The 112,764-nt window shown below is 64.7% G+C and carries 109 protein-coding genes and 1 tRNA gene (1 of these 110 only partly in view); 46 read left to right on the top strand and 64 right to left on the bottom strand.

What is annotated here, in order from left to right; all coding sequences use genetic code 11:
* A protein-coding gene (locus ACN0X7_RS11825) for a (2Fe-2S)-binding protein (protein WP_417517438.1) crosses the window boundary here: on the bottom strand, positions 1-203 show its beginning. Its footprint begins 247 nt before the window's first position; the window shows 203 of its 450 coding nt (coding positions 1-203); the start codon lies at positions 201-203; its stop codon lies beyond the left edge, outside the window.
* 54 nt (positions 204-257) lie between these two features.
* Positions 258-920, bottom strand: coding sequence for a TetR/AcrR family transcriptional regulator (locus ACN0X7_RS11820; protein ID WP_417517436.1), 663 nt, complete (start codon positions 918-920; stop codon positions 258-260).
* Between the two features lie 122 nt (positions 921-1,042).
* Here ACN0X7_RS11820 and ACN0X7_RS11815 point away from each other — a divergent pair, with 122 nt between their 5' ends.
* The 3 genes from ACN0X7_RS11815 to ACN0X7_RS11805 are packed head-to-tail and all read left to right on the top strand — an operon-like array spanning position 1,043 to position 3,954.
* Complete coding sequence (locus ACN0X7_RS11815) at positions 1,043-2,047, top strand: DMT family transporter (RefSeq protein WP_417517434.1); 1,005 nt, start codon at positions 1,043-1,045, stop codon at positions 2,045-2,047.
* A 34-nt stretch (positions 2,048-2,081) separates the two neighbouring features.
* Complete coding sequence (locus tag ACN0X7_RS11810; RefSeq protein ID WP_417517432.1) at positions 2,082-2,369, top strand: hypothetical protein; 288 nt, start codon at positions 2,082-2,084, stop codon at positions 2,367-2,369.
* Between the two features lie 37 nt (positions 2,370-2,406).
* A complete protein-coding gene (locus tag ACN0X7_RS11805; RefSeq protein WP_417517674.1) occupies positions 2,407-3,954 on the top strand; it encodes an acyl-CoA carboxylase subunit beta in 1,548 nt (515 codons plus the stop codon).
* On the opposite strand, the gene ACN0X7_RS11800 is transcribed toward ACN0X7_RS11805, so the two are convergent.
* A complete protein-coding gene (locus tag ACN0X7_RS11800; protein WP_417517430.1) occupies positions 3,922-4,836 on the bottom strand; it encodes a DMT family transporter in 915 nt (304 codons plus the stop codon). The two genes, ACN0X7_RS11805 and ACN0X7_RS11800, sit on opposite strands and share 33 nt — an antisense overlap.
* A gap of 232 nt (positions 4,837-5,068) precedes the next feature.
* Here ACN0X7_RS11800 and ACN0X7_RS11795 point away from each other — a divergent pair, with 232 nt between their 5' ends.
* The 4 genes from ACN0X7_RS11795 (at position 5,069) to ACN0X7_RS11780 (ending at position 9,297) form a co-directional block, all read left to right on the top strand.
* Entirely contained in the window at positions 5,069-6,094 is a 1,026-nt protein-coding gene (locus ACN0X7_RS11795; RefSeq protein ID WP_417517428.1) for a TIGR03617 family F420-dependent LLM class oxidoreductase, read from the top strand.
* A 60-nt stretch (positions 6,095-6,154) separates the two neighbouring features.
* On the top strand, positions 6,155-7,108 hold the full coding sequence (locus ACN0X7_RS11790) for a DMT family transporter (protein ID WP_417517426.1): 954 nt from the start codon (positions 6,155-6,157) through the stop codon (positions 7,106-7,108).
* Positions 7,109-7,203: 95 nt separating this feature from the next.
* The gene (locus ACN0X7_RS11785; RefSeq protein ID WP_417517424.1) at positions 7,204-8,001 is read left to right on the top strand and encodes an enoyl-CoA hydratase/isomerase family protein; all 798 of its coding nucleotides are present in this window, start codon (positions 7,204-7,206) and stop codon (positions 7,999-8,001) included.
* A 111-nt stretch (positions 8,002-8,112) separates the two neighbouring features.
* A complete protein-coding gene (locus ACN0X7_RS11780) occupies positions 8,113-9,297 on the top strand; it encodes an acetyl-CoA C-acyltransferase (RefSeq protein ID WP_417517422.1) in 1,185 nt (394 codons plus the stop codon).
* 410 nt (positions 9,298-9,707) lie between these two features.
* Here the strand turns inward: ACN0X7_RS11780 and ACN0X7_RS11775 are convergent, their stop codons facing one another.
* The 4 genes from ACN0X7_RS11775 to ACN0X7_RS11760 are packed head-to-tail and all read right to left on the bottom strand — an operon-like array spanning position 9,708 to position 13,230.
* Positions 9,708-10,874: an adenylate/guanylate cyclase domain-containing protein gene (locus ACN0X7_RS11775; RefSeq protein ID WP_417517420.1), complete on the bottom strand. Its 1,167-nt coding sequence runs from the start codon at positions 10,872-10,874 to the stop codon at positions 9,708-9,710.
* A 3-nt stretch (positions 10,875-10,877) separates the two neighbouring features.
* Positions 10,878-11,297, bottom strand: coding sequence for a secondary thiamine-phosphate synthase enzyme YjbQ (locus ACN0X7_RS11770; protein ID WP_417517418.1), 420 nt, complete (start codon positions 11,295-11,297; stop codon positions 10,878-10,880).
* On the bottom strand, positions 11,294-12,988 hold the full coding sequence (locus ACN0X7_RS11765) for an extracellular solute-binding protein (protein ID WP_417517416.1): 1,695 nt from the start codon (positions 12,986-12,988) through the stop codon (positions 11,294-11,296). The genes ACN0X7_RS11770 and ACN0X7_RS11765 overlap by 4 nt, the downstream gene beginning before the upstream one ends.
* Before the next feature lie 53 nt (positions 12,989-13,041).
* Complete coding sequence (locus ACN0X7_RS11760; protein ID WP_417517414.1) at positions 13,042-13,230, bottom strand: hypothetical protein; 189 nt, start codon at positions 13,228-13,230, stop codon at positions 13,042-13,044.
* Between the two features lie 154 nt (positions 13,231-13,384).
* On the opposite strand from ACN0X7_RS11760, the gene ACN0X7_RS11755 reads away from it, so the two are divergent.
* Together ACN0X7_RS11755 and ACN0X7_RS11750 are read left to right on the top strand one after the other, a co-directional pair.
* Positions 13,385-13,795 carry a PaaI family thioesterase gene (locus ACN0X7_RS11755; RefSeq protein ID WP_417517412.1) on the top strand — a complete coding sequence of 137 codons (411 nt, stop codon included), beginning with the start codon at positions 13,385-13,387 and terminating at the stop codon, positions 13,793-13,795.
* 69 nt (positions 13,796-13,864) lie between these two features.
* Entirely contained in the window at positions 13,865-14,854 is a 990-nt protein-coding gene (locus tag ACN0X7_RS11750; RefSeq protein WP_417517410.1) for a hypothetical protein, read from the top strand.
* 15 nt (positions 14,855-14,869) lie between these two features.
* Here ACN0X7_RS11750 and ACN0X7_RS11745 read toward each other — a convergent pair whose 3' ends face one another.
* The 5 genes from ACN0X7_RS11745 to ACN0X7_RS11725 form a co-directional block, all read right to left on the bottom strand.
* Complete coding sequence (locus ACN0X7_RS11745; protein ID WP_417517408.1) at positions 14,870-16,186, bottom strand: 3-hydroxyacyl-CoA dehydrogenase family protein; 1,317 nt, start codon at positions 16,184-16,186, stop codon at positions 14,870-14,872.
* A 10-nt stretch (positions 16,187-16,196) separates the two neighbouring features.
* Positions 16,197-16,448, bottom strand: a complete 252-nt coding sequence (locus ACN0X7_RS11740; protein WP_417517406.1) for a DUF2312 domain-containing protein — start codon at positions 16,446-16,448, stop codon at positions 16,197-16,199.
* 90 nt (positions 16,449-16,538) lie between these two features.
* Positions 16,539-17,363 carry a CmcJ/NvfI family oxidoreductase gene (locus tag ACN0X7_RS11735; RefSeq protein ID WP_417517404.1) on the bottom strand — a complete coding sequence of 275 codons (825 nt, stop codon included), beginning with the start codon at positions 17,361-17,363 and terminating at the stop codon, positions 16,539-16,541.
* Between the two features lie 57 nt (positions 17,364-17,420).
* Positions 17,421-18,923 (bottom strand): S1C family serine protease, encoded by a 1,503-nt coding sequence (locus ACN0X7_RS11730; protein ID WP_417517402.1) that lies wholly within the window; start codon positions 18,921-18,923, stop codon positions 17,421-17,423.
* A 179-nt stretch (positions 18,924-19,102) separates the two neighbouring features.
* On the bottom strand, positions 19,103-20,581 hold the full coding sequence (locus ACN0X7_RS11725; RefSeq protein WP_417517400.1) for a sigma-54-dependent transcriptional regulator: 1,479 nt from the start codon (positions 20,579-20,581) through the stop codon (positions 19,103-19,105).
* 188 nt (positions 20,582-20,769) lie between these two features.
* Between ACN0X7_RS11725 and ACN0X7_RS11720 the strand changes: the two genes are divergently transcribed.
* Genes ACN0X7_RS11720 through ACN0X7_RS11695 form a run of 6 tightly spaced genes read left to right on the top strand, consistent with a single transcriptional unit; the run spans position 20,770 to position 25,792 of the window.
* Complete coding sequence (locus ACN0X7_RS11720) at positions 20,770-21,750, top strand: NAD-dependent epimerase/dehydratase family protein (RefSeq protein WP_417517398.1); 981 nt, start codon at positions 20,770-20,772, stop codon at positions 21,748-21,750.
* Positions 21,743-22,228, top strand: a complete 486-nt coding sequence (locus tag ACN0X7_RS11715) for a PaaI family thioesterase (RefSeq protein WP_417517396.1) — start codon at positions 21,743-21,745, stop codon at positions 22,226-22,228. The genes ACN0X7_RS11720 and ACN0X7_RS11715 overlap by 8 nt, the downstream gene beginning before the upstream one ends.
* Positions 22,225-22,668, top strand: a complete 444-nt coding sequence (locus ACN0X7_RS11710; RefSeq protein ID WP_417517394.1) for a PaaI family thioesterase — start codon at positions 22,225-22,227, stop codon at positions 22,666-22,668. Before ACN0X7_RS11715 ends, ACN0X7_RS11710 begins: the two co-directional genes overlap by 4 nt.
* Positions 22,669-22,713: 45 nt before the next feature.
* On the top strand, positions 22,714-23,193 hold the full coding sequence (locus ACN0X7_RS11705) for a PaaI family thioesterase (RefSeq protein WP_417517392.1): 480 nt from the start codon (positions 22,714-22,716) through the stop codon (positions 23,191-23,193).
* 10 nt (positions 23,194-23,203) lie between these two features.
* Positions 23,204-24,973 carry a M3 family oligoendopeptidase gene (locus tag ACN0X7_RS11700; RefSeq protein ID WP_417517390.1) on the top strand — a complete coding sequence of 590 codons (1,770 nt, stop codon included), beginning with the start codon at positions 23,204-23,206 and terminating at the stop codon, positions 24,971-24,973.
* Between the two features lie 24 nt (positions 24,974-24,997).
* Positions 24,998-25,792, top strand: a complete 795-nt coding sequence (locus ACN0X7_RS11695; protein WP_417517388.1) for an enoyl-CoA hydratase-related protein — start codon at positions 24,998-25,000, stop codon at positions 25,790-25,792.
* 91 nt (positions 25,793-25,883) lie between these two features.
* Here ACN0X7_RS11695 and ACN0X7_RS11690 read toward each other — a convergent pair whose 3' ends face one another.
* From ACN0X7_RS11690 to ACN0X7_RS11680, 3 genes are all read right to left on the bottom strand, one after another.
* Entirely contained in the window at positions 25,884-26,984 is a 1,101-nt protein-coding gene (locus ACN0X7_RS11690) for an acyl-CoA dehydrogenase family protein (protein WP_417517386.1), read from the bottom strand.
* Between the two features lie 4 nt (positions 26,985-26,988).
* A complete protein-coding gene (locus ACN0X7_RS11685; RefSeq protein ID WP_417517384.1) occupies positions 26,989-28,179 on the bottom strand; it encodes an acyl-CoA dehydrogenase family protein in 1,191 nt (396 codons plus the stop codon).
* A gap of 132 nt (positions 28,180-28,311) precedes the next feature.
* Positions 28,312-29,079, bottom strand: a complete 768-nt coding sequence (locus ACN0X7_RS11680; protein WP_417517382.1) for a crotonase/enoyl-CoA hydratase family protein — start codon at positions 29,077-29,079, stop codon at positions 28,312-28,314.
* Between the two features lie 145 nt (positions 29,080-29,224).
* Here ACN0X7_RS11680 and ACN0X7_RS11675 point away from each other — a divergent pair, with 145 nt between their 5' ends.
* From ACN0X7_RS11675 to ACN0X7_RS11650, 6 genes are all read left to right on the top strand, one after another.
* Positions 29,225-30,376, top strand: coding sequence for a nitronate monooxygenase (locus ACN0X7_RS11675; RefSeq protein ID WP_417517380.1), 1,152 nt, complete (start codon positions 29,225-29,227; stop codon positions 30,374-30,376).
* Between the two features lie 202 nt (positions 30,377-30,578).
* The gene (locus ACN0X7_RS11670) at positions 30,579-32,216 is read left to right on the top strand and encodes an acyl-CoA synthetase (RefSeq protein WP_417517378.1); all 1,638 of its coding nucleotides are present in this window, start codon (positions 30,579-30,581) and stop codon (positions 32,214-32,216) included.
* Positions 32,217-32,396: 180 nt separating this feature from the next.
* On the top strand, positions 32,397-33,926 hold the full coding sequence (locus ACN0X7_RS11665; RefSeq protein ID WP_417517376.1) for an acetyl-CoA acetyltransferase: 1,530 nt from the start codon (positions 32,397-32,399) through the stop codon (positions 33,924-33,926).
* Positions 33,927-33,950: 24 nt separating this feature from the next.
* Positions 33,951-34,562 carry a glutathione S-transferase family protein gene (locus tag ACN0X7_RS11660; RefSeq protein WP_417517374.1) on the top strand — a complete coding sequence of 204 codons (612 nt, stop codon included), beginning with the start codon at positions 33,951-33,953 and terminating at the stop codon, positions 34,560-34,562.
* 183 nt (positions 34,563-34,745) lie between these two features.
* The gene (locus ACN0X7_RS11655; protein ID WP_417517372.1) at positions 34,746-35,750 is read left to right on the top strand and encodes a TIGR03617 family F420-dependent LLM class oxidoreductase; all 1,005 of its coding nucleotides are present in this window, start codon (positions 34,746-34,748) and stop codon (positions 35,748-35,750) included.
* Between the two features lie 20 nt (positions 35,751-35,770).
* Complete coding sequence (locus tag ACN0X7_RS11650) at positions 35,771-36,862, top strand: mandelate racemase/muconate lactonizing enzyme family protein (protein ID WP_417517370.1); 1,092 nt, start codon at positions 35,771-35,773, stop codon at positions 36,860-36,862.
* A 15-nt stretch (positions 36,863-36,877) separates the two neighbouring features.
* Here the strand turns inward: ACN0X7_RS11650 and ACN0X7_RS11645 are convergent, their stop codons facing one another.
* Positions 36,878-37,834, bottom strand: coding sequence for an MBL fold metallo-hydrolase (locus tag ACN0X7_RS11645; protein ID WP_417517368.1), 957 nt, complete (start codon positions 37,832-37,834; stop codon positions 36,878-36,880).
* A gap of 89 nt (positions 37,835-37,923) precedes the next feature.
* On the opposite strand from ACN0X7_RS11645, the gene paaX reads away from it, so the two are divergent.
* From paaX to ACN0X7_RS11630, 3 genes are read left to right on the top strand one after another with little or no spacing between them, the layout of a single operon-like run.
* Positions 37,924-38,832: a phenylacetic acid degradation operon negative regulatory protein PaaX gene (paaX, locus tag ACN0X7_RS11640; RefSeq protein WP_417517366.1), complete on the top strand. Its 909-nt coding sequence runs from the start codon at positions 37,924-37,926 to the stop codon at positions 38,830-38,832.
* 42 nt (positions 38,833-38,874) lie between these two features.
* Positions 38,875-40,176, top strand: a complete 1,302-nt coding sequence (locus ACN0X7_RS11635) for an FAD-dependent oxidoreductase (RefSeq protein ID WP_417517364.1) — start codon at positions 38,875-38,877, stop codon at positions 40,174-40,176.
* Between the two features lie 3 nt (positions 40,177-40,179).
* Positions 40,180-40,995 (top strand): phosphodiesterase, encoded by an 816-nt coding sequence (locus tag ACN0X7_RS11630; protein ID WP_417517362.1) that lies wholly within the window; start codon positions 40,180-40,182, stop codon positions 40,993-40,995.
* Positions 40,996-41,152: 157 nt separating this feature from the next.
* Here the strand turns inward: ACN0X7_RS11630 and ACN0X7_RS11625 are convergent, their stop codons facing one another.
* Positions 41,153-41,338 (bottom strand): hypothetical protein, encoded by a 186-nt coding sequence (locus ACN0X7_RS11625; RefSeq protein ID WP_417517360.1) that lies wholly within the window; start codon positions 41,336-41,338, stop codon positions 41,153-41,155.
* Between the two features lie 205 nt (positions 41,339-41,543).
* Here ACN0X7_RS11625 and ACN0X7_RS11620 point away from each other — a divergent pair, with 205 nt between their 5' ends.
* Both ACN0X7_RS11620 and ACN0X7_RS11615 read left to right on the top strand, forming a co-directional pair.
* On the top strand, positions 41,544-41,738 hold the full coding sequence (locus tag ACN0X7_RS11620) for a hypothetical protein (protein WP_417517358.1): 195 nt from the start codon (positions 41,544-41,546) through the stop codon (positions 41,736-41,738).
* 8 nt (positions 41,739-41,746) lie between these two features.
* Positions 41,747-42,481 (top strand): capsid assembly protein, encoded by a 735-nt coding sequence (locus ACN0X7_RS11615; RefSeq protein ID WP_417517356.1) that lies wholly within the window; start codon positions 41,747-41,749, stop codon positions 42,479-42,481.
* 4 nt (positions 42,482-42,485) lie between these two features.
* On the opposite strand, the gene ACN0X7_RS11610 is transcribed toward ACN0X7_RS11615, so the two are convergent.
* On the bottom strand, positions 42,486-42,839 hold the full coding sequence (locus ACN0X7_RS11610) for a Spx/MgsR family RNA polymerase-binding regulatory protein (protein WP_417517354.1): 354 nt from the start codon (positions 42,837-42,839) through the stop codon (positions 42,486-42,488).
* A 205-nt stretch (positions 42,840-43,044) separates the two neighbouring features.
* Here ACN0X7_RS11610 and ACN0X7_RS11605 point away from each other — a divergent pair, with 205 nt between their 5' ends.
* Positions 43,045-44,178, top strand: coding sequence for an aromatic ring-hydroxylating oxygenase subunit alpha (locus ACN0X7_RS11605; RefSeq protein ID WP_417517352.1), 1,134 nt, complete (start codon positions 43,045-43,047; stop codon positions 44,176-44,178).
* Between the two features lie 18 nt (positions 44,179-44,196).
* Here ACN0X7_RS11605 and ACN0X7_RS11600 read toward each other — a convergent pair whose 3' ends face one another.
* Complete coding sequence (locus tag ACN0X7_RS11600; RefSeq protein WP_417517350.1) at positions 44,197-44,685, bottom strand: L-2-amino-thiazoline-4-carboxylic acid hydrolase; 489 nt, start codon at positions 44,683-44,685, stop codon at positions 44,197-44,199.
* 343 nt (positions 44,686-45,028) lie between these two features.
* Between ACN0X7_RS11600 and ACN0X7_RS11595 the strand changes: the two genes are divergently transcribed.
* A complete protein-coding gene (locus tag ACN0X7_RS11595; protein WP_417517348.1) occupies positions 45,029-46,492 on the top strand; it encodes a hypothetical protein in 1,464 nt (487 codons plus the stop codon).
* Positions 46,493-46,636: 144 nt separating this feature from the next.
* Here ACN0X7_RS11595 and ACN0X7_RS11590 read toward each other — a convergent pair whose 3' ends face one another.
* The 4 genes from ACN0X7_RS11590 to ACN0X7_RS11575 all read right to left on the bottom strand — a co-directional run bounded on the left by ACN0X7_RS11590 (position 46,637) and on the right by ACN0X7_RS11575 (position 52,577).
* A complete protein-coding gene (locus ACN0X7_RS11590) occupies positions 46,637-48,442 on the bottom strand; it encodes an acyl-CoA dehydrogenase C-terminal domain-containing protein (RefSeq protein WP_417517346.1) in 1,806 nt (601 codons plus the stop codon).
* A gap of 181 nt (positions 48,443-48,623) precedes the next feature.
* Positions 48,624-50,960, bottom strand: a complete 2,337-nt coding sequence (locus ACN0X7_RS11585) for a 3-hydroxyacyl-CoA dehydrogenase NAD-binding domain-containing protein (RefSeq protein ID WP_417517344.1) — start codon at positions 50,958-50,960, stop codon at positions 48,624-48,626.
* Between the two features lie 2 nt (positions 50,961-50,962).
* Positions 50,963-52,099: a thiolase family protein gene (locus ACN0X7_RS11580; RefSeq protein WP_417517342.1), complete on the bottom strand. Its 1,137-nt coding sequence runs from the start codon at positions 52,097-52,099 to the stop codon at positions 50,963-50,965.
* An 85-nt stretch (positions 52,100-52,184) separates the two neighbouring features.
* Positions 52,185-52,577 (bottom strand): MerR family transcriptional regulator, encoded by a 393-nt coding sequence (locus tag ACN0X7_RS11575; RefSeq protein ID WP_417517340.1) that lies wholly within the window; start codon positions 52,575-52,577, stop codon positions 52,185-52,187.
* Positions 52,578-52,698: 121 nt separating this feature from the next.
* Between ACN0X7_RS11575 and ACN0X7_RS11570 the strand changes: the two genes are divergently transcribed.
* Positions 52,699-53,061, top strand: a complete 363-nt coding sequence (locus ACN0X7_RS11570) for an Mpo1-like protein (protein WP_417517338.1) — start codon at positions 52,699-52,701, stop codon at positions 53,059-53,061.
* A gap of 95 nt (positions 53,062-53,156) precedes the next feature.
* Here the strand turns inward: ACN0X7_RS11570 and ACN0X7_RS11565 are convergent, their stop codons facing one another.
* Positions 53,157-53,984, bottom strand: a complete 828-nt coding sequence (locus tag ACN0X7_RS11565) for a uracil-DNA glycosylase (RefSeq protein ID WP_417517336.1) — start codon at positions 53,982-53,984, stop codon at positions 53,157-53,159.
* A 122-nt stretch (positions 53,985-54,106) separates the two neighbouring features.
* Between ACN0X7_RS11565 and ACN0X7_RS11560 the strand changes: the two genes are divergently transcribed.
* From ACN0X7_RS11560 to ACN0X7_RS11550, 3 genes are all read left to right on the top strand, one after another.
* Positions 54,107-55,768 (top strand): electron transfer flavoprotein-ubiquinone oxidoreductase, encoded by a 1,662-nt coding sequence (locus ACN0X7_RS11560; protein WP_417517334.1) that lies wholly within the window; start codon positions 54,107-54,109, stop codon positions 55,766-55,768.
* Between the two features lie 67 nt (positions 55,769-55,835).
* Complete coding sequence (locus tag ACN0X7_RS11555) at positions 55,836-56,798, top strand: endonuclease/exonuclease/phosphatase family protein (protein WP_417517332.1); 963 nt, start codon at positions 55,836-55,838, stop codon at positions 56,796-56,798.
* 87 nt (positions 56,799-56,885) lie between these two features.
* Positions 56,886-57,887, top strand: a complete 1,002-nt coding sequence (locus ACN0X7_RS11550; protein WP_417517330.1) for an endonuclease/exonuclease/phosphatase family protein — start codon at positions 56,886-56,888, stop codon at positions 57,885-57,887.
* 76 nt (positions 57,888-57,963) lie between these two features.
* Here ACN0X7_RS11550 and ACN0X7_RS11545 read toward each other — a convergent pair whose 3' ends face one another.
* Positions 57,964-59,583 (bottom strand): BCCT family transporter, encoded by a 1,620-nt coding sequence (locus ACN0X7_RS11545; protein ID WP_417517327.1) that lies wholly within the window; start codon positions 59,581-59,583, stop codon positions 57,964-57,966.
* A gap of 177 nt (positions 59,584-59,760) precedes the next feature.
* Entirely contained in the window at positions 59,761-60,915 is a 1,155-nt protein-coding gene (gene argE / locus ACN0X7_RS11540) for an acetylornithine deacetylase (RefSeq protein WP_417517325.1), read from the bottom strand.
* 146 nt (positions 60,916-61,061) lie between these two features.
* Here argE and ACN0X7_RS11535 point away from each other — a divergent pair, with 146 nt between their 5' ends.
* Both ACN0X7_RS11535 and ACN0X7_RS11530 read left to right on the top strand, forming a co-directional pair.
* Positions 61,062-62,405 (top strand): efflux RND transporter periplasmic adaptor subunit, encoded by a 1,344-nt coding sequence (locus ACN0X7_RS11535; RefSeq protein WP_417517323.1) that lies wholly within the window; start codon positions 61,062-61,064, stop codon positions 62,403-62,405.
* Complete coding sequence (locus ACN0X7_RS11530; protein WP_417517321.1) at positions 62,402-65,575, top strand: efflux RND transporter permease subunit; 3,174 nt, start codon at positions 62,402-62,404, stop codon at positions 65,573-65,575. The genes ACN0X7_RS11535 and ACN0X7_RS11530 overlap by 4 nt, the downstream gene beginning before the upstream one ends.
* On the opposite strand, the gene choV is transcribed toward ACN0X7_RS11530, so the two are convergent.
* The 3 genes from choV to ACN0X7_RS11515 form a co-directional block, all read right to left on the bottom strand.
* Entirely contained in the window at positions 65,572-66,747 is a 1,176-nt protein-coding gene (choV, locus tag ACN0X7_RS11525) for a choline ABC transporter ATP-binding protein (RefSeq protein ID WP_417517319.1), read from the bottom strand. The genes ACN0X7_RS11530 and choV overlap by 4 nt on opposite strands.
* Positions 66,744-67,589, bottom strand: a complete 846-nt coding sequence (gene choW, locus ACN0X7_RS11520) for a choline ABC transporter permease subunit (protein ID WP_417517317.1) — start codon at positions 67,587-67,589, stop codon at positions 66,744-66,746. Before choW ends, choV begins: the two co-directional genes overlap by 4 nt.
* A 116-nt stretch (positions 67,590-67,705) precedes the next feature.
* Positions 67,706-68,662 (bottom strand): choline ABC transporter substrate-binding protein, encoded by a 957-nt coding sequence (locus ACN0X7_RS11515; RefSeq protein WP_417517315.1) that lies wholly within the window; start codon positions 68,660-68,662, stop codon positions 67,706-67,708.
* A 111-nt stretch (positions 68,663-68,773) separates the two neighbouring features.
* On the opposite strand from ACN0X7_RS11515, the gene mnmA reads away from it, so the two are divergent.
* Entirely contained in the window at positions 68,774-69,913 is a 1,140-nt protein-coding gene (gene mnmA / locus ACN0X7_RS11510) for a tRNA 2-thiouridine(34) synthase MnmA (RefSeq protein WP_417517313.1), read from the top strand.
* Between the two features lie 34 nt (positions 69,914-69,947).
* On the opposite strand, the gene ACN0X7_RS11505 is transcribed toward mnmA, so the two are convergent.
* The 4 genes from ACN0X7_RS11505 to ACN0X7_RS11490 form a co-directional block, all read right to left on the bottom strand.
* Positions 69,948-71,558, bottom strand: a complete 1,611-nt coding sequence (locus ACN0X7_RS11505; protein ID WP_417517311.1) for a phosphoenolpyruvate carboxykinase — start codon at positions 71,556-71,558, stop codon at positions 69,948-69,950.
* 310 nt (positions 71,559-71,868) lie between these two features.
* Complete coding sequence (locus ACN0X7_RS11500; RefSeq protein WP_417517309.1) at positions 71,869-72,300, bottom strand: ester cyclase; 432 nt, start codon at positions 72,298-72,300, stop codon at positions 71,869-71,871.
* A gap of 6 nt (positions 72,301-72,306) precedes the next feature.
* On the bottom strand, positions 72,307-73,035 hold the full coding sequence (locus ACN0X7_RS11495; protein ID WP_417517307.1) for a HugZ family protein: 729 nt from the start codon (positions 73,033-73,035) through the stop codon (positions 72,307-72,309).
* Positions 73,032-74,075: a MaoC family dehydratase gene (locus ACN0X7_RS11490; protein ID WP_417517305.1), complete on the bottom strand. Its 1,044-nt coding sequence runs from the start codon at positions 74,073-74,075 to the stop codon at positions 73,032-73,034. The genes ACN0X7_RS11495 and ACN0X7_RS11490 overlap by 4 nt, the downstream gene beginning before the upstream one ends.
* Before the next feature lie 200 nt (positions 74,076-74,275).
* Between ACN0X7_RS11490 and ACN0X7_RS11485 the strand changes: the two genes are divergently transcribed.
* The gene (locus ACN0X7_RS11485; RefSeq protein ID WP_417517303.1) at positions 74,276-75,001 is read left to right on the top strand and encodes a hypothetical protein; all 726 of its coding nucleotides are present in this window, start codon (positions 74,276-74,278) and stop codon (positions 74,999-75,001) included.
* Positions 75,002-75,160: 159 nt separating this feature from the next.
* On the opposite strand, the gene ACN0X7_RS11480 is transcribed toward ACN0X7_RS11485, so the two are convergent.
* The 17 genes from ACN0X7_RS11480 to argS form a co-directional block, all read right to left on the bottom strand.
* The gene (locus tag ACN0X7_RS11480) at positions 75,161-75,547 is read right to left on the bottom strand and encodes a nuclear transport factor 2 family protein (RefSeq protein WP_417517301.1); all 387 of its coding nucleotides are present in this window, start codon (positions 75,545-75,547) and stop codon (positions 75,161-75,163) included.
* Positions 75,544-76,938: a mechanosensitive ion channel family protein gene (locus ACN0X7_RS11475; protein WP_417517299.1), complete on the bottom strand. Its 1,395-nt coding sequence runs from the start codon at positions 76,936-76,938 to the stop codon at positions 75,544-75,546. Before ACN0X7_RS11475 ends, ACN0X7_RS11480 begins: the two co-directional genes overlap by 4 nt.
* A 41-nt stretch (positions 76,939-76,979) precedes the next feature.
* Positions 76,980-77,351 (bottom strand): VOC family protein, encoded by a 372-nt coding sequence (locus tag ACN0X7_RS11470; RefSeq protein ID WP_417517297.1) that lies wholly within the window; start codon positions 77,349-77,351, stop codon positions 76,980-76,982.
* 52 nt (positions 77,352-77,403) lie between these two features.
* On the bottom strand, positions 77,404-79,092 hold the full coding sequence (locus ACN0X7_RS11465) for an N-acyl-D-amino-acid deacylase family protein (protein ID WP_417517295.1): 1,689 nt from the start codon (positions 79,090-79,092) through the stop codon (positions 77,404-77,406).
* Between the two features lie 66 nt (positions 79,093-79,158).
* A complete protein-coding gene (locus ACN0X7_RS11460; protein ID WP_417517293.1) occupies positions 79,159-80,115 on the bottom strand; it encodes a peptidoglycan DD-metalloendopeptidase family protein in 957 nt (318 codons plus the stop codon).
* A gap of 55 nt (positions 80,116-80,170) precedes the next feature.
* Positions 80,171-80,818 carry a protein-L-isoaspartate(D-aspartate) O-methyltransferase gene (locus tag ACN0X7_RS11455; protein ID WP_417517291.1) on the bottom strand — a complete coding sequence of 216 codons (648 nt, stop codon included), beginning with the start codon at positions 80,816-80,818 and terminating at the stop codon, positions 80,171-80,173.
* 9 nt (positions 80,819-80,827) lie between these two features.
* A complete protein-coding gene (gene surE, locus ACN0X7_RS11450) occupies positions 80,828-81,583 on the bottom strand; it encodes a 5'/3'-nucleotidase SurE (protein ID WP_417517289.1) in 756 nt (251 codons plus the stop codon).
* A 22-nt stretch (positions 81,584-81,605) separates the two neighbouring features.
* Positions 81,606-82,886 (bottom strand): serine--tRNA ligase, encoded by a 1,281-nt coding sequence (serS, locus tag ACN0X7_RS11445; protein ID WP_417517287.1) that lies wholly within the window; start codon positions 82,884-82,886, stop codon positions 81,606-81,608.
* A 69-nt stretch (positions 82,887-82,955) separates the two neighbouring features.
* On the bottom strand, positions 82,956-83,777 hold the full coding sequence (gene tatC, locus ACN0X7_RS11440) for a twin-arginine translocase subunit TatC (protein WP_417517285.1): 822 nt from the start codon (positions 83,775-83,777) through the stop codon (positions 82,956-82,958).
* The gene (gene tatB, locus ACN0X7_RS11435) at positions 83,774-84,229 is read right to left on the bottom strand and encodes a Sec-independent protein translocase protein TatB (protein ID WP_417517283.1); all 456 of its coding nucleotides are present in this window, start codon (positions 84,227-84,229) and stop codon (positions 83,774-83,776) included. Before tatB ends, tatC begins: the two co-directional genes overlap by 4 nt.
* Before the next feature lie 51 nt (positions 84,230-84,280).
* The gene (locus ACN0X7_RS11430; RefSeq protein WP_417517281.1) at positions 84,281-84,499 is read right to left on the bottom strand and encodes a twin-arginine translocase TatA/TatE family subunit; all 219 of its coding nucleotides are present in this window, start codon (positions 84,497-84,499) and stop codon (positions 84,281-84,283) included.
* 87 nt (positions 84,500-84,586) lie between these two features.
* Positions 84,587-85,609, bottom strand: a complete 1,023-nt coding sequence (locus ACN0X7_RS11425) for an ABC transporter ATP-binding protein (protein ID WP_417517279.1) — start codon at positions 85,607-85,609, stop codon at positions 84,587-84,589.
* A gap of 85 nt (positions 85,610-85,694) precedes the next feature.
* Positions 85,695-86,273: an SMC-Scp complex subunit ScpB gene (gene scpB, locus ACN0X7_RS11420; RefSeq protein WP_417517277.1), complete on the bottom strand. Its 579-nt coding sequence runs from the start codon at positions 86,271-86,273 to the stop codon at positions 85,695-85,697.
* On the bottom strand, positions 86,270-87,067 hold the full coding sequence (locus tag ACN0X7_RS11415; RefSeq protein WP_417517275.1) for a segregation and condensation protein A: 798 nt from the start codon (positions 87,065-87,067) through the stop codon (positions 86,270-86,272). The genes scpB and ACN0X7_RS11415 overlap by 4 nt, the downstream gene beginning before the upstream one ends.
* A gap of 18 nt (positions 87,068-87,085) precedes the next feature.
* Entirely contained in the window at positions 87,086-88,090 is a 1,005-nt protein-coding gene (nagZ, locus tag ACN0X7_RS11410) for a beta-N-acetylhexosaminidase (RefSeq protein ID WP_417517273.1), read from the bottom strand.
* A gap of 19 nt (positions 88,091-88,109) precedes the next feature.
* A complete protein-coding gene (locus ACN0X7_RS11405) occupies positions 88,110-88,901 on the bottom strand; it encodes an SPOR domain-containing protein (RefSeq protein ID WP_417517271.1) in 792 nt (263 codons plus the stop codon).
* The gene (gene argS, locus ACN0X7_RS11400) at positions 88,901-90,646 is read right to left on the bottom strand and encodes an arginine--tRNA ligase (RefSeq protein ID WP_417517269.1); all 1,746 of its coding nucleotides are present in this window, start codon (positions 90,644-90,646) and stop codon (positions 88,901-88,903) included. The genes ACN0X7_RS11405 and argS overlap by 1 nt, the downstream gene beginning before the upstream one ends.
* 149 nt (positions 90,647-90,795) lie before the next feature.
* Here argS and erpA point away from each other — a divergent pair, with 149 nt between their 5' ends.
* The 6 genes from erpA to ACN0X7_RS11370 all read left to right on the top strand — a co-directional run bounded on the left by erpA (position 90,796) and on the right by ACN0X7_RS11370 (position 95,740).
* Positions 90,796-91,149: an iron-sulfur cluster insertion protein ErpA gene (gene erpA / locus ACN0X7_RS11395; protein WP_417517267.1), complete on the top strand. Its 354-nt coding sequence runs from the start codon at positions 90,796-90,798 to the stop codon at positions 91,147-91,149.
* A 4-nt stretch (positions 91,150-91,153) separates the two neighbouring features.
* Positions 91,154-91,603, top strand: coding sequence for a TerB family tellurite resistance protein (locus tag ACN0X7_RS11390; protein ID WP_417517265.1), 450 nt, complete (start codon positions 91,154-91,156; stop codon positions 91,601-91,603).
* Positions 91,604-91,657: 54 nt separating this feature from the next.
* A complete protein-coding gene (fdxA, locus tag ACN0X7_RS11385) occupies positions 91,658-91,996 on the top strand; it encodes a ferredoxin FdxA (RefSeq protein WP_417517263.1) in 339 nt (112 codons plus the stop codon).
* A gap of 406 nt (positions 91,997-92,402) precedes the next feature.
* Positions 92,403-92,930 carry a CarD family transcriptional regulator gene (locus ACN0X7_RS11380; RefSeq protein ID WP_417517261.1) on the top strand — a complete coding sequence of 176 codons (528 nt, stop codon included), beginning with the start codon at positions 92,403-92,405 and terminating at the stop codon, positions 92,928-92,930.
* Positions 92,931-93,099: 169 nt separating this feature from the next.
* On the top strand, positions 93,100-94,350 hold the full coding sequence (locus tag ACN0X7_RS11375; RefSeq protein WP_417517259.1) for an LLM class flavin-dependent oxidoreductase: 1,251 nt from the start codon (positions 93,100-93,102) through the stop codon (positions 94,348-94,350).
* 229 nt (positions 94,351-94,579) lie between these two features.
* Positions 94,580-95,740: a benzoate/H(+) symporter BenE family transporter gene (locus ACN0X7_RS11370; RefSeq protein WP_417517257.1), complete on the top strand. Its 1,161-nt coding sequence runs from the start codon at positions 94,580-94,582 to the stop codon at positions 95,738-95,740.
* 3 nt (positions 95,741-95,743) lie between these two features.
* On the opposite strand, the gene ACN0X7_RS11365 is transcribed toward ACN0X7_RS11370, so the two are convergent.
* A complete protein-coding gene (locus tag ACN0X7_RS11365; protein WP_417517255.1) occupies positions 95,744-98,599 on the bottom strand; it encodes a calcium-binding protein in 2,856 nt (951 codons plus the stop codon).
* Positions 98,600-98,808: 209 nt separating this feature from the next.
* Between ACN0X7_RS11365 and ACN0X7_RS11360 the strand changes: the two genes are divergently transcribed.
* Positions 98,809-99,264: a VOC family protein gene (locus ACN0X7_RS11360; RefSeq protein WP_417517253.1), complete on the top strand. Its 456-nt coding sequence runs from the start codon at positions 98,809-98,811 to the stop codon at positions 99,262-99,264.
* 18 nt (positions 99,265-99,282) lie between these two features.
* On the opposite strand, the gene ACN0X7_RS11355 is transcribed toward ACN0X7_RS11360, so the two are convergent.
* From ACN0X7_RS11355 to ACN0X7_RS11325, 7 genes are all read right to left on the bottom strand, one after another.
* Positions 99,283-100,893 (bottom strand): AMP-binding protein, encoded by a 1,611-nt coding sequence (locus ACN0X7_RS11355; RefSeq protein WP_417517251.1) that lies wholly within the window; start codon positions 100,891-100,893, stop codon positions 99,283-99,285.
* 56 nt (positions 100,894-100,949) lie between these two features.
* Complete coding sequence (locus ACN0X7_RS11350; RefSeq protein ID WP_417517249.1) at positions 100,950-101,168, bottom strand: hypothetical protein; 219 nt, start codon at positions 101,166-101,168, stop codon at positions 100,950-100,952.
* A 202-nt stretch (positions 101,169-101,370) separates the two neighbouring features.
* Positions 101,371-102,168 carry a glutathione S-transferase family protein gene (locus tag ACN0X7_RS11345; RefSeq protein ID WP_417517247.1) on the bottom strand — a complete coding sequence of 266 codons (798 nt, stop codon included), beginning with the start codon at positions 102,166-102,168 and terminating at the stop codon, positions 101,371-101,373.
* Positions 102,169-102,541: 373 nt separating this feature from the next.
* Positions 102,542-102,632, bottom strand: a tRNA-Ser gene (locus ACN0X7_RS11340).
* A 64-nt stretch (positions 102,633-102,696) separates the two neighbouring features.
* Positions 102,697-103,329 carry a TPM domain-containing protein gene (locus ACN0X7_RS11335; protein ID WP_417517245.1) on the bottom strand — a complete coding sequence of 211 codons (633 nt, stop codon included), beginning with the start codon at positions 103,327-103,329 and terminating at the stop codon, positions 102,697-102,699.
* A complete protein-coding gene (locus ACN0X7_RS11330; protein WP_417517243.1) occupies positions 103,330-104,055 on the bottom strand; it encodes a TPM domain-containing protein in 726 nt (241 codons plus the stop codon).
* Positions 104,055-104,690: a LemA family protein gene (locus tag ACN0X7_RS11325; RefSeq protein ID WP_417517241.1), complete on the bottom strand. Its 636-nt coding sequence runs from the start codon at positions 104,688-104,690 to the stop codon at positions 104,055-104,057. Before ACN0X7_RS11325 ends, ACN0X7_RS11330 begins: the two co-directional genes overlap by 1 nt.
* 205 nt (positions 104,691-104,895) lie before the next feature.
* On the opposite strand from ACN0X7_RS11325, the gene ACN0X7_RS11320 reads away from it, so the two are divergent.
* On the top strand, positions 104,896-105,204 hold the full coding sequence (locus tag ACN0X7_RS11320) for a hypothetical protein (RefSeq protein WP_417517239.1): 309 nt from the start codon (positions 104,896-104,898) through the stop codon (positions 105,202-105,204).
* On the opposite strand, the gene ACN0X7_RS11315 is transcribed toward ACN0X7_RS11320, so the two are convergent.
* The 5 genes from ACN0X7_RS11315 to ACN0X7_RS11295 form a co-directional block, all read right to left on the bottom strand.
* Positions 105,205-105,801, bottom strand: a complete 597-nt coding sequence (locus ACN0X7_RS11315; protein WP_417517237.1) for a hypothetical protein — start codon at positions 105,799-105,801, stop codon at positions 105,205-105,207.
* Positions 105,802-106,677, bottom strand: coding sequence for an Hsp33 family molecular chaperone HslO (locus tag ACN0X7_RS11310; RefSeq protein WP_417517235.1), 876 nt, complete (start codon positions 106,675-106,677; stop codon positions 105,802-105,804).
* Complete coding sequence (argF, locus tag ACN0X7_RS11305) at positions 106,653-107,588, bottom strand: ornithine carbamoyltransferase (protein WP_417517233.1); 936 nt, start codon at positions 107,586-107,588, stop codon at positions 106,653-106,655. The genes ACN0X7_RS11310 and argF overlap by 25 nt, the downstream gene beginning before the upstream one ends.
* Positions 107,585-108,772: an aspartate aminotransferase family protein gene (locus ACN0X7_RS11300; protein ID WP_417517231.1), complete on the bottom strand. Its 1,188-nt coding sequence runs from the start codon at positions 108,770-108,772 to the stop codon at positions 107,585-107,587. The genes argF and ACN0X7_RS11300 overlap by 4 nt, the downstream gene beginning before the upstream one ends.
* A 140-nt stretch (positions 108,773-108,912) precedes the next feature.
* Positions 108,913-109,704, bottom strand: coding sequence for an ABC transporter permease (locus ACN0X7_RS11295; protein WP_417517229.1), 792 nt, complete (start codon positions 109,702-109,704; stop codon positions 108,913-108,915).
* Positions 109,705-109,865: 161 nt separating this feature from the next.
* Between ACN0X7_RS11295 and ACN0X7_RS11290 the strand changes: the two genes are divergently transcribed.
* Positions 109,866-110,156 carry a putative quinol monooxygenase gene (locus tag ACN0X7_RS11290; RefSeq protein WP_417517227.1) on the top strand — a complete coding sequence of 97 codons (291 nt, stop codon included), beginning with the start codon at positions 109,866-109,868 and terminating at the stop codon, positions 110,154-110,156.
* Positions 110,156-110,962: a phytanoyl-CoA dioxygenase family protein gene (locus tag ACN0X7_RS11285; protein ID WP_417517225.1), complete on the top strand. Its 807-nt coding sequence runs from the start codon at positions 110,156-110,158 to the stop codon at positions 110,960-110,962. Before ACN0X7_RS11290 ends, ACN0X7_RS11285 begins: the two co-directional genes overlap by 1 nt.
* Before the next feature lie 16 nt (positions 110,963-110,978).
* Here the strand turns inward: ACN0X7_RS11285 and gabD are convergent, their stop codons facing one another.
* Positions 110,979-112,469: an NADP-dependent succinate-semialdehyde dehydrogenase gene (gene gabD / locus ACN0X7_RS11280; protein WP_417517223.1), complete on the bottom strand. Its 1,491-nt coding sequence runs from the start codon at positions 112,467-112,469 to the stop codon at positions 110,979-110,981.
* Positions 112,470-112,764: the final 295 nt, after the last annotated feature.

Genomic DNA, 112,764 nt, shown 5'->3' with positions numbered 1-112,764 from the left:
GATCCCTCGACGGCTTCCACCGGCAGCACACAGGTGCGGGTTGCGACGCCATCGAGATGCACCGTGCAGGCACCGCACGCCGCCACGCCGCAGCCGAACTTGGTGCCGGTCAGGCCGATCGTGTCACGCAGCACCCACAAGAGTGGCGTGTCGCCCTCGACATCGACCGATACGGCTTTTCCGTTCAGTGTGAACTGCACCATGGCATGCTCCCGGGATACAGATATGTTGCAGGGATCAATATAACTGACCCTTGGTCAGTTATCAAGCGCGGCCCGCAGAAGCGCGGTCAATCCCGAGCGTACCGAAGGGGCGAAATCGGGTTTGAATTTCTGAAACACGGGGCGGGAGACAACGGCGCGTGCCGCCCTGGGCGGATCGGCCAGTTGCCACAGGCCGATGATCAGCGCGTAGGTCTGAAGCAGCAGGGTCGGACCCTCGCCCGGCTTCAGTCCCGGGAACCGCGCCTCGACCAGCGCACCCAGTTCGGACAGGCCGCCGGACGTCGCCTGCTTGAACGCGACGACGGCGGCTTCCGGCACCTGTCGTTCCAGCGTGCCGTGGCACTGCGCCGCCAGCCGGAGCATCACGGTCCGGTCGCCCAGATCCCTCGTCATCCAGTCCGCGATCACAGCGGCGTCGAGCGGACCGTCGCCCAGATTGGCGGCAATGGTCGCGATCCAGTCTTCCAGCTCCTGTGTCAGCAGGGCCAGAAACATCTCTTCCTTGGCGCCGAAATAGAGGTAGACGGTGCCTTTCGCCAGACCGGCCCGTTTGGCGACCTGATCGACCGAAGGCACTTCGCCGCCCGATTCGGCAAACAGATCCCGTGCCGCCATCAGGATGGCCTGACGCCGGGCGGCTTTCTCCTGATCGCCGCGGGCGCGTTTGGGTCTGGGTGTGGGTGCTGTGTCCGGCATGGGTGACCCAAAGTCAGCAAACCCGCGTGGCCTGTCAAGCGGCCTTCGTCATGCCGCAGGGCGCATGAGGTGCTGCGTTCAGTGCAATGGCGCTTTAACTCTTTGTGGCCTACCGTCGGAGCATGGCAGGTCACGATCACCCCAAACCGGTCCCGCATCTGGAGGCGGAAGAGGCCGCAATTGCCGATGAACGGCGTCGGCGCGGCGTCATGGTCGGCATGGGCTATCTGGTGCTGTCGGGCCTGATCTTCGCCACCTTCACGGCCATCATCCGCTCCCTCTCCAGTGACCTGCACCCGGCGGAAACGGCCTTCATCCGCTATCTTTTCGGCTTTCTGCTGGTGCTGCCGCTGTTCATGGGGCGGCGTCGTGACGAACTGAAGACCAAGCGCCCCGTGCTGCACATCAGCCGGGGACTGATCCACGGTTGCGGCGTCCTGCTGTGGTTCTACGCCATCTCGAAGATCCAGCTTGCCGAGGTCACCGCACTGGCCTTCACCTCGCCGGTCTGGGCGACCATCGGGGCCTTTCTGGTGCTGCGTGAGCAGATTCATTTCCGCCGCATCGTCGCGGTGTTTCTCGGGCTGCTGGGCGCGATGATCGTGCTGTTCAATCTGCCGACCTCGTTCGAGGAACTGTCGCAGAACTTCAGCGCGCTGGGCCTGGGCCAGGTGGCCATTCTGGTCTCCGCGCCCCTGTTCGCCTGTTCGAAGATCATGACCAAGCGCCTGACCGAGACCGAGAACACGACCGCCATCGTGGCCTGGCTTTCGCTGACCGTGACGTTCGCGCTGGCGGTGCCGGCGATGCTGGTCTGGCGCTGGCCGACCATGGAGGAATGGTTCTGGCTGGCGATCGTCGCGGGACTGGCGACCACCGCACACATCTGCATGACCCGCGCCTGGCGGGCCGCCGATATCTCGGTGACCCAGCCCGCTGAGTTCCTGCAGCTTGTCTGGGCCTCGCTGATCGGCATCTACATGTTCGGCGAGACGCCGACCATCGGCATCTGGATCGGCGGCGCGGTGATCGTCGGCTCGGCCACCTACATCGCCCACCGGGAAGCGGCCACCCGGCGGCAGGGCCGCGCGCGTGCGGCAGTTGCGACGGGGGCAAACACCGCTTAAACAGTTTGCAGCATTATGTTTTCAGGAGCAGATCATGGCCGAGCAGAACCAGCTTTTCGTCGACGGCGTTTTCAATGTTGCCATTCAGGACGGTGCGGTGCGTGTGGATTTCTTCCAGCATTCACCGACCCAGCGGGACAATGAGGGCAAGCCGGCACGGCAGTTCGCACACCGGCTGGTGATGAGCCCGCAGGGGTTTCTGCAGACCTATTCGGCGATGGACCAGCTGGTGAAACAGCTGGAGGAGCGCGGCCTGGTGCAGCGCAAGGACGGACAGGCCAGCACCAGCGCCGACGTGCTGCCGGATACGGACGGCAAGTAGCGGACACCCGGCCAACGGCAGGGGAGGGCTGTTGACCATGAAGGACCTGATCGACGATCTGAAGGCGCGCCGGGCCGCGCTGCAGGATCATGGCGGGGCGGCACGCGTGGCCCGCCAGCGCGAGGCGGGCAAGAACACGGCCCGCGAACGGGTCGATATGCTGTTCGACAGCGGTACTTTCGAGGAAATCGGCGGTCTGGCCGATCACGCCCACACACAGGTCACCCCAGTCAAGAACAAGCACACGCCCGCTGACGGCGTGATCGCGGGCTTCGGCATGATCGACGGGCGGCCAGCCGGGGTCGTTGCCGAGGACTTCACCGTCATGGGCGGTTCGCTCGGCCTGATCAATTTCGAGAAGAAGTGCCGGATGATGGAACTGGCCGCGCGGGATCGCGTGCCGGTGGTCTGGCTGTTCGACGGCGCGGGTGCGCGCACCGACGAATATATCGGTCAGGGCCTGGCCCCGATGCACCATTTCATGCTGCAGGCGAAGCTGTCCGGCCAGTCGCCGCAGATCTGCGCCGTGCTGGGGCCGAGCGCCGGGGATTCGTCGCTGCTGGCCGCGATGATGGAGTTCATCGTCATGGTGCGCGGCACGTCCATGCTGGCGGCAGGCGGTCCGCCGCTGGTCGCGTCCGGGACCGGCGAGACCGTCGACAAGGAAGAACTGGGCGGGGCGGATCTGCACTGTGCGGTGTCCGGTGTCGGCGACAATGCGGTCGACAGCGAACAGGAAGCCATCGACGCCCTGAAAGCCTGGCTGTCCTACCTGCCGACGAACGCCTGGACGTACCCGCCTTCGATTCCGGCGACCGATGATCCGGACCGTGGCGATGAGGCCTTGCTGGATATCATCCCGGAGAACCGCCGCCGTCCCTACGACATGAAGAAGGTCATCGCCTCGGTGGTGGACCGCGAAAGCTTCTTCGAGGTCAAGCCGGCCTACGCGAAGATGATGATCACCGGTTTCGCGCGCCTGAACGGCCACCCCGTCGGCGTCTGCGCCAATCAGCCCAGGGTCATGTCCGGGGCGATCACGGCGGCTGCGGGGATCAAGCTGCGGCACTTCATGGACATCTGCGCGGCCTATCACGTGCCGCTGGTGTTCCTGACCGACACGCCGGGCGTGATGACCGGACCGAAGTCGGAAAAGGAAGCGGCCCTGCGCGTCGGCATGCAGGTCGCCCACAGCTTCGCCTTCGCCGATGTGCCGATCCTGACCGTCGTGGTGCACAAGGGCTTTGGCTACGGCGCGGCGGCCATGGGCGGATATGGCGCGGGCCAGTCGACGGTGCTGGCCTGGCCGACAGCGGACTTCAATGCCATCCCGCTGGAGAGCGGCATCACGGCGGCCTATCGCGCCGAACTGGCTGCCTCGGACGAGCCGGAGAAACTGCACGCCGATCTGGTCGCCGAGTATCAGGTGCTGTGCGGTGCCATGCCTGCCGCCGCCATGATGAAGGTCGACGACGTGATCGACCCCCGCGAGACTCGACCGCGTCTGATCCGGGCGCTGGAACGGGCGCTCAACCGCCGTACCGAAGCCGCGTCACCGACGCTCCGGCATGGCGTGATGCCCTGACCTGCCGGGCCGCAGTCCGGCGGCCAGCAGGATACCGCCCGTCGTGATCACCAGCCCGGTCCAGGCCAGTTCGCTGGGCCATTCGTTCAGGATCGGTATCGCGATCAGCGCGGCCATGCCCGGCACCAGCGCCATCATCGCCGCCGTCGGCGCGGGACCGATGGTGCGGATCGCGGTGGTGAACATCATCACCGCAAGGATGCTGGGTCCCAGTCCCTGATAGGCGCCCTGCAGAACGATCTCCGACCAGGGCGCGACCGTGATCGCCTTGGGCAGGAACAACAGGTAAAGCGGCCCGTACCAGAGCAGGTTGGTGATCGGAATCGAGACCATGGCCTGCAGCGGCGTCAGACCCCACAGCTTGGTGCCGATCATGTTGACGGCGACGAAGATGGCCGCGCCGAGAAACATCAGGTGGCCGATCCAGGCGTCCGGGGCGACGCCCGCGGTTTCCCGGTCCCAGCCGATCAGCCCGCATCCCAGCAGAAGCACGATCATGCCTGCGACCCGCCATCCGTTGGGTCGGTCCTTCAGGAAAATCCAGGCCAGGATGCCGGCGAACAGCGGCAGCGTGCCGTTCATCAGCGTACCGGCGTGGGATGTCGGCGCGTACTGCATCCCGCCGAACGACAGCGCCAGATACGGCACGCCCTGACCGCAGGAGATCACAAGGATCTGCCACCACTTCATCTGACGCGGCCAGAACCGCCAGATGATCGGTGCCGCCGCCGCAACCGCCACGCCGAAGCGCAGGATCATCAGGTCGTAGATGGTCAGCGTCTGCACGACGCCAAGGCGCGACACGACCAGCCATCCCGACCAGATCAGGACAACACCGAAGGCGCACAGCCAGCCGACGGACGGGCGGTTGAAATCAGGCATGAAAGAAGAGGTCCCGGACAGGGAGGAGACGTGGAAGCGGTGATCTAGCGCGCGCCCATCGTCCTGTCAAAAGCGCCGGTTCAGCGCGTCGTGGCGATCAGCACGCTGCCGCCAGCACATCGCAGGCCGGATATCGGGCAGAAGAGGTGAAACGCCATCGCATCTGATCGGTTTTCGCCCGTGTTTTCTTCCGGTACTGTCCCGGTTCACAGCTTTGGGGAGGAAAGCGATCATGACACTGAAGATCGATTGCCAGTTGCGCGATCTGGATTTCACCGACGTCGGCAGCCACGCGCAGAAGATGGAGGAAATGGGCTTTGACGCCGCCTGGACCTTCGAGGCCGGGCAGGACGCCTTCACGCCATTGACTCTTGCCGCTGCGGCCACCGAAAAGATTCATCTCGGCACCAACATCGCGGTGGCCTTCGGGCGCAGCCCGTTCTCGATGGCCCAGGTCGCCTGGGACATCCAGCGCCTGTCGCGGGGGCGGCTGCACCTGGGGCTGGGTACGCAGGTCCGGGCGCACATCGAGCGCCGCTTTTCCATGCCCTTCGACCATCCGGCCCGCCGCATCAGCGACTACGTGCGCTGCATGAAGGCGATCTTCGACACTTTCCAGAACGGCACCAAGCCTGACTATCGCGGCGAGTTCTATCAATTCACCCTGATGAACCCGTTCTTCAATCCCGGTCCGATCGATGCACCGGATATCCCGATCTATCTGGCCGGCGTGAACCCGCGCATGTGCCGGGCAGCGGGCGAGGTGGCCGACGGTTTCCACGCGCATCCGATCCATACGGTCGGCTATCTGAACGATGTGGTGAAACCGGCGCTGGACGAAGGCGCGAAGACCCGGGGCATGTCGGTCGACGATCTGCATGTGCAGACCATGGTTCTGATCGCGTCGGGCGATACGCAGGCCGAGATCGACACGCAGGTCGAGGACGTGCGCCGTCAGCTCGGCTTCTACGGATCGACGCCGAACTATCGTCCGGTGCTGGAGCACATGGGCTATGGCGATCTGGGCAAGGAACTCAGTGCGCTGATGCGGCAGGGGGACATGGACGCCATGACCCGCAAGATCCCCGACGAGATCGTGGATCGCGTGGCCGTGGTCGGCAAGTTGTCGGAGGTCGGGCCGAAGGTCCGCGAACGCTATGAGGGCGTGCTGGACCGGGTCGCCTACTACTATCCGATCCCGGGCGACCAGCCGGTCGAGAAATGGCGCGCCTTCACGGATGCGGTCAAGGCAGCCTGAAAACAAACGGATATCGCCCGGCCTCCTTCGGCGCTATAGGCGTCCGGAGGGGGACTTGCGATGACTGCCGTGACAGACGAACAGAACCGGCCGCTGGTGGGGATCAGCTTCATCCTGCTGGGGATGGCGTTCATTTCGGTCAACGACCTGCTGGTGAAGCTGCTGTCGGACCGTTATCCGCTGCACGAGATTGTCTTCTTCCGGTCCGTCGTGGGGATTGCCGTAAGTCTGATCCTGGTCAAGCTGGAAGGCGGCTGGACCGTTCTGAAAACCAAGCGGCCCGGCCTGCATGTCGCGCGGGCCTGTCTGCTGGTGGTCGCCAATCTCAGCTTCTTCATGGCGCTGGCGGCAATGCCGCTGGCCGAGGCCACGGCGATCTTCTTCGTCGCGCCGCTGTTCATGACGATCCTGTCGTTCCTGATCCTGAAGGAGCGGATCGGACCGCGCCGCATCGCTGCGGTGCTGGTGGGATTCTGCGGTGTGCTGGTCATGCTGAAGCCCGGCGGGGAGGGCGGAGAAGGGCCCGGCCTGCTGGTCTCGCTGCTGCCGATGGTGGCGGCGCTTTCCTTCGCCAGCTTCAACATCCTGACGCGCAAGCTGGGCGCATCGGCCAAGGCCTCCGCCATGGCCGTCTACGCGCAGACCATGTTCATCTTCGTCGGGATCGGCTTCTTCGTCTTCGCGGGCGACGGGCGTTTCGCGGAGGGGTCCGACGATGTCAGCATGCAGTTCCTGTTTCGCGCCTGGAGCTGGCCGGGCACGGTCGATCTGCTGATCCTGAGCGGCCTCGGCGCGATCTCGGCGGGCGCGGCCTATTCGCTGTCGCAGGCCTACCGCTCGGCCAGTGCGGGGACGGTCGCGCCGTTCGAATATGTGGCCCTGCCGCTGGCCACCTTTTGGGGGCTGGTCATCCTGAACGAGGTACCCGATCTGCGCGCGGTGCTGGGCATGATGCTGATCCTTGGGGCGGGCCTGTATGTGTTCTGGCGGGAGCGGCAACGCAGGGCCGCGTGAGGTCCAGCGCATGGCGTCAGGAGCGACATGCATTTCAACCGCGGCAGACACCGTGCTACAGCAAGGTCAGCAACCATTCAGGGGAGAGAGAAGACATGGCTGATCTGGTCACCAGCATCGAGAACGGCATCGCAACGGTCACGATGAACCGCCCGGAGGCGCGCAACGCGCTGTCGATGGACATGCGGGCGATGATGTCGAAGACGTTCCACGAGCTAGAGCGCGATGACAGTGTGCGCTGCGTCGTGCTCACCGGCGAGGGCGATCACTTCATGGCCGGCGGCGATGTGAAGAACATGAACGAATATCTGAAGACGGCCTCGGGCGCGGAGATCGAGAACTATTTCGTCAACCGTATCCACGACCTCCATCCGATCATGTTCTCCATGCGCCGGATGCCGAAGCCCATCGTCGCCAAGGTGCGCGGTGCCGCAGCCGGTGCCGGGGTGTCTGTGGCGGCCGCCTGTGACCTGATCATCGCCGAGGAAAGCGCCTTCTTCACGCTGGCCTACTGCCACATCGGCACCACGCCGGACGGCTCGGCCAGCTATCACCTGCCGCGCGCGCTCGGCATCAAGAAGACCATGGAAATGACCCTGCTGGGCGACCGTTTCACGGCGCAGCAGATGGCCGACCACGGTCTGGTGAACTTCGTCGTGCCCGACGATCAGCTGGACGCCGAGACGGACAAGCTGGCGACCCGCCTGGCCAACGGTCCGACCTTCGTCTACGGGCAGGCCAAGAAGCTGATGTACCGTAGCCAGCAGAACGAGTTCGAATCCCAGCTGCAGATGGAAGGCGAGATGTTCGCCTCCTGCGCCGCGCGCGAGGATTACCGTGAAGGCGTCGCCGCTTTTGTCGAGAAGCGCAAGGCCAACTTCACCGGCAGGTAGAACCCTGCGGGCGGGCGACTTCGCCCACATGACTTGTGCGCACAGCCGCGCTATCTTGGGCGGCAGGATTTCAATGCGGGAAGATGAACCCGCGAACTGGGGAGTTTCAACATGAATGAAGCAGTCATCGTTTCGACGGCACGTACGCCGATCGGCAAGGCCTTCCGGGGCGCCTTCAACAACACCGGCGGTGCCGAGATGGGCGGCCATGTGGTCAAGCATGCCGTCGAGCGCGCGGGCATCGACGGTGCCGAGGTCGAGGACGTGCTGATGGGGTGCGCCAATCCCGAAGGCACCACCGGCGGCAACATCGCCCGACAGATCGCCCTGCGCGCCGGCCTTCCGGTTACCGTACCCGGCGCGACCGTGAACCGCTTCTGCTCGTCGGGCCTGCAGACCATCGCCATGGCCGCACAGCGCGTGATCGCCGACGAAGCCGATGTGCTGGTTGCCGGCGGGCTGGAATCGGTCAGCCTGGTGCAGACCGAGCATGCCAACCGCTACCGGTCGAAGGACGAGTGGCTGGAGAAGACCCATCCGGGCATCTACTATTCGATGATCCAGACGGCCGAAGTGGTCGCCAATCGCTACAACGTCTCCCGCGAATATCAGGACGAGTACGGGCTGCAGTCGCAGATGCGGACCGCCGCCGCACAGCAGGCCGGCAAGTTCGATGACGAGATCGTGCCGATGGAGACGACCAAGATCGTCACCGACAAGCAGACCGGCGAAACCTCGGAAGTGAAGGTCACGCTGGAGAAGGACGAGGGCAACCGCGCCGACACCAACATGGAAGGGCTGTCCAGCCTGAAGCCGGTGATCGGGGACGATGGCTTCATCACCGCCGGCAACGCCTCGCAGCTTTCCGACGGCGCATCCGCCGCGGTGGTCATGAATGCCAAGGTCGCCGAGAAGAAGGGCCTGGAGCCGCTGGGCTACTTCCGCGGCTTTGCCGTCGCGGGTCTGGAGCCGGACGAGATGGGCATCGGTCCGATCTATGCCGTGCCGAAGCTGCTGGAGCGTACCGGCCTGAAGATGGACGATATCGACCTGTGGGAACTGAACGAGGCGTTCGCCGTTCAGGTGCTCTACAGCCGCGATCAGCTCGGCATCCCGAACGAGATCCTGAACGTCAACGGCGGCGCGATTTCCATCGGTCACCCGTTCGGCATGTCCGGTGCGCGCATGGTCGGCCACGCGCTGATCGAGGGCAAGCGCCGGGGTGCCAAATATGTGGTCACCACCATGTGCATCGGCGGCGGTCAGGGTGCCGCAGGCCTGTTCGAGGTCGCATAGGCACGGACTGACTGGCGCGCGCCGCAAGGCTCGCCCGCCACGAGAATCAGGGTCGCCGGTCAAATCCGGCGGCCCTTTTTCGTTGAATGCAGATCACTTTGAGACGCTGCAGACGATGACAGATCCCTAGAGCGGTCCTGCATTTGATTGAAACGGTCAAACACACCGCGTGTCACCCCCGCCTCCGTGCGGGGGCAACGGACGACCCGGCAAACCCGGCGCATGGCCGGTATTCCGAGAGGCCCCCGGATGAACCGGGGGTGACAGTCCGAGAGTCGGCGATTCAGTCAAAGCCGGGACTGCTCTAGCGGGTCATGCCCGCCTTGTGCGGGCATCCGGCGAACCAACAGCTTGCGGCAAAGCCGCTCCAGACCCCCGCGCAAGGCGGGGGTTACCCACTGGGCGTGCGATCAGTCGGCCCTTGGTCTGAACGCAGGCGTCATGCCTTCGATGCCTTTCAGTTCGAACGCGCCGACACGCTCGAAATCCGCGGACGAGCTTGCGGCGAAATCTTCCGAGACCATCACCGCTTCGCCGAGATCGCTGGCCAGTTTCTCCAGCCGCGCGGCGCGGTTCACCGCCGGGCCGATGACCGTGAAATCCATGCGTCCCGCCGCCCCGATATTGCCGTACCAGACGTCGCCGGCATGCAGGCCCATGCCCGCGATCAGCGGTGGTTTTCCATCGTTCGCCCGCACCGTGTTCAGCGTCTCCAGATTGGCCGTCAGGGCATGCGCAGCCGCCAGCGCACGATCGCATGCGCCGGTCACGTCCTCGCCCTCCACCGGGAAGATGGCAAGGGCCGCGTCCCCGATGAACTTCAGGATCTCGCCGCGGTTGTCATCGACCGCGCGGCCGACCTCGCCGAAATAGTCGTTCAGGACGTGCACGATGAAATTCCGGGGCAGGCGCTCCGACAGGGCCGTGAAGTTCCGCAGATCGCAGAAGAACAGGGCCGCCGGGATCTTCTGCACGCTGCCCCGCCGGATCGCACCGGCCAGCACCCGCTCGCCCGTGCCGTGGCCCAGATAGACATCCAGCAGGGAGCCCGCGAGGTGATGGCTGGCATGGATCTCGATGTGCAGCCCCAGCATGCCGCGAATGGCTTTCAGACCGGCGATCTCGTCATCCGTGAAACCGCCGGGGCGTTTCGTCGCCACCATCAGCGGCGCACGGCGGGTGCCGGACATGGGCACACCCAGCATCAGGTAATCGGTGTAGCCGGTATCGCGCAGCCCTTCCAGAAACTCGTACTCCAGATCCGGGTCATCGCCTTCCAGCCGGCAGCGGACCATGTCACCGCCTTCATGTATGATACGCACGGGGCTGACCAGGTAATCGCTGGACATCTTGATCTCCAGACTGACGTCGTACTGCTGGATCCGCTCCTCGGTATCGTTCCAGAAGAACGCCAGCGCCGCGACCTCCGGATGCAGCGTCTGATAGCTCAGCGAAAACCGCGCGAAATCCAGACCCGCCGCCAGCAACTGCAGGCGGAACTGCTCGGCAAATTCCGGCATGTTCGGCATCTCGCGCGCCTTGGTCTGCAGCCAGTGCTCTATCGTGTCATGATCCAAATCTCAGTCCCCGATCAGATGCAGCGCCAGTTTGCGGTCGTGCGGGCGGGTGCGGTGTTCGAACAGATAGATGCCCTGCCATGTGCCCAGCACCGGCCTGCCGTCGCGCACCGGGATGCCCAGGCTGGTCTGCGTCAGGGCACTCCGGATATGGGCAGGCATGTCGTCCGGTCCCTCTGCCGTGTGCAGATAGCGCGCCGGATCGTCGGGGACCAGTTGCGTGAAGAAGCTGTTCAGGTCGGCCAGTACATCCGGGTCGGCGTTTTCCTGGATCAGCAGGGACGCGGATGTGTGTCGAATGAACACCGTCAGCAATCCGGTCGCGATGTCCGACGCGCCGGACCAGCCGGTGATCTCGTCCGTGACCTCATACAGTCCGCGTCCCGATGTCCGGACGCGCAGTTCGGTCGTGACCTGCCTCAACGGTCCCACCACCATGTGGTCAGCACCGGGCCATAGATCGGCGATACGGCAGGCGCGGTCAGCCCCTTCGCCACGATCATGCGCTGCTCGGGCTGCCAGTACAGCGGCACCACATAGCGCCCGGCCCTCAGGATGCGGTCCAGCGAACGTGTCGCCGACTGCAGCTCGGATCGTGTCGTCGCGGCGGTCATATGGCCGATCATGGCATCGACCGCGTCCAGCCGCACGCCCGCATAGTTGCGGCTGCCCGGATTGTCGGCCTGTGCCTTGCCCCAGTAGTACCACTGTTCGGAACCCGGGCTGAGCGACTGGTACCAATGGTTGATGATCAGGTCGAATTCGAAGCTCTGTCGCCGGCGCTCGTATTGCGCCGGGTCGATGGACCGGACGCTGACGTCGATCCCGAGCCGCTCCAGCGTTCGTGCAAAATGCAGCGAGAGCGCCTCGTCGCCCGGATCGAACAGCAGGATCTCGAAGCGCATGGCGGTCCCGGTCGCATCGCGCAGTTTCCGGCCTTCGCCGATGTTCCAGCCCGCTTCACCGAACAACCCGAGCGCGGCCTTCAGGTTGGCGCGGACCGCTTTCGGACCGGGGGTGGCAGGCGGCAGGACCGCGGGCCCCAGCGTGCCGTCAGGCAGGGTCTCGGCGAACGGTTCCAGCAGAGCTCTCTCGGTGTCCGACGGCGGGCCATCCGCCATCAGGTCGCTGTTCTGGTAGTAGCTCTCGTTGCGCCGGTAGGCGTTGAAGAACAGATTCTCATTCGCCCAGTCGAAGTCGAAGGCGAGGTTCAGCGCCCTGCGGACACGAATGTCATCGAACGGCGCGCGTCGGCTGTTCATCACGAAACCGCGCATGCCGGCGGGCCGCTTCATCGGCAGCGTGAGGCGGGTCAGACGGCCATCGCGCATCGCCGGGAAGTCGTAGGCCTGCTCCCAGCGGCCGGGATCATCCTCGAAATGCACATCGTACATGCCGCCTTTCAGGGCTTCGAACCCGGCGGTGCCGTCCCGGAAGAACTCATAGTGGATGCGTTCGAAATTGTGGTCGCCGCGATTGACCGGCAGATCCCGGCCCCAGTAGTCCTCACGCCGGACGTATTCGATGCGCCGGCCCTGCTCTACACGATCGACGCGATAGGGCCCGCTGCCGGGAATGGGATCCAGGGTCGTCTTCTCGAAGCCGTTGGCCTCGAACCAGTGGGCGGGCAGCACCGGCATCAGGGCCATCAGCAGCGGCAGTTCCAGATTATCGCCGCTGCGGAAACGGAAGGTGACATCCCGCCCGTCGACTTCGGTCCGCAGCACCTCGCGATAATAGAGGCGGTGATTCGGGCGGCCCTTGTCGCGCAATGTCTCCCACGACCAGATCAGGTCGGAGACCTTGACCGGTTCTCCGTCGGCGAACCGCGCGCCCTCGCGCAGCCGGAACCGTATCCACTTCCGGGCGGGGTCCATCTCGACCTCTTCGGCCAGCAGGCCGTACAGCGAGAACGGTTCGTCCTGCGCGCGCTTGGTCAGGGATTCGAAGACCAGCCGCCAGCCTTCCGCCGCCTGACCCTTGAAGATGAAGGGGTTGAGGCTGTCGTATCCGCCCTGCCGCGCGGCGAGGCTGAGGGTGCCGGTTCTCGGCGCGTCGGGGTTCACATAGTCGAAATGCTCGAAATCCGGCGGATACTTGGGCGTGCCATGCATGGCGATGCCGTGGCTGTCCGCCAGGACGCCCGTGCTGAAGGCAAGTGCGAGGCCTAGGAGTCCGCTTCCAGCCAGTCGTCGAATTCCGACGGCGCGACGCCAAGGGCCGCATCGATACGCACGCGCAACTGTTCCAGGTCCGCGCGCGACAGGCGGCGGGAAATCACCGAATCGTCGTTGATCGCTACCGCGATGCGGAAACCGTTCTTGGTTTCCGAGATCAGGACCGGCAGATCGAACATGCTTGGACTCCTTGCGCTTCGCAGAACCGAAGTGCGGCGATGATGGACCGAATAGCGTTAACAAATGATCGACGATACGCAACATGCTCTCCTGAACCGAATCCCCTTTATACAGAACCAGATCAACACCGCATTCCAGCGTAAATGAGGCACCATGACCGACGCGATTCCTTCCGACTTTGAAGCCATTACCGATGCAGGCAATTTTTCCTCGATGATCGGCCCGACCTATCAGCGTCGCGAGGACGACGGATCGCTGACCTTCGGGCTGCTGGTCGAGTCCAAGCATCTGAATTCGCGCATGGTGGTGCACGGCGGCATGCTGATGAGCTTCATGGATCAGTTGCTGGGGCGCACGGTGCACAATGTGATCGGGCGCCGCCCGACGGCGACCGTGCAGCTGGACAACCAGTTTCTGGCCGGTGTCCGCGAAGGCGACTGGGTCGTCGGCAAGGGCACGGTCGAACGTGAAACCCGCAGCATCCTGTTCGTAACCGGCCGTCTGACCGTGGACGATAGGCCGGTTCTGGTATCGTCTGGCGTGTGGAAGATTCTCGGTGCATGACGAAGGCGCTTTTTCATGGCCCGGTTCTGGCATTAAGGTTGGCATCGATCTGATGGATCAGGGGATTTGATGGAACAGCCTGCGACGAAACGCTGGAACAAGCGGATGGTGCTGATGGTCGCGAATGGCGACGAACGGCAGGTCGACCGGACCCTGATGGCCGCCTGGTCGGTGCGGCAGCGACACCCCGACGCCCCCATCGGCATCGTCACCGACAAGCCGACTCATCGCATGTGGCGAACCGGGCTGTTCAACGTGGTCGTCTCGTCGGCCGATCATCCCGATGCGACGACCGCCGAGTGTGTGAAGATGGCGATGAAGCGCGAAGTGTTCGACCGTGCCGTCGTGTTCGATTCCTTCTGCCGGTTGCGCGCGGAGAGCATTCTGCCGGTGATGGAACTGCTGAAACAGTCGCCGGTCTGTTTCCCGGCCCGCAAGACGGACGAGGGCGTCCGGATCTCCGGCCGGCTGCTCGCGCTGCAGCGATCCGAGGAGGCCCTGCTGTTTCTGGATGCCCTTGCCGACGCGCAGCGGCAGACGCCGGAGGATCCGACGGGTGCGCTCAATCGCGTGATCAGCGGCGGCAGTCTGAAGGACATCGTGAAGTTCGGTGCCCTGGGCGGCGACTGGCTGCCCGCCGTTGCCGCGTCGCCCGATGCGCTGCCCTCGGTTGAACTGCGCCAGGGCGATGTCCAGCGGCTGTATGCCGAGATGCTGATGTTCGCGATGCACCGCCTGGTATCCAGCGATCTGAAGCGCGCGGCGACGATCTACGCGCGGGTCGCGATCACGACGAACCCGGACCTGCCGCAGCTGGGCGCGGAACGGCTGGTGGCCCATATGGCCGAGGCCTTCGACGAGAAGGTCGCCGGCCTGTCCGACCGCAACCGCGATCAGCTGCGGGCGCTGCTGCAGCATGCCGCCTGCGAGGATCCGGCGGGCAACCTGCTGGGCATCGCCGCGCTGCATCTGGACGTCGGACAGGTGAAGACCGCCGTCGCCGTCCTGCGCATGATCTACAAGATGAAGTTCAACAAGCCGGTGCCCGTGCCGGGCTGATACCGCTGCCGGCGCCTACTCCGGCGGGGTGGCGTGCCACTGGCCGTCGCGGCCCAGATACTCGGCGCCGTCCTTGCGGTAGAAGCTTTCGGCACCGGCGTCCTTCAGAACCTGCAGCATGGCGGGCAACGGCTTGCCCATGCTCTCCAGACCCTTCACCAGCCGCGCAGGCTGCAGCGAATCCAGAAACTCGAACGGCCCCTTCTGCCAGGCGAAGCCCCAGCGCATGGCCCGGTCAATGTTGACCACATCGTCGGAAATCTGCGGCACCAGATCGGCGGCGTACAGCAGGGTGCCGCCCATCAGGTCCCACGCAAACCGGCCTTCGGGCGATTCGGTGAACATCAGGGTCGACGCATCGCGCATCCAGTCTTCCAGTTCGACCGGGTGATCGGGCCGCCAGTCCTCGGCGCCCAGATCGTAAACCTCGCGCGTGCGGTTCCCGTCGGCGTCCTTTTTCATGCGGTAGAAGCCGCCGCCGGTCTTGCGGCCAAGCTGCCCGGACTCATACATGCGCTGAACCACGGGCGGGAACGACGTGTAGGCGCGACCCGCATCGTCGGCGGGCAGGTTCGCGTCCAGGTTCCGGCCGACCAGATACATCACGTCTAGCCCGATCAGGTCGATCAGGCCGAACAGCCCGGTCGGCGGCAGGCCCATGGGTTTCGACATCAGCACGTCGATGGTTTCCTGGCTGACACCCTTTTCCATGGCGTCCAGCGCGATGTGCAGGCCCGACAGCATCCAGAAACAGCCGATGCGGTTGCCGATGAAGTTCACCGTGTCCTTGGCGTTGACGACGCCCTTGCCCATGCGGGTGCCGAGGAAATCCTGGAAGGCCTCGATCACATCGGGCGTCGTGTCCGCGCCGGGGATCAGTTCCATCAGGCGCATCACCTTGACGGGGTTGAAGAAGTGGGTGACGGCGATGTCGCGGCGCAGGCTGTCGGGCATGCCTTCGCAGATGTCCTTCAGCGGGATGCCGGACGTGTTGGTGGAGATCACCGAGCCGGGTTTGCGCAGCGGCTCCACGTGCCGGAACAGGTCGCGCTTGGTCTCCACATCCTCGACGATGGCTTCGCAGATCCAGTCGTAGTCGGCGATCTTGTCCAGATCGTCCGACAGGGTGCCCAGCGTGATCAGGTGCGCCTTGTCCGGGTCGTCCAGCGCGGGCGGACGGCCGTTCAGGATCCGGTCCAGCGCCTTCTCGGCGGTCGGCATGTCCACATCCAGCAGCAGCACCCGGCAGCCCATCTGGGCGCAGGTGCCGACAATGCCGGACCCCATGGTGCCGCCGCCCAGAACGGCGACGGAGTCGATCTTGCGGGTCATGGCCGATCCCTCAGTTGTCGTTGACGGGGATGCCGAGCGCTTCGAGATAGAGCGTCAGCATGGCGTCCTGCTCCTGACGGTCCGAGGGTTCCATCTTCCGGATCTTGATCACCTGGCGCATGGTCTTGGAATCGAAGCCGTGCCCCTTGGCCTCGGCGTAGACCTCGCGGATGTCCGCTGCCAGCGCGGCCTTTTCTTCTTCCAGGCGCTCGATGCGCTCGATCAGTTGGCGCAGGTGATCGGCGGCGACGGTTTCGGTCATGGCGATGGCTCTCCGGACTCGGTGAAGGTTTCAGGCCGCGGAACTTAACGGGGCAGGCGATGCCGCTCAACCGGCCATGTCATCGACAGATCAGAAAAATGCCATGGTGCGGACTTCGATGCTCTGGCGCGGTCTGGGGTCTGCGGGGGAGGTCGGATCCTCGAACGCGCCGTGCACGTTGAACCGCGTCCGCCCGTCGGTCGCGCTGTCGTAGGTCTTCAGCAGCAGGGCCTGATCGGGGCGCATGTTCGGGAAGTAGTACCAGCGGTGATCGGGCGAGTGCTTCAGCGTGTAGATCTCGCCGTCGCGATCCTCGTACTTCAGATGCATGATCAGCAGTTCGTCGTCCGCGACCGAGCGCGCGTCGCAGACCCCCAGGGGCAGCTCTTCCACCACGTCGTACATCGGTTTCCAGACGTTGAAGAAGGCGACGCGGCCTTCCAGCAGCGTTTCCGCCTCATCTCCCATGATATCGCGCACGCGCTGGGGACCGGATTTCGGTGTGAAATCGCTGTGGGCGACGAAGGGAACCGAGCGCTGGACCTTGGTCTGCGTCTTGATGTCCTGACTGCGCCGTCGCCGGAGCGTGTGATCGAAGACCCTGACGCGCTTGGCACCGGTGTGACGCTTCACGAAATCGACGACCTGCGGATAGAAGATCATCTCCACCGAGGCGTCCTTCTCGAAGTTCTGGAAGCCGCTCTCGAAGTCGTGGATCTCGAAGCCCTCGGCGTCGACGGAAACCGTGTCGGCCATCGGCCAAGCGTCATGCACCTGGATCATGTGGCGATCCTGTCCGGCGGGCCGCAGCGGCACCTTCTTGTCCGCCGGCGGATCATAGAACCAGTAGCCGATCTGACCGTCGGCCTCGCTGGAGTAGTTCATCTGCGTTTCGACGGTGGTGCTGGCATCCATGGTTCTTCTCTCCGACCCTGTATTCGGCCCATCATAGGCGCCTGGAGGCCGATGCCGCTACTCCGTGCGTTTGATCCAGATCGGCAGGACCGATCCGCGGACCCGCTCCGCGATCTGTTGCGGGTCCAGGTCCTCGGCGGGCGTGCCAGTCTGATAGGGCACGTCGAACCCGTCCAGCAGCAGTTTCAGATAGCCGATCTTGATGGCGAAATTGACATCCTGCACCTGCGACCCCTTCAGCAGCGAGACGGAAACGCCGACCACGTTGCCGTGCCGGTCCAGCAGGGGGCCGCCGCTGCTGCCCGGCTGCAACGCCGCCGTATGCTGCAACCGCGTCAGGTCGCCCTTGTCGCCGGCCTGGCCGCTGATGACGCCTGCCGTGACCTTGAACTTCTCGCCCAGACGGCGCGCCAGCGGAAAGCCGACCGCGGTGACCGCAGAACCATCGGGGGAGATCCTGTCGCCTGTCAGCGGCAGCACGGGTCCAAGCACGTCCGGTTCGTCCACTTTCAGGATCGCGATGTCCATGCGTTCGTCAGAAAGCACGACGGTCGCGGGACGCCATGGCCCCTCGCGAAAGCCGACGCGGATCTCCTCGGCCTTCTTGATGACATGATGGTTGGTCACGACGTAGCCGTTCTCGGAAACGACCCAGCCGGTGCCGTTGTGCAGCTTCTCCTGATCGAACTTGATCTTCGGTCCCAGCCGGGCATAGCGGACGACATGACCGCCCGGCATCGCGTTCAGGGCCACCAGATGGCCGTTCTCGAACCGCCAGACGGTCTCGGCGCGTGCGCGGTCATCCCGGAACAGGGCACCGCTGCCCAGGTTCTCTTCCAGCATTTCCAGTTCGAACTTGATCTCCCCCGGTCGCCAGACGCCGTCTTCCGGTGCTTCCAGCACCATCGCGCGATAGATCCGGCCCGGCTGTTCCAGTTCGCGATAGACTCCGACCTGTATGCGGCCATCCGTGCGCTGCCAGATGCCCTCGACCGGGTCCGGTTTGCGGCCGCGGATGAACTTCTCGAAGACATGGGGTTCACGGGGGACCCTGCGGCTGGCCTCGGTGATCTCGGCGCGGTCGGGCAGGGTTTCCGGCCAGACGATGGCCGCGATGGCGATGTTCCTCAGCCGGGCGACATCCTCGATCTGCCGGCGCAGGGAATGGGCGAACCCCTTCTGTGCCCGTGCCACCACGCCGCTGGCACCATGCAGTCGGATGTCGAAGACGATGCCGGTCGTATTGTCCAGCCCGGAGCGGACGAGACGCGGTTCCACCCGGCCCAGAATGAAGCCCCCGTCGGATGCGGCCTTGGTGAAACGCAGCGTGTGCCGGACGGGGTCGCGCTGCAGGTCGGTCACCTTGTTGCGGATCGCCTGCTCCGCCAGAGCGGCGGCGTCGGCGATCGGCAACTGCCAGGCGTTGACGATCGCATGGGGCGGCAGGGCCGGCCGCGCGACGGCCACGGGGTCATCGTCGCGCGCCTGTTCCGCCGCAGCGGTGCCATTGATTCCGAGAAGGGCCGCGCAAAGGGCGGCCAGGGGTTTGAAACGTATCATCAGTGTCGGTTCCGGTCCGTTTCACGATGGGCAAAGGTCGCCGCAGGCCGCGTTACATGAGGTGATCGCCGTTCGGTCATGGGGCATCGCGCGTGGGTCGAAGGTCAGGCATACCGTCCAGCCTGCCGCAAGGACCGTGTCCTGTCTGTGACCTGTTGCACCGATCGGTGCAACCGCGCTCATTCGACGGGTTCTTCCAAGGCCTCCGGGTCTGCTGCACGCTCCTCGATCTCTTTCAGTTTCCGGTAAAGTGTCGAACGGCCGATATCCAGACGCCGCGCGATCTCGGACATCTGCCCGTCATAGCGGTCGATGGCGTGGCGGATGACGTCCAGTTCGACATCGGCAAGCGGGCGGGCATGGCCGCTATCGTCCAGCAGCGACAGCGCACCCCGGGACGGGATCGCAGCCGGTGCCGCCGTCGCAGCCGCGCCCGCCAGCGCGTCCGGTTCCTCGATCCTGCGCGGCGGGCTGAATCCGATGCCCGTGATCTGCGGGAAATCGTTGACCGTCAGCATGTCGCCTTCGGCCAGCACGATGGCCCGGAAGATGGTGTTTTCAAGCTGCCGGACGTTGCCGGGCCAGTGATAGTCGCACAACAGTGCCAGCGCATCCTGCGTCACGCCGCGGATCGGCTTGTTCTCGCTGGCCGCGAAGGCGCGCGTGAAATGCTCGACCAGCAGCGGCACGTCCTGATCGCGTTCGCGCAGGGGCGGGATCATGATCGGATAGACGTTCAGGCGGTAGTAGAGGTCCTCGCGGAAGGTGCCTTCGCGCACCATCTCGGCCAGATCGCGGTTGGTGGCGCTGATCAGCCTGATGTCGACCTTGACGGGCTTGGTGGCACCGACGGGATCGACCTCGCCCTCCTGCAGGGCCCGCAGCAGCTTGACCTGCATGTCCAACCGCAACTCGCCGATCTCGTCCAGGAACAGGGTGCCGCCCGAGGCTTCCTGAAACTTGCCGGTATTGCGCTGTGTCGCGCCGGTGAACGAGCCCTTCTCGTGACCGAACAGGACGCTCTCGACCAGATTCTCGGGGATCGCGCCGCAGTTGACCGTGACGAACGCCCGGCCGGCCCGTTCGCTGCTGCCCTGGATGGCGCGCGCGACGATCTCCTTGCCGACACCGGATTCGCCTTCGATCAGGATCGGAATGCTGGAGGCAGCGGCCCGCTTGGACAGGTCGATGACCGCGGCCATCGCCGGGCTCTGGCCCACCAGGTCGTCGAATCCCAGTTCGCCGGATATCTTCCGGGTCAGCCTGGAAATCTCGCCCGTCAGGGTGCTCAGCTTCAGCGCGTTCTGCAAGGTCACCCGGATGCGTTCGGGCGAGGCGGGTTTGACCATGAAGTCCGACGCGCCGGCGCGCATGGCCTTCACCACCGTATCGACACCCCCATGGGCGGTCAGGACGACGATGGGCAGTCCCGGATGCTGCGGCCGGACCCGCTCCAGCACTTCCAGCCCGTCGACATCGGGCATCACCAGATCCAGCAGCACCACATCGATGCCGCCCCGGCGCGCGCCGGTGATCTTCTCGATCGCTTCCTTGCCGCCATCGGCTTTCTCGACCCGGAAGTCGGCTTTCGAAACGACGGTTTCAAGCAGCCTCAACTGGGTGGGGTCGTCATCGACAATCAGAACGGTCTTGGCCATCAGGCTGTTGTATTCCTTGAAACTTGCGGCAGGCGCGCTGTTTCAAGATGATACGTTTCTCAATCTGACACAAGTCCTGCGTCACACCGCCCGTCGTTCGCGCGGGGCCATGACGCGGAACCGGCTGGCGGGGCCGCGCACAATGTGTTTCATAGGGGCCGATTATCCCAACGGCCAGAAGGCGTAACATGACTATCCTGGTTACCGGCGTTGCGGGGTTCATCGGCTCTCATGTGGCGCAGGTCCTGCTGGATCGCGGCGATCGCGTGATCGGACTGGACAGCCTCAACGACTATTACAGTGTGCAGCTGAAACGGGACCGGCTCGCGCGTCTTGAGGGCCGCAACGGGTTCCGTTTCCATCAGGTCGATCTGGCGGACTTCGAAGCACTGAAGGCGGTCATCGCCGAGGCCGGGCCGATCCGGGGGATCGTCCATCTGGCGGCACAGGCGGGTGTGCGCTACTCGCTGACCAACCCGCATGCCTATCTGCATTCGAACCTGACCGGCCATCTGAACATGCTGGAGATCGCGCGCCACGCCGACGGTCTGGACAACATGGTCTACGCCTCGTCCAGTTCGGTCTATGGCGGCAACACCAAGCTGCCGTTCTCGGTCGAGGACCGCGTCGACAATCCGGTCTCGCTGTATGCCGCCACCAAGAAGTCGGACGAACTGATGAGCCACGCCTATGCGCATCTGTTCCGCATACCGTTGACAGGCCTGCGCTTCTTCACGGTCTACGGACCGTGGGGGCGCCCGGACATGGCGCTCTGGCTGTTCACGGAAGCGATCCTGGCGGGTAAGCCGATCAGTGTCTTCAACAATGGGGACATGAGCCGGGACTTCACCTACGTCGACGACATCGTGAAGGGCATCGTCGGGTCGCTGGATCATCCGGCTGCCGACGATGGCACCCAACCGCCCTACAAGATCTACAACATCGGCAACCACCAGGCCGAGCCGCTGATGCGGATGATCGAGGTGCTGGAAGACGCGCTGGGCATGAAGGCCGAAAAACAGATGGAACCGATGCAGGCCGGCGACGTCCAGTCGACCTACGCCGACATCGAGGCCATCCGGCGCGACATCGGCTTCGAACCCTCGACGCCGATCGACGTCGGCATTCCGAAGTTCGTCGACTGGTACAGGACCTATCACCGTGTCTGAGGGTGACAGCAAACAGGACCCGAACGAGGTCACCTGGTTCGACAAGGTCAGGATGATGGGCGATCACGCGCAGGGGCAGTTCCGCGCGCTGAATCTGAATATCGTCGAAGCGAAGAAGGAAGCTGTCATCGCCCGCCTGCCCTGGCAGGAGGAACTGGTCGGCGACACCGAAGGGCGCATCCTGCACGGCGGTGCCATCACGACGCTGATCGATTCCGCCTGCGGCTATGCCCTGTTCGCCTACCTGGAGGCGCTGGGCGACATTGCCACGCTGGATCTCAGGATCGACTATCTGAAACCGGCCCTGCCGGATCAGGACGTGTTCGCGCGCGCCGAGGTCTACAGGACGACGAAATCCATCGCCTTCCTGCGGGCCAGCGCCTATCAGACCGAAGGCGATCCGATCGCCAACGCCGTCGCGACCTTCATGCTGGGCGCGAACGCCGCGAAGCTTGCCGCCAAGGGGATCAGGACATGAATATCTCGGACATCGTGAAACAGGCGCAAAGCACCGAAGACTATCAGTCGGTCATCGACACGATTCCCTACATGCGGTTTCTGGGTCTGACGGTCAGCGCCGACGCGCAGGGCCCCATCGTGCGAATGCCGGGCAGCGACCACATCATCGGCAATCCGATCCTGCCGGCGATCCATGGCGGCGTCGTCGGCGCCTTTCTGGAATCGACCGCCATCGTGCATCTGATCTGGGCGCGCGAAAGCCAGCAGGTGCCCAAGATCATCAATCTGACCATCGATTATCTGCGGTCGGCGCGGGTTGTGGACACGTTCGCTCAGGCGACGATCACCAAGCATGGCCGCCGCATCGCCAACATGCACATCGAAGCCTGGCAGGCGGACCGCGACAAGCCGGTGGCAGCCGCGCACGCGCACTTCCTGTTGCCCGCCGAACAGGACTGATCCGCACGCCAGCCGCAGTCGGCCGCATCCGCGGGAGGAGATCACATGGCCCTAGTCGTCGAACCGCGCAGCGAATGGCAGCGCTTTCCTGCCGTCGATCTGCAAAGCCTGCAGGAACTGGAGGATTCGATCCCGCACATCCTTGCGCTGGGCATCCAGTTGCTTGAGACCAGCGGCCCGATTGCGGTCTCGCGCCTGCCCTATGCCGACAAGCTGATCGGCGATCCGGCCAGCGGCGTCATCCATGGCGGCGCGATCACCACGCAGATCGACAACCTGTGCGCGGTGGCCATGCATTCCGGTATCGGATACGCCGTGCCCTGCGCGACCATCGATCTGCGTGTGGAATACCTGAAGCCCGCGACGCCGGGCCTGGACGTCATCGCGCGGGCCGAACTGAAACGCATCACCCGGCAGATCGCCTTCATCTCGGCCAGTGCCTATCACGATGAGGACGACCCCATTGCCCTGGCGAGTTGCACCTACATGTTACTGCCAGAACGCGAAAGCACCCTCAGGAAGTGAGTACTGAAGCATGAACAACATGAGTCCCCTGCCGTCGTGGAACCTGGACGACCTGTACAAGGGTACGTCCGATCCGCAGATCGAGGCGGATTTCCAGTCCTGCGACCGCGAGGCCGATGCGCTGCGCACCGCCATGCTTGGCAAGATCGCCGGGGCGGACGGCGACACGCTGGCCCAGGGCATCGCCGACTATGAGGTTCTGCAGGACCGGATCCAGCGGCTGATGGCGTTCTCGTTCCTGAACTATGCCACCGACATGTCCGACGGGGAGCGAGTGCGCTTCTTCCAGGGCGTGCAGGAGCGCCTGAACAGGATCACCGCCAAGCTGCTGTTCTTCTCGCTGGAGATCAATCACCTGGACGAGAAGGACCTTCAGGCGCGCATCGCGACGTCGGACAGGCTGGCGCATTACGGTCCCTGGCTGCGCGAACTGCGGACGATGAAGGATCACGTGCTGTCCGACGAACTGGAGCGCCTGTTCCACGAAAAGTCGATCACGGGGTCCAGCGCATGGACCCGGCTGTTCGACCAGACGATGGCCGAACTGGTCTTCACCATCGACGGCAAGGACATGCCCAGCCAAGATGCGCTGAACCTGCTGTCATCGTCGAAACGCGATGTCCGCCAGAAGGCCGCCGCCGAGATCAGCCGCGTGCTGGGTGCCAATATCAAGCTGTTCACCCTGATCACCAACACGCTGATCCGCGACAAGCAGACCGAGGACGAATGGCGCAACATCGCCCGGCCGGAATACGGCCGCCACATCCTCAATCAGGTCGAGCCGGAAGTGGTGAACGCCCTGCGCGATGCCGTGTTCGACAGCTTTCCGCGCATCTCGCACCGCTACTACGCCCTGAAGGCGAAGTGGCTGGGGCTGGAGAAGATCGAACATCACGACCGCAACGCGCCGCTGCCCGACAATGACGATGCGACCATCCCGTGGGACAGCGCCGTCGAGACCGTGCTGGAGGCCTATGGCGGGTTCTCGGGTGAACTGCAGACCGTGGCGCAGAACTTCTTCGACAAGCCCTGGATCGACGCCGCGCCCAAGGCGGGCAAGTCGCCCGGGGCGTTCGCCCATCCGGTCACGCCGTCGACGCACCCCTACCTGCTGATGAACTATCAGGGGAAGGTGCGGGACGTGATGACGCTGGCCCATGAACTGGGTCATGGCTGTCACCAGATGCTGGCGGCGAAGCAGGGTGCGCTGATGAGTTCGACACCGCTGACGCTGGCCGAGACGGCGAGCGTGTTCGGCGAGATGCTGACCTTCCAGTCGATGCTTGCCGGTGCGACCAACCCGAACCGGCGGCGGCTGATGCTGGCCTCGAAGGTCGAGGACATGATCAACACCGTGGTGCGCCAGATCTCGTTCTACGAGTTCGAACTGCGCCTGCATGCAAAGCGGCGGGACGGGGAACTGTCGCCCGAGGACATCGGCGCGGTCTGGCTGGACATCCAGCGCGACAGCCTGGGGCCGGCGTTCGACCTGCGCGACGACTACGCCTGCTACTGGTCCTACATCGGCCATTTCGTCCATGCGCCCTTCTACGTCTATTCCTACGCGTTCGGGGACTGTCTGGTGAATGCGCTGTACCAGACCTATCAGGCCGAGCCGGACGGCTTTGCGGACAAGTATCTGCAGATGCTGGCCGCAGGCGGGACGCTGCATCATTCGGAGCTGCTGAAACCCTTTGGTCTGGACGCCGCCGACCCGAAATTCTGGTCCCGCGGCCTGTCGCTGATCGAAGGCTTCATCGACGAACTTGAACAGATGTGATCTGTCGCCCTGGGGAGGAACGATATGACCGATGCCAAGGAACAGGCGGTGCTGACCGAACGCCGGGATCAGGTGTTCTGGATCACCATCAACCGGCCCGACCGCAACAACGCGATGAACGATCACGTCACGGGCGGGATAGCGGACGGCCTGCGCGCGGCCCAGGCCGATGACCGGGTGCGTGCGGTCGTGCTGACCGGCGCGGGCGAGAAGGTCTTCTGTGCGGGGGGCGATCTGTCGCCGCAGCCGGACGGCAGCCCCTTCAAGACCGAACCGTCGCGGCCGCAACTGAAACTGACCGACATGTTCGAGGCCTTCGAGGCCTGTACCCTGCCGATCATCGCGCGGGTGAACGGCCACGCGCTGGGCGGCGGCTTCGGGCTGGTCTGCGCCACCGATCTGGCCGTCGGTGTGAAGGGCGCGCGGCTGGGCACGCCGGAAGTGGGTGTCGGCCTGTTCCCGATGACCATTCTGCCCTACATGCTGCGCGTGCTGCCGCGCCGAAAGGTGCTGGAACTGTGCATGTGCGGTACGCCGTGGAGCGCCGAACGCGCCTTCGACGAAGGTCTGCTGAACGCGGTGGCGGAACCCGGCGATCTGGATGCCGTGCTGGACGAACTGCTGGCCGATATCGTGAAGCGCTCGCCCACCGCGATCCGCCTGGGCAAGACCGCGTTTCACGCCGTGCAGGACATGCCGATCCGCGAGGCGCAGCAATATACGCAACTGATGCTGCCGATCATGGCCGGCACCGACGACGGCAAGGAAGGCTTCGCCGCCTTCCAGCAGAAACGCGACCCCGACTGGCCGAACAGCTGAAGCAGTCCCGTCTCTGGCTGAATCGCCGGGACCCGGACGGTCATTTCCGGTTTATCTGGAGGGTTCCACCCCGTACGTCTGACCGTTCCGATCAGATGCCGGAACGGGCAAACCCTTGCAGCCGGGCGGCGTCGGCGCGTGTGACTTCCGGGCCGCCGAGCAGTTGCCGGTTCAGACCGATCCGTTTGAACCAGTAGTGCAGGCCCATCAGGTCGGTGAAGCCCATACCGCCATGGACCTCGGTCGCGGTGCGGGCGACGAAGGTGCCGACTTCGGCCAGATGCGACTTTGCCAGCGCGGCCATCAGCGGGAATTCGTCGGGCTCGGCGTCGGCGGTGTGGGCGGCGTACCAGACCAGCGACCGGCAGGGCTCCAGCCGGGCGGCCATCTCGGCGCACATGTGCTTGACCGCCTGGAAGGAGCCGATGGTGCGGCCGAACTGCTGGCGCTCCATGGCGTAGGCGACGGCCTTCTCGATCATGTGCTGACCCGCGCCCAGACTGTCGGCGGCGATCAGCGTCCGGCCCGTGGCGATCATGGCGGTGATGGCCGCGCTGGCGTCATTGCCGCCGTTCAGCGCGTCGGCTCTCACATTGTCGAAGGTCAGTTCGGCAACGGTGCGCGTGCGATCGATGGTCGTCAGCCGGTTGACGGTCAGCCCGTCCGCATCGCGCGGCACGACGTGCAGTCCACAATCCCTGTCGGCGACGATGAAGTGTGTGGCCTCGCCCGTGTCCAGCGCGAACAGGGCCTTGCCCTGAAGGCCACTGGCACCGGATGCGACACCGGCCTTTTCGCGCGCGGCGGCGGCTTCCGAGATGGCGATGCCGAACCGCACGTCGCCGGTCGCGATCTGAGCCAGCCAGTCGGCCTGCTGCGCCGTGCTGCCCGCTTCGACGAGTGCAGTGACCGCCAGCGCCGCGTTGGCCATGAACCCGGCGGGCGTCACGTGATAGCCGAGCATCTCCTGCACCAGCGCGGCATCCAGCAGGGCCAGTCCGGATCCGCCATGGGCCACCGGGACCATGATCCCGGCCAGCCCCATCTCGACCCAGGCGCTGTTCAACGCCTCGGTCGCGCCCGCGTCGCCGTCCGCGACCTGGCGCACGTCGTCGAGCGCCGACGCGCCTTCCAGAAACTTGCCGACCTGGTCCTGCAAAAGGCGCTGGTCTTCCGACAGTCCGAATTCCATGGCCTCAGACCTTCATTGCCTTGGGCTCACGCGGCATGCCCAGCCCGCGTTCCGAGATGATGTTCTTCTGGATCTGCGCCGTGCCACCGCCGATGATCAGGCCGAGATCGTACATGTAGCGATATTGCCAGGCCCCGTTGTCGCGCAGGTAATCGCCTTCGTCGAACAGGATGCCAAGCTCGCCCATGACGTCGATGGCGAAGCCGGCGAGCTGGTGGTTCAACTCGCAGCCCTGCAGCTTCACGATCAGCCCGGCGATGCCCTTCGATTCGCCTTTCTGGCTCATCGTCATCAGGCGCATGCCGTGCATCTTCATCGCATGGACCTCCGCCTGCAGCCGGATCAGCCGGTCGCGGAACACCGGGTTGTCCATGACGCGGCGGCCGTCCAGCGTCTCGGTCTCCATCAGGCGGATGATGGCGGCCAGGCGGCTCATCCCGGCGTTCGGGTTGCCCAGCATACCGCGTTCGTGCGTCAGCACCGCGTTGGCCACATTCCAGCCGCGTCCCCGCTCCGAGACGATCTGCGTGACCGGCACGCGCACGTCGGTGAAGAAGACCTCGTTGAAATTGGCGGTCATGGTCATGTCGACCAGCGGGCGCACCTCGATCCCCGGCGTGTCCATCGACAGCAGCAGGAACGAGATTCCCTTGTGCTTCGGCGCGTTCGGTTCGGTGCGGATCAGGGCGAACATCATGTCGGCCTGCTTTGCGGTCGAGGTCCAGATCTTCTGGCCGTTGATGACGAAATCGTCGCCATCGACCACGGCAGTTGTCTTCAGGCTGGCCAGATCCGAACCTGCGCCGGGTTCGGAATAGCCCTGGCACCAGACCACCTCGCCGCGCAGGGTCGGGCCGATCCACTGGCGTTTCTGCTCTTCGGTGCCCAGTTCCAGCAGCGTCGGGACCAGCATCGAGATGCCCTGGTTGGCGATCCCGCCGGGCACGCCCGCTTCAGCGAACTCCTCCGCAATGATGCGCGACTGCAGAATGTCCGGCTCCGCGCCATAGCCGCCATATGCCGCCGGGATCGTCCGCGCGGCGTAGCCATGCTCGATCAGCAGTTTCTGCCAGGCAAGACGCGCCGGGTCCTTCGGGTTCCGCGATCCGCCCGGCGCCTTGTCGGCGTGGGTTGCGATGAACTGCCGGACCTCGTCTCGGAAGGCCTCATATTCAGCGCTCAGTTTCAGGTCCATGATGGCACCTTAAGGTGAAATTCCGGTCATCCCCGGTGGCGCAGCCACCCGGGGGACGCGTTCAGGAAATGGTTGATTCAGCCCGATCCCCGTGTTTGCCGCGCAAGACGGGAGTGACGACATGCAGACGCTTCACTTCGCCTTCCAGACCGGCGCGCGCTTCTCGATGAAGGCCCTGGGGCCTTCCTTGAAGTCCTCGGTGCCGCCGAGATAGCGCATGGCGTCCGTGCTGGCCTTCCAGAGTTCCTCGTCCGAATCCACCATCGCGCGTTTGGTGATCTGCATGGCGCGCTGCACGGCCAGCGGTGCGTTGGCGGTGATGCGTCCCGCCAGTTCCAGCGCCTTGTCCATCAGGTCGGCCTGGGCCACGACATAGTTCACCAGTCCCAGATCATGGGCGCGCTGTGCGGTGATCGGGTCGCCGGTCAGCATCAGTTCCATGCCGACCGCCGGGCCGACCGCGCGGGGCAGGCGGAACAGGCCGCCCGCCGCGGGCACCAGCGAGCGCTTGACTTCCGGCACGCCGAAAACGGCTTCCTCCGCCGCGACCACCATGTCGGAGGCCAGCACGATCTCACAGCCGCCCGCGACCGCCGCGCCGTTCACCGCCGCGATCAGGGGTTTCGTACGCTCGCGCTTCACTATGCCCGCAAAGCCGCCGCGCTTGGTCGACAGCCGCCCGGCGTCGCCTGAGGAGATCGCTTTCAGATCCGCACCGGCACAGAACACCTTGCCCGACGAGGCGATGATCCCGACCCAGAGATCGTCATCGGCCTCGAACGCGTCGATGGCGGCTTCGATGCCCTCGGCCACGTCGCCATTGATGGCATTGCGCGCCTCGGGGCGGTTCAGGGTGATGATGAAGACGTGCTCGCGCTTCTCGGTCTCGACGACGGCCATTCGATATTCCTCCCAACGGTGGCTGGGCACCATACTGGCGCGAAGCCCGCATCCCTTTCAACGGAGACTTGCACATGAAGGGCTTGCCGCGTCGCCCGCGATCCCGGATTGTTGGCGCTCGGACAGCTCGGGGAGGAGCCGGACCATGAAATCACCGATCTGCACCATGCTGGGAATCGAGTTCCCGCTGGTCGCCTTCACCCATTGCCGCGATGTCGTGGTCGAGGTTTCCAAGGCCGGGGGCATGGGCGTTCTCGGCGCGGCGGGCATGTCGGCGGAAAAGCTGAAGGTCGAGCTGCAATGGATCGACGATCACATCGGTGGCCGGCCCTATGGCGTCGATCTGATCGTGCCGACGAAGTTCGCGACCAAGGGCGAGAAATCGAAGCCCGGCAGCAATGTCTCGAAGGTGCCGGACGCGCACAAGGACTTCGTGAAGGACCTGCTGCGCAAGCACGATATCGACCCCGATGAGATCGTCACCGACGAGCGCATGAAGCGCGGCACCCGGCTGGGCGACAACATGGCCGACGACGGCGCGCTGTCGTTGCTGGATGTCTGTTTCCAGCACCCGATCAAACTGATCGCCAATGCGCTGGGCACGCCGCCCGCTTACATGACCGAACGCGCGAAGAAGGAAGGCGTGCCGGTCGCGGCCCTGGTCGGTGCGCGGGAACACGCCATCAAGCAGGTGCACGCCGATGTGGATATTCTGGTGGTCGCGGGCGGCGAGGCTGGCGGGCACTGCGGCGACGTCTCGACCCTGGTGCTGGTGCCGGAAATCGCGCGCGCGGTGCGGGAAATCCGCCCCGACAACCCGGTGCCGATCCTGGCTGCGGGCGGCATCGTCACCGGCGAGCAGATGGCGGCCTGCATGGCCATGGGCGCGGACGGCGCATGGACCGGCTCCGTCTGGCTGACCACGGCGGAGGCGGAGACCTCGCCGGTGGTGAAGGAAAAGATGCTGGCCGCGAGCAGCCGGGATACGGTGCGATCCAAGGCGCGGACGGGCAAATATTCGCGGCAGCTGCGCTCGGCCTGGACCGACGCCTGGGAAGCGGAAGGCGCCCCGGTGCCCCTGCCCATGCCGTACCAGTCCATCGTCACCGAACCGGTCATGGGCCGCGTCACCCGCATGGCCGAGGGCGGTCATGAAGGCGCGAAGCGGCTTGCCTCGTATTTCGTGGGGCAGGGTGTCGGCCTGATGAACGAACCGCTGGGCGCAGGCCAGGTGGTGCAGACCTTCAAGGAAGACTTCATCGCTGCCCATGAGCGGATGGCGGGGTTGTTTGAGTGAGTCGGGAAACCGCCCACTTGGGGATGGATGGGCTGGCCAAGTGGGCGGCTCGGGCATCGCAGGAATTGACCAGCATCATGCTGGCCACTCGCTCGAACCTCAAATGCGAAAGAGCAGACACAGTGTGTGACCCCGATTCGGAAGGAGACTGGCAGGTCGGCGGGCTGGCCGACCCAGCCATCCCCAGCCCGCCTGTTCCGTAATGTTCAATCTCGCCCTCATCAACGAAGCCGTCAGCGCGGCGATACCGGACCGGACCGCGATCATCCATCGCGACCGGCGGCTGACCTATGCGCAGGTGGCCGAGCGCACGCGACGGATGGCCAATTTCCTGCTGTCCCACGACATCACGATGCACCGGGAACGCGACGGGCTGGAGAACTGGCAGTCCGGGCAGGACCATGTCGCGCTCTACATGTTCAACTGCCCGGAATATGTGGAATCCATGCTGGCGACGTGGAAGGCGCGGGCGGCGCAGTTCAACGTCAATTACCGCTATGTCCGCGAGGAACTGGAATATCTGCTGAACGATGCCGACGCGAAGGCCGTGATCTATCACGCGCAGTTCGCACCGGTGATTGCCGAGATCCGCAAGCAGGTGCCGACGCTCCGGCTGTTCATCCAGGTCGATGATGGCTCCGGCGTGCCGCTGATGGACGGCGCGTTCGACTACGAACAGGTCATCGCCGACGCGTCCGACACGATGCCCGATCTGGATCATTCGCCGGACGATCTGTTCATCCTCTACACCGGCGGCACGACGGGGATGCCCAAGGGCGTGCTCTGGCGTCAGGAGGATGCCTATCTCAGCCAGATGGGCGGTTTCTACAACGGCACCGACCGCATCCGGGACATGGACGAACTGGTCGACCGGGCGGCCCATCTGAAGAGCCACACCATCTTTCCGCCGCCGCCCTTCATGCACGGGGCGGGCACCTATCTGTCGATCCGGGCGCTGAACGAGGGCAACACGCTGCTGATCCAGTCGGTGACCGACCGGTTCGATGCGAAGGATGTTCTCACCCGCATACAGGAACACCGGCCCAGCCTGATGCTGTCCATCGGAGACGCCTTCGGGCGGCCGCTGATCGACGAACTGGAACGCGGCGACTATGACGTGTCGTCTGTCCGCTACATGACCAACACCGGCGCGATCATGTCGAAGGGTGTGAAGGCGGGCCTGATCCGGCACATGCCGAAGCTGACCATCCTGGACTCACTGGGTTCGTCCGAGACCGGCGTGCAGGCGATGCAGCACACCGGCGCGAAGGGCAATGCGAAGTCCGGCGATTTCGCGATTGTGCAGGACGCCATCGGCGTCTCGGAAGACCGCACCCGAATTCTGGAACCCGGTTCGGGCGAGGTCGGCTGGCTCGCCAAGCGGGGGGTCGTCCCTTATGGCTACTATGCCGACGAAGCCAAGACGAAGGAGACTTTTCCGGTCATCGACGGCGTGCGCTACGCCATCGGCGGGGACAAGGTGAAGCTGCTGGCCGACGGCGGGATCGAGTTCTTCGGGCGGGAGTCGGTGACCATCAATTCAGGCGGGGAAAAGATCTTCGCAGAGGAAGTCGAGGAAGCGCTGAAGCCGCACCCTTCGGTCGCCGACGTGCTGGTCGCCGGACGCCCGTCCGAGCGCTGGGGCAACGAGGTCGTGGCCATGATCCAGTTGCGCGACGGCCATGCCGAGGATCGCGCGAGCCTGCTGGCCGAGGCGGCGAAACACATCGCCCGCTACAAGCTGCCCAAGGCGTTCCTGTTCGTCGATGAGGTCGGCCGCTTCGCCAACGGCAAACCGGACTATCGCTGGGCCAAGAGAGAAGCGGAGAAGGCCCGGTGATGATCTGCACGATTTCCCCTCCCCCTTCGAAGGGGGAGGGACAGGGTGGGGGTTGGCTGCGGACAGATTGCGTGATGAGCCGGACATCTGTCTTCGAGCCATCGACCCCCTCCGATCGCTTCGCGACCACCTCCCCCTTCGCAGGGGGAGGGTTTTTGAAGTCGAAAGGGGATGCCAGGCATGACCAATGACCTGACACCGGTACTCATCGGCGTGGGCCAGGTGACCGACAAGGGGCGCGATCTGGACGATTTGCCGGGTCAGATCGGCCTGATGCAGTGGGCGGCCGAGCGTGCTTTCGACGACGCCGGGCTGGATCGTTCGAAGACCGCCGATCTGGACGAGATCCTGGTGGTGAAGGCATTCAGGGAATCGACGCCGAATTCGCCCGCTTCGCTGGCATTGCGGCTGGGGGCGGCGAAGGCCGCGACAGGGCTGATGCCGGACGGTGGCAACGGCCCGCAATATCTGGTCAACCGCACTGCAGAGAAGATCGCGCGTGGGGAAACCCGGTTCGTGCTGCTGGCCGGGGCCGAGGCGAAGGATTCGGTCCGGCGTCTGAAGAAGGCGGACCGTCCCATCGACTGGGCGGAAGCGCCAGACAGCGATCCCACCATGATTGCCGAGCCGCTGCAGATGGCCAGTGGCTATGAACGCGCGCACGGCATCTGGGCACCGGCGCACGTCTATCCGATGTTCGAGAACGCCTACCGCCATCGTCTGGGACGCTCGATTGCGGATCACCAGATGGCGATGGGGCGTCTGTTCGCGCACCTGTCCGAGGTCGCTGCCGAGACACCCGGTGCCTGGTTTCCGATCCCGCGCACGGCGGAAGAGATCGCAACGCCCACCCCCGACAACCGCATGGTCGGCTGGCCCTATACCAAGCTGATGAACGCCTTCAATCACGTGGACCAGTCGGCGGCGATCCTGATGACGTCAGTGGCAGGTGCGCGCGAGATGGGCGTGCCGGAAGACAGGTGGGTCTATCTGCATGGCTGTGCCGACGCCAACGAGCCGGTGATGGTGTCGGAGCGGGGCGATTATGCGACCTGCCCGGCTATCCGGGTGATGGGCCAGAAGGCGCTGGGCATGGCCGGCGTCGATCAGAGCGCGATCGATTTGTTCGACCTCTATTCCTGCTTCCCCAGCGCCGTCGCCATCGCGCGCGACGAACTGGGTATCCCGGAAGATGACGCGCGCCCGCTGTCGGTGACGGGCGGGCTGCCCTATCACGGCGGGGCGGGGAACAATTTTGTCATGAACTCCATCGCCTGCATGGTCGACAAGGTCCGCGCCACGCCGGGATCGAAGGGCATGGTCACGGCGAACGGCGGTTTCCTGACCAAACATGCCGCGGGCATCTATTCGACAGACCCCAGTCCGGGCCACGATGGTGCCGGATGGGCGCGCGAAGATCCGGCGACCTATCAGGCGGAACTGGATGCGCTGCCGGTGCCGCCGGTGGTGAAGGTTGCGGAGGGCGATGCCGTGGTCGAGACCTATACGGTGGTCTTCGATCGCGATGGCGCACCGCGCGCGGGCTTCATCATGGGGCGGCTGGGCGATGGTGCCGATGCCATGGCCCCGCGATTCATCGCCCATGCGGTGGACGACGCCGACCTGCTGCACCAGATGACACGGGAAGATTTCATCGGGCACACGGGCACGGTGACCAACATCGACCGCATCAATATCATGCGGTTCTGAAATTCGTTTCCTGGGGAGGAACACATGAAACTCTATCACGCACCGAATTCACGCTCGGTCCGCATTGTCTGGCTGCTGGAGGAACTGGGGCTGGACTACGACCTGGAGGTCATGAAGCTGGGCGACAAGGCCTTCAAGTCGCCGGAATATCGCGCCAAGCATCCGATGAGCCGTGTGCCGCTGCTGGAAGACGGCGATGTCTCCATTTTCGAATCCGGTGCGATTGTCGAATATCTGGTCACGAAACACGGCGGCGGAAAGATGCGCCCCGCACCGGAGTCCGAACATTTCCCGGCCTATCTGCAATGGCTGCATTATGCCGAAGGCATGCTGATGCCGCCGGTCAACACGATCATGGTCGAGACCTTCTTCCTGCCGCCGGAGCGCCGCAACGAGGAAAACGTGAAGCGCGCCACCAAGATGCTGGGCCACATGCTGGGTGCGGTCGAGAAACACATGGAAGGGCGCGAGTTCATCGCCGGAGACTTCTCGGGGGCGGACATCATGTGCGGCCATGCCTGCATCGTGTCCGGTCGTCTGGGCGGTGGACTGGATGGGACGCCGAACGTGAAGGCCTATACCGAACGTCTTCAGGCACGGTCCGCCTGGAAAAAGGCGCAGGAAGCCGGGGCATAAGTGACGCGCATCGGCATCGACAAGACGCCCTGACCGTCACCCCCGGCTTGTCCGGGGGCATGTGCCCGGAGAACAACCGGCTTGGCCCGGTGTGCTCCGCCATTGGCCCCCCGCATGAAGCGGGGGTGACAGTCGGAGTCTGCGACGACCGTCGTGCAAACCCTCAAAGGGAGACATATTGCCATGAAAATCGACGCGACAGTCCGGAACGCACTGCACACGGTGCCTGATGAGGTGCGTGCCGCCGAGGCGGCGGGCCACGATGGTGTCGCGACGGCGGAACTGGCGAACGATCCGTTCCTGGCGCTGGTGCTGGCGGCGGAGCATACCGAACGTGTCGAACTGGCCACGGCCATCGCGGTCGCTTTTGCCCGCAATCCGATGACCCTGGCCATTCAGGCCCACGACCTGAACGCCTATTCGAAGGGACGGTTCATTCTGGGGCTCGGCAGCCAGATCAAGCCGCACATCACCAAGCGGTTCTCGATGCCCTGGTCCGCGCCTGCCGCACGCATGAAGGAAATGATCGAGGCGATCCGCGCGATCTGGGCCTGCTGGTACGATGGCGAACGGCTGGATTTCCATGGCGAGCATTACACCCACACGCTGATGACGCCGATGTTCACACCGGAAAATACCGAATTCGGCGCACCGAAGATCCATCTGGCCGCGGTCGGACCGCTGATGACCCGGACGGCGGCAGAGGTTGCGGATGGTATCCTGCTGCACGCCTTCACCACCGCTGAGTATTTCCGCGATGTGACCGTGCCGACGGTGACGAAGACGCTGGAGGAGAATGGCCGCGCGCGGGGCGACTTCGAATTCAGCCTGCCGGTCATGGCGGCGACGGCGATGAACGATGCCGAGCTTGAAAAGGCCCGCTTCAAACTGAAGAAGCGCATCAGCTTCTATGGCTCGACCCCCGCCTACAAGGTGGTGTTCGACCATCACGGCTGGGGCGATCTGCAACCGGAACTGAACCTGATGTCCAAGGCGGGCAAGTGGGACGAGATGGCCGGACTGATCACCGATGATGTCTTCGACGCCTTCGCCATCGTCGGCACGCCCGCGCAGGTCACCGATCAGATCATCGCCCGCTTCGGCGGCGAACTGGACCGGGTGAATGTCGACCTGTCGGCGGCAGGCGAGCAGATGCCGGAACTGATGGCGAAGCTGCGCGCCGCCTGACGGGCCGGGGAGGGCCGACCATGAAAATCCGTGATGCCGAAATCATCCAACTGTCGATTCCATTCACCGACGGCAGTTCCGGTGTCGGCCTGATGCCACAGCAATGGACGCATCTGGACGTGGCGCTGCTGAAGCTCACGACCGAGGAGGGCGTCGTCGGCTGGGGCGACGGCTTCGCCTATCATTGCGTGAACGCGACCATCGCCGTGCTGCGCGACATGGTGCTGCCGCACGTGATCGGGGCCGAGATCGACGACATCGCCGCCTTCAACCATCTGCTGCAGAAACGCCTGCACCTTCACGGACGTTACGGCATCACCATCTTCGCGATCTCGGCGGTCGATACGGCGCTCTGGGACATCGCCGCGAAACAGAGGGGCGTCTCGCTGGCGAACCTGCTGTCCGACGCGCCGCGCCGGTCGATCCCGGCCTACGCCAGCCTGGTGCGTTATGGCGATCCCGGGCAGGTCGCCGAGTTTGCCGCCGATGTGGTGGCGCGCGGCTACCGGAACGTGAAGCTGCACGAGATCGCACTGGACTGCATCGAAGCCGGGGTGCAGGCCTCGGGCGGGGACGTGCGGGTCACGACCGACGTGAACTGCAACTGGTCGCTGGACGAGGCGCACCGGATGATGCCCGAGATGCAGCGGCTGGGCCTGTACTGGGTGGAAGAGCCCGTGTTTCCGCCCGACGATGCCGAAACGCTCGGCGCGCTGCAGGATCGCTACGGGGTCTCGATCGCGTCGGGGGAGAATGCCTGCACCCTGACCGAGTTCCGCCGCACCATCCCGAAGATCGATTACGTGCAGCCGTCGGTGATCAAGGTCGGCGGCGTGACCGAGGCGGCGGCGATCTGCGATGCAGCCGCCGAGCAGGGCAAGACCGTGATGCCCCACTCGCCCTATTTCGGACCGGGCTACTGGGCGACGGTGCAGCTGATGGCGGCGAAGGCCAACGCCGGCCTGTTCGAATATTTCTGGATCCAGCCGGAGGCCTTCATCGACCCGTCGATCCCGCATCCCGTCGATGGCGGGATCGCCGTGCCCGACCGGCCCGGCATCGGTTTCGAGCCCGATCCGGATGTGCTGGCGAAGTACCGGGTGGACGGTTGAACCTGGCGCCAGGTCCTACTTGGCGCCTTCCAGTTCCTTCCACATCTCGATATCGCGTTCGGCGGTCCAGATGCGCGGGTGTTCGATGCCCGACGCCTCGTCGTACGCGCGGGTGATGTCGAAGGGCATGCAATGGTCGAAGATGGACCACTGGCCGTATTTTTCCTCCAGCCGCGGCACGACGGAATCGTAGACTTCCTTCAGCGACTGGTCTTCGGACACGCCGCCGGCGGCCCCCTCGTACAGCGCACGGACGAAGCTCTCGGTCCCCGCCATAGCCTTCTCGCAGTCTGCGGCGGTCTTCATCGCCGGCCCGCGGCCCGGGATCAGGTATTCCGGTTCCAGCGCACGCAGCTTCTCAAGCGTGGCAGGCCAGTCGCGCAGGTAGGCGTCGCCCGTGTAGGGGGTCGCTCCGTTCTCCACCAGGTCGCCCGAGAACAATACCTTCTGCCCGGGCAGCCAGACGATGGTGTCGCCCTTGGTGTGGCCGCGACCGGGGTGGATGATCTGCACCTCCAGATCGCCCATCATCACCGTCATGCGCTCCTTGAAGGTGATCGTCGGCCATGTCAGGCCCGGGATGCTGTCGATGCCACGGAACAGGCGCGGAAACCGGCCGGCCTCGGAATCATAGTCCTGCTGTCCGCGCTCCCGGATCAGGTCGTGGGTCGGTTCCGAGCAGATGATGTGTTCCGCCCCGTAGGCCGCGGCGCCCAGAACGCGCACGGCATGGTAATGGGTCAGGACGACATACTTGAAGGGCTTGTCGGTGACCTTGCGGATGCGGTCGATCAGGTCCTCGGCTGCCACGGGGGTCGAGCGCGTGTCGATCACCATGACACCGTCGTCTCCGATGATGACCCCGGAGGTGGGATCGCCTTCCTCGACATAGACCCAGGTGTTCTCGGTCAGCTGTTCGAAGCTGACTTCCTTTTCCTCGTCGACCTCGGTCGATGCAAATGCGCGGGCCATGTATCGTCTCCTCAATGAACGCCTGTTTTGTACTACCATCCGGGCGATGACGTTGAAAGCGCCGCCGAAGCCGATAAGCTTGCAGGTTGATGACATTGCTCCCCAAATCAGATTCGGTCGGCACGTTGCTGCAGAATGTCGATTTCCGTGCACCTTCGCTGATCGTCACGATCTGGGGCGACACGATCGCGCCCACCGGCGCCGCCATCTGGCTGGGCAGCCTGATCCGGCTGGCGCAGCATTTCGGGCTGAACGAGCGAGTCGTGCGCACGGCGGTCTTCCGGCTGCAGAAGGATGGCTGGCTGCAGAGCACGCAGTCCGGTCGGCGCAGCTACTACGAACTCGCGCCTGCGGGGCAGCATCTCACGGTCGCGGCCGACGCGCGGATCTACCGGTCGGCGGCCCCCGACTGGGACGGCACCTGGCTGACGCTGATCGCCGGACCCGAGACGCACGCGATCCGCGACCGGCTCTCGCGTGAGCTGTTTCTGCTGGGGTTCGGCAGTCCGGCGGCGGGGGTCTATGTCCGTCCCGACGGAGCCTCCGACAGTGTTCGCGAGATTCTGAGCGATCTGGGCGTGTCGGAGCATGTTGCGGCGTTCCGGTCCGATGGGGCGCTGACGATGGCACCCCTGCACGGGCTGGTGGCGCGCGCCTGGGATCACGGTGCCATCGATCAGGCCTACCACAGCTTCATCGGCCTTTTCGAACCCCTGCGGGACGGTGCAAACCAGCTGTGCGACGGGGACGCCTTCATCGTGCGCACGTTGCTGATCCACGAATTCCGCCGGATCACGCTGCGCGATCCGATGCTGCCGCAGACGCTGCTGCCGCCCGGTCAGTCGGGTACGGCGGCGCGGGCGCTGGCGCGCGATATCTACCGTGCGGTTCATGTGCAGGCCACGGCCCATGCCCGCAATCTGCTCGAAACACGTAACGGGCGGCTACCCAAGCCCGGCGCGGCCTACTACCATCGGTTCGGAGGGCTCGCCGGCTGACCTGGGGAGGGCAGGGCGAGCGCGTGAGGGAGGACACAGAACATGACATTGCAGGTAGCCATCATCGGGGCCGGGCCCGCCGGGTTCTATGCTGCCGAGGCGCTGGCAAAGGAAGAAGGCGTTCAAGTCGATCTGATCGATCGCCTGCCGACGCCGCACGGGCTGATCCGCTCGGGCGTCGCGCCCGATCACCAGACCACCAAGAAGGTCACCAAGAAATACGACCAGACCGCCGCGCGCGAGAATGTCCGCTATATCGGCAATGTCACCATGGGCACGGACGTCAGCGTCGCGGAACTGCGCGACCTCTACGATGCGGTGATCATCGCGTTCGGTGCCGAGGGCGACCGCCCGATAGGCCTGCCGGGAGAGGACAAGGAAGGGGTGTACGGCTCCTTCGCTTTCGTCGGCTGGTACAATGGGCATCCCGACTTCACCGATCTGGCGCCGGACCTGGACATTGATGCGGCCGTTGTGATCGGCAACGGGAACGTCGCGCTGGACTGTGCGCGGCTGCTGGTGCGCACCGAGAACGAAATGAAGGCATCCGATATCGCCGATCATGCGGGCGAGGCGATCTATGGTTCCGGCGTGAAGGATGTCTACATCCTGGGGCGGCGCGGCCCGGTTCAGGCCAGTTTCTCCATCGCCGAAATGCGGGAGATGGGGGAACTGGAACAGGGCATCTCGGTCGTTCATGACGCGCAGATTCCGGAGGCCCTGCCCGAAGACATGGATCCCAAGGAAGCCCGGTCGCGCAAGCCGGTGCTGGAAGTGCTGAAGAGCTTCAGGCCGAACGTTTCGGGCAGCGCGGCGAAGACCGTGCATTTCGAATTTTTCTGCCGCCCCGTTGAAATCCTGGGCGACGATCGGGTCACCGGTGTCCGGGTGGAGCGCACGCGGCTGGTCGACAACCGCGCGATCGGCACCGGCGAGATGTTTGATATCCCCTGCCAGCTGGTGATCGGCTGCATCGGCTATGTCAGCCGCGAGGTCGAGGGGCTGCCCATGGAAGGCGGAGTCGTCGTGAACATCGACGGGCGTGTCGACCAGGGGCTGTACTGTGTCGGCTGGGCCAAGCGGGGACCGACCGGCACCATCGGCACGAACCGCCCTGACGCGCAGGATGTGGCCGCGCGGGTGCTGGAAGACATGAAGGGCGGCGCGGGCAAGCCGGGTGGCGCGGGTCTGGATGCGCTGCTGATCGATCGGGCCATCCGGGTCACGACCTACGACGACTGGTCGGCGATCGATGCGGCGGAGATCGCTCGCGCCAAGGAGGGCGCACCGCGCCGCAAGTTCCTGACCATCCCGGACATGCTGTCCGTCGTGGACGAGGCCTGAGCATTGACCATCATCGTCCAGATCAGCGACATGCATGTGGCCGATCCGGACACGCCCTCCGACGATCTGCTGCATCAGGCGGACCGGCTTGCGACGGCAGTGGACTGGATCAACCGGCTGCAGCCGCAGCCCGACGCGGTGCTGGCGACCGGCGATCTGGTGGATCATTTCCAGCCCAGCCAGTATCAGCGGCTGCGGTCGATCCTGACGCGGCTGGACATGCCGTTCTATCTGATGATGGGCAATCACGATCACCGGCAGAACCTGCGGGAGGCGTTCCCCGATCACGCCTATCTCGGCACGGACGATTTCGTTCAGTACACGGTCGAGAATCTGGGTGTGCGCATCATCGCGCTGGACACGCAGGTAACGGGCAAGACCGAGGGCGCGCTGTGTACATCGCGTCTGGACTGGTTGGACGCGCGACTTTCCGAGCAATTCGACCGCCCGACCATCGTGGCGCTGCATCACCCGCCGTTTGCCAGCGGTGTCGTGCAGATGGATGCGCACGGCCTGATGACGGGTCGCGAGGAACTGGCAGGGATACTCGACCGGCATCCGCAGATTGAGCGCGTGGTGATCGGCCATATCCACCGGCCGATGACGACGCTGTTCGGGGGACGGCTGGCCATGACCTGTCCCAGCACGTCCCACCAGATCGCGCTGCAGGTGGGGCGGGCCGACGGCGTGGGCATCGTCGACGAACCACCGGCCTGTCTGATCCATGTCTGGCGGCCGCCGCACGGTCTGGTCAGCCATCTGGTGCCCGTCGGTGCGTTCCCCGCGCTGGCCGACGTCGATCTGCGCCGGGGTCACTAGAGCGTTTTTCGTATTCATGGAATCACCATGAAAACGAAATAACGCTACTCGCACAGGTAGTTGCCATTCTTGAAAACAGTCTGAATGGTTCCATTCAGACTGTTTCCGCCCCAGGGTCGGTCCAGTCGGTGACCCGGCCGATCCGGGGGCGGGGTCCCTATCGCCGTGTCGTATCCAGACCCAGAAACGAGAAATCCGATTCCTGTGTCTTGCAGCGCGAGCACAGCCGGTTGTGCACACCGTAGCTGGTGAAGGGCTCGTTGCAGCACATGCAGCGCCGCGGTGCCCTGAGTTTCTGCCGTCCGATCACCAGCCTCGCCCGGCCCTGCCGTGTTTCTGACATCCGTCCGTTCCCTTTCGTCAGACTGTTTCGATGACGCAGGATTACCGCTTTTGGCGTGCTTGACAACGTATAAATACCGATTATACGAAAAATACCTTGTAATATTACCGAAATCTGTCATTACTGTCCCCCATGCCGGACAGCGACGATCCGGGACAGCCATGACGCAACAGCCAGAGGAGAGAGCAGGCGATGGGTGGCACCGATGGATGAGACGGCGAAGTGTTTCGCACGATGCTTTCGCGGCACGGATGGTGATCAGGCGATTGGCCATCTGCGCGCGATGACACTGGAAACAGCGGCCGGACCAGACATTTCGGATGCCCGCCTGCGCCATCTGGAAGGCCAGCGTTTCATGGTGCGCACCATCATCAATCTGATCGAACGAGGACGAAAATGAACACCAGCATGGTTGACTACACAGAGGCGGGCGGTGCCGGGGATGGCAAGACGCGCCGCATTTCCTACCGCGGTACCGAGCTTGAAATACCGGAAATGTTCTGGGACAAGGAAGCGGGGGCTGTGAACATCGCCGCGATGCTGAAGAGCAATCAGGACTTGCGGCGGAAGGTCTCGGTCATGGGCAAGGCGCCGGCCAAGTACGACCTGCGCCTGCCCGAGGACATCGCGACGAAGCGCAAGGTCGATGCCGACGATCCGCTGGCGGCGGCGGCGATGGACTGGGCCCGGCGGAACAACCTGCCGCAGGCGGCCTTCGACGAACTGGTGGACACCTTCGTCCGTCAGGAAGCCGAGACGATGAACCCCCGGAAGTTCCGCGATATCCAGATGGCCGCCCTGAAGGAGAAGTTCGGTCACCGCTGCGACGAGGTCTGCAAGGACGTCGGCCACTGGTTCGGGGCCCTGATGAACCGGGACTTCGCCGAACAGCCGGAACTGAAGGAAGCTGCCGAGGAACTGGCCTCCGATGCGCGCGGCGTCATGCTGCTGAAGGCCATCCGGGATCGGCTGGTCGAGAAGGGCGTGCCCGGCAATCACTACACCGGTTCGGGCGCAATGGATGAAGCGGCGCTGCGCCGGCTGCAGGCTTCCGATGCCTACATCAACTCACGCCATCCCGATCACGCCGCCACCGTGCAGCGGGTCCGCGACGGCTGGCAGGCGCTGGTGGGCAAGGGCTGAGGTCTCAGCCCTTCAGTTCGGCTTTCACCTGATCCGTGAAGCCGACGAGGACGCGCGGGCCTTTCTCGAACACGGGCCGCTTGATCAGCGCCGGATGCGCCGCGCCAAGCCGGATGGCACCTTCTCCGGTTTCGGCGCTGGCGCGATCCTCTTCGGACAGGCCCCGCCAGGTGGTGCCGCGACGGTTGATGAGTTGGGATTGCTCGACCGTCGCGGCCCACCGCTTCACATCTTCCTCGGCGATCCCGTCGGCGCGTACGTCGATGAAGCGGTGGTCGATACCCTCCGCATCCATCCATTTCCGGGCTTTCCTGCATGTGTCGCAGTTCCTGAGCCCGTAGACCTTCCAGCCCGCCATCGCCATCTCCCTTTCCGCTCGGAAACATCAGCCTTCTGATACGGGCCGCGGCGAACGCCTGTCCACAGTTTTGGTGGCGGGTAAAGCACGAACGGGCCGGGAAGCGCGGAAAGCTGCCATGCATCCGCTGCGGTTCCTGTCACCGTCCGGACCTGTGTTAGTCTGCGCCGGACACAGACACTGCGTGACACGGGGAGACGATGGAATGGGCAAGCTGTTGAGCAGTGACGATCTGATCGATCGCATTTTTTCGCACATCGACGGGAAATCGACGGACGCGGGCGGTGACGTCTGGCGGGAGCCGGTCGAGAACTATGCGTCGGAAGAACGCTTCGCCGCCGAGGTCGAGGTGATGCGGCGCATTCCGGTGCCTTTCTGTCCGTCCTCGGCGCTGCCCGCCAACGGGACCTACATCGCGCGGACCGCCGCGCTGACGCCGCTGCTGCTGGTGCGGGGTGACGACGGGGTGGTGCGCGGGTTCCGCAATGCCTGCCGTCATCGCGGGATGCCTGTCGCCGAAGGATCGGGCGAGACCCGCAGCTTCCAGTGCCGCTATCACGCCTGGACCTACGGGCTGGACGGCGGCCTGAAGCATGTGCCGGGTGAGGCGGAGGGCTTTCCCGGCCTGGACAAATCCTGCCACGGGCTGACGCCGGTGCACGAGGTGACCGAACAGGGCGGCCTGATCTTCGTCACCCAGGACGAACCGATTTCGGACGGCGCGCTGCTCGACATGCCGGAGATGCTGTCACCGGAACAGGAACTGTTCAACACCATCGAATTCACCGATGAAGCGAACTGGAAACTGATCGGCGAGACCTCGATGGAGGGCTATCACATCAAAGCCCTGCACAATAAGTCGTTCTACCCGTACGGCTTCGACAATCTGAACGTCGTCGAGACCTACGGGCGCAACAGCCGCATCGTCTTTCCCTTCCGCCGCATCGAGAAACTGCGTGACGTCCCGCGCGAGGAACGCCGCCTGCGGGGCATGATCACCGACACCTACCAGCTGTTCCCGAACACGCATATCTCGGTGCTGTCGGACCATGCGATGCTGATCATCCTGGATCCGGTGACGCCGACCGAGACGAACTGGATCATCTATCAGGTCAGCCCGAAGACCGAACCCGGCCAGACCGTCGATATCGAGAAGATGAAGCGCGACGCCAACTTCGTGCAGGACACCGGCCTGATCGAGGACCGCTGGGCCGCCAAGGGGATCAACGATCACCTGAAAAGCGGCGGCAACACCCACCACACGTTCGGCCGCTTCGAACAGGCCATCGGCCACTTCCACAAGCACCTGACGGCGCACGTGGAGATGCTGGAGGGGTGATGCGCCACGGCCTGCGGACTACTTGGTGAAGCGGTACCGGAAATCGCAGTAGGGTGCGCCGGACATGATGGTCTGGGTGCGGGTGAACTCGACGTCCGGGGCGCCGACCTCGGCGATGTCGAAGTCGATATCGCACAGCAGGAACCTGCCCAGTTCCGGCTCGCCCAGCGCCTTGAAGAATTCGGCGTAGGCACAGCGGGTGACGTTGTAGTCGCGGACCGTCTCGGTGTCGGTCAGCATCTCGCGTTCGATGCTGTCGCCGATGCGCGGGCGCATGTCGGCCCAGATGCCGTCCCACTGTTCGCGGGCGGTGCCTGACTTCTCTTCGCCGATACGTCTGTGCAGATCGCGTGACCAGTCCCGCAGCGCGGTCTCTACCAGCCGGTCGCCTTCTTCCCGACCCAGTCGCTCGCGGATGGCGCGCACGATGGGCAGCAGAACCCGCGCCTGAAGCTTTACTTCTTCGAGCAGCGGCAGATCGGTGTCATGCGGGTTCTCGACGGTCATGGTTCTGCTTCCCCCTGTTTCGGCCTGTTGCGTGACGGGTATCTTCGCAGACGTGGAGCCGTTGGGCCACTTGTAGAGCTACCGCCGGACCTGCCGCCGCCTTCCCCGCATGAGCGCGAGCGTCCGGCGTCTTCCGATCTCATCTTCCGGGCGGTCAGGATGTGTGTTTTCGCGCAAGGATTGAACCGGCGGCGCGGTAATTCCCTTGAGTTCGTGATTGCCAGACGTCTACGCTGTCGGCAGCCGGATCAGCGAGGGGGACCGGCCTTCAGATCCCGAAATCTGAACGGGACATTCGGTCGGGCGTCCGTTTGTCGCTTTTGCTTCAACAGGAGATCCACGAATGATCAGCAACCCCACGAAGTGCCTGGCAGGCGCTTTGGCGCTGACGGCTTTGCTTTTCGCCGGCGCACCGGCATCGGCGCAGCAAGATCCGTTGTTCGATGCCTTCACCAGGGCGCCGGCAACATCGGCGCAGGCCGGCAACTTCTTTCAGATCGTTACCTCAAACGGGAAACAGGTTCTTGGCGCGGAACGAAACTACCCTGATATCCGAACCCAGCAGTTGCGGAATTTCGCGTATGTGAATGTCACGCGGCTGGGGGCACAGTCGTTCGACAATGTCCCCGAGACCTATCTGCGGGTTGCCAACGTCAGTTGCCCGACGACCTGTTTCGAGATCCGGCACCGTTCGGATGGCAACGACGCCCTGCTGGCGCTGACCCATCAGGCGATCACCACAGAAGAAACAAAGGACGCCGGGGGGAACATCACCCGGCTGACGCTGCCGGCGGGCGAACCCGCCTGGTACAGCATGACCGACCAATCGACTTTGGGTGAATCGGCAATCTACGCCAAGACCGCCGTGCTGATGCTGGTCGCGCATCCCTCGGTGCCTGACAGATACGTCATTCGCGCGTTTCGGGATGGCGTGCTGACGGATCAGGCGTTGCGCAGCACGATGGCGGACAATCTGATCTTCAACTACCAGAAGGTCGTGCGGGCCAGGTGGTCGGACACATTCCGGATGGCCAATTTCGATCCGTCGGATGTCCGCCAGCAGTTGACGCTGAAACGGGCCGTTGGCGAGCTTGGCAGCATGAATGTGGCGTTGAAGGACAATGGCGCAGACCGCGTCTCCTTTACCCTGAAGAACCACAATGAAAGCCGGCTGATCTTTGGCGGGATGCTGTTCCGCATGAACGACCGCGATCCTGTCAGCGCCTTCGAGAGCACAGAGGTCTTTCTCGGTTTCGGAACCCGGCTTTTCGAGCGCATCGGCCTGAAGGACGCCATGAATCCGAACAAGATCATCTCGTTCCCCTGGTCGATCATCGGACGCCCGGGTCTGGTGCTGGCTGTTCCGGCCAGCGCGACCGTCAGCGGATGCGAGATCCGCCCGGTCTGGGGTTATCCGCTGTCACCCGATGCACAGGGCGATCAGTGGCGCGTCTGCCGTTTTCCGATGGCGACGGTAGCCGGTCTTGCATACGAATACCGCTTCCGCAGCACGTCGTCCGATCACAGGACCTGGGTGGCCGAGGTCAAGCCTGACGGCGCACAGGACTTCTCGAAGATCGGCGAGGTCACGTTCGATCGCTCGATGAAGATATACGGGGACGCGACTGCAACGGTATCCTCGTCCGCGACTTCCAGCTGCGCCGATGCGCCAAGGCCGAGCCTGACGATCTCGAGTGTGACGACCGCAGGGGGTGTCGGAACGGCGGATCTGAGGGGTGTTGATTTCGGGCCATGTCAGCTTTCCCTGCAGATCGAGAACGATACGGTTTTCAATCTGGGGAACTGATCAGTGCGGAAGGACCCGGGAGTGAATGCGAGTTGGTTGTCGAGACCGGTGCGTGTCCCTGGCTGCTTCAATGCATGTCCGAAACGAATCGGGCCCCGTCTTTCAACGGGGCCCGATCAGTTCATCGGATGAATGTCCCCGACTTCAGGCGACCTCGAAGACCGCCGCATCGACCGACATCAGATTGTCCGCACCCGAGGCCGCCTTCGCCGCGTGGGCGTGGACGTCGGGCAGGATGCGGGCCATGTAGAAGCGGGCGGTAGCCAGCTTGTTCTCGTAGAACGCGCGGTTCACGTCGCCGCCCTCGGCCAGTTTGGCATTCGCCTTCAGCGCGATCTGGCCCCACATGTGCCCCAGCGCGACCAGCGCGACCATGCGCAGATAGTCGGTGGAGGCGGCACCGGCCTCGTCGGGGTTCTTCATCATCTTCTGCCCCAGATCGGCCGTCACCGACTGCAGCCGCGCGAAGGCCTTGGCCAGCGGCATGACGAAGTCGGCCATCTCGGAATCGCCGGCGTTGTCCTTGATGAAGGCATCGACCGGGTGGAAGAAGCGGCGCATCAGGCGGCCCATGCCCTCGGGCAGCTTGCGGCCGACCAGGTCCAGCGCCTGGATGCCGTTGGCCCCTTCATAGATCTGGGTGATGCGGGCATCGCGCACGAACTGCTCCATGCCCCATTCGGTGATGAAGCCGTGGCCGCCATAGACCTGCATCGCATCGACGGTGCATTCGAAGCCCATGTCGGTCAGATAGGCCTTCACGACCGGCGTGATGAAGGCGGCGTAATCGTCAGCCTTCTGACGCTCGTCCGGATCCGGGTGCTTTTCGGCGAAGTCGATCATCAGGCCCGTGTAGAGCGCCAGTGCCCGGCTGCCCTCGACGAAGGCCTTCTGCTTCATCAGCATGCGGCGAATGTCGGGATGCACCATCAGCGGATCGGCCGGCTTGTCGACTTCCTTGGTGCCGGTCAGCGAGCGGCCCTGCAGGCGGTCGTTGGCGTAGGTCACCGCGTTCTGATAGGCGACCGACGCCTGGCTGAGCCCCTGGATGCCGACGCCCAGGCGGGCGGCGTTCATCATGGTGAACATGGCGCGCATGCCCTTGTGCTTGTCGCCGATCAGGAAACCCTTGGCGTTGTCATAGTTCAGCACGCAGGTGGCGTTGCCGTGGATGCCCATCTTCTCCTCGATGGAACCGCAGACCACGCCGTTGCGCTCGCCCGGATCGCCGTTCTCGTCCAGCAGGAACTTCGGCACGATGAACAGGCTGACGCCCTTGATGCCGTCCGGACCACCGGGGATCTTGGCCAGCACCAGATGGATGATGTTTTCCGACATGTCGTGCTCGCCGGCGGAGATGAAGATCTTCTGGCCGGAGATCGCGTAGGACCCGTCGTCCTGCGGCTCGGCCTTCGTGCGCATCAGACCCAGATCGGTGCCGCAGTGCGGTTCGGTCAGGTTCATGGTGCCGGTCCATTCGCCGGTGATCAGCTTGGGCAGATAGGCCTGCTTCTGCTCGTCGGTGCCCCACTGGTGCAGCGCTTCGTAGCAGCCGTGCGTCAGACCCGGATACATGGCGAAGGCCATGTTGGCCGATGACGCCATCTCGGACAGCGCGAAGCCGACGACATGCGGCAGGCCCTGTCCGCCATATTCAGGATCGGCCGTCAGGCTGCCCCAGCCGCCTTCGACGTAAGCCTGATAGGCTTCCTTGAAGCCGGTCGGCGTGGTCACCGAACCGTCCTCGTGACGGGTGCAGCCCTCGCGATCGCCAACCACGTTCAGCGGCTGAAGCTGTTCCTCGAAGAACTTCGCACCTTCTTCCAGAATGGCATCGACCAGATCGGGGGTCGCTTCCTCGAAGCCGGGCAGGTTGGAAAAGCGCTGCAGGTCGATGAAGTCGTGCAGCAGGAACTTGAAGTCGTTCACGGGCGCCTGATAGGTGGGCATGTCGTGGTCTCCCTTAAGACTGTGTCTCGGTATCCCTTCTCCCTCCCCCTTGACGGGGGATGGGCGGGGTGGGGGTGATACGGCGTATCCGCGTTCAACTCGGCAGCGCCATAACACCCCCATCGACCGCTTCGCGGCCACTTCCCCCCTCAAGGGGGAAGGGTGTTTTTCTCGACCGGCGTCAATTCCGCAGCGGGCGGCCCTTGGTCAGCATGTGCTCGATCCGCATCAGCGTCTTCTCGTTGCGGATCAGCGTCATGAAGCCCTCGCGCTCCAACTCCAGCAGCTTCTTCTCGGTCACTTCCTCGGTGATGTCGGTGTCGCCGCCGGAGAGCACGCGGCCCACCTGTTCGGCAATCTCGGCATCATATTCGGTCGCCTGACCCTGCTGGACAAAGCCTTCGACGGCCATGCGGAACGCGGCCTGGGCGGTCGGCCCGGGCAGGTTCACGACGATAGGCTCGGGCACTTCGTAGCCCTCGGCCATCTCCAGCGCCTTCTTCTTGGCGTCGGCCAGCACGCGGCGGCGGTTCATGGTGATGCCGTCGGTGTGCCGCAGGATCTGCATCTCCTGAGCTTCAGCCGCAGACGTCGCGACCTTGGCCGTGGAAATCGCCTGGAAGGCGTTGGACAGCGCCGGCATCGGACCACCGGGACGACGCTTGTTCGTCATGTTCCGGATGGTCAGTTCCTTGCAGCCGCCCCAGCCGGGCAGCAGACCGACACCGACCTCGACCAGGCCCATGTAGCTTTCGGCATGCGCCTGAATGGCGTTGGAGTGCAGGCAGACCTCGCAGCCGCCGCCCAGTGCCATGCCCGCAGGGGCCGCGACTACCGGAAACGGCGAGTTCTTCAGCTCCTGCATGGCCTTCTGGCCTTCGGCGACGCCGTTCTCGATCAGCGGCCACATGGCGGCATTGGCACCGAACAGGGCCACGCCGACATTCGCACCGACCGAGAAATTGTCCGCGTCGGAACCGATGATGACGGCCTTGTAGCCCAGCTTGTCGGCCTTGGCGGCCTGCTTGATCATCGCGATGGAGTTCTCGTCCAGGGCATTCATCTTGGAATGGAATTCCAGGCAGAGCACACCGTCACCGACATCCCACAGCGAGGCGGAGGCGTTCTTCTTCACCGGCTCCTTGCCGCGCTTCCGGTCGGCCAGCATCCAGGCGTCATCCGCGATCTCGACTTCTGTGTAATCGCCGGACGGATCGAGGATGAACAGCTTCTCGCCCTCTTCCTTGTAGAAGGTCCTGCCGCGCGCCTTCTCCAGCAGTTCGGGCACGTCCCGGCCTTCGGCCTTCAGCTTGTCGGCCAGCCAGTCGGTGCCGACCATGTCGATCATCTCGAACGGTCCCCACTTCCAGGCGTAGCCCGTCTTCATGGCCAGATCGACCGAGCGGATGTCGTCGGCGATCTCGGGTACCAGCGACGCGGAATAGGTGAAGACGTTGGACAGCACCGTCCAGGCGTATTCGCCGCCCTTGTCGTCATACTCGATCAGGGCGCGCAGGCCCTTCTTCGCGGCGCGCGCGCTCTTCAGTTCGGACTTCTGCGTGTCGCGATACTCGCCGGTCTTCAGGTCCAGGGTCTGCTTGACCGAGCGTCCGCCATCGCGGAACCGGCGATAGAAGCCGCCCTTGCCCTTGCGGCCCGTGTAGCCTTCCGAGATCATCTTTTCGGTCAGCTTGGTCAGCGGATGTTCCGGGTCGACCCACTCGCGCAGCGGATCGTCCGCCGGTACCAGATCGATCATGGACGCGATGACGTGCGGACCCAGGTCAATGCCGGTCAGGTCGCCCAGACCGAAGATGCCGGTCTTCGGCACACCGGTCGGCTTTCCGACGATGCTGTCGGCTTCCTCGACCGTCAGGCCCAGGTCGTAGGCGGCGCGGGTGGCGACCGTGGACCAGAAGATGCCGATGCGGTTGCCGATGAAGCCCGGCGTGTCCTTGCACTCGACCACTTCCTTGCCCAGGCGGACATCGCCGAAGGCCTTCAGGGCTTCATAGGCGTCGTCGCTTGTATGCTCGCCCTTCACGACTTCCAGCAGCCGCATGTAGCGCGGCGGGTTGAAGAAGTGCGTGATGGCGAAGTCCTTCGCGAAACCGTCGCCCAGGCCCTCGGTCAGCACGTTCAGCGGGATGGTCGAGGTGTTCGACGTCACCACCGAACCCGGCTTCCGCACCTCGTTCAGCTTGGCGTAGAGATCGCGCTTGATCTGCGGGTTCTCGATGATCGCCTCGCAGATCCAGTCGCAATCGGAAATCGACTGCAGGTCGTCTTCCAGATTGCCGGTCTCGATCAGCCGCGCGTTCTTCTTGTGCATGAAGGGCGCGGGGTTGGTCTTGAGCATTTTCTGTACGGCGGTCTTGGCGACCACCGAGCGGTCGTTCGCGCCTTCGGGCACGATGTCCAGCAGCACCACGGGGATGCCGGCATTGGCGACATGCGCCGCAATGCCCGCGCCCATGACGCCGGCGCCGATCACGGCGACCTTGTTGATCTCCGTCATGATCAGCAGGCCTCCAGAACTGTCGCGATGCCCTGACCGCCGCCGATGCACTGCGTGGCCAGCGCGAACTGCTTGCCTTCACGCTTCAGCAGGGCCGCAGCCTTGCCGGTGATGCGCGCGCCGGTGGCACCCAGCGGATGGCCCAGCGCGATCGCGCCGCCGTCGATGTTGGTGTTGTCGAAGGTGATGCCGGTTTCCTTCATCACCGAGATGGCCTGGGCCGCGAAGGCCTCGTTCAGCTCGATGATGTCCATGTCCTTGACCTCCAGACCGGCGCGCTTCAGCGCCTTCTGGGTGGCCGGGACCGGGCCGATGCCCATGATCTCGGGCGCGCAACCGGCGACGGCGATCGACTTGATGCGGGCCAGCTTGGTCAGGCCGTTGGCGTCGGCGTATTCTTCCGAACAGACCAGCGTCGCGGCGCAGCCGTCGGTCAGCGGCGACGACGTCCCGGCGGTGACGACACCGTTCTGGTCGAAGGCGGGTTTCAGGCCGGCCAGATCTTCCTGCGTGGTGCCGGGGCGGATGCAGCCGTCTTCCTCGACGCGGTTGTTGCGGTCGGTGATGGCCACGATCTCGTCCTTCAGCTTGCCGGCGGACTGGGCCTCGGCGGCGCGCTTGTGGCTCTCGACGGCCATCTCTTCCTGCGCCTCGCGGGAAATGTCGTACTTCTTGGCCAGGTTCTCGGCGGTCATGCCCATGCCGATATAGGCTTCGGGGTAGGACGCGTGCAGGCCCGGATGCGGCATCGGGTTGAAGCCCGGCATCGGCACGCGGGTCATGCTCTCGACACCGGCGCAGATGAAGGCATCGCCCGCGCCCATGGCAATGGCACCGGCGGCCATGTGGATCGACGTCATCGAGGAGCCGCAGAAGCGGTTCAGCGTCGTCGCGCCGACCGTCTTCGGCAGGCCGGCCATGAAGGAAATCATCCGCGCGACGTTCAGGCCCTGCTCGCCCTCGGGGAAGGCGCAGCCCAGGATCAGGTCTTCCAGGTGATCGGGATTGACGCCGCTCTCCGCGACCAGATCCTTGATCACCTGCGCGGCGATCTCGTCGGGGCGGACCTTGGCCAGGCCACCCTTGTTGGCGAAGGTGAAGGGCGAGCGCTTGTAGCCCGCGATAACGACATTCTTCATGTCAGAAGTGCTCCCTTGGTCGACTTGTCTGTCTGCCGGTTCAGCACCCGGCGATTGATCGTCGTGGTTGATCGGTATGTGGGTATCAGGCGGCGCGTTCGCGCTGCGACAACCAGTTGCGGACGAAATCCATCTGCTCCTGCAACTCGTCGATGGTCTTCTCGATGTCCTGGCGCTGCTGCACCAGCGCGTCCATGCGCACATGCGACGCTTCCAGCAGCATCTGGGCCTGCGCGACCTGACCGTCCTGAAGTTCGTAGAGGTCCAGCCAGTCGCGGATTTCCGCCAGGCTGAAGCCCAGGCGCTTGCCGCGCAGGATCAGTGACAGGCGCGCCTTGTCGCGGCGGTCGTAGATGCGCTGCAGCCCCTTGCGTTCCGGCGCGATCAGGCCCTTGTCCTCATAGAAGCGCAGGGCCCGCGGGGTCACGTCGAACTCGTCGGACAGGTCGCGGATGCTGTATCTTTCGGTGTCGGTCATTTTACTGTAGTCTCATGATCATGATTGCCGCTCCCGGCGGGAGCCCGTTGCGTCGTCACTTAAGTTAGGTTGACGTTAACGTCAACCATATCACCCAAGCTTTTTCGGAGCCAGCGTCATCTTGAGTGCCGATCCGTCCGATTATCATCACTTCTGGCCCTACTATCTGCGGGAACACGCCGACCCGCGCACGCGTGCGCTCCACTATGTCGGATCGACGCTGGCCATCATCTGCCTGCTCGCCGCGATCGTGACGCTGAATGTATGGTTCCTGCTCGGTGCGCTGTTCAGCGGCTACGGCTTCGCGTGGGTTGCGCATTTCTTCATCGAGAAGAACCGTCCCGCCACGTTCCGCTTTCCGCTCTGGTCGCTGGTCAGCGACTTCCGCATGTATTTCATGTGGCTGGCGGGAAAGCTGGAACCTGAGTTGCGGCACGCTGGGGTCGGGAAGCGCCCAGACGGCGAAACATCCCGCGCGTCCTAGCGCACAGTCCCGTTTCCGACTGACTCGCCGATTCCCGGACTGTCATCTCCGGTTTGTCCGGGGACGTCCTGAGTATCTGACCTGCGCGGACGTTGCTAGCCGGTCAGTCCCAGTGCTTGCGCCCTGGTACGAAAGGCCCGCAGGTCGGCCCAGGCGTCGCGCTTCAGCGAGGGTTGACGCAGCAGGTAGGCCGGATGGTACAGCGGCAGGACGGGCACGGTTCCGAAGCTGGCATCATAGTCGCGCCATTTGCCGCGTTCGCGGGTGATGCGGGCGTCCATGCCGAACAGCGCACTGAGCGCCGCGCCGCCCGCCAGCATCATCAGCTTCGGCTCCACAAGCTCGATATGCCGGATCAGAAACGGCAGCATGGCCTCGGTTTCGGACGGATTGGGTTTGCGGTTGCCGGGCGGACGCCAGAGCACCGAGTTGGTGATGTAGACCGTCGAGCGGTCCAGTCCGATGGATGCCAGCATGCGGTCCAGCAGCTTGCCCGATTCGCCGACGAAGGGTTTGCCCACGCGATCCTCTTCGCGTCCCGGCGCTTCCCCCACGATCATGATGTCGGCTTCCGGATTGCCGTCGGCGAACACGAGCCGCGTCGCGGTGTCCTTGATCGCCAGCCCCTCGAAACTCTCCAGGGCGTTGCGCAGTTCGTCCAGTGTCCCGCAGGCCGGCGCGATGGCGGCGGCGGCGGCCACGGCGGCCCGGTCGCTGTCAATGGGGGGCGCACCGGCGGACGGGCGGGCGGCTGGGGCGGAGGCCTGCCGCGTTGTGTCAGGTGCCGGCGCGGGCGGTGCCGGTTCGGGCCGGGCCGCGAAACGGTCGTTGGGTGTTGCGTCGATGGCGACGTCCAGACCTGCGTCGATCAGGAACTGCAGCGCCGCGACGTCCGCCTCGAATGTGCCGGTCATGTCGTTCATGGGTCATACATTAGCGGCTTTTCGTCCATTTGAATCTTTCAAATGTGACATTACTGTGGGCAGTAACGGATCCGGCGCGGGCAGTCGCGCCGCATTGGCCTGAGGCACTGGGGAGTTAGGTAATGGAACGCGAATCAATGGAATATGACGTCGTCATCGTTGGCGGCGGACCTTCGGGCCTCTCGGCGGCCATCCGGCTGATGCAGAAAGCGCAGGAAGCGGAGAAAGAAATCTCCGTCTGCGTCCTGGAGAAGGGATCCGAGATCGGTGCTCACATTCTTTCCGGGGCCGTGGTCGATCCCCGCGCCATGGAAGAGCTGTTTCCCGACTGGAAAGAACGCGGCGCGCCGCTGAACGTGCCGGTAACGGCCGAGAAGTTCCTGATGCTGACCGAACCCAGCAGCATTTCCGTGCCGCCGAAACTGCTGCCGCCGCCGATGCAGAACCACGGCAACTACATCGTCAGCCTGGGCAACGTCTGCCGCTGGCTGGGCGAGCAGGCCGAGGGATACGGCGTCGAGATCTATCCCGGCTTCGCGGCTGCCGAGGTGCTCTATCATGAGGACGGCTCGGTGAAGGGCGTCGCCACCGGCGATCTGGGCATCGGCCGGGATGGCGAGAAGAAGGAGGGCTATACGCCCGGCATCGAACTGCATGCGAAATACACCTTCTTCGCCGAAGGCTGCCGGGGTTCGCTGACGCGTCAGCTGATGGACCGGTTCGACCTGCGCGAGAACTGCGAGATGCAGACCTACGGCATCGGCATCAAGGAACTCTGGGAAATCGATCCCGAAAAGCATCAGGAAGGCCTGGTGGTCCACACGGCGGGCTGGCCACTGTCGTCGGACACCTACGGCGGGTCGTTCCTCTATCACATCGAGAACAATCAGGTTGCGGTCGGCTTTGTGGTCGGGCTGGACTATTCGAACCCCCATCTCTCGCCGTTCCAGGAGTTCCAGCGCTACAAGACCCACCCCGACATCGCGCATTATTTCGAGGGCGGCAAGCGCGTGTCCTATGGCGCGCGGGCGCTGAACGAGGGCGGCCTGCAGTGCGTGCCCGACCTGGCGTTCCCGGGCGGCGCGCTGATCGGCTGTGCCGCCGGTTTCATGAATGTGCCCAAGATCAAGGGCAGCCATACCGCCATGAAGACCGGCATGATGGCCGCCGACGCTGCCTTCGACGCGATCGTCGGCGCGGGTGAGGAAGGCACGCCGCCGAAGGTCCTGGAAGCCTATCCGAAGGCCTATGAGGAATCCTGGGTGCGCAAGGAGCTTTATCAGGCCCGGAACGTGCGCCCGGCCTTCTCCAAGTGGGGGCTGTGGCTGGGCACGCTGTATACGGGTATCGAGCAGATGATCTTCCGCGGCCATGTGCCGTGGACCTTCAAGCACGGTCACAAGGACCACGAGTCCCTGAAGAAGAAGACCGAGGCGAAGGTCATCGACTATCCCAAGCCCGATGGGGTGCTGACCTTCGACAAGCTGTCCTCGGTGTTCATTTCGAACACCAATCACGAGGAAGATCAGCCGATCCATCTGACGCTGAAGGACGAGTCCGTCCCGATCCAGCACAATCTGGAGCTCTATGACGCCCCGGAACAGCGCTATTGCCCGGCCGGCGTCTATGAAATCGTGCGCGACGATGACGGTTCGAATCCGAGGCTGCAGATCAACGCCCAGAACTGTGTGCACTGCAAGACCTGCGACATCAACGATCCGACGCAGAACATCGTCTGGGTGACGCCCGAAGGCGGCGGCGGGCCGAACTATCCGAACATGTAGGCGAACATTTCGCAGCGTCATGCGTTGAGTCCGGGAGGATCACTGAAACGCCGGGGCGGCCGACATCATGAAGAAGATTCTGTCCGGCATCGCATGCCTGCTGCTGCTGCTCACACTTGGCAGTGTGTTTCTGGAATCGATCTGGGTTTTCGATCTGATTGCCAGCGGACGACTGCAGTATCTCGTGGCGCTGGCCGGACTGGGGCTGGTTGCGGCGATTTCCGGGGCGCGGGCGGCGGCCCTCATCCTGGTCACGGCGGCTCTGATCAACGGCTGGTTCGTCGCGGTCTATGTCCTCAAGACGCCGCCCGCACTGGTCGAGGGCGAGCAGCGCATTTCGGTTACATTCCACAATGTGAAGCAACTGGTGCCCGACCTCGCCGCGTTGCGGAACTTCGTCGAAACCACCGAGACCGATGTCCTGGCCTTTACCGAGCTTCGGGCCGGGGATGCGCCCGCGGTCCGCGCAGCTTTTACCGACTTCCCCCACACGGCGGGAGAACCGGGGGAGTACAGCATCGTGCTGTTGAGCCGGCTGCCGCTGTCGACCGCCCGTGTTCACCGGCTTGACGACGACGGCCCGTCCGGCACGACGCTGGAAGTGCGTGTCTGCGCGGAAGGTGACGCGCGATGTATCGCCCTCGTGGCACTGCACCCGGCGCCGCCGTTCAATCCCGGCTATCACACGCATCGGAACATTCATGTCTGGGCGACGGCCAACCTTGCCAGCCGGATCGCCGCGGAACCGTCGATCGACGGGCGCATCGCCATGATCGGCGATTTCAACTTCACGCCGTGGAATGTGATCTACAAGGAAACACTGGTCCTCAGCGGTTTGCGGGACGCCATGGTGCAGACCTGGCCGCACAGCACCTTCCATTCCCGTACCGCCGTCGCCGGGCTTGCGCTCGATCACATCTGGGTCGGCGAAAAGACGGGGCTGGTGCAGTCACATATCGGTCCGAAGGCCCGTTCCGATCATTTCGCCATCAACGCACAGCTGGCGATCGACTTCGAACCGACGCGATAGGGCACGGCGCACCGGGCGCGACCGCAACCTGTGATCGCAGCACTGGTATTCCGGCGGCCAAATCCGGCATGATCCGCGGACACGGACTTGCGAACGGAAACCGATGGCGCAACGGATCAGGGCACGGACATGCTGAAAGGCGTCGGCTTTGCTGTTGGCGTGCTGGTGCTGCTGCTCACCTTCTGCAGCATCGCCCTCGATCACATCTGGGTCTTCGATGTCCTCGCCAGCCTGCGGCTGCAGATCGTTGCAGGCTGTGCCATCCTGGGTGCGGTCGCGCTGCTTTTTCGCCGCTGGTATGCGATGGGTCTGCTGGTGGGCGGCCTGCTGGTCAACACCGCGCTGATGCTGCCGCCGATCATGGCCGAGCCGCATGACCGTGCGGGGCCGCATACCCTGCGTATGGTCTTCTACAATTCCGCCCAGAATACCCTCAGCCTTTTTCCGCTGCGCGCGTTCGTGAAGCAGCGACAGCCCGATCTGCTCGCCTTCACCGAAGTGCAGCGCTGGGACATCGACAATCTGCGCGCCAGTTTTCCCGATTACCGGCATTCGGTCGGCGAACCCGGGGTGTTCGGGGCGGTCATCCTCAGCAAGGTCCCGATCCACAGCTTTCAGGTGCATGAAACGGGTGGCGGACCGAGCGGACGCACGCTGGAGATGCGCCTGTGCGATCGCATGGACACGGACAGGTGCCTGGCGCTGCTGGTCCTGCATCCGACCCCGCCGCTGAACGCGGCCTTTCATGCCAGCCGGGACCGGCATCTGATGGCGGCGGCCGAGCGGGCGTCCCTGCTGAACGAGACGCGCACCATCGACGGGCGTGTCATCATGGCCGGGGATTTCAATCTGACGCCCTGGAACCGCACCTATGTCCGGGCGCTGGAGACCGGTGGTTTGCGGGATGCCTTCGCAGCCCGCCTGCCGCACAGCACCTGGTTTTCCAGTTTCGCGGTCGCCGGGCTGCCCATCGATCACATCTGGACCGGCGCGGGTGTCGGCGTGACCGCAACCGAGATCGGTCCGCTGTCGGGTTCAGACCATCTGCCGATCTATGCGGAACTGAACCTGGATATCGACCTGCGCTGAACGGTCCTGCACCGCGCATGAAAAAGGGGCCGGATCGGCTCCGGCCCCTTCCCCGATGATCGATGTTTCGAACCCGTCAGCGGGGCTCGGATCTCAATCCCTTGATGATGGCAAAACAGCCAAGCAGCAACACGATGGTGAACGGGAAGCCCGTCGATACCGCCATCGCCTGCAGCGCCACCAGACCGCCGCCCAGCAGCAGCGCAATGGCCACCAGACCCTCGAAGACACACCAGAACACCCGCTGGGAGACTGGCGCGTCGATCTTGCCGCCCGCCGTGATCGTATCGATCACCAGCGATCCGGAGTCCGACGAGGTCACGAAGAAGACCACCACCAGAATAATCGCGATCACCGAAGTGATCTCGGCCAGCGGCATGCCTTCCAGCATGGCGAACAGTTTCAGGCTGGCGTCCGCTTCCTGAACCGCAGTCTGGCCGAGCTCCAGGATCTGGTGCAGCGCGGTGCCGCCGAAAGCGGTCATCCAGAACACGGACACGGTGGAGGGGATCAGCAGGACGCAGATCACGAACTCCCGCACCGTGCGGCCACGGCTGACACGGGCGATGAACATGCCCACGAACGGCGACCAGGAAATCCACCAGGCCCAGTAGAACGCGGTCCAGCCCTGGCTGAAGTTCTCGTCCTCGCGTCCGAACGGGTTCGACAGCGGGATCAGTTCCGTCACATAGGCGCCGAGGTTGGTGAAGAAGCCGCTGATGATCGCCATCGTCGGACCGACGATCACGATGAAGGCCAGCAGCAGGATCGCCAGTATCATGTTCGCCTCGGACAGGCGCTTGACGCCCTTGTCCAGACCCGCCAGCACCGACATCAGGGCCGCGCCCGTGATCACGATGATCAGCACAACCTGCGCGGTCACCGAACTGGAGATACCGAACAGGAAGTCCAGTCCCGCATTCGCCTGCGTCGCGCCGAAGCCGAGTGACGTGGCCAGGCCGAACAGCGTCGCCAACACCGCCAGAATATCGATGATATGGCCGGTCCAGCCCCAGACCCGCTCGCCGAAGATCGGATAGAAGATCGACCGGATCGTCAGGGGCAGGCCCTTGTTGTAGCTGAAGATGGCCAGCGCCAGCGCGACGATGGCATAGATCGCCCAGGGATGCAGACCCCAGTGGAAGATCGTCGCCGCCATGCCCAGTTTCACGGCCGCGTCCGGATCGCCGGCTGCCGCACCCAGCGGTGCCCAGTCCGTCCGCGCGCCGTTCTCGCCCAGGGTGGTACCGCCCATGGATGAGGTGAAGTGCGAGATTGGCTCGGAGACACCGAAGTACATCAGGCCGATGCCCATGCCGGCCGCGAACAGCATCGCGAACCAGCCGATATAGGAATAGTCGGGCGTCGCATCCCGTCCGCCGATGCGCACCCCGCCCAGCGGCGTCACGATCAGGAACAGGCAGACCAGCACGAAGATGTTGGCCGACAGCAGGAAGAACCAGTCCAGCGTCGATGTCAGCCATCCCCGCATGCTGGTGAACACCGGTTCCAGCTGGTTCTGGAACGCCAGGGTCAGCACCACGAAGGCGACGATGGCAAGTCCTGAAACCAGGAAAACCGGGTTGTGGATGTCCAGGCCGAACGGGCGGATATTGCTCTGACCGACTTCATAGTCGGTCTGGATGATCTCAGCCGGGCCTTCAGGTGGCCGCAGGCTGCCAGTTGTATCGCTCATGTTCCCCTCCTCGGAATGATCGACGTGACATGTTTCTGCATGTGATTCGCCGTCACATTTCAGACACCATAACAGAATCGCGCCCCGGCCCAACGCATGGCGGCTGGATTGCGACAGATCGGTGACGCGAACGCCTCAGTCTCTGCTCCGGTGCGGCGGGCCGGGATGGCGGGCGTTTCAGGTCTGCAGGTGGTCGGCCAGCCGGTCCATCATGTCCATGCACAGGCTGATCTGTTCGATGTCGACGAATTCGTTGGGCTGATGCGCCACGCCGATGTCGCCCGGGCCGCAGATGACGGTCGACATGCCCGCCTCCTGGAACAGTCCGCCCTCGGTGCCGTAGGATACGGCTTCCGTCGCGTTCTGCTGCGCCAGCCGCTTGATCAGGGTTTCCGCCGGACCGTCCTGTTCGGGTGCCAGTCCGGGAATGTTCGCGAGTTCCGTCGTGACGACCGAGGCATCCGGGTAGACCGCCTGCATCCGCGGCAGCAGCCTTTCCGCCACGAACGCATCCACGCGCGGGCGGATGTCGCTGCCGTCGTCGCCCGGCACATTGCGGTATTCCCAAAGGATACGGGTGCTGTTGGGCACGATGTTGAAGGCCGTGCCACCCTGCATCAGGCCGACATTGACCGTGGTATAGGGCGGATCGAACAGCGGGTCCGGGTCCTGTTTGCGCTCCTCGGCGATACCGGCGATGAAATTCACCAGCTCGGCACCATAGATCACTGTGTTGACGCCGCGGTCGGTCTGGGACGAATGGACTTCCTTGCCCGTCAGCACCGTCTCGTAGACGCCACAGCCCTTCTGCGCGTTCACCACCTTCATCATGGTGGGTTCGCCGACCAGGCAGATGGCCGGCTTCTGGCCGTCGATCCCGAACCGGTCGATGATGCCGCCGACACCCAGGCAGCCGACCTCCTCGTCATAGGAGAAGGCGAAGTGGACCGGACGCGCCAGCTTGCTTTCCAGCAGCTTCGGGGCCGCCGCCAGCGCGCAGGCGATGAAACCCTTCATGTCCGACGAGCCGCGCCCGAACAGCCGTTCGCCCTTGCGGGTCAGCGCGAAGGGGTCGGTATGCCAGTCCTGCCCGTCCACGGGGACCACATCCGTATGGCCCGACAGCACCACACCGCCGTCGCCCTCGCCGATGGTGGCGACCAGGTTGGCCTTTCTGCCGGTCGCGTCCGTCACCTTGACCGAGGCGATGCCCAGACCGTCCAGATAATCGGCCACCCAGTCGATCAGCGGCATGTTGGAATCGCGGCTTGTCGTATCGAAGCCGACCAGTTTCTCCAGGATGGCCACGGCCTGGTCCGTTTGTGTGTTCATAGCTGTCATGCCGCGGAGATTAGCGGCATGAACGGCCAAGCGACAGGGTTTCTGTTACCTTCCGTTGCGCGACGCGACATTGCTATGACCCATGGTCAGTTATATATGGCTGACGTATTGGTAAGGCTTTCCGGGGGATCTGATTCTTGAGCGACATCGTTGGCCAGAGAACGGATCTGCCGCAATCGGACCCGCGACCCGGTGAGGTCCTGCCGCCGGAGCCTGGCCATTCCCGCCGCCGCAGCCGCCGGCGCGTGATCAACCTGATCGCCTTCTTCACCATCCTGTTTGCCGGTATCGCCGTGGCCGTGCTGCTGGTCCTCACCAAGCCCGAACTGGCACCGGTGGCGCGGCAGGAGACCGTCTTCACCGTTGAGACCCGACCGGTCGAGGTGACCGACAACCGTCCGCAGTTGACCGTCTTCGGCGAGATCGCGGCGGGGCAGGAGGCGGAACTGCGTGCTCTGGTCGCCGGTGACGTCGTCGAGACATCGCCGCAGTTCCGCAACGGCGGGGCGGTGCGCAAGGGTGACATGCTGCTGAAGATCGATCCGTTCGACTACCGCTCCAGCATCGCCGAGGCCAGGGCGCAGATCGCCGAGACCCGCGCGCGCATCTCGTCGGAGACTCGCTCGCTGGAACAGGACCGCGAGATGCTGCGGCTTCGGGAGGCGGATACCGAGCGCGTGATGCGTCTGCACAAGCGCGGCAACATATCCGACAAGACGCGGGACGATGCGATGCTGCAGTTGAGCCAGCAGAGGCAGACGGTCGCCCGCCGCGAGGCCGCGATCCAGACCGAACGTGCCCGGCTGGACCAGCAGCAGGTCGGGCTGGAACGGGCGGAACGCGATCTGGTGCGCACCGAGCTGCGCGCGCCGTTCGACGGTTTCCTGTCCGATGTGGCCGCCCAGGAAGGCTCGGTGGTGAACAGCAACGACCGTGTGGCGCGGCTGGTCGGCGCCGGTTCGATGGAAGCGCGCGGACACCTGTCGGACGCGCAGTACGGACGCCTGCTGCAGGACGGCGGCGTCGATGGACGCCCCGCCACCGTCGTCTGGAAAGTGGGCGATCAGGATATCCGCTACGACGCGGTGATCGCGCGCCTGACCGCGTCGATCGACGCCGACACCGGCGGCGTGACGTTCTATGCCCTGCTGGACGCGGAAGGGCTGGATCTGCCGATCCGTCCGGGCGCGTTCGTCGAGATTTCATTGCCGGACCGGCACTTCCCCGACTCGGTGCGGTTGCCGTCCGTTGCCGTGCACGATGACTCCCGGGTCTTCGTCATCGAGGACGGGCGTCTGATCGAACGGAAGATCCGGATCCTGGGCCGCGAGGGCGACGACGTGATCGTGCGCGGCGACCTGGAGACGGGCGAGCGTGTCGTGCTGACGCGCTTCTCGGAAATGGCGCAGGGCATCCGTGCCGAGGATCCGACGCTGCCTCCGGCGGCACCGGACACTGAAAAGCCGGCGACCGGCGAATGAACCCCGCCGCCCTCGTCTCGGTCTTCGTCCGCCACAGGAACGCGGCGAACCTGCTGATGGCGCTGATGCTGATCGGCGGGCTGTTCGGCCTGAACCGGCTCAACACGCAGTTCTTCCCCGATACGGGGCTCGATTTCATCACCATCACGGTGATCTGGCCGGGTGCCAGCGCCGAGGACGTGGATTCCAACATTGTCGCGTCGATCGAACCGGAAGTGCGGTTCCTGGACGGGGTGAAGCAGGTCAATTCCTATTCCAACGAGGGCAGCGCGGTCGTCGTCGCCGAGTTCAACACCGGGACCGACATGCAGTCGGCACTGGCGGATATCGACGCGGCGGTGAACGGGCTGACAACCCTGCCCGAGGATGCTGAGGACCCCCGGATCAAGCGGGTGGTGCGCTATGATCTGATCTCGCGGCTGGTGGTATCGGGCGATGTCTCCGAGGCCGAACTTAAGGTCACCGCCAAGCGCGTTCGCGACGAACTGCTGGACCGGGGTATCGACAAGATCGAGTTCTTCGGCCTGCGCGACGACGAGATTCAGGTCAGCATCAGCCAGGCGGCCCTGCGACGGCTGGACCTGACCATTGGTGACGTCGCCGCGCGCATCGCCAACACGTCGGTCGATCTGCCTTCGGGTGAACTGGCCGGCGCGTCGCAGAAGCAGGTGCGCTCTCTGGGTGAACTGAAAACCGCGGAAGGTGTCGGCGCGATCGAACTGCGCGCCGCCTCCAACGGGCAGTCGCTGCTGATCAGGGACGTTGCCGAGGTCCGCGAGACCCTGGACGACGATCAGCCGACAGGCCGGCTGCGCGGCAGTCCGGCCATCGAGATCATCGTTCAGCGGGCATCCACGACGGATGCGCTGGTCGCGGCGGCGATCGTCGAAGACTATCTTGCCGAAACCCGACCGAGCCTGCCGCCCAACATCACCCTGGACGCCTACGACGTGCAGGCGGCGCTGATCGACGACCGTATCGCGCTGCTGGTGAACAATGGCGCGGGCGGGCTGGTGCTGGTGCTGATCGTGCTGTTCGTGTTCCTGTCGGCGCGCGTGGCCTTCTGGGTCGCGATGGGCATTCCGGTCGCCATCTTCGCCACCGCCGCCGTCATGCTGGTCACCGGTCAGAGCATCAACATGGTCAGCCTGTTCGCGCTGATCATGACGCTGGGCATCATTGTCGACGATGCGATTGTCGTGGGTGAACACGCCGCGACCCTGAAGGCGCGCGGACTGTCTGCGCTGGAGGCGGCGGAAAAGGGGGCCTTGCGCATGCTGGCACCGGTCACGGCCGCCGCGCTGACCACCATCGCCGCCTTCATGCCGCTGTTCATGATCGGGGACGTGATCGGGCAGATCATCGTGGCGATCCCGCTGGTCGTCGTGTCGGTGCTGATCGCCAGCCTGATCGAGTGTTTTCTCGTTCTGCCGGGGCACCTGCGGGAAGCCCTGCACGGCGACAGCCGCCGAACGGGCTGGTACAGCCGTTTCCGCACATGGTTCGACGACGGCTTCGCCCGGCAGCGGGACGGCTGGTTCCGGCACGCCGTCCAGCGCGCGGTCGATTACCGCTATGTCACCATCGGCGGGATTCTGGCGATGCTGATCGTGTCGATGGGCCTGCTGGCCGGGAACCGCGTCGGCTTCACCTTCTTCCCGAACCCGGAATCGGACACCATCGAGGGCAACATCGAGATGGCCGCCGGTACGCCGCGTGCCGAGTCGCTGGCCGCGATGGACGAACTGCTGGCGGCGCTGGACCGGGCCGAGGACCGGCTGACGGACGGCGAGGGCGGCCTTGTCCGAATGACGTTCCAGCGCGTCGGGCGCTCGCAGGGGCGCAGTTTCGAAAGCGTGCCCGGCGACAGTCTGGGCGGGGTGCAGGTCGAACTGGTGCCGGCAGATCAGCGCGCCTACCGGACCAGCGAGGTCATCGAGGCCTGGCGCGAGGAGTTCAGGCCCTATCCCGGACTGAAGCGGTTCTCCATGCAGGAACGGGCGGGCGGGCCGCCGGGCCGGGAGCTGGATATCCGGCTGTTCGGCGACGATGTGGCGGCGCTGAAGGCGGCGGCTGCGGACGTGAAGGTCGAACTGGAGCGGTTCGGCGGGGTCAGCGATATCGAGGACGACCTGCCGTTCGGCAAGCAGGAACTGATCCTGGAACTGACACGGCGCGGTGCGGCGCTGGGCTATACGACGGAAACCGTGGCCCGGCAGGTGCGCGACGCCTTCGAGGGCGCTATCGCAAAGCGCTTCGCCCGCGCTGACGAGGAAGTCGTGGTCCGCGTCCAGATCAATCGCGATGAAGCGACCGAAGCGGCTGTCCGATCCATGTATATCCGCAGCCCGTCCGGGGCCGAGACACCGCTGGAAGAAGTCGTCAGTTTCCGCGAGAACGCCGGCTTTGCCCGTATCCGGCGCAGCGACGGACAGCGGGAGGTCGGCGTCTTCGCCGAGATCGACGAGACCCAGACCAGCAGCGGTTCGGTGATCGCACAATTGTCCGACGGACCCCTGCAACAGATTGCCGAGACACACGGCGTCGGCTTTCGCTTCGCGGGCAAGGCCGAGGAACAGCAGCAGACCTTCGCCGACATGCAGACCGGTGCCATGATCGGCCTGGCGGCGATCTACATCATCCTGGCGTGGGTCTTTGCCTCTTACGGACGGCCGCTGATCGTCATGTCCATCATCCCGTTCGGCCTGATCGGGGCCGTGGTCGGCCACCTGGTTCTGGGCTACGACCTGTCGATCCTGTCGATGGTAGCCTTGATCGGACTGGCGGGAATCCTGGTCAACAACTCGATCATTCTGGTCGCCGCGATCGACGACCGCGTGGTGGCAGGCGAGGCACCCATGGACGCGATTGTTGGCGGTGCCTGCGACCGGTTGCGAGCCGTCACCCTGACCTCGATCACTACCATCGTCGGCCTGACGCCCCTGATGTTCGAAACCAGCCTGCAGGCGCAGTTCCTGATCCCGATGGCGATCACCATCGTCTTCGGTCTGGCGACCGCATCGGTGCTGGTGCTGTTCGTGATCCCGGCACTGCTGGGCATGCTGGAAGACATCGGGGGGCTCTGGCGGCGGCTCGTGCGCTGGTATCGCGGCGAACCTTCAACGCGTCCCGAAACAGGCCGCGACGTGGTGCCCGGCGGCGGCGATTAACCGCTGCGCCGCAGCAGCCCGCGATAGATTTCCCGGTCGCCGACGATACCGGTCAATCTGCCGTTCTCCACGATCAGGATCGGCGCACGCGAGCCTTCGCACAGTTCGATGGCACGCTGGATGACGATATCGGGTCCGGCGACCGTCACGGTATCCCGTTCGATGGTCCCGGGCACCGCGTCATCAATGCTCATCATCGCCAGGTCACGCCCGTCGATGGTCACGCCGGATACCGAGCCATCCGGGTGCAGCGCGATCCGCCATCCGCCCTCGACCAGCAGCCGGCCATCCTCGACCGCCAGATCGCCGATCGGACGCATGATGGTCTCCGCGCGCAGCACCTGCAGCGGGTTCATGTGTGCCACGAAATCGGCGACATAGGCGCTGCCGGGGTTCAGTACGATGTCTTCGGGCGGGCCCTGCTGCACGATCTCGCCGCCCTCCATGATGGCGATGCGGTTGCCCAGCTTGATCGCCTCATCCAGGTCGTGGCTGACGAAGATGATCGTCTTCTTCAGCCGCTGCTGCAGGTCGAGCAGTTCGTCCTGCAGCCGTGACCGGATCAGCGGATCCAGTGCGGAGAAGGGCTCGTCCATGAGCAGGATCGGAGCATCGGTCGCAAAGGCGCGGGCCAGACCGACGCGCTGCTGCATGCCGCCCGACAGTTCGTGCACCTTCGCCTCCGCGCGATCCTCCAGATGCACCAGTTCCAGCTGGTGACGGACCCGCTCGGCCCGTTGCGCTTTCGGCACGCCGGCCAGTTCCAGGCCCAGGCCCACATTCTCGGCCACCGTCCGCCAGGGCAGCAGCGCGAACTGCTGGAACACCATCGCGACGCGGCCCATGCGCAGCCGCCGCAGGTCGGCGGACGAACAGGTGGCGAGGTCGACGTCCCGGGTACCGTCATGCACCAGAACCGACCCGCGCGTGACCGGGTTGAGGCCGTTCACCGAACGCAGCAGGGTGGACTTGCCGGACCCCGACAGGCCCATCAGCACGACGATCTCGCCCTCGTGCACGTCCAGGCTGGCACCCTTCACGCCGACCACGTGACCGGTCTCTGCCTGAATGTCCGCGCGTGACTTGCCTGCATCGATCAGGGGCAGCGCGCGGTCCGGTCTGTCTCCGAAGACGATGTCCACATCCTGGAACCGGACGATGGGCGCGGTCATGATTTCGATCCGGCATCATCGCGGCGGCACAGCCGGTCGAGGATGATGGCGATCAGCACGATGGCCAGTCCGACCTCGAAGCCCTTGGCGATGTTGACCGTGTTCAGCGCCCGCAGGGTCGGCACGCCCAGCCCGTCCGCGCCCACCAGCGCCGCGATCACCACCATCGACAGCGACAGCATGATGGTCTGGGTCAGCCCTGCCAGGATGGACGGCAGCGCGTAGGGCAGTTCGACCTTCCACAGCAACTGCGACCCCGTGGCACCGAACGCCTGTCCCGCTTCGATCAGCGGCTTCGGCGTCGAACTGACGCCCAGATGCGTCAGACGGATTGGCGCGGGCAGGGCGAAGATCACCGTGGCGATCAGGCCCGGAACCATGCCCAGCCCGAACAGGATCAGCGCCGGGATCAGATAGACGAAGGTCGGGATCGTCTGCATCAGATCCAGGATCGGCCGCATGATCCGGAACAGCCAGGGGCGGTGCGCCGCCGCGACGCCGAGCGGCACGCCCACCGCCATGCAGACCACCGCCGAGGACAGCACCAGCGCCAGCGTCTCGGTCGTCTCGATCCAGTAGCCCTGATTGATGATCAGCAGCAGCGAGACGGCGACGAAGCCGCTGAACAGGATCGACCGTTTCAGCACCCACGCCAGTGCGGCGACCAGCGCGATGATGACGAACGGATGCGGTGCCTGCAGCAGCCACAGCAGCCCGTCGATCATCGTCTCCAGCCCGACCGCCAGCCCGTCGAAGAACCAGCCGAGATTCACTGTGATCCAGTCGACAAACGCGCTCGCCCATTTGCCGACGGGAATCTTCTGCTCGGTCAGCCAGTCCATGCGCTTGCCTCCTCTACAGGAACTGCAGGCGACCACGGCCCGCTACGGGACTTGATACAAACGCGGTGTCGATTGACGTACCAGCCAGTTGGCGGTCTGAAGGATCGAAGGGGTTCCTACAGGTTCGCCTTCACGGCCTTCATGCCATCGGTCTTGCCGTCCCAGTGCTTGACGCCCTTCACCCAGCCTTCGACGACGGACGGGTGCGCCTTCAGCCATTCGGTCGCCGCCTTCTCGGGATCCATGCTGTCGTTCAGGATCGCGCCCATGATCTCGTTTTCCATCTCCAGCGAGAATTCCAGGTTCTTCAGCAGCTTGCCCACGTTCTTGCACTCGTCCAGATAGCCTGCGCGCACGTTGGTATAGACCGTCGCACCGCCATAGTCCGGTCCGAAGAAGTCATCGCCACCGGACAGGTACGCCATGTCGTGGTTGGCGTTCATCGGATGCGGTGCCCAGCCCAGGAAGACGATGTTCTCGCCACGCTTGGTCGCGCGGGAAACCTGCGCCAGCATGCCCTGCTCGGAACTTTCGACCACCTTGAAGCCCTTCAGGCCGAAGGCATCCTGGTCGATCATGTCCTGGATCAGCCGGTTGCCGTCGTTGCCCGGCTCGATGCCGTAGATCCGGCCTTCCAGCTCGTCGCGGAAGCTGTTGATGTCGGCAAAGCTCTTCAGGCCGGCATCATAGGTATATTGCGGCACGGCCAGCGTGTACTTCGCACCTTTCAGGTTGGCGCGCACCGTCTCGACCGAACCGTCCTCGCGATAGGGGGCGATGTCGGCTTCCATGGTCGGCATCCAGTTGCCCAGGAACACGTCGATATCGTTGTTCTTCAGGGACGTGTAGGTGACCGGCACCGACAGCACCTTGATGTCGGGCTTGTAGCCCAGCGCTTTCAGCACGACCGCGGTCGCGGCGGTGGTTGCGGTGATGTCCGTCCAGCCGACGTCCGAGAATGTCACGGTGCGGCACTGGATCGGTTCCTCGTCCGCGCGGCTGCCCGAGGCGAAGCCGCCCACCAGCGCCAGCAGGGCCGCGCCGAGTGTCGCGCGCCTGATCAGATGCTTCATGTCTCTTCTCCCTTTTCGGTTCTTCCTGTTGCCGGCGAAGATCACGGTTGCCGTTGCCAAGGTCAAGCGATCCTTGCATGTCGCCGGGTTGGCGATATATCTCCCGCCATCATGCATGTTGATCTGGACATAGCGGGAGACCGCGCCGCGACCCGTGTCGTCGTCGCCATGTCGGGGGGCGTCGATTCCTCGGTGACGGCAGCGCTGTGCAAGGAGGCGGGATACGACGTCGTTGGCATCACGCTGCAGCTTTACGATCATGGCGCGGCGGTCGAACGCAAGGGGGCCTGCTGTGCGGGGCAGGACATCATGGATGCCCGCAACGTCGCCGACCGGATCGGCATCCCGCATTACGTGCTGGACTATGAAAGCCGGTTCCGGGACTCGGTGGTCGATGATTTCGCCGATGCCTACATGCGCGGCGAGACGCCCGTGCCCTGCATCCGTTGCAACCAGACGGTCAAGTTCCGCGACCTGCTGGAGACCGCGCGCGATCTGGGTGCCGTGGCGCTGGCGACGGGCCATTACGTGAAGCGTGTCGCCGGACCGGCCGGGCCGGAGATGCACAACGCCGCCGATGCCAGCCGCGACCAGAGCTACTTCCTGTTCGCGACGACGGCGGCGCAGCTCGAATTTCTGCGGTTCCCGCTCGGCACCCTGCCGAAGTCCGAGGTGCGCGCCCATGCCGAACGGTTCGACCTGCCCGTCGCGGACAAGCCGGACAGTCAGGACATCTGCTTCGTGCCCAACGGCGACTACCGCCGCGTGATCGAGAAGCTGCGCCCCGACGCCCGCATCCCCGGCGAAATCGTCGACCTGAGCGGTCGCGTGCTGGGCGAGCATGACGGGGTGATCGGTTACACGATCGGACAGCGCAAGGGGCTGGGGCTGGGCGGCGAGGCCGGGGGCGACACCGCGCCGCGCTTCGTGGTGCGGCTGGAGCCTGAAAGTGCACGGGTCGTGGTCGGCCCGCGCGAGGCGCTGGCCTGCCGCAGCCTGACGGTGAAGGAACTGAACTGGCTCTCGCCGGAAACGATTCCGGCAGATGGCCTCAGGGTGAAGGCGAAGATCCGGAACAATGCGCCCGCAACCGATGCCACGATCTACCCGCCCGTCGGCGGCATGGCTCAGGTTGTCTTCACCGCGCCCGAATTCGGCGTGTCACCAGGGCAGGCGTGCGTATTCTACGACGGGACGCGGGTGCTGGGCGGCGGCTGGATCACCGAAGCCGAAAGCGCGATGGCCGCCTGACGCTGACGGCCAGGCGGCATCATCACAAGCTGTTTCAGGCTGCCCGTGACGGGGCGGCGGCGCGGATGTCGCTTTCGACATAGCTTTCGAACTGTTCGAAATTGTCGTTGAAGCGCCCGACCAGTTCACCGGCCTTGGTGTCATAGGCTCCGCCATCGTCCCACGTGCCGCGCGGGTTCAGAACCTCGTCGGGCACGCCCGGGCATGCGGTCGGCACCTGTACGCCGAAATTCGGATCCGTGCGCGTCGGGACGCCATCCAGCGATCCGTCCAGCGCGGCATTCAGCAGGGCACGGGTGTAGTTGATCGGCATGCGCTGCCCCACGCCGTAGACGCCGCCGGTCCAGCCGGTGTTCACCAGCCAGCAGTTCGCACCGTGCTTGGCGATCTTGTCGCCCAGCAGGTTGGCATAGACCGACGGATGGCGCGGCATGAAGGGGGCACCGAAGCAGGTCGAGAACGTCGCCTGCGGCTCGTTGCCCAGTCCCTTCTCGGTCCCGGCGACCTTGGCGGTGTAGCCCGACAGAAAGTGGTACATCGCCTGTTCCGGCGTCAGCCTGGAAATCGGCGGCAGCACGCCGAATGCGTCGGCGGTCAGCATCACCACATTCTTCGGATGACCGGCAACGCCCGTGGGCGAAGCGTTCGGGATGAAGTCGATCGGATAGGAGGCGCGGGTGTTCTGTGTCAGCGATCCGTCGAACAGGTCAAGCTCGCCGGTCATCGGATCCATCACGACGTTTTCCAGAACGGTGCCGAACATCCGGGTGGTCGCATGAATCTCGGGTTCGGCCTTCTCGGACAGGTCGATGACCTTCGCGTAGCAGCCGCCCTCGAAATTGAAGACACCGTCGTCGGACCAGCCATGTTCGTCATCGCCGATCAGTTCACGCAGCGGATCGGCCGACAGGGTCGTCTTGCCCGTGCCCGACAGACCGAAGAAGATCGCCGCATCGCCCGCCTGACCGACGTTGATCGAACAGTGCATCGGCATGACCGACCGCGCGGGCAGCAGGTAGTTCAGGATCGAGAAAACCGATTTCTTGATCTCGCCGGCATAGTGCGTGCCGCCGATCAGAACCATCTTCTTTGCAAAGTTGGCGATGATGAAACAGTCCGAGCGCGTGCCGTCGCGTTTCGGATCGGCCCTGAAATTGGGGGCCTGGATGACCGTGAATTCCGGATCGAAACCGGCCAGTTCATCCGCGGTCGGCTGGATGAACATGTTGCGGGCGAACAGATTGTGCCAGGCATGCTCGGTCACCACGCGGACGCCGAGGCGATAGTCGCGCGCGGCACCGGCCCAGCAGTCCTGCACGAACACTTCGCTGCCCTTCAGGTGTTCCTGCACGCGGGCCAGCAATGCATCGAACCTGTCGGCGTCGAAGGGCTTGTTGATCGCACCCCAGGAGATCTCGTTCTCGGACGTCGGTTCCTTGACGATGAACTTGTCCTGCGCCGAGCGGCCGGTGTGCACGCCGGTCTCCACGACGATTGCGCCGCCGGATGCCAGACGCCCCTGTCCGCGGGAAAGCGAAGCCGTATAGAGCGCCGCCGTGCCGTAATTCCAGTGTGCTTTCGCAACGCCGCCCAGGCCCTGGCCATCCAGGCCATGGCTGCTGATCGTCGGTCCCAGATTTTCCACGATGTCCTCCCGCTGGATGGGTCCGTTGCCGGTTATGTCGTCCGGTGCATTTCGCGAGTCCGGAAAACAGTTCCGGGCGGCACCGCAGATCCTGCACCACCAACCTTTACCGCACGCTGTCACGAAAGCGTCGTCAACATATCCAAGGGTGCCATGGTTTCAACCCGATTCGGACCAGAAAACTGTGCGAAAGTGCCGCGCTCGGCGGGCGGTCGGTTTGCGGCGCGGCCAGGCGTCCGTCACCGGGGTTGCCGGTGCGGCATCCATGCCCTGTCCGGCACGCGTCGGGGCGCGCCGGATTTGGCAATGATCACCGGGTGTTGTCGGCTCGCGCGGAATCGAAAAGCACGGGCGTGTCGAACTGCGCACAGAGCCAGAGGCGGTAGAGGCTCACCCGGCCTTCCGTCAGTTCGAAGAAGCTGAAGACATCCGCGGAAATTTCCTCGCCGGTCGGCGTGCGCCCCAGCCACGGTCCGGTGTGTCTGCCCGTGAAGGACCACCAGGCCATCACGTCGCTTTTGCCCGCGACGATCTTGCGGATCCTGATCCGGCGTTCGGTGATGTTGCGATGGAAGCCGACCACATGCGCGACCAGCCCGTCGCGCCCCGGCGGTCCGCCGAAGGCCTGATTGGCCTCGTCGATCATGTCGGGCTGTGCGATCTCGTCGATCAGTTCCAGCTTTCCGCCGCCCGCGATGTCGTGCAGATAGGTTTCCATGATCTGATGCGGTGTGCGCTGCATGTGGTTTCAGCTCCCCTTTCGCGCCCGTTTCACCAGCCGGACCAGTTCCACGCGGGCCTGTTCCGCGGTGGCCACGGGCTTGTCGAATGCGATGCGGCAATGATCGCCGGGACGGGCCAGGTCCGCGCCCTCCGGATCGATGCCGGTCAGCCGCCAGCCGACGCCGCGCCGGTCGCACAGCACATTGGCATAGAGTGCGACGGCATCGGAATGATCGGCGTTCATGTGCGCCACGACATCGGCTTCGGCCTCGGCCAGCTCGCCCGCCGACGAGACATCGGTCAGCAGGTCACCGGCATCCACCCAGTCGATCCTGCCGAACCCGGCGACGATATGCGCGCGCTCCGGTTCGACATGATAGAAAGCAAAATCGCCGAAGCCGGCATAGAACGAAGCGGAAGGGTGCCGTGCGATGAAGCGCTGCCTGGCGTGATCGTTTTCCGCCTTGATCGCCCGGCCCATCACGGTCACGCGCGGCCCCGTCAGTCGCTCGCGGTATCCGGCGGTTCCGTCGAACATCAGCGACACCCGGTCGTCGCGCAGGATATTCTTCGTGTGCTCGGCCAGGGTCGAGATCAGCAGGATCGGGCGCGCCGCGTGATCGCAGGCGACAAGCACCAGCGACCCGTACGGCCAGCCGTCGTCGCCGAGCCCGGTCGACAGTGTTGCCACGGGTTCGGCCCGCATCAGCCGGCGCGATGTCTGCGCCGCATCATGTGAGGCGGCATCCGTCACTTCGCGATCAGTGCCCAGTAGTCCAGGTCCAGGATCACGTCCTTCGCGGGCCTGCCGTCGTCGCCCCTGTGCGGGAAGTCCGACGCATTGCGGTTCTTGCAGGCCACCGTGCGCAGCCGCAGCGCACCCAGCGGGCCGTCGATGTCGGCGGTTTCGAGCACCTCGGACCATGCATAGATCGTGTCGCCCGCGAAGGCCGGGGCCGTATGCGCGCCGCCGTTGATTCCGGCGATCCACATGGCCGGCGCGAGGCCGTTGAAGGCCAGGCCGCGTGCCAGGCTGATGATGTGACCGCCATAGATCAACCGCCGTCCGAAGCGGCCTTCGCCCTCGGTGTGCTGGTTGAAGTGTACCTTCGCCGTGTTCTGGTAGAGGCGCGTGGCCATCATGTGCTCGGCTTCCTCGATGGTCACGCCATCCACATGGTCGATCTTCTCGCCCGCCTGATAGTCGCCGAACCGGTGGCTCTGGCCGATCAGGCGCGGGTCATAGGCCGACAGGTCCACGCCCGGCACCACCAGCGTTTCCGGGTCCACGCGGTCGGGCAGGTCGGGCACGACTGGGGCGGGCGCGGGGGCGTTCTCGTCGCGCTTGCGGATCATCACCCAGCGGCAATAGTCCAGCACGGTCTCGCCTTCCTGATTGCGGCCCACCGAATTGACGTAGACCGTACCGGTCTTGCCGTTCGAATTCTCCTTCAGCCCGATGACCGTGGATGTCGCCGACAGCGTGTCGCCCGGAAACACCGGCGCCAGAAAACGGCCCTGCGCGTAGCCCAGATTGGCCACCGCGTTCAGCGACACGTCCGGCACGGTCTTGCCGAACACGATGTGGAAGGTCAGCCAGTCGTCCACCGGCGCGCCGGGATAACCCAGATCCTGCGCCACCTGATCGGCGCTCTGCAGGGCAAACCGGCCGCCATACAGCGCCGTGTACATCGCGACCTCACCTTCGGTCACCGTGCGCGGCGTCGCGTGCGGCAGTTCCTGCCCGACGGTGAAGTCCTCGAAGAAATTGCCCGGATTGGTCTTGGATGACATGCGTGATGGCCCCGTATCTGGCGTGTTGAGATCGTGCATCGCATATCATGCCGGCCGACCCGGCTCCAGCGCGCAGCTTGCCGCGCTTCTCCCCGGTCGATGGCCCGCGCGGTGGAAAATCGTTCACGTTTCGAGGTCCGATGACGTAGCCTGACGTTTCGGGGAAGCAAGAAAACCACCTGAACGGGGAGAACATCATCATGTTTCACAGGATCACAAAAGGCCTTGGCGCATTGACCATCGGTGCCGCGATGCTGACCGCCGCGGCAGCGCAGGCCGCGGACGGACCATACGTCGTCAGCGGGAACGAGCACATCCTGGTGGGCATCACGCTGGACGAGGCGAAGGTCAGGGCCGTGCTGCCCGAAGGCATGGAGCCGACGGAAGGCATCACCGGCGGCCTGAACATCTACACGTCCAACGGCGGCGAAGGCGTTGCGGCCTATCAGCGGTCCTATGTCTGGGTCGATCTGGCGAACTTCGATTCGATCACCGGCAACGGCGGTCGCTACATCCTCTGGCTGTCGGATTCCGCGCATTCGGCGAAGATGGCCAGGGCCGGTTACGACACCGAGGTCGGGGCGTCGACCCTGACGAAGGACGGCCACAGGGTCATCGGCACGACCGCACTGGGCGGCGAACAGGTCATGAAGATCACGATCGAACTGTCCGATGCGGGCTGCGGCGATGCCGTGGGCACGCAGAACTATCCCAGCCTGCCGCAAGGGGCCGAAGGTCTGGTCGTGACGCAATATTCCTTCGCCGGCAAGATCTGCGGGGCGTCGCCGGTTTCGGTCGACATCACCGCGCCGGCGGATCATCCGCTGTCGGTCTACAAGCCCGTGTCGGTCGTCTGGGCGGCCTTCGCCAAGGACCTCAGCTTCTCGGGCAGCCCGCTGATGCCGGTGAAGATGGCCGGCAACTGACCGGCGAGCGCCTTGCAGCATCCGGTCGACCGTTGCCCCCGCACAAGGCGGGGGTGACAACCTGTATTGTTGACCGATTCAATCGACGGCGGGAACGCTCTGAAGGCCCGACCGGATCCCTGCACAGGGCGGGCAATCGCGCGGGGGACAGGCCGGGTTTCAGAACAGCCCGTTGTCGTTCTGCGACTCGCCGGTGATGACCTGCAGCACGTCCCAGTGCTCGACGATCTTGCCGTCTGCATCGAAGCGGAAGATGTCGATCCCGGAGTAATCGTCGATGCCCGGCCAGAGCTGGTGGCAATGCAGCACGACGATGTCGTCCTCGGCGATCGCGCGCACGAAACGGACCTGCTTGCCGGAATACTCCTCGGCCATCCGTTCGAAATAGGCGATGAAGGCTTCCTTGCCGTCGCCAACGTCCGGGTTGTGCTGGATGTAGCGGTCGCCCGCATAGCGCTCGATGGCCGCGCGCGGCCTGCACTGATTGGACATCAGGTCGTGGAAGGCCTGTGCGTTGGCCTTGTTGCGGTCCGTGGCCGCGGTCATTCACGCGGTTCCGGCGCGGGCGGATAGAGGTCCTGGCTGTCCTCGGACTGCGCGGTACCTTCGTCTCTTCTGTCCACCACTTCCAGCGGGGTGCGGAAGATGACCTCGCGATGGGGGAAGGGAATGCCGATCTCGTGCTCCTTGAAGATATCCCACAGCGAGAGCAGCACCTTGCCGCGGATGTTGACCACACCGTCCGCCGGATCCTGGATCCAGAAGCGCAGCACGAAATCCAGCGACGAGTCGCCGAATTCGACGAAGTGGCACACCGGCACCGGCGTTTTCAGCACGCGTTCGACGTCGGTCGCCGCCTCGACCGCCAGCTCGCGCACCTGATGCGGATCGCTGTCATAGGCGACGCCGAACTTGATCTCCAGGCGCACCCGGGAATGCGAGAAGGACCAGTTGATGACCTTGTTTGTGATCAGGTCCTCGTTCGGGATCAGGTGTTCACGCCCGTCCCGGGTGATGACAGAGACATAGCGGGCGTTCAGGCGTGTGATCCAGCCGAAGGTCTCCTCCAGCGTGATCACGTCGCCGGGTTTGATCGACTTGTCCATCAGCAGGATGAAGCCGCTGACCAGATTGGAGATGACCTTCTGCAAGCCGAAACCGAGGCCGAGGCCGACCGCACCGCCGAACACGGCCAGCGCCGTCAGGTCGATGCCGGTCAGGTCGAGGGCGAACAGGACCGCTGCCGCCAGCGCCCCGATGCGGAACAGCTTGGACAGCAGAACCCGTGTGGCCGGTTGCAGGTCGCGGGAACTGTCCAGGCGGCTTTCAACGATGCGGCTGGCCGCCACCGCGATCCAGACCAGCAGCACCGCGAGGCCGACGGCATTCAGCACCGACAGCAGCGAAACCTCTGCGTCGCCGACCTTGAACGATGTGCCGTCCAGCGCCGTCAGCGTCGCCGGCAGCACCCCCAGGATGTTCAGCGCGGCGATGCACCAGATGACGAATGCCGCAGTGCGCGCCAGCGCCCGGTTGCGCATGACCTTGGTCAGGATTGAGATGACGACCCAGGCGGTGACCAGATTGGCGGCAATGCGCAACAGCCGGTAGTGTTCCAGGGGCTGACTGCCGGACAGGGCCAGCACTGCGACCCAGAGCAGCAGCATCAGCATGATGGAACGCCGCCGCCGCATCAGCATCGCCGCCATGCGCTGCAGGAACCTGCGGCCCGACAGCCGGGCCACCGCCCGCTGGAAGAACGGCCCGGCCTGCACATGGAAGAGATGCGCCAGCAGGACCAGCGTGACCAGAATGCCGAGCTGGATCAGGTTCCAGCCGGTGACGATCTCCTCAAGCCAGAACTGCCGATCGGTGATCTGTGGCAGAAACGCACTCAGCCAGGCCTGAAGGTTCTGGACAACCGGGATATTATCCACTCAGACCGCCCTGGCGCACAGGTTCACCGAACGCGCCCGATCTATCCGAAGACGAAGAAGCACAGCTTGTTGCCGTCCGGGTCGCGGACATAGGCCCCATAGAAACGGTCGGGGATCCGCTGTCCCGGCTCGCCCTCATCCGATGCGCCAAGCGACATGGCCTTCTTGTACAGCGCGTCCACGTTTTCCTTCTTGCCTGCGGGGATCGCGATCATCGTCCCGTTGCCGGGCGAGGGTGCCTTGCCGTCATAAGGTGTGCAGACGGCAATCATCGGCTTGCCGGGTTCCGCGCCGATGAAGGCGATCCGGCCGGCATCGATCATCACCTTGCCGCCCATATCGGCGAACAGGTCGCAGTAGAATTTCTTGGCGCGCTCCATGTCGCTCACGCCCACGGTTGTATATCCGATCATCCTCGATCCCTTTCGCAGTTGCGTTTCGAACAGGTCAACCTGTCCGTCGTCTCTATTCGGCCGCCACGTCAAGGTGTGACCGTCCACGGCGCAGCACGCGCCCGGGGCCGTCGACGTCCAGATAGTCCGATCCGTCATGGACCTGGACACCATTGACGAACGTGCCTTTCAGGCCAGGTGCCTCTCGAACAAGACGTTCGCCGTCGGCGGGCAGGTCCTTCAGCTTCTTCGTCCTGGAGAGCTCCAGCGTTTCGGGATCGAAGATGATGAAGTCCGCAGCGCTGCCGACCGTCAGTTCGCCGCGGCCTTCCAGCCCGTAGATGCGCGCCGGTTCCGATGTCAGCTTGCGGATCGCCTCGGTCAGCGTGAACTTCTTCGCTTCCCGGACCCAGTGGCTCAGGAAATAGATGCCGAAACCGGCGTCGCAGAACAGCGTGTGATGGGCGCCTGCGTCCGACAGGCTGACGATGTTGCCCGGCATCGACAGCAGTTCGGCCACCGCGTCTTCCTCGACGTTCAGCAGCTTCGCCGTGAACACGGTCTTCAGGTCTTCCGACAGGGCCAGATCCAGAATCGCGTCCAGCGGATCCTTGCCCTGTTTCTGCGCCAGATCCGCGATGGTCAGGCCGGTCAGGCTCTCGTCGCCTGCGATGGTGATCTCGACCCGCTCCCAGTGGCCGTTGAAGATGCGCGTGCCCGACGGAACCTTCAGGGCCTCGCGGATCTGCTGGCGCACGGCCGGGTCCGCGAAGGCCGTCTTCAGCTTCGCGACGTCGCCGTCCTCGGGCCAGCCGTCGATGGTCAGCATCGGATAGGCGGCCTCCAGCGTGAAGTCCATCGACAGCGGCTGGCAGGAACACTGCGGATAGACGGGACGGCCCGCTTCCCGCTCGGCGGCACATTCACGGGCAAATGTCATCGCCCGGTCCGGCTGGTTGGAATAGTGCAGCAGCGGCGCATAGATCGATGCGCCGTTCGCCAGTTCCGCCAGTTCGCCCAGCAGCCTGACCGAGGTCCGGTCGCCGCAGGTCGCCATCATCAGGCCGCCGCCCGCGTCGCCCAGCGTGCGCGCAAAAGCGCGGAACTCATCGTCGCTGGCCATGCGGGACGGGACCGGTCGTCCGCCCGCGCCGAAATGGTTCTCGAACGTGGATGAGCCCATGCCGATGGCACCGGCGTCCAGCGCCTCGCGAAAGAGGGCCTGCATCCTGTCCAGTTCTTCCATCGTCGCCTCGCGTTCGGACCCGGCATCGCCCATCACTGCGGTGCGCATCACCGAATGGGACGCCATCGCCGCGACGTTCGGAAAGGGCTTCTTCGACTGCACCAGATCCAGATATTCGCCGAAGCCGGTGAACGAGAAATCGACGCCCGCATGCAGGCTGTCCAGCGACATCGCCTCGACCACCGACAGGTTGGCCAAAATGGTGTCGCGCGCCTCGGCGGGGGCCGGTGCGATACCGAAACCGCAATTGCCGATGACCACGGTCGTCACGCCCAGCGCCGGCGACGGCGAGGCGGTCGGGTCCCAGGTCAGTTGCGCATCATAGTGCGTGTGGACGTCCACGATGCCCGGCGCAACGGCTGCGCCGGCCGCGTCGATCTCGCGGTCTGCCGAGCCGCTGACGGTGCCGATGGCCGTGACGCGACCATCGCTGACCGCCATGTCGCCGGAGACGGGATCGTTGCCCAGCCCGTCATAGATCACTGCATTTCTGACAATCAGATCATAGTCCGCCATTACGCCCTCCTGCTAGAACGCGCCGATTCTCGCATGTGGGCGCGTATTGTCCAGAGGCGTTGACGTTCAGGAAGTCTGCGCCACCGGCACGGGGCCCATGGCCCGTTGCGGATCCAGCGCTTTCCGGCCCTTGCGGATTTCGAAGTGAAGCTGCGCGACATCGACCCCGCCGGACCGGCCCACCGTCGCGATGCGCGTACCGCGGTCGACGCTTTGCCCCTTCTCGACCAGCATCTCGTCCAGGTGCGCGTAGGCAGTGGTCAGGCCGCTGGCGTGCCGGATCAGCACCAGATTGCCGAACCCGCGGACCTCGTTGCCGACATAGACCACGGTGCCGCCGTCCGCGGCCAGAACCGGTGCGCCGGCGGCGGCCAGGATGTTCACGCCGTCATTGTGCAGGCCGCCCTTCTTCGGGCCGAACCCGGAGATGACGCGCCCGGTCACAGGCCAGATCAGCTTGCCTGAACTTTTCACGGCGGCAACGGGTTGCTGCATTCCGGATGCAGGGGCGGTGCGTGCCGTGTGGCGCGGCGCGGCTTTCGCGATATGGACGGGCGGCGGTGAGAAGGCCGGGCGGGCGGGCGGCGGGGGCGGCGCGCTGACCGGTGCACGGGCAACCTGCGTGCGGGGGCCGCGCGTGCCCGGTATCTTCAGGATCTGCCTGGGGAAGATCGTGTAGGGCGGCCGGATCCCGTTGAAGCTGGCCAGTTCCCGGTAGCCGATGCCGTAGCGTTCGGCGATGGCGGAGATGAACTCACCCTTGGCGACGCGATGCAGCCGAAGGTTCGGGATGAACAGGCGCTGGCCGGGGGACAGCCTGTACGGAGGTTGCAGGCCATTGGCCGCGACCAGGTCGGCGATCGAGATGCCGTTGCGCTGCGCGATGCTGGCCGCCGTGTCGCCCGGGCGCACCATGATCGTGCCGCCGGTATTGTCGTTGGCATTGTGCACGGTCGGCGGACCCGACGGCCCGCCCGATCCGCCGCATGCGGCGACCAGCAGACAGGCCAGGACTGTGAACACACGAATCGGCATCTTGGGAAAGTAGGATGCTGCGGGCCAGGCCGCAAGTATTACCTTAACTTCCTGCCGGAACCCCCGATACCAAAGGCACAAATCGGACCGGCAGGATGTTTTCAGTGTGTACGGTCCCGTCGTCGGCGCGATGCACCCGCACGATCTGCTGGCCGGTGGCGCTGTCACCCACGGGCACCAGCATCAGCCCGCCGGGTGCCAGCTGGTCGGTCAGCGTCTGTGGCACCTCTCCGAACGCGGCGGCGGTGACGATGATCCGGTCGAACGGTGCCTGCGACGGCCAGCCGCGCATGCCGTCGCCATGCAGGGTGATCACGCGGTGCAGGCCCATCTCCTCGAAGATCGCGCGCGCCTCCAGATAGAGGGTCCGGTGCCGTTCGATGGTATACACCCGGCGGCAGATCTGGGCGAGGATGGCCGCCTGATAACCCGAGCCCGTGCCGATCTCCAGCACCTTCATGCGCTCCTGCAGCTCCAGCTTCTGCGTCATGAAGGCGACGACATAGGGCTGGCTGATGGTCTGGCCCTGCTTGATCGGCAGCGGCAGGTTCTCATAGGCCTGGTGGCGCAGGGCTTCGGCGATGAAACGCTCGCGGGGCACCTTCTCGATCGCGCCCAGCACCGCCGTGTCGGTGATGCCCTCGCGGCGCAACTGCATCAGCAGCCGGATCTTGCGATCGATGTCAGCCACCGTTGCGGATCAGTCCGAGAAGACTTCGCCGACAGCCTGCAGTGCCTTCGAATCGGTGAAGTTCAGGCTGATGGGCGTGACCGAGATTCCGCCGCGCCAGATCGTGCCGATGTCCGTGCCCGGGGGCGGGGTGCTTTTCTGGCGGCGCAGTCCGATCCAGTAATAGGGGATGTCGCGCCCGTCGACGCGCGGCTCGATGGTGACGTCGGACTGGTCGCGCCGTCCGTGCGGGACCGCGTGAATGCCGTTGACCTCATCGGGGGCGACATCCGGAAAATTGACGTTCATCAGCACATCCCGGCCCCAGCCGGTCTCGACCAGGCGGCGGACCACTTTCGGGCCGTGTTCCTCGGCGGTCTCCCAGCGGATCTTCTGTCCGTGCGCACCGACCTGGCTCATGGCGATGGACGGAACCCCCAGCAGGGTGCCTTCCATGGCCGCCGCGATGGTACCGGAATAGGTGATGTCCTCGGCGATGTTGGCGCCACGATTGACGCCGGACAGCAGCAGGTCCGGCTTGCCGTCCAGCACCTGCCGCAACGCCATCATCACGCAGTCGGTGGGGGTGCCGACGACCGAGAACCGCCGCTCGCCCAGTTCGTTCATGCGCAGCGGGCTGGTCAGGCTGAGCGAGCGTCCGGCACCGCTCTGTTCGGCAGCCGGTGCGACGATCCAGACGTCGTCGGAGAGCTGGCGCGCGATCTTCTCCATCACCTTGATGCCGGGCGCATCGATGCCGTCGTCGTTGCAGATCAGGATTCTCATGTCTTTCTCCCGGCGGTCCGGTTCAGGCCGCACCAATGATTTCAACACCGCCCATGTAGGGCAGAAGCACATCCGGTACGCGCACCGTGCCGTCCGCCCGCTGGTAGTTTTCCAGCACGGCGATCAGGGCACGGCCCACGGCCAGACCGGACCCGTTCAGCGTATGCACGAAACGCGTCTTCTTCTCACCCTCTGGGCGGTAGCGGGCGTTCATCCGCCGGGCCTGGAAATCCCAGCAGTTGGAACAGGACGAGATCTCGCGATACCGGTTCTGGCCGGGCAGCCAGACTTCCAGGTCATAGGTCTTGCGCGCGCCCGCGCCCATGTCGCCCGACGACAGCAGCATCACCTGATAGGCCAGTCCCAGCTTCTGCAGCAGCTTTTCGGCGCAGCCCGTCATGCGCTCCAGTTCCGCCTCCGACTGGTCCTCGGTGGTGATGCAGACCATCTCGACCTTGGTGAACTGGTGCTGGCGGATCATGCCGCGCGTATCGCGTCCGGCGGAGCCCGCTTCCGAGCGGAAGCAGGGGGTCAGGGCGGTGACACGGTGTGGCAGGTCCGCCGCCTCGACGATCTGTTCGCGCACCAGATTGGTCAGCGGCACCTCGGCGGTCGGGATCAGCCAGAAGCCGTCATCGGTGTGGAACAGGTCTTCCGAGAACTTGGGCAGTTGCCCGGTGCCGAAAACCGCCTCGTCGCGCACCAGGAAGGGCGGGTTGATCTCGGTGTAGCCGAATTCCTCGGTCTGGGTGTCGATGAAGAAGTTGGCCAGCGCCCGTTCCAGCCGCGCCAGTTGCCCGCGCATGACGACGAAGCGCGCGCCCGACATCTTCGCCGCTGCGTCGAAATCCATCATGCCCAGCGCTTCGCCGATCTCGAAATGCTCCTTCGCATCGAAATCGAAATCGGGCGGCGTGCCGTTCTGGCGGACCAGCACATTGGCGTCCTCGTCCGCGCCGACGGGCACATCGTCCATCGGAATGTTCGGCAGACCGGCCAGCGCGTCGTTCAGTGCCGCTTCCCGGTCGCGGTCCTCGTCTTCCAGGCGCTGCACGTCGGCCTTCAGGTCGGCCGTCGCCTGCATCAGGCGCCGGGCCTCGGCCTCGTCGCCGCTGCCCTTGGCCTTGCCGATCAGCTTCGCCGTGCTGTTGCGTTCGGCCTGTTTGGTCTGGAGCTCCTGCTGCACGGCCAGGCGCGCCTCATGCATCGCGGCAAGATCGGCGGCGCGCACGGACTGGCCGCGGGCGTCCATGCCACGGTCGAAAGCTTCCGGATTGTCGCGAATCCAGCGGATGTCATGCATGAGTCTGTCTGCCGGTTGGGATGAGTGTCGCAGGCGTTATAGGACGGGCTGCGGAAGCCGTCCAGCGGCTCACTCGGCCTCTGCCGCCGCCTCTGCCTTCGCGCGCTGGCGTTCGACGTAGACCGCGCACCAGATCGAGATTTCGTAAAGCAGGATGATCGGAATCGCGAGCGTGATCTGGCTGATCGGGTCGGGCGGCGTGATGATCGCGGCGACCACGAAAACGGCGACGATGGCGTACTTGCGTTTCTCCCGCATGCCCTGCGCCGAGGCGATTCCGACCTTGGCCAGCAATGTCAGCAGGACCGGCAACTGGAAACACAGGCCGAACGCGAACAGCAGCTTCATGACCAGCGACAGATACTCGCCGACCTTGGGTTCGAGCTGGATGGCCAGCGATTCGTCGCCCGACGGTGCCTCGAACGACAGGAAGAATTCCCAGGCGAAGGGCATCACCATGTAATAGACCATCGCCGCTCCCAACAGGAACAGGATCGGCGTGGCCACCAGAAACGGGACGAAGGCCGACTTCTCGTTCTGGTACAGGCCCGGGGCCACGAACATGTAGATCTGCGAGGCGATGATCGGGAAGGCCAGCATGAAGGCCGCCCAGAAGGCAACCTTGATGTAGGTGAAAAAGGCTTCGTGCAGCGCCGTGAAGATCATCCGGCGGCCCTGATCCTCGCCGACCACATCGACCAGCGGTTTCATCAGGAACGCGTAGATGCCTTCGGCGAAATAGAAGCAGAAGATGAAGGCAACGATGATCGCGACCACGGCGTACAGCAGCCGGTTGCGCAGTTCGACCAGATGCGCGATCAGCGGTGCCTTCGCATCCTGAACCTCGTCATAGGCGTCTTCGCCGTCCGGACTGTTCAGCGTGTCGCTCATGTGCTGCCGGCCTTCTTGGGGTCGTCGACGACCTCCTCGACCGACACGGTCTCGATGGCCGCGCTTTCCTTCGCCGTGGGCTTGGCGGGTTTTCCGTCGGGATCGGGCGCGCTGTCAAAGCCGGGTACCGGGGACGAGGATTCCTTCCGGGCCGGCTTGCCGTCCGGTTCCTCGTCATCGTCGAACAGCTTGTCGAACATGTTGTTCTCGGTGCCGGTGGGATCGAGCATGGAATTGGTGTTCGTCGCTTCCTTCATCTCGTCCTTCAGCTTGTCCAGTTCGGCTTCACGCGCCACGTCGTCCATGGTGCGCTGGAAGTCCCGCGCCATGCCGCGCATCTTGGACACGAACTGGGTGACCGTCCGAAGCACGGTCGGCAGTTCCTTCGGTCCGAAGATCAGGACCGTCAGAACGGCGATCACCAGAAGCTCCGTCCAACCGAGATCGAGCATCGAAAACCGCCCGTCAGCAGAGTGAAAGAGGGATGAACGTCAACGCGGGCCTCAGACCTTGCGCGCCTCGTCCTGTTCGTCGGGACTTTTCGGCAGGTCGGCGTCCTTTGCCGGGACGTCCTTGTCCTTGTCCTCGTTCAGTCCGGTGCGAAAGCTCTTGATGCCCTTGCCGACATCGCCCATCAGGCTGGAAATCTTGCCGCGGCCGCCGAACAGGACCAGCACGACGACAAGAACGATCAGCCAGTGCCAGATGCTGAAACTACCCATGGATCTACTCCCAAAGTCTGTCAGTTGAAGGCGGAACATCCCGTCAGGGCCGCTCACGCCAAACGATTGCCGACCCTTATAGTGCGATCAGGCGCTGGCGGGAAAAAGAATCATGCGCTGATGGTCAATCGTGACCGAAACGGCGGTGCCGATGGCGGGCGGGCGACTGGACGTGCGCAGCCTGATGGCCGTGCCGTCCCGCGTCGTCAGGCGCACACGCCAGTAGGCACCGACCAGCCGCACATCCTCGATCCGGCAGTCCGTGCCGGTGACATCGATCTCCATCGCCTCGGGGCGGAGCACGATCAGCGCATCGCCGTCCGCCGCATTCGCGGGAAACCGCCCCAGCGCCGTCGTCACCGTGCCGCCTCTCACGGTGCCGGAAAATTCGTTCACCACACCGAAGAAGCGCGCCATGAACAGGTTCGCCGGGCGCAGATAGACCTCTTCGGGCGTCCCTGACTGCACGATCCGCCCGTTCTGCATCACCGCGATGTGGTCGGCCATGCGCATCGCCTCTTCCGGGTCATGGGTCACCAGCAGGACCGACGCGCCCAGCCCCTTCAGCAGCGACAGGGTCTCGTCGCGCACGGTGTTGCGCAGGGTGACATCCAGATTGGCAAAGGGTTCGTCCATCAGCATCAGCCCCGGCTCGGGGGCCAGCGCCCGCGCCAGGGCGACGCGCTGCTGCTCCCCGCCCGACAGCTGATGCGGAAAGACGTCGGCGCGTTCGGTCAGCCCGACCCGTTTCAGCATGGTCGCGACACGGGCCTCGCGATCGGCGCGCGGCATCCCGTTCAGGCCGAACCCGACGTTCTCGGCGACGGACAGGTGGGGAAACAGCGCATAATCCTGAAAGACCATGCCGATACGGCGGTTCTCGGGCGGGGCGGCGCGACCCGGTTCTGCCACCGTTCGGCCGTCGATCTCGATCCGGCCCTGCTGCAGATCCTCCAGCCCGGCGGCGAGGCGCAGGCTGGTGGTCTTGCCGCAACCGGACGGGCCGAGCAGGCAGAGGATCTCACCGTCGTCGATGTCCAGGGACAGGCCGTCCACAGCCTTCATGGTGCCGAAATGATGGCTGACATCGGTAAGCCGGAGTTTGGTCAAGGTGGATCGCGCCTTCCCGGTGACGAGGTTTCAGCCGCAATTGAGAGGGACTCGCAGCAAACGTCAAGGCGTCTTGCCGCCTTCGTCAGCCGGCGCCGTCGTCCTTCACCGCATCGAAAAGGCTCGGATCGCGGGGTTCGGCGGACAGGAGGCCCGTCGCCTTCAACTCGTCGATTCCCGGCAGATCGTTCAGGTTGGACAGTCCGAAATGGATCAGGAAATCGTCCGTCGTGCCATAGGTGACCGGACGTCCGGGCGTCTGGCGGCGTCCGCGCGGGCGCACCCAGCTGGTCTCCATCAGGACGTCCATGGTTCCCTTCGAGACCGCGACACCGCGCAGTTCCTCGATCTCGGCGCGGGTGATGGGCTGATGGTAGGCGATGATCGACAGCGTCTCCACGGCGGCGCGCGACAGCTTTCGCGGCACCACACGGTGTTCGGCCAGCGCGTCCGCCAGATCCGGTGCCGTGCGGAACAGCCACTTGCCGTCAACCTGCACCGGCTCGACGCCGCGTCCGCGGTAGTCCTCGGCCAGCGCAGCCAGCACCACGGACGAGTCGGTCCCGTCGGGCAGCCGCTGGCTGATCGTGCCGAGATCAAGCGGCTCGGAAGCCGCGAACAGCAGCGCCTCGACGATGCGGACGTGATCCCGGTCGACGCTCATGCGCTGGCCCGCCTGCGCACGTAGATCGGACCGAAGGTGCGTCCCTGCTTCAGGTCGATGTCGCCCTGCTTGGCCAGTTCCAGCGCGGCGAGCAGGGTCGAGGCGGTGGCAGACTTGCGGGTGAAGGGCTCCGCCGGGGTCGGCGGCAGGAAGGCCTGCAGGCTGGACCATTCCGGCAGGGCACCCAGCAGGCGGCGCATCCGCTCAAGCGCCATCTCCACCGAGATCACCTTGTCGCGGCGCACCTTCAGCGGTTCACCGTCGCCCTGTGATTCCCGGTGCGTGCCATAGGCCTTCAGCAGGTCGTACAGATCGCATTCCCAGGCGGAACTTCGGTGCACACGCACGCCTTCCGGTGCGCCGCGCCGATGGAAATCCTGGCCCTCCTGTGCGCGGCCCATCAGCTTGACCGATGCATCGCGCATCGCCTGCAGACGCCGCAGCTGCCAGTTCAGGCGCGCGGCCAGTTCGCTGGCCGATGGTTCGTCCTCGGGTTCGGGATCGGGGATCAGCAGCCTGGATTTCAGGTAGGCCAGCCATGCCGCCATGACCAGGTAGTCGGCGGCCACTTCGAGGCGCAGGTGCTGCGAGGTTTCGATATAGGCCAGATACTGATCGGCCAGCGCGATCATCGAGATTCGGGCGAGATCGACCTTCTGGTCCCGGGCCAGATCCAGCAGCAGATCCAGCGGCCCCTCGTATCCGCCCAGATCGAGCACGAGCTGTTCGCCGAGGCGCGCGCGCGGCGCATCCTCCTCGAAGTCAGCGCGGCTGGGTTCGGATGATTCGATCATAGATGTAGTATGACATGCTCATTCGACCACATCACGCAGTTCTTCGATCAGTTGCGACCGGTCGACCTCGTCCGCAGCCTGCTGCATCCCGCAGGCGGCGTCCCAGCGGAAACGTGCGCTGTCCGTCATGTCGTCGAGCGCGTCCGCAACGGCGCACATGGTCGCGAAATCGCCCGAGCATTGCAGCACCCCGTCGCACCCGGCGGCCAGCGCCGCACCGGCCAGCTCTCCGGGGGCCCCGGTCAACGCCTTCATGTCCAGATCGTCCGAGATCAGGAAGCCTTCGAACCCGCAATGGCCGCGAATGACCTCGGCGATCACCTGTGCGGACAGTGTTGCCGGGTGCGCGGCATCGAACGCCGGAAAGACGAGGTGGCCCGTCATGGCGATCGGCGCGCAGTCCGACGCCAGCCGGAAGGCCTCGATATCCGTCTCCAGCAGCCCCTGCCTGTCCGTATCAACCGTGGGCAGGTCGTGGTGCGAATCCACCAGCGCCCGCCCGTGTCCGGGCCAGTGCTTGGACACCGGCAGCACGCCGCCCGCGATCAGGCCTTCCGCGACCGCGCGTCCCAGCGCGGCCACGACCGCCGGACCGGCACCGAAGGCGCGATCGCCGATCACCTCGTGGGTGCCGGGAACGGTCAGGTCCAGAACGGGCGCGCAGGCGATGTCGAACCCGGCGGACGCCACCTGATCGGCGATGATGCGGCCCAGCAGCCATGCCGCATATTCCGCGATCTCTGGGTCGTCGCGCCAGCACCCGCCGATCCGGGCCGCCGCGGGCAGTTTTTCCCAGTGCGGCTCGGTCAGCCGTTGAACGCGGCCCCCTTCCTGATCCACCCACAGGCACGCGCCGTCCCGTCCCAGCGCGGCGCGGACGCTGTCGTTCAGGCGGCGCACCTGCTCCGGCGTGTCGATGTTGCGGCGGAACAGGATGACGCCCATCGGCCGGGCATCCCGCAGGAAAGCCGTCTCGTCGGCGGTCAGTGATGTGCCGGATATGCCGAATACGGCTGGTTTCATGATGTCTGGCCGCCTCTGGCTATTTCCGTGCGACCAGACAATCCTGCCCGGCTTTCTTCAGGCGGTCGCAGAAGGCGGCGGCCTGATCGCGTGAGGCAAACCCGCCGACCCGCAGGCGATAGAAAATGCCCTTCGATCCCGTGTCGGTGCGGCTGATGTCCGGCTGCATTGATCCCAGCAGGGCTTTCTGCTTGCTGCTGACCCGTTTCCAGGTCTGACGCGCGGCGGCTTCATCGCGCAGCGCGGCAAGCTGTACCTGCCAGTTGCCCTCTGCGGCAGGCGCGGGCGCAGGAGCAGGTTGCGGCTCCGGTTTCGCGGCGGCCGCCGGTTCCGGCTTCGGAGCCGGGGCGGGCGGCGGGACGGGCGCGGTGTCCGGCGTTTCCACGACAACGGTCGCCGGGCCAGACGCCGCCGCAGCTTGCGTCTCCGCTGCGGTGGAGTCCGGTTCCGGTCCGGTTTCCGTGGGCGCCGGTTCAGGCCGCGCTTCCGGTTCCGGTTCCGGCATGGGCGTCTCGGCCGCCGGCAGCAGCCGTTCCACCCGTTCCGGTGCGCGGTCGCCCTCGGACTGGAACGTCTCGAAGACCTGCTTGTCCTGGTCGGGGATCTGCTCGCCGCCCCGGTCCGCCGGGCGTTCGCGGTCGGGATTTTCCGGCGCCCGTGCGATGGGGATCGATTTCGGATCCATCAGGGCCGAACCGCCGTCGTCGCGTGCGACGAACCAGATCGTCAGCGCCAGGGCCATCACGGCGGCCAGCAGCGCCAGCCCGGCGAACAGCGGCCAGCGCCCGCCGCCTGTTTCCTCGCCCGCCACTAACGCATCTCCTCGCGCGGGGTGACGCCCAGAATCCCCAGGCCGTTGCGCAGGACCGTGCGGACGCCTTCGACCATCGCCAGCCGGGCCAGCGTCAGGTCGGGGTTGTCGGCGTGAATGAAGCGCAGTTCCTCGGCATCGCGACCCCTGGTCCAGAAGCTGTGGAAGGCCGACGCCAGATCGTAGAGATAGAAGGACAGCCGGTGCGGTTCAGCGGACTCCGCCGCCTGTTCGACGATTCGGGGCCAGGTCGCGGTCAGCCGGATCAGCGCCAGCTCTTCCGGATGCGACAGCCGCCACATCTCCGCCGCCTGCAGGGCCTCGTGGGCCGTATCCAGCCTCGGCATGTCCCTTTCGGCGTTGCGGAAGACGGAACAGCAGCGCGCGTGGGCATACTGGACGTAGAAGACCGGGTTGTCCTTCGATTGCTCCAGCACGCGGGCGAAGTCGAAATCCAGCGCTGCCTCGTTCTTGCGCGTCAGCAGCATGAAGCGGACGACATCCTTGCCGACCCGGTCGACGAGGTCGCGCAGGGTGATGAAGGTCCCCGCCCGCTTCGACATCTTGGCGGGCTGGCCGTCCTCGAACAGGTTCACCAGCTGGCACAGCCGGATGGTCAACCGGCCTTCGTCGTTGGTCACCGCGCGGGTCGCCGCCACCATCCGCTTGACATAGCCGCCATGGTCGGCCCCCAGGACATCGATCATCTGGCTGAATCCGCGCCTGTACTTGTCCAGATGATAGGCGATGTCGGCGGCGAAATAAGTCCAGTCGCCGTTCGACTTGCGCAGCGGACGATCGACATCGTCACCCCATGCGGTCGCCCGGAACAGCAGCTGCGGGCGCGGTTCCCAGTCTTCCGGCTTCTTGCCCTTGGGCGGTTCCAGCACGCCGGTATAGACCTGATCGCGGCTTTCCAGTTCCGACACCACGTCCTGAATGCGCCCGTCCAGATGCAGGGTGCGTTCCGAGGTGAAGACTTCCTGCCTGATGCCGACGGCGGCCAGATCGTCGCGGATCAGCATCATCATCTGCTCGACCGCGAACAGCCGCAGTTCCGGCAGCCAGTCGGCTTCCGGCGCATCCAGCCACTTGTCCTGATCGCGTTCCGCCAGCAGCCGGGCCGGCGGAATCAGATAGTCGCCGGGATACAGGCCCTCGGGCATGGCACCCTTGTCGATGCCCAGTGCCTCGCAGTACCGCCAGTGCAGCGACCGCGCGAGCGCGTCGATCTGGTTGCCGGCATCGTTGATGTAATATTCCCGCGTGACGTCGTAGCCGGCCTTTTCCATCAGCGATGCCAGGGCGTCGCCGAAGACCGCGCCGCGGGCGTGGCCGACATGCAGCGGTCCCGTCGGGTTGGCGCTGACATATTCGACGTTGACCGCCAGCCCCTGACCCAGGTCGCTTTCGCCATAGCGACGGCCCTTGATCAGCACTTCCTTGAGGCGATGCTGCCAGAACTCGGCGGTCAGCCGGATGTTGATGAAGCCGGGCCCCGCGATCTCGACGGCATCCACGCCGCTCAGGGCGGCAATGGCGGGTTCCAGCATGGTGGCGATTTCACGCGGTTTCATCCGGGCGGGCTTGGCGAGCACCATCGCGGCGTTGGTCGCCAGATCGCCGTGGCTCGCGTCGCGTGGCGGTTCGACGGAGATGGCCGACAGGTTCAGGTCGTCGGGCAGGCCTTCCGTGCTGGCCACCAGGGCCACGATCTCTGACCGGAAATGCTGGAACAGGTTCATACCGATTCGCCTGACTGAGTTGACTGGAGACTAGTGGAAGTATGCGGCCAACGCCAAGGCTGGCCGCCACCCGGAGATTGACAAAGCAGGCCAGCGGTCTAAATCGGCAAGGTGCAGGAAGCAACCTCGAACCGTGATAGTATGGGCAGATGAACCAGATCGTTGAGACACCCGCCGATTTCGCCGTCACCGCCGCCGCGGCCGAGCGCGTGGCCGAACTGATCGAGGCGGAAGGCAACCCCGACCTGAAGCTGCGCGTGCAGGTGCTGGGCGGGGGCTGTTCGGGTTTCCAGTACGATTTCAGGTTCGACAGCGACGTCGCCGACGACGACCTGATCATCGAGCGGGATGGCGTCCAGGTGCTGGTCGATCCCGTCTCCATCGAATATCTGCGCGGATCGGAATTCGATTACGTGCAGGAGATGATCGGATCGTCGTTCCAGGTCCGCAATCCGAATGCCACGGCCAGCTGTGGCTGCGGCACGTCCTTTTCGGTGATGTAGCGGGATGCTGAACCGCGTTGCCAGCTGGCTCAACGGCGATTCCTCCAAGACAAGCGACACCGCAGGGTTTGATGAAGTCCAGATCGGGGCGGCGGCCCTGCTGGTCGAGGCGGCGCTGCTGGACGGCACCTTCACGGCTGACGAGCGCGCGACCATCGGTGCGGCGCTGGTGCGCCAGTTCGGACTGACCGAGGCCGAGGCATCGACGCTGATCTCGCAGGCGGAAGAAATCCAGGACAATGCCGTCGAGATTTCCCGCTTCACCCGTGCCGTCAAATCCCTGCCTCAGGCGCGGCGGATCGAAATTCTTGAAGCCATGTGGGAAGTGGTGCTTGCAGACGGCGACCTGCATGCCTATGAAGCCAACCTGTTGCGCCGCGTCGGAGGCCTGATCTATGTTTCCGATCGAGAGAATGGGGAGGCGCGACAGCGCGTGATGGCCCGCTCGGGCTGATATCTGCCGGTTAGAACGCTGTTCCCGGCCAAGGATTATGGGGAGATACGGCTGATGCCATACGTCGTCGCGGAGAACTGCATCAAATGCAAGTTCCAGGATTGTGTCGAGGTTTGTCCGGTCGACTGCTTCTACGAGGGCGAGAACATGCTGGTCATCCATCCGGATGAATGCATCGACTGCGGCGTGTGCGAGCCGGAATGCCCGATCGAGGCCATTCTGCCCGACACCGATCCCGACTCCGAGAAATGGCTGGAGCTGAACCGGGAGTATTCCGAGAAGTGGCCGAACATCACCCGCAAGGGTGAGAGCCCGGCAGATGCCGACGACTGGCGCGATGTCGAGAACAAGTTCGAGAAGCACTTCAGCACGGAACCCGGCAAGGGCGACTGATCGCTCACCCGTGGGCTGAACGGGCGACCGCCGAAACAGAACAGACTCGACCCGTTGTGACCCCTGGTCAAAAAGGCCGTGGGAAAACCGTCATTTTTGTGTTATATATCCGTTGTCTGGGACGTGTTGGGCACCCAACCGTACGGCGATGACGATAGGGGCGGGCGGCATCAGGCAGCCCGTCGTTTCATGTCAGGCCGGTCGATCCCCACCGGGAAAGGCCCGCGTCACCGGACATGATGGCGGATTTCGAGCGGCAGAATGCCTTTCATCCCGGAAAGACATGGCTGTGCGCCTGCGCCATCGGGCCTGCGGTATTTCCCGCCGGGTCAATTTCCGGCTGCCCCGGAGTCACCGGGCGGCACCTGTAATATGAAACTAGTATGAAACGGATACTGGATTGACCATGAGTGACAAGAAAGCCTCTCCCGCGCCGAAGAAGAAGGCCAAGGCCGAATACGCCGCCAACGATTACGTCGTGTATCCTTCGCACGGTGTTGGCCAGATCACCGCCGTCGAGGAGCAGGAAATCTCCGGCCACAAGCTGAAACTGTTCGTCATCGACTTCCCGCACGAGAAGATGACGCTGCGCGTGCCGACAACCAAGGCGCAGGCCACCGGCATGCGGCCCCTGGCCTCGACCAAGGTCATGAAGCAGGCGCTGGAGACCCTGAAGGGCCGCGCCCGCGTCAAGCGCACCATGTGGTCCCGCCGCGCCCAGGAGTACGAGGCGAAAATCAACTCCGGCGACCCGATCTCGATTGCCGAGGTCGTGCGCGACCTGCACCGCAACGAGGATCAGCCGGACCAGTCCTATTCCGAACGCCAGATCTATGAAGCGGCGAAGGAACGGCTGACGCGCGAACTGGCAGCGGTCGAGAAGATCGAGCATGACGACGCCCAGACCAAGCTGAACCGGCTGCTGGCGGCGTAAGCGATCTGCATCCGGTCGAGATGGACAGGGGCTGGTCTTCGGACCGGCCCCTTTTTCGTCGCCCGGTCCGTGCCGGTGGTCCGTGCTGGCGGACTGGCGTGCGTCGAAACTGTTTCTGTCTGCGGATCGCGCCTGTAGTCTGTCTGCAAAACAGCTCTGGGAGAGAAGCATGTCTCGCATGAAATTCGGCGCGTTCCTGGCCCCGCATCATCCCATCGGCGAGCATCCGATGCTGCAGTTCCGCGCCGACCTCGACCTGGTCGAGCAGTTGGACAAGCTGGGCTACGACGAGTTCTGGTGCGGCGAGCACCATTCCACGGGCTGGGAAGTGATCGCCTCACCGGAGATGTTCCTGGCCGCCGCCGGCGAGCGCAGCCAGCGCATCAAGCTCGGAACCGGCGTCGTCTCGCTGCCGTACCATCATCCCTTCATCGTTGCGCAGCGCATGGTGCAGCTCGACCACATGACCGGCGGCCGCGCGATTTTCGGCTCCGGGCCCGGCGCATTGCCGTCGGATGCCTACCTGATGGGCATTGATCCCATGACCCAGCGCGACCGGCAGGACGAGGCCATCGGCGTCATCCGCAAGCTGCTGAAGGGTGAGGAGCGGGTCACGCACGAAAGCGACTGGTTCACCGTGCGCGACGCCAAGCTGCAGCTGCGTCCGCTGCAGGAGGACCTGCCGTTCGCCGTCGCCTCCATGATCAGCCCGTCGGGCATGACGCTGGCCGGCAAGCATGGCACCGGTGTGCTCTCCATCGGATCCATGTCGTCCGCGGGCCTGCAGAATCTGGCGACGCAGTGGAGCTTTGCCGAGGAATCGGCGGCCAAGCACGGCAACACCGTCGACCGGAAGAACTGGCGCATCGTCATGATGTGGCACATCGCCGAAACCCGCGAGAAGGCCATCGAGGAGGCGCGCGACGGCCTGTTCCGCTGGCACAATGAATACAATGTCGGCACGCTGATGCGGCCCGGCGTCGAGGCGTTCAAGGACCGTGACGAAGCCATCGAACTGACCGGGTTCGCCGATGGTGCGACCGCCGTCATCGGCACGCCGGACGACCTGGTCGCGCGCCTGAAGGAGTTGCAGAAGATCACCGGCGGCTTCGGCACCGTGATCGGTTTCGTGCATGACTGGGCCAGCCGGGCGAACACCTCCAAGAGTTGGGATCTGGTGGCGCGCTACGTGGTGCCGGAGATGAACGGCATGCTGGATGCGTACCGCGAGAGCCGTGAATATGTCGTCGAGCACCGGGAGTCCTTCGAACGTGCGGGCGAGGCGATCCTTGCCAAGATCAAGGCCAACCCCCGCGCCGCCGAGGCCCTGAAGGAAAGCGCCGGTCCGAACACGCCGCTCGGCTCGCACCATGAACCCGACCTGAAAAAGGCGCGCAAGGAAGCCGGCGGCGACGATTGAGATCAGCAGCATCTCAATCCCTGCTCCCTTATAGGGTGATCGAATGACGGATGTGTCCATGAGGGTCATGCCCGCCGTGCGCGGGCATCCGGTTGAGCCGCGGACCTGCGGCGATGCTGCCCCGGACCCCCGGACAAGCCGGGGGTGACCCGTTCCGTGAAACGTGGCTCAATCAGACAGCGAAGCGCTATAAGCGGTCAGCCACGCACCTGAACTTTTGAGACGGAATATGCTGAAAGACATCTCAGGTCAGGCGGTCGGAGCCGGGCTGCTGGCCGCCGTGGTCGGCTTTGCCAGTTCCTTTGCCGTGATCATCGCGGGACTGACAGCGGTCGGCGCGAGCAGTGTCGAGGCCGCGTCCGGCCTGATGGCGCTGTCGCTGGCCATGGGCCTGCCCGGCATCCTGTTCAGCGCATGGCTGCGCCAGCCGGTCTCGATCGCCTGGTCGACGCCGGGCGGGGCACTGCTGGCGACGTCGGCGGCGCTGGATGGCGGGTTTGCCGCCGCCGTCGGAGCCTTCATCATTTCCGCCGTACTGATCATCATCGCGGGCCTGTTCAGACCGTTCGGCAGGCTGGTGCAGCGCATTCCGCTGCCGCTGGCCAACGCGATGCTGGCGGGCGTGCTGTTCGGCCTCTGTCTGGCGCCGTTCAGGGCGATCGCCGAACAGCCGCTGAACGGGCTGCTGATCTTTGCGACATGGCTGCTGGTGGCGCGCCTCAACCGGCTGTTCGCCGTGCCCGCCGCCGTTGTGGTCACGGTCGTCCTGATCGTGCTCAACACGGACCTGGCGGGACAGGACATCGGCTCCATCGCCCCGGTCGCGGTACTGGTCAGGCCGGCGTTCTCGCTGGAGGCGCTGGGTCTGGCGCTGCCGCTGTTCCTCGTCACCATGGCGTCGCAGAATATCCCCGGCATTGCGGTGCTGAACGCCAATGGCTACCGCCCCGAGCCGGGCCCGCTGTTCACCGGTACCGGGCTTTTTTCGCTCGCCGCCGCGCCGTTCGGGGCGCATGCCGTGAACCTGGCGGCGATCACCGCCGCGCTCTGTGCGGGGCCCGAGGCGCATCCGGATCCGGCAAGGCGTTACTGGGCGGGAATCTCGTCCGGTGCGTTCTACGTGCTGTTCGCGCTGATCGCGGGCGCAGCCACCGCCTTCATCGGCGCAGCCCCGCCGGTGCTGATCGAGGCGGTCGCCGGACTGGCCCTGCTGGGCGCGTTCGCGGGTGCGGTGACCGGGGCCGTGGGCGATGCGCAGGGACGCGAAGCCGCTGTCATCACCTTCCTGGTCACCGCATCGGGCCTGAGCTTCTACGGCATCAGCGGCGCGTTCTGGGGCTTGCTCACCGGCGGTCTGGTGATGGCTCTGGACCACTGGCGGAAGGTCTGACGATCAGAAGATGAAGTCGTCTTCGGTGAATTGATCGACCGTCGCATTGTCGACGCGCGCCAGCCGGATCGCACCGAAGTCTCGATCGTTCACAAGTATATCGACGCCGGTGCCGTTCTGCCTGATCTCCATTGCCTCGAACGTCGCGTTGCGCTGGTTCGATACGTCGATCCGGTCAATGTCGTCTTCGAAGTCGCGGATGCGGATCGCCTGCTCGAAATGCCCGTTGACCACAAATGTGTCCGTGCCGTCGCCACCGGTCAGACGGGTGTCGAAGCCCTCGCCGCCAAGCGTATCGTTGCCATCACCGCCGAAGATCTGGTCCATTCCGCCAGCCCCGCCAAACAGCAGGTTGTCAGCATCGTCGCCGCGGATGTGATCGTCGGCGCGGCTGCCCAGAACCCCTTCGATGCCGGTCAATGTGTCGGTGATGAATTCGCCGTTGCGGGTTTCGGACTGAGCCGTACCGGACTCCAGTCGGATATTGAGATGAAGTGTGTCGCTGGCCGCGTCGGAAAAATCGGCAATGTCAAAGCCGTCGCCGCCGTACAGCAGATCGAAGCCCCCGCCACCTGAGAGTGTGTCGTCGCCGGCGCCGCCGAAAATCTCGTCGCCTTGATCGGTGCCGGTCAGGACATCGTTCCCGTCGGTCCCCGTAATTACTGCGGAATCGTCTTCAATTCCGACGAACATGTCCGCCGTGACGTCTCCACCGTTGATGCCCAGAAGCCGGATCGTCTGCTGACCGGCGATGCTGATGATGGTGTCGCCCGGATCGGCACTGATCTCGATCTCGCTGAACGACGACGCAAGTCCGCCCAGATCGATCAGATCCTCGCCGATCCGGAAATCAACGATCATATCGACCGTATCGGTCAGAACATCGATGACGAAGAGATCCGATCCGCTGCCGCCGAACAGACTGTCCGCACCGGAACCGCCGACCAGCGTGTCGTCGCCGTCGCCACCATCCAGAAGATCGTTGCCTTCGCCACCGGACAGGAAGTCGTCGTCCTTGCGTCCTTCCAGACTGTCGCCGCCGCCGCCGCCAAAAAGCACATCGTCGCCATATTGTCCGATCAGAAGCTGGTCGCCACCGTGCCCGAAAACCGTGTCGTCACCGGCTGATGCAAACACCCGGACATTGTCGGCTGCGGTGTGAACCAGATCGGCGCCGACGGTGCCATACAGTGCGAAATCGGTGGCAACGCGGGCTTCCAGGAAATCACCGCCCAGCACTTCGATATCGCTGAATCTGCCGACAGCACCGTCCATCAGGAACAGACCCGTCTCACGATCGGCGATGGCGGTTGTATCGCCCGCGAACGTCAGGGTGTCTGTGCCTTCGCCACCGAAAACGTTCAAGGCGTCCAGCACGATGGTTTCGTCATCGCCACTACCACCGAACACATTGTGTGCGATGTGCGTGTTGCCTGTTTCCGCCATCCGGGCGGTGATCGTATCGTTCCCCGCGGCGCCGAAAACGTCGCCGCAATCGGTTTGCGTGGCCAGGACGTCGTCACCGTCGCCGGCAAAGACAATCAGTCCGTAGTTGTCCGTACTGCCGGCGGTGATGCTGTCGTTGCCCCTGCCGGCAATCAGGAAGCTCACATCATTGTCGACAATGACATCCGCATTCGTGGTGCCGCGCACGAACCCGATGCGGGCGCTGCCGTGCTGGAAGCCTTCCACATCATGAAGTTCTGTTGAAAAGGTGTCTCCGAAAGCGTCCACCGCATGGATCGTCACGACACCGCTGTTGGCGACGTCGGCATCCGAGATCGACGCATAGGCCGTCTGCAGTGCGCCGTCCGGATCGTTCGGGTCAACCGGAACCCGGCGGGAGCCGCTGATGGTGAAGAAATCCTGCCCGGCACCACCGAAAATCAGATCGTGTCCGCCGTCCACCAGATGGAAGACGTCGTCGCCGGCCTCGCCGTGAATCCTGTCATCGCCCGTGCCGCCGTTGATGACGTCGTTCCCGTCTCCCCCGAACAGACGGTCGTCTCCATCGCCACTGTTCAGCGTGTCGTCGCCATCGTCACCCGCCAGAGTGTCAGCGCCTGCGGCACCCGAGAGAAGGTCATTATCATCACCGCCCTCGGCGACGTTGTCTCCACTGCCGGTGTCCAGTGTGTCGCTGCCTGCGCCGCCATGCAGTGTGTCATCGCCCGCGCCGCCATTGAGCATGTCATCGCCTGCGCCGCCGTCGAGAAAGTCCGCGCCCGATCCACCCGAAAGCGCATCCGATCCCCCGTTGCCGCGCAGTTCATCGTCGCCTTCCTGACCTGCCAGATCGTCATTGTCCGTACCGCCATGCAGGGAATCGTCGCCCTCGCCGCCGTCCAGCCGGTCGGACCCGTTGCCGCCGAACAGCAAATCCTCGCCTGCGTTGCCATTCAGGACATCGTCGCCATCCCCGCCGACGAAATTGTCGTTTCCATCGCCGCCAAAGGCAAAGTCGTCGCCATCGCCGCTGCGCAGGGTGTCGTCGCCCGCGCCACCCGACAGGAAATCATTGCCGCCGATGTCGGTCAGCTGATCGTCGCCCAGGCCACCGAACAGGGTGTCGTCATCCAGGTCGCCGCGCAGCCGGTCGTTGCCACGACCGCCGACCAGCGCGTCGCGACCGGAGCCGCCACGCAGCACATCGTCACCATCGCCACCAAAAAGCCTGTCATCGCCGTCGCGTCCGAGCAGGGAGTCGTCCTGTGCGTGGCCGTAAAGCGTGTCGTCGCCATCCGCGCTGCCCAGCGTATCGGCGAACGCCGTGCCCGACAGCAGGGAGTCCGTGCCTGTCAGACCGCTCGCGAACAGCCCGCCTTCGTCAATGATCACGCCTTCGTCGCCGTCCGCCATAGGTCCGTGGCCCACCCTCAACCGCGTAATGCCGCACGGAGCCTGCCGCTACGGGTTTGCGACATCCGGCTTCAGCATGCAGAATTAATGTATGATTCATAAATGACACGCGCTCTGGTGGCGATAATTCTTTAGTTGACCAATCAACAGTCGCAGATACGGCAAGAACGCGTGCGCCTGTTTGCACAGAAATGAAAGAGACGGAACGCATGATCGATATCAATGGCATGGCGCATCTGGTCGTGACGGTAAATCAATGGGAGAAGGCGACAGCGTTCTACAAGAAGCTGTTGCCGGAAATGGGCATGAAGCTGGTCTTCGACGGCGATGAGTTCTGCTATCACGTCGGTGCCCGGACCGCGATCGGCCTCAATCGCGCCGCGCCCGAGCATGCCGATGCGACCTTCGACCAGACGCGCGTCGGCCTGCACCATTTCTGCCTGCGGGCGCGCAGCCGGGAAGACATCGACCGCACGGCCGACCTGGTGAAGGAAGCGGGCGGCACGATCGTGCGCGGACCGATGGAAGGTGCCTGGGCCCCCGGATACTATTACGTGCTGTTCGAGGACCCCGACGGCCTGCGGTTCGAGGTCAACTTCGTGCCGGGGCAGGGTGTGCTGCGGGACGATCTGGGACAGATCGATTCCGGCGGAGACTACAAGTAGACCCGACCGCCCGCCGGATCACGCCTTGCGCAGGATGAAGCGCTGAATCTTGCCGCTGGGCGTCTTGGGCAGCGCCTCGGGGAAGGCGATCTCGCGCGGGAAGGCATGTTTACCCAGCCGGGTGCGGACGTGCTGGCGCAGCTCCTCGGCCAGATCATCGGTGCCGGTGTGACCCGGGTGCAGGATCACGAACGCCTTGACGATCTCGCCGCGTTCCTCGTCCGGTTTGCCGACGACAGCGCTTTCGGCGACGGCATCGTGTTCCAGCAGGCAGCTTTCGACATCGAACGGCCCGATGCGATAGCCCGATGAGGTGATCACATCGTCCGAGCGGCCCACGAAGCTGATGGTGCCGTCGGGGTTCTGTTCCACCGTATCGCCGGTCAGATAGTAATCGCCGACCCAGCCCTGACCCTCGGCGCCCAGGTACCCGTCGAAGAAGAACAGCGGCGAGTCCGGCCTGTGCACGGCCAGAATGCCCTGTTCGCCCTGCGCGACGGGTTTCCCGTCATCGGTGACGACCTCCAGCCGGAAGCCCGGCATCGGATAGCCGGCCGACCCGGGCCGGACGTCGTGGCTCAGGCCGTGATGGTTGCACAGCACCATGCCGCATTCGGTCTGGCCGTACTGGTCGAACAGGTTGCAGTCCAGATGATCGCGGAACCAGCGCATGACTTCCGGGTTCAGCGGCTCGCCCGCGCTGGAGGCCACGCGCAGGTTCGCCGCCAGCGGTTTCGCAGCCTCGGGACCTTCGGCGATGATCATGCGATAGGCCGTGGGCGCACCCGCAAAGTTCGTGACGCCCAGCTTCTCGACGATGGCGGCGTTGCTCTCGATGGTGAACGGGCCGTCGTACAGGGTCGTCTGATGGCCGATCAGCAGCGGACCGGTGATGGCGTAGTACAGACCGTAGGCCCAGCCCGGATCGGCGATGTTCCAGAACACGTCGTCGTCCCGCACGTCCAGGGCGTAGCGCATGTACGCCTCAAAAGCGGGCAGCGCGCGCAGCGGGATCTTCAGGCCCTTCGGCAGGCCGGTCGTGCCCGACGTCGCCATCATCAGGAAGGCATCGTCGCCCAGGCGCATCACCGGCTCGAACCTGTCGGACGCGTCGGCCATGGCCTCATCGAAGTGGATGTCGTCGCCGTGCCCGCCCACGGTCATGATGACCGGATCGACCGCCAGCCCGTCCAGCTTGGACCGGTTCGCGGGGTCGGTCAGCACGACCTTCGCTTCCGAGGTCTTCAGGCGATGCTCGATGGCCTTCGGGCCGAAGGCGGTGAACAGCGGCTGATAGACCGCGCCCGCCCGCCAGGCCCCCAGAATGAAGAACACCAGTTCCGGGATGCGCGGCAACAGCCCCGACACCCGGTCCCCGGGACCGACGCCCCGGGCGACGAGCAGGTTCGCGACCCGGGCCGACTGCGCCTGCAGGTCCTCGAACGTGAAGCTTCGGCTTTCGCCGGACACGCCTTCCCAGTTCAGTGCGATCCGGCCTGAACCGGTGTGGCGGTCACAGCATTCGACGCACGCGTTCACGCCCGTCGCGAGACTGCCGTGCAACGCGTCATTCAGGCGCGCAACGTCGAAACTGTCGTAGAAACTCTGGTAGTCGGGCTGCCCGGACATTCACACCTCCCCGCATCTGTCGTGCGGGGCAGAGTGCGGCGACCGGCTTCAGCCTGTCAACGCGGTTGATGCCGGCCGGTTGACGCGCGGAACAGTTCCGTGACGGCGCCGATGGCGCGGAAGAACAGGCTGCGCATGTAACGGCTGCGGGCCGCGCACGCCTGGGCAATCAGGTCCTCGACCTGATCCGGGGTCGGGGAGACATAGGTCGGGGTGGATCGAACGGTCGACGCGTAGTCGGTACGGTCGAAGGTGCTGATGAACGCGTAACGCATGCTTTTGGCTTTCGGTGTGTGGTGCGGGCATCAACGCCCGGTCCCGACCTCTATCAGCCGGGGCACCGTTGAGATAGTGTTATGCTGCAATGCAACAATGAATATTTCGCAATTGCAGCATTGCATGGTTTGCATGGCCCAGGGGAAACCAACCGGGCGGGTCCGGGCGCGTGGCCACGCGGGTCCGTCGGCGCACCGTTCCTTATGCCGGATCTGACCCCGAGAAGGTACCGATGAAGCGGATGTCGCCGTTCTCAAGCCCGCTGGCCACGACGTCGAAGCCCCCTGAACGGATCATCCATTCCAGCCGGTGATCGCGGTACTGGCGTCTGAACGCGCCGCTCTCGACGGCCTTGTAGGCCTTGCCGATGGATGACAGGGAGGCCGCGGCCTCGGCAGCCGTTTCGGCGACGCTGTCCCGCGCGTTCGCCCGCGCCAGCCAGCTTTCCAGCGCGCTGCCGGGTGCCGGCGGAAACCCGAACCCCGCGGATGCATTCAGGAAGGGCACGACCGACAGGTCCGCCCGTCCGAACGAACCGCCCGAGAACCAGACGGCAGTGCCGAGCTGCTGCGTCAGCCAGCCGTGCAGGTCAGCGATCTGTGCGGCCGCAGCGGCGCGAAGCCGAGCGGCCATCCGACCCTCGGCGCGTCTGAAATAGGCGATCTCGCCCAGACCCCAGTTGATCGCCTCATAGTGGGTGTCCATCACCTCCTCGACCATGCGCACGGCTGCGCGCTGCGGGGGCGAGGCCGGCATCAGGGGCGGCTGCGGCCAGGTTTCCTCAATGAAATCCAGCATGATGGTGGAATCGAAGATGCGGGTCGCGCCGTCGATCAGGAAGGGCACTTCGCCGCGCGGGTTCCCGGTGGCGAAATCTCCCCCCGTCTTGCCCGAGCCGATCCCGTCCGGGCGGCGAAGCGCGAAGGCCACGCCCTTCTCGCGCAGCGCAATCTTCACCTTCTGGGCATAGGGCGACAGTGGATGTTCATACAGGATCAAGGCGCGGCTCCCATGCTTTCGGCAACGTCAGGCAGTCTTCCAGATGCCGCCGCCATTGCCAACGGGCGCACGCAGCCGGACTGGAGCGTTGTCGATGGGAACCCCGGTCACGTCACCGCGCGAAAAGATGCTGTCGGACACGGAGGAGATACGTCGAACCCTCCAACAGGCCACGACTGCGGCCCGGCGACCGTTCGCCGCCCCGTCGGAGCGGGCGAGCGCAGCGAACTGAGCGTGAGACAAAAAATCGTGGCGAAGCGGGAGGGAGATAGTTCGAACTCTGAACGCTCTCGGGCGTTTGCTATGCAAACCCCTGCCGCGTTGGGTACGCCTCAGAACATGTTCTCATCGTTATCGCTTCGCGAAACGATACTGGCGGAGAGGATGGGATTCGAACCCACGATGGAGGATTAGTCCATACTCCCTTAGCAGGGGAGCGCCTTCAGCCACTCGGCCACCTCTCCACTGCCGGGTTTAGTGCATCTGACCCGCCGGATGCAAGGGCTTCGGTAAAGCGGGCGGAAAGCGTCAGATCTCGATCAGGCGATCGGGCAGTTCGCTGACATTGCCGGGCACCTTCGGCGCGTGGATCTTCAGTACGTCACCGCACGCCGTCACCGCGCCGACAAAGGCGTCGATGACCTTTCCGCGTTTCATGTCGGCTGTGAAATCGCTGACGACGGACTCCCAGACGCCGGGATCGACCCGGTCGTTGATGCCTTCGTCGGCAATGATCTCGACATAATGCTCGGCCATGGCCGCGAAGATGAGGATGCCGGTCCGGCCTTCGGTGCGATGCAGACCCTGCTCCAGAAACTGCGTGCGGGCCATGCGGTGCGCACGGCGGTGACGGACCGCCTTCGGCACCAGCGTCATGCGCAGCGGCATGTACTGCAGCAGTCCGGCCACGATCAGCGACACGCCGATCTGGCCGGCGACCAGATAGACCGCGGGCACCTCCGGCCAGAGCGGCACGGCGATCACGCCGGCGGCCAGACCCGCGAGCACGGACCAGAGCCCGGCAATGATGGAATAGGGCTCGCAGGCGCGGGCCACGACGGTCACGATCTCGCCGGTCGTTTCGTTCTCCACGGCGCGGATGGCGTCGGCCACGCGCTGATGCTCGGCGTCTGAAAAGACCCTGTCCGTCTGCTCTGTCATCTACCAGCCCCCCGAGGATCCGCCGCCGCCGAAACCGCCGCCACCGCCGCCAAATCCGCCACCGCCGCCGCCGAAGCCACCGCCGCCGAAGCCGCCGGTCGGTGCCACAAGGACGCCGCGGCGGCCACGCCGGCCGACCCGGCCTTCATTGCGAAAGAACTGAAAAAGAACGAACATGAAGAACATCAGCATGACGCCGCCCATGGCCAGTCCCTCGTCCGCGGTCTCCTGCTGCCGGGGCAGGGGATCATAGGCACCGTCGATGGCCGCCAGGATGGCGTCGGCGCCCCGGACGATGCCGCGCTGCATGTCGCCGGCCTTGAAGGCGGGAATGATCTCGTTCTCGATGATCAGCTTGGCCGTGGCGTCCGGCAGATCGCCTTCCAGGCCATAGCCGACCTCGATGCGCACTTTCCGTTCCTGCGGCGCGACGAGCAGCAGCACGCCGTTGTCGCGGCCCTGCTGGCCGATGCCCCAGTGGCGGCCGAGCCGGTAGCCGTAGTCGGCGATCTCGTACCCTTCCAGGCCGGGCACGGTGACCACGACCACCTGATTGCTGGACGCCTGCTCGTGTGCCGCCAGCCGGGCGGTCAGATCCCGCTCGGTCGAACTGTCCAGAATGCCGGCACCGTCGACGACGCGACCGGTCAGTTCGGGAAAGGTCTGCGCCTGAACCGCCGGGACCAGCAGGAAGACGACCAGAAACGCTCCGGCGAGGACACGCATCAGAATTTCACTTTGGGTGCCACTTCCGAACCGGGTGCCGCCTCGAACGACTGTTTCGGTCCCAGATCCCCATACAGCAGATTGGCCCATATCAGCCCCGGAAATGTCCGGTATTCGGTGTTGAACTGCCGTACGGCCTCGATGTAGTCGCGGCGGGCGACCGCGATCCGGTTCTCGGTGCCTTCAAGCTGGGCCTGCAGGGTGATGAAGTTCTGCGAACTGCGCAGTTCGGGATACCGCTCGACCGTCACCAGCAGGCGCGACAGGGCGCTGGTCAGCTGCCCCTGGGCCTGATCGAATTTCTGCAGGGCTGCGGGATCGTTCAGCATCTCGGGCGTGATCTGCGCCTGAACCTGGGTCGCCTTGGCGCGCGCCTCAACGACGCCGACGAGCACATCCCTTTCCTGCGCGGCAAAGCCCTTCACGGTCTCGACCAGATTGGGCACCAGATCGGCGCGGCGCTGGTACTGGTTCTCCACCTGGGCCCAGGCGGCCTTCACCGATTCATCCAGCCGCGGGATCTCGTTGACGCCGCAACCCGAGAGAAACAGCCCCAGACCGGCGATCGTCAGCCAGCGGGCAAGGCGGCCGATCCCGGTGGAAGATGCCCGGTCGGGCAGGGCGATGGCGAACATGGCAATATCCTGACTTAACGAATTCCTCACCCGGATATGGGCATATGGCCCCCTGTCCCGCAAGGTCGGGCGTGCCGCTGCGTCACTTGTGCGGCACGCCGTGACTCGCAATGCCCTCCGGACTTCCTATCTGAAGTCATATAAAACCACGGTGCGAGGCCGAACCTCGCCCAGGGGCGGAAACCGTCCACAAGGAGCAAGCCTGATGAGGAGTGCGATCACCCTACTGACTGCCGCCGGATTTCTGGCGATCGGCCATGCCGCCCAGGCGGAGATGCTGTGCAAGGACCGTGACGAAGTGCTGGCGCAGCTTTCGAACAGCTACAAGGAAGCGCCGGTTGCGATGGGGCTGGCATCGAACGGTGCCGTTCTGGAGGTTCTGACCTCCAGCGGGCAGGATGCGACGTGGACGATACTGGTCACCCGGCCCGACGGTGTGAGTTGCATCATGGCGACCGGCAGCGCCTGGCAGCCCGTCGAGCGCATCGCCCTGACGACCGATCCGATTTCCTGATCAGGCCCGGACCAGAAAACCACTCAGGTTGGCGTTGATTTCGGCTTCGAGCCGCCTGTCGAGATCGCGACCCATTTCCTCGACGAACTGAACCATCAGATCGTCTCGCTCGTTCAGCGTCAGATCTTCCCTTGCGGACTGGCTGCGGGTGACGATTGCCTCGGCGAAGCCGGTGCCCGACGGGTTCTGCACATCGATGCGAACCTGATAGCGTCCATCATATCGCGTATCGTTCTGGGTCTTGAAGGCACCGGCAAGCGACCGGTCGATCTTCAGCGGCACCTCGACGATGCTCGCATCCAGGATGGTGAAGCGCACGAAACCCGCCGATCCGCCGGCGCGCAGGCGGTCGCTGGCCCAGCGCTCGGCCACGCGGGCAGGCGGGTTGGGGATCTGATGTTCGACGTTCGGCGCACGACCCGACGGCACGAAGGGTTGCTGGATGTCCACGCGAGCGGCGTCGAAGGTAATGGCCGGGCGATGCGCGAACGTGATGCGCGGGATGTCGATGCGCGGCGGCGGGGCCTGTGTATCGGCGCACGCCGTCAGCGCGAACATGCCGCCTGAAATGACGAAGGTGCGTCGCGTCAGCATCATCTACCCCAGTTTCTGTTTCAGCTCTTCGGGCGCGAAGCCATAGGTCCGGGAGCAGAACTTGCAGGTCACCGATACCCTACCCGATTCGTCGGTCAGGTCGTCCAGTTCGCTTTCCGGAAAACGGGCGATCACCTCAACGACGCGATCCGCCGAGCAGGTGCAGCTATCGCGCAGGAATGCCGGGTCGTGCACCCACACCCCATCTTCATGGAACAGGCGGTAGATCAGGTCCCGCGCGGGCAGCGCAACATCCAGCAGTTCCTGTGGTTTCACCGTGCGGGCCAGCACCTGTGCGGTGTTCCAGTCCTCGTCCGCCTTGCTTTCGTCGGGGTCGCGCGGCAGGGACTGCAGCATGATGCCGCCGGCCCGCCAGCGCCCGTCAGGCCCGTGTCCGCAAACCGCGCGGAACAGGGTCGGTATCTGCTCCGACTGGCGGAAATAGTGCTCGACGCAGCCCGCCAGGTCGTCACCCAGCAGTTCGACCACCCCCTGATAGCGCTGGCCGTCGCCATCGCGGTCGATGGTGAGCGCCATGCTGCCGCGGCCCAGCAGCGTGCCGCCCGCACCCTTGGTATCGCCGGTTTCGCTGATGCGCACATAGCCGCGCATGTCGCCGCGATCGCGATAGTCGCAGACGATCAGACCGGCCGGCCCGTCGCCGTTGGTCTGCAGGGTGAAGATACCGTCGAAGTCGAGGGCGCTGGCGGTCATGGCCGACAGTGCCAGCGCTTCGCCCAGCAGGGCGGCCGGTGCCGGTTCCAGGTCATGGCGGCTGATGATGTCGTGGGCCATGCTGCCCAGCCGCACCATGCGGCCGCGCACTTCCCGGCCGTTCAGATGAAACGCCTGGATCAGGTTGTCGCTGGTTTCAGACAATGGTTCAGAATGCCTTTCTGGGCGTGGACGCGGTTCTCGGCCTGCTGGAACACGACCGACTGCGGCCCGTCGATCACATCGGCGGTCACTTCCTCGCCGCGATGGGCGGGCAGGCAGTGCATGAACAGCGCATCGGATTTCGCGACGCGCATCAGGGCGCTGTCGACGCGGTAGGGTGCCAGCCGGTTGTGGCGGTCGGCGGCATCGTCACCCATGGACACCCAGGTATCGGTGACGACACAGTCCGCGCCATCCACGGCGGCCTTCGGGTCGTCGGTGATGATGACGTCCGCGCCGGCATCCATGGCGGCCTTCAGCACCTTTGGATCCGGCTCCAGTCCTTCCGGGCAGGCCAGACGCAGGCGGTAACCGAACTTGGCGGCCCCTTCGATCCAGCTGTTGGCCATGTTGTTGCCGTCGCCGCACCAGGCGATCACCTGTCCGGCCAGATCGCCGCGATGTTCCTCGATGGTCAGCAGGTCGGCCATCAACTGGCAGGGATGTCCGGAATCCGACAGGCCGTTGATCACCGGGATCGAGGCGTTGGCCGACAGTTCATCCAGATTGGACTGTTCATAGGTGCGCAGCATGATGGCGTCGCAATACCCCGACAGCACGCGCGCCGTGTCGGCAATGCTCTCGCCCCGGCCGAGCTGCAGCTCCCCGGCGTTCAGAATGGTCGTCTGGCCGCCGAGCTGGCGCATGGCCGCATCGAACGACACGCGGGTGCGGGTGGACGGCTTCTCGAAGATCATGGCCAGCAGACGGCCTTCCATCGGACGGTCCGTGTCGGGCGCGGCCTTCGGCCATCCCGCGCGCGCGTCCTTGCGGGCATGCGACTCCTTGAGGATCGATTTCAGGGTGGTATCGGAGGCCTCCCAGATACTCAGGAAGTGATTGCCGGCGGTCACGATGCACCTGCCTTCTGGGCGAGATCGTCACAGGCCATCTCGATGGTCGAAAGCGCGCGCTCGATATCCTCGTCGGTCACCACCAGCGGCGGCAGCAGACGCAGCACATTGTCTCCCGCAGGCACGGTCAGCATCTGGTGGTCACGCAGCCGGTTGCCCAGGTCGCCGTTGGGCACCACGCATTCCAGGCCCAGCATCAGCCCGCTGCCGCGGATACCCTTCACCACGCTGGGATAGCGGTCGACAATACCGGCCAGGCCCTGCTTCAGGCGGTTCGCGACATCGTTCACACGATCCAGAAAGCCGTCCGACAGAACCTCGTCGATCACGGTGTTGCCGCAGGCCATGGCCAGCATGTTGCCGCCATAGGTGGTGCCGTGGCTGCCCGCAACCATGCCCTTGGCCGCCTCCTCGGTGGCCAGGAAGGCGCCGAGCGGAAAGCCGCCGCCGATGCCCTTGGCGACGCCCATGACATCGGGCGTGATATCCGACCACTGGTGCGCGAACAGCTTGCCTGTCCGGCCCATGCCGCATTGCACCTCGTCCATCAGCAGCAGCAGACCGTGCTTGTCGCAAAGCGCGCGCAATCCCTTCAGGAAGCCGTGCTCGGCAGGGCGGATACCGCCTTCGCCCTGGATCGGTTCGATCAGGATCGCGGCCGTCTGGTCGCCGATGGCGGCTTCCGTCGCCTTCAGGTCGCCGAACGGCACCTGGTCGAAGCCGTCTGTCTTCGGGCCGAACCCGGCGAGGATCTTCTCCTGACCGCCCGCGGCCATCGTGGCCAGCGTACGACCGTGGAATGCCCCTTCGAAGGTGATCACGCGGTAGCGCTCGGGGTGGCCGTTGGCGCTGTGATACTTCCGGGCCGTCTTGATGCAGCCCTCCAGCGCCTCGGCACCCGAGTTGCAGAAGAAGACCGTGTCCGCGAAGCAGTTGGCGGTCAGTTTGGCCGCCATCTCCTTCTGGCCTTCGCTCTGATACAGGTTGGACGTGTGCCACAGCTTGCCCGCCTGCTGCTGCAGGGCCGCGACCAGCTTCGGATGGCTGTGACCCAGAAGGTTGACCGCGATGCCCGATCCGAAATCGAGATAGCGTCGACCGTCTGCCGTGTAGAGGTACGCACCCTCTCCCCGCTCGAAGGATACATCAATCCGGGCATAGGTCGGCATTACGGGTTCGATCATGGTCGCCTCCAAAGGCGTTTCTGGTTCAGGACAGTGAATTGTCTGACGGTTTCCCCGCGCCTGAAACCAAAATGGGAAAGGGCGGGGATTTAAGGGGTGGTTGCCCCTCGGTCAAGCTCTGGCGAGAGTGACGGCGGGGTTCAGGCCTTGAGGTTGTAGCCTCGTCGGACCAGAACGAACGCCCAGACCGCCAGCACGGCATTGATGCCCAGCAGCACGGTGGCACCGAGCAGCATCGACGTGTCGCCCTGCCCCACAATGGCATGGCGGAATCCATCAATGGCGTAGAAGAACGGGTTCACGTGTGCAATCGCCTGTGCAAGATCCGGCAGTCGCTCGATCGAATAGAATGTGCCTGACAGAAACGCAAGCGGCGTGATGATGAAATTGGTGATGAACGCCATGTGGTCGAACTTGTCCGCCCACAGGCCGGTCAGCACACCCAGCAGCCCCATCATCAGCGACATCAGGAACACGAACAGCACGGCCCAGCCGATCGACGCGAAGGGCAGGTCGACGAACAGGCTCATGGCGATGAGGACGCATATCGCCACGGCGAACCCGCGCGTGATCGCCGCGCCGCAGAAGGCAATCAGCATTTCGGCGGCACTCAGCGGCGGCATCAGCAGATCGACGATGTTGCCCTGGATCTTCGAGATCAGCAGCGACGAGGACGCATTCTGGAAGGCGTTCTGGGTCACGGCCATCATCACCAGCCCCGGGGCCAGAAAGACCTCGAACGGCACGCCTCCGACCGGCCCGCGGCTCTCGCCCAGGGCAAGCTGGAAGATCAGCAGGAACAGCAGCGTCGTGATGATCGGCGCAAGCACGGTCTGACCCGCAACCTTGATGAAGCGGTGTACTTCCTTCGCATACAGTGTCCAGAGGCCGACCCAGTTGACCAGGCCGACATGTCGGGGTGTCGGATACATCGGATACCTTGATGGCTTGTGCAGGCAGTCTGGCCGAAACGGCCTTCACGAGAGAGTTAGAGGGCCGGAACCGTTTGGGCAACCCTGCCGCTTCCAATGGGGGGCAATGCGCGTATCATGCTGTGCGAGGGGTACGACCGGAAAACCTTGGGAGGGTAATCGTGTCGGTTGTCGTATTGCTGGAATTCAAGTGCAGGCAGGAAGCCTATGACGGTCTGAAGCAGACCATGTCCGCGATATTGCCGGATACGGCGAAATTCGCGGGTTGCGAACAGATCCATGCAGCCGCCGATGACGAGAACCACAGCATCGTGCTCTACGAGGTCTGGGACGCAGTGGCGAGCCAGCAGAAATACATCGGCTGGCGTCAGGAAACCGGACTGATGGAGACGTTGGGACCCGCCTTGCGCGAACCGCCCGCCGTCCGGACCATGAACGTCCTGAGCTTCTGATGTCCACGCGCCTGATGCAGTCGCAGGTCGATGCCTTCTGGCGCGACGGTGCGATCCTGGTCGAGGACGCGATCTCGCCCGAGTGGGTTGCGCGCGTGCGGCAGGCCATCGAGAACGACATCGCCGAGCCCGGGCCGTTCTTCAACAATTACGTGCTGCCGAACGGCAAGCGGTTCCACGGCAACCTGCGCCTGTGGGAGACCGACCCTGATTTCAGGGCCTACTGCTTCGAGTCACCGCTGCCGGCCATGGCCGCGCAGATCATGGACACCTCGAAGGTCACGCTGTTCTACGACCAGCTGTTCGTGAAGGAACCCGGTGCCGACCACCCGACGCGCTGGCATAACGACCAGCCCTACTGGCCCGTGCGCGGGCGTCAGGTCATGAGTTTCTGGCTGGCGCTGGATGATGTGACCGCCGACAGCGGGCGCATGGAGTTCGTCGCCGGATCGCACGACTGGGAGCGCTGGTTCCAGCCCGAGCCGTTTGCGCCCGGCGCGGCGGATTACGAGCGTGGCGAGAACTACGAGGACATACCCGACATCGATGCCGACCGCAGCGCCTATGACCTGCTGGCCTGGGACATGAAGCCGGGCGATGTCATCGCCTTCCACGCGATGGCCGTGCACGCGGCGGGCGGCAACAGGCGCGCCGACCGACGCAGGCGGGGTTACACGGTCCGCTACTGCGGTGAAGACGCGACCTACTTCGGCGGTCCCGGTCCCAACGCAGGCCTGCGCAACCCGAGCCTGAAGACCGGCGACCCGATCGAAAGCGCCCAGTACCCGCTGGTGTGGCAGGCCTGAGCGCTTCGCCCGATGGCTACTTGTCGATGCCGGCCATCAGCAGGTACTTGACCTCAAGGTAATCGTCGATCCCGTACTTCGACCCCTCGCGTCCGAAGCCCGATTCCTTCATGCCGCCGAAGGGCGCGACCTCGGTGGAGATGATGCCGGTGTTGATGCCGACGATCCCGTATTCCAGTCCCTCTGACATGCGCCAGATCCGGCCGATGTCGCGGGTGTAGTAATAGCAGGCCAGACCGAACTCGGTGTCGTTGGCCATGGCCAGCGCCTCTTCCTCGGTTTCGAACTTGAACACCGGGGCCAGCGGGCCGAAGGTCTCTTCCTTCGCAACCTTCATGTCGGTGGTCACGCCGGAGATCACGGTCGGCTGGTGGAACAGGCCGCCCAGCTTGTGCCTGTCGCCGCCCTCGACGACCTTGCCGCCTTTCGAGACGGCGTCCTGGATGTGCTCCTGCACCTTTTCGAGGCCCGCCTCGTCGATCAGCGGCCCCTGATCGGTCTCGCCCTTCAGGCCGTCGCCGACCCGCAGTTCGGACACGGCCTTGGCCAGCTTTTCAACGAACGCATCGTGGATGCCTGACTGCGCCAGCACACGGTTGGCGCAGACGCAGGTCTGGCCGGTGTTGCGGAATTTCGACTGGATCGCGCCTTCGACCGCGGCATCCAGATCGGCGTCGTCGAAGACGATGAAGGGCGCATTGCCGCCCAGTTCCATCGACATCTTCTTCACGGTACCGGCGCACTGCTCCATCAGCATCTTGCCGATCTCTGTCGAGCCGGTGAAGGTCAGCTTGCGCACGATCGGGTTCGATGTCATCTCGCCGCCGATGGCGCCCGACGACCCGGACAGTACCGACAGCACGCCCTTCGGCACGCCCGCACGCTCGGCCAGTTCGGCCATGGCGAACGCGGAATAGGGCGTCGCGGTCGCGGGCTTGATCACCATCGTACAGCCCGCAGCCAGTGCCGGCCCCGCCTTGCGGGTGATCATGGCGGCGGGGAAGTTCCACGGCGTGATCGCCGCGCAGACGCCGACCGGCTCCTTGGTCACGACGATGCGGGCGTCGCCGCGATGCTGCGGGATCGTATCGCCATAGACCCGCTTGGCCTCCTCGGCGAACCATTCGATGAAGCTGGCCGCATAGGCGATCTCGCCCTTGGATTCAGCCAGCGGCTTGCCCTGTTCGGCGGTCATCAGCTTCGCCAGATCGTCCTGGTTCTCCATCATCAGATCGAACCATTTGCGCAGGATCGCCGCCCGTTCCTTGGCCAGCTTGGCCCGCCATGCCGGCAGGGCCGCGTTCGCCGCCTCAATGGCGCGCCGCGTCTCGTCGGTGCCCATCTTGGGCACGGTGCCGAGCTGCTGGCCCGTCGCCGGGTTGAAGACGTCGATGGTGCCCTTGCCGTCGGCATCGCACCACGCGCCGTCGATGTAGCACTGTTCGCGGAACAGGCGCGCGTCCTTCAGGCCCAGCGCGGCGACACCCGTCGGTGACTGTTCATTCATGGCAACCTCCCAAATCTCAAAGCGTGCAGATCGGGATTGTCTCAGGTTCCGTCAAGCATGTCGCCCGAAACCGCGTGACCGGAACCGCACCAGTGGTTGCCAGGCCAGCGTCACCGGATCCGGCGGTCCGCGCCTCGGACTCGCGGAGCAGGCCGGTCAAGAAAAGTCCGGCTGCGCAAAGAAAGTCGAAACGCTTGGGGAAAATTCGGTATAAATACACTGTCATCGATGAAGCAGAGGAGACAGTCGATGGCACCCCCAGACCCCTTCTGGATGCATGACAGGATCGGACCGG

Source organism: Minwuia sp. (genome assembly GCF_048263705.1).
Lineage (GTDB): Bacteria > Pseudomonadota > Alphaproteobacteria > Minwuiales > Minwuiaceae > Minwuia.
Note: the sequence above shows the minus strand (reverse complement) of the source record. Positions and strands in the feature narration are given on the sequence as shown.

Bases quoted from the DNA above. Each gene is read 5' to 3' on its own strand.
- ACN0X7_RS11360 (WP_417517253.1), top strand. From the start codon at position 98,809: ATGATCGATATCAATGGCATGGCGCATCTGGTCGTGACGGTAAATCAA.
- argS (WP_417517269.1), bottom strand. From the start codon at position 90,646: ATGAACCTGTTCCAGCATTTCCGGTCAGAGATCGTGGCCCTGGTGGCC.
- ACN0X7_RS11300 (WP_417517231.1), bottom strand. From the start codon at position 108,772: ATGATCGAACCCGTAATGCCGACCTATGCCCGGATTGATGTATCCTTC.
- ACN0X7_RS11650 (WP_417517370.1), top strand. From the start codon at position 35,771: ATGAAAATCCGTGATGCCGAAATCATCCAACTGTCGATTCCATTCACC.
- ACN0X7_RS11615 (WP_417517356.1), top strand. From the start codon at position 41,747: ATGGTTGACTACACAGAGGCGGGCGGTGCCGGGGATGGCAAGACGCGC.
- ACN0X7_RS11390 (WP_417517265.1), top strand. From the start codon at position 91,154: ATGCTGAACCGCGTTGCCAGCTGGCTCAACGGCGATTCCTCCAAGACA.
- ACN0X7_RS11625 (WP_417517360.1), bottom strand. From the start codon at position 41,338: ATGTCAGAAACACGGCAGGGCCGGGCGAGGCTGGTGATCGGACGGCAG.
- ACN0X7_RS11820 (WP_417517436.1), bottom strand. From the start codon at position 920: ATGCCGGACACAGCACCCACACCCAGACCCAAACGCGCCCGCGGCGAT.
- tatB (WP_417517283.1), bottom strand. From the start codon at position 84,229: ATGCTCGATCTCGGTTGGACGGAGCTTCTGGTGATCGCCGTTCTGACG.
- ACN0X7_RS11430 (WP_417517281.1), bottom strand. From the start codon at position 84,499: ATGGGTAGTTTCAGCATCTGGCACTGGCTGATCGTTCTTGTCGTCGTG.
- ACN0X7_RS11735 (WP_417517404.1), bottom strand. From the start codon at position 17,363: ATGGATGCCAGCACCACCGTCGAAACGCAGATGAACTACTCCAGCGAG.
- ACN0X7_RS11600 (WP_417517350.1), bottom strand. From the start codon at position 44,685: ATGACCGTCGAGAACCCGCATGACACCGATCTGCCGCTGCTCGAAGAA.
- paaX (WP_417517366.1), top strand. From the start codon at position 37,924: ATGACATTGCTCCCCAAATCAGATTCGGTCGGCACGTTGCTGCAGAAT.
- ACN0X7_RS11605 (WP_417517352.1), top strand. From the start codon at position 43,045: ATGGGCAAGCTGTTGAGCAGTGACGATCTGATCGATCGCATTTTTTCG.
- ACN0X7_RS11315 (WP_417517237.1), bottom strand. From the start codon at position 105,801: ATGATGCTGACGCGACGCACCTTCGTCATTTCAGGCGGCATGTTCGCG.
- ACN0X7_RS11685 (WP_417517384.1), bottom strand. From the start codon at position 28,179: ATGGACCTGAAACTGAGCGCTGAATATGAGGCCTTCCGAGACGAGGTC.
- surE (WP_417517289.1), bottom strand. From the start codon at position 81,583: ATGAGAATCCTGATCTGCAACGACGACGGCATCGATGCGCCCGGCATC.
- ACN0X7_RS11755 (WP_417517412.1), top strand. From the start codon at position 13,385: ATGACCGACGCGATTCCTTCCGACTTTGAAGCCATTACCGATGCAGGC.
- ACN0X7_RS11565 (WP_417517336.1), bottom strand. From the start codon at position 53,984: ATGAACGACATGACCGGCACATTCGAGGCGGACGTCGCGGCGCTGCAG.
- choV (WP_417517319.1), bottom strand. From the start codon at position 66,747: ATGACCGCGCCCATCGTCCGGTTCCAGGATGTGGACATCGTCTTCGGA.
- argE (WP_417517325.1), bottom strand. From the start codon at position 60,915: ATGAACACACAAACGGACCAGGCCGTGGCCATCCTGGAGAAACTGGTC.
- ACN0X7_RS11710 (WP_417517394.1), top strand. From the start codon at position 22,225: ATGAATATCTCGGACATCGTGAAACAGGCGCAAAGCACCGAAGACTAT.
- ACN0X7_RS11765 (WP_417517416.1), bottom strand. From the start codon at position 12,988: ATGCATGGCACGCCCAAGTATCCGCCGGATTTCGAGCATTTCGACTAT.
- choW (WP_417517317.1), bottom strand. From the start codon at position 67,589: ATGGACTGGCTGACCGAGCAGAAGATTCCCGTCGGCAAATGGGCGAGC.
- ACN0X7_RS11575 (WP_417517340.1), bottom strand. From the start codon at position 52,577: ATGACCGACACCGAAAGATACAGCATCCGCGACCTGTCCGACGAGTTC.
- ACN0X7_RS11680 (WP_417517382.1), bottom strand. From the start codon at position 29,079: ATGGCCGTCGTCGAGACCGAGAAGCGCGAGCACGTCTTCATCATCACC.
- ACN0X7_RS11590 (WP_417517346.1), bottom strand. From the start codon at position 48,442: ATGCCCACCTATCAGGCGCCCGTGAACGACTTCAAGTTCCTGCTGCAC.
- ACN0X7_RS11500 (WP_417517309.1), bottom strand. From the start codon at position 72,300: ATGCAGCGCACACCGCATCAGATCATGGAAACCTATCTGCACGACATC.
- ACN0X7_RS11665 (WP_417517376.1), top strand. From the start codon at position 32,397: ATGACCAATGACCTGACACCGGTACTCATCGGCGTGGGCCAGGTGACC.
- tatC (WP_417517285.1), bottom strand. From the start codon at position 83,777: ATGAGCGACACGCTGAACAGTCCGGACGGCGAAGACGCCTATGACGAG.
- ACN0X7_RS11595 (WP_417517348.1), top strand. From the start codon at position 45,029: ATGATCAGCAACCCCACGAAGTGCCTGGCAGGCGCTTTGGCGCTGACG.
- ACN0X7_RS11555 (WP_417517332.1), top strand. From the start codon at position 55,836: ATGAAGAAGATTCTGTCCGGCATCGCATGCCTGCTGCTGCTGCTCACA.
- ACN0X7_RS11295 (WP_417517229.1), bottom strand. From the start codon at position 109,704: ATGTATCCGACACCCCGACATGTCGGCCTGGTCAACTGGGTCGGCCTC.
- ACN0X7_RS11695 (WP_417517388.1), top strand. From the start codon at position 24,998: ATGACCGATGCCAAGGAACAGGCGGTGCTGACCGAACGCCGGGATCAG.
- ACN0X7_RS11725 (WP_417517400.1), bottom strand. From the start codon at position 20,581: ATGGCCAAGACCGTTCTGATTGTCGATGACGACCCCACCCAGTTGAGG.
- nagZ (WP_417517273.1), bottom strand. From the start codon at position 88,090: ATGAAACCAGCCGTATTCGGCATATCCGGCACATCACTGACCGCCGAC.
- ACN0X7_RS11365 (WP_417517255.1), bottom strand. From the start codon at position 98,599: ATGGCGGACGGCGACGAAGGCGTGATCATTGACGAAGGCGGGCTGTTC.
- ACN0X7_RS11805 (WP_417517674.1), top strand. From the start codon at position 2,407: ATGAAGGACCTGATCGACGATCTGAAGGCGCGCCGGGCCGCGCTGCAG.
- ACN0X7_RS11485 (WP_417517303.1), top strand. From the start codon at position 74,276: ATGTTTCACAGGATCACAAAAGGCCTTGGCGCATTGACCATCGGTGCC.
- ACN0X7_RS11380 (WP_417517261.1), top strand. From the start codon at position 92,403: ATGAGTGACAAGAAAGCCTCTCCCGCGCCGAAGAAGAAGGCCAAGGCC.
- ACN0X7_RS11620 (WP_417517358.1), top strand. From the start codon at position 41,544: ATGGATGAGACGGCGAAGTGTTTCGCACGATGCTTTCGCGGCACGGAT.
- ACN0X7_RS11785 (WP_417517424.1), top strand. From the start codon at position 7,204: ATGGCTGATCTGGTCACCAGCATCGAGAACGGCATCGCAACGGTCACG.
- scpB (WP_417517277.1), bottom strand. From the start codon at position 86,273: ATGAGCGTCGACCGGGATCACGTCCGCATCGTCGAGGCGCTGCTGTTC.
- ACN0X7_RS11645 (WP_417517368.1), bottom strand. From the start codon at position 37,834: ATGGCCCGCGCATTTGCATCGACCGAGGTCGACGAGGAAAAGGAAGTC.
- fdxA (WP_417517263.1), top strand. From the start codon at position 91,658: ATGCCATACGTCGTCGCGGAGAACTGCATCAAATGCAAGTTCCAGGAT.
- ACN0X7_RS11660 (WP_417517374.1), top strand. From the start codon at position 33,951: ATGAAACTCTATCACGCACCGAATTCACGCTCGGTCCGCATTGTCTGG.
- ACN0X7_RS11750 (WP_417517410.1), top strand. From the start codon at position 13,865: ATGGAACAGCCTGCGACGAAACGCTGGAACAAGCGGATGGTGCTGATG.
- ACN0X7_RS11780 (WP_417517422.1), top strand. From the start codon at position 8,113: ATGAATGAAGCAGTCATCGTTTCGACGGCACGTACGCCGATCGGCAAG.
- ACN0X7_RS11515 (WP_417517315.1), bottom strand. From the start codon at position 68,662: ATGAAGCATCTGATCAGGCGCGCGACACTCGGCGCGGCCCTGCTGGCG.
- ACN0X7_RS11545 (WP_417517327.1), bottom strand. From the start codon at position 59,583: ATGAGCGATACAACTGGCAGCCTGCGGCCACCTGAAGGCCCGGCTGAG.
- ACN0X7_RS11700 (WP_417517390.1), top strand. From the start codon at position 23,204: ATGAACAACATGAGTCCCCTGCCGTCGTGGAACCTGGACGACCTGTAC.
- ACN0X7_RS11585 (WP_417517344.1), bottom strand. From the start codon at position 50,960: ATGACGGAGATCAACAAGGTCGCCGTGATCGGCGCCGGCGTCATGGGC.
- ACN0X7_RS11490 (WP_417517305.1), bottom strand. From the start codon at position 74,075: ATGTCATCCAAGACCAATCCGGGCAATTTCTTCGAGGACTTCACCGTC.
- ACN0X7_RS11470 (WP_417517297.1), bottom strand. From the start codon at position 77,351: ATGATCGGATATACAACCGTGGGCGTGAGCGACATGGAGCGCGCCAAG.
- ACN0X7_RS11690 (WP_417517386.1), bottom strand. From the start codon at position 26,984: ATGGAATTCGGACTGTCGGAAGACCAGCGCCTTTTGCAGGACCAGGTC.
- ACN0X7_RS11610 (WP_417517354.1), bottom strand. From the start codon at position 42,839: ATGGCGGGCTGGAAGGTCTACGGGCTCAGGAACTGCGACACATGCAGG.
- ACN0X7_RS11635 (WP_417517364.1), top strand. From the start codon at position 38,875: ATGACATTGCAGGTAGCCATCATCGGGGCCGGGCCCGCCGGGTTCTAT.
- ACN0X7_RS11815 (WP_417517434.1), top strand. From the start codon at position 1,043: ATGGCAGGTCACGATCACCCCAAACCGGTCCCGCATCTGGAGGCGGAA.
- serS (WP_417517287.1), bottom strand. From the start codon at position 82,886: ATGCATGACATCCGCTGGATTCGCGACAATCCGGAAGCTTTCGACCGT.
- ACN0X7_RS11730 (WP_417517402.1), bottom strand. From the start codon at position 18,923: ATGATACGTTTCAAACCCCTGGCCGCCCTTTGCGCGGCCCTTCTCGGA.
- ACN0X7_RS11810 (WP_417517432.1), top strand. From the start codon at position 2,082: ATGGCCGAGCAGAACCAGCTTTTCGTCGACGGCGTTTTCAATGTTGCC.
- ACN0X7_RS11675 (WP_417517380.1), top strand. From the start codon at position 29,225: ATGAAATCACCGATCTGCACCATGCTGGGAATCGAGTTCCCGCTGGTC.
- erpA (WP_417517267.1), top strand. From the start codon at position 90,796: ATGAACCAGATCGTTGAGACACCCGCCGATTTCGCCGTCACCGCCGCC.
- ACN0X7_RS11790 (WP_417517426.1), top strand. From the start codon at position 6,155: ATGACTGCCGTGACAGACGAACAGAACCGGCCGCTGGTGGGGATCAGC.
- ACN0X7_RS11800 (WP_417517430.1), bottom strand. From the start codon at position 4,836: ATGCCTGATTTCAACCGCCCGTCCGTCGGCTGGCTGTGCGCCTTCGGT.
- ACN0X7_RS11530 (WP_417517321.1), top strand. From the start codon at position 62,402: ATGAACCCCGCCGCCCTCGTCTCGGTCTTCGTCCGCCACAGGAACGCG.
- ACN0X7_RS11370 (WP_417517257.1), top strand. From the start codon at position 94,580: ATGCTGAAAGACATCTCAGGTCAGGCGGTCGGAGCCGGGCTGCTGGCC.
- gabD (WP_417517223.1), bottom strand. From the start codon at position 112,469: ATGAATGAACAGTCACCGACGGGTGTCGCCGCGCTGGGCCTGAAGGAC.
- ACN0X7_RS11760 (WP_417517414.1), bottom strand. From the start codon at position 13,230: ATGTTCGATCTGCCGGTCCTGATCTCGGAAACCAAGAACGGTTTCCGC.
- ACN0X7_RS11375 (WP_417517259.1), top strand. From the start codon at position 93,100: ATGTCTCGCATGAAATTCGGCGCGTTCCTGGCCCCGCATCATCCCATC.
- ACN0X7_RS11355 (WP_417517251.1), bottom strand. From the start codon at position 100,893: ATGTCCGGGCAGCCCGACTACCAGAGTTTCTACGACAGTTTCGACGTT.
- ACN0X7_RS11465 (WP_417517295.1), bottom strand. From the start codon at position 79,092: ATGGCGGACTATGATCTGATTGTCAGAAATGCAGTGATCTATGACGGG.
- ACN0X7_RS11795 (WP_417517428.1), top strand. From the start codon at position 5,069: ATGACACTGAAGATCGATTGCCAGTTGCGCGATCTGGATTTCACCGAC.
- ACN0X7_RS11330 (WP_417517243.1), bottom strand. From the start codon at position 104,055: ATGCGTGTCCTCGCCGGAGCGTTTCTGGTCGTCTTCCTGCTGGTCCCG.
- ACN0X7_RS11655 (WP_417517372.1), top strand. From the start codon at position 34,746: ATGAAAATCGACGCGACAGTCCGGAACGCACTGCACACGGTGCCTGAT.
- ACN0X7_RS11285 (WP_417517225.1), top strand. From the start codon at position 110,156: ATGTCCACGCGCCTGATGCAGTCGCAGGTCGATGCCTTCTGGCGCGAC.
- ACN0X7_RS11480 (WP_417517301.1), bottom strand. From the start codon at position 75,547: ATGACCGCGGCCACGGACCGCAACAAGGCCAACGCACAGGCCTTCCAC.
- ACN0X7_RS11745 (WP_417517408.1), bottom strand. From the start codon at position 16,186: ATGACCCGCAAGATCGACTCCGTCGCCGTTCTGGGCGGCGGCACCATG.
- mnmA (WP_417517313.1), top strand. From the start codon at position 68,774: ATGCATGTTGATCTGGACATAGCGGGAGACCGCGCCGCGACCCGTGTC.
- ACN0X7_RS11350 (WP_417517249.1), bottom strand. From the start codon at position 101,168: ATGCGTTACGCGTTCATCAGCACCTTCGACCGTACCGACTACGCGTCG.
- ACN0X7_RS11720 (WP_417517398.1), top strand. From the start codon at position 20,770: ATGACTATCCTGGTTACCGGCGTTGCGGGGTTCATCGGCTCTCATGTG.
- ACN0X7_RS11335 (WP_417517245.1), bottom strand. From the start codon at position 103,329: ATGACAGAGCAGACGGACAGGGTCTTTTCAGACGCCGAGCATCAGCGC.
- ACN0X7_RS11415 (WP_417517275.1), bottom strand. From the start codon at position 87,067: ATGATCGAATCATCCGAACCCAGCCGCGCTGACTTCGAGGAGGATGCG.
- ACN0X7_RS11580 (WP_417517342.1), bottom strand. From the start codon at position 52,099: ATGAAGAATGTCGTTATCGCGGGCTACAAGCGCTCGCCCTTCACCTTC.
- ACN0X7_RS11560 (WP_417517334.1), top strand. From the start codon at position 54,107: ATGGAACGCGAATCAATGGAATATGACGTCGTCATCGTTGGCGGCGGA.
- ACN0X7_RS11320 (WP_417517239.1), top strand. From the start codon at position 104,896: ATGAGGAGTGCGATCACCCTACTGACTGCCGCCGGATTTCTGGCGATC.
- ACN0X7_RS11705 (WP_417517392.1), top strand. From the start codon at position 22,714: ATGGCCCTAGTCGTCGAACCGCGCAGCGAATGGCAGCGCTTTCCTGCC.
- ACN0X7_RS11740 (WP_417517406.1), bottom strand. From the start codon at position 16,448: ATGACCGAAACCGTCGCCGCCGATCACCTGCGCCAACTGATCGAGCGC.
- ACN0X7_RS11325 (WP_417517241.1), bottom strand. From the start codon at position 104,690: ATGTTCGCCATCGCCCTGCCCGACCGGGCATCTTCCACCGGGATCGGC.
- ACN0X7_RS11670 (WP_417517378.1), top strand. From the start codon at position 30,579: ATGTTCAATCTCGCCCTCATCAACGAAGCCGTCAGCGCGGCGATACCG.